Source organism: Magnetospirillum gryphiswaldense MSR-1 v2 (assembly GCF_000513295.1).
Classification (GTDB): domain Bacteria; phylum Pseudomonadota; class Alphaproteobacteria; order Rhodospirillales; family Magnetospirillaceae; genus Magnetospirillum; species Magnetospirillum gryphiswaldense.
The window spans coordinates 2,431,861-2,540,863 of the sequence record NC_023065.1 but is presented as its reverse complement, the minus strand read 5'-3'; the positions used below and the strand labels follow the sequence as shown (position 1 = coordinate 2,540,863).

The window sequence follows — 109,003 nt, the reverse complement described above, 5'->3', positions numbered from 1 at the left end:
GCGAAGCGCCCGACGTCACGGATATAGTTGCGCTGCGTCTCGCGTGAAAACCGGCGCAAGGTCATGTCCTCGATCAACCGCTGACGCAATGGGCTGATCGGGGCGCAGGGAATGGGCGTGGTCATGGGACGGCTCCTCAAATCCAATGAAGGAGCCAAAATGCTCGGACTATGCCGGGCCGCACTCAACCATGGCGCAACTATCCGGGACCGACAGGCGCATCAACATAGAACATCCATCCCGCGCAGCGGGTTCGTTCTCCGGCCCCATTTGGCCATTTGCCCCGCCTCACGCCTTAGCCACCGGCAGGTCCATCCAGTCGCTGGTATAGCTCGGAGAGCGGTTGCCGCACCGCATTTGCCATGGCGCCCCCTTGGCAACCAAACCATAGCCGACGGCGCCCTTGCCCATCCGGTTGTTGAGACCATCAACCGCATTCATCAACGCTTGGGCTCGGGCGCCTGTATCTGGCGGCGGTGAGAACAGGTCGCGGGCAATGTTGGCCGGATCGACCAGATCGATCAGGATCACCCCTGCCTTCTTATAGGCATAGCCGTCGCGCCACGCCGAGTGCAGCCCAGAGATAGCCGCCGCGATCAGACGCGGCGTCGAATCTGTCGCGGGCGACAGCCGCACCATTGCGTTCAACGTGAACTGGGGCTGATCGCGGCGGAAGCGGTCGGTCTGGGCAAACACCTGGAGAGCCCCGGCGACCAGACCATCAGCCCGGATTTTTTCGGCGGCACGGCTGGCGAAGGTCAGCACAGCGTCATGCACATGGTCGTAAAGCGTGACCGCTTCGGCGAACGAACGCGAGCAGCAGGTTGTCTGTTTGTCCGCCGGTTCGGTGTCGAGGGTGTGGACCGCCACCCCGCGCAACTCCATCACTGTTCGCAGGCCGACCGCCCCCATCGTCTTTCTGATCCAACCGTCCTCTGCCTGGGTCAGGTCATGGGCGCTAAGGATACCGTGAACCCCACAATGACCGGCATATTGCCGTCCGATGCCCCAAACCTCACCGACCGGGGTGCGCTTCAGCGCCACCTCGACCCAAGCGGGATGGCTGACCAGGTCAAGCACCCCGTTGGCCTTGGGCGACTTCTTCGCCAGCCGGTTGGCGAGCTTGGCCAGCGTCTTGGTGCCGCCGATCCCCACCGACACGGGGATGCCGGTCCAGCGTTTGACCGTCGCCCGAACATGCTGGCACCATTGGGTAAGGTCGGGCACCGATAACCCGTCGAGATCAAGGAAGCACTCGTCGATGGAATAGACTTCGGCGCCGGGGGCGAAGGTGGCCAGCACGGACATCACCCGCTCGGACATGTCGCCGTACAAGGCATAATTGGATGATTGCATGATCAGGCCGTGCCGCTCGACCAGATGCCGAAGCTTGAACGCCGGCTCACCCATTGGGACACCAATGGCCTTGGCTTCGGCGGAACGCGCCACCGCACAGCCATCGTTGTTGGATAGAACGACGACGGGCTTGCCCTCAAGGGCCGGATTGAACACCCGCTCGCAGGATACATAGAAATTGTTGCAATCGACCAAGGCGAAGATGGCCATGGCGGGTCAGCGTCGGGCTATGGTCGAAACGGCGAAGGTGACGACGCCCCAAATCTGAACCCCGTCCTCCTGGTTGAGGGGGAAGCTGGGATAATCCGGATTGGCGGGGGCGAGCTCCCATCCCTCGGTGGTCTTGCGCAGGGTCTTGACCGTCAGGCCGCCGTCCAGCGTGGCGACGACGATGTCGCCGTCCTGCGGTTGGACCGAGCGATCAACCACCAGCAGATCGCCGCTGTGAATTCCCGCCCCGGTCATTGAGTCGCCATCGGCTCGGCAGAAGAAGGTTGCGGCGGGGCGCTTCACCATCAGCTCATGCAGGTCGAGCTTGCCTTCCAAATGATCGTCCGCCGGAGAGGGGAACCCCGCCGGGACCAAAGCCGAATAGATGGGTGCCGCGCCATCAGCAGGAACGAAGGCGCGGGAGGATGCCAGACGAGTGCCGGGCGGTAACGGGGCGTTGTCGCGTCGTGAGAACATAGAGGGAACAATAGCCCCAATCGCCAAGCTTCGGCAACAGGGCATGCATGAGACCGACGGGAAGGGCGGAAGGTCGTGGACTGTTTTTATCCGTTTCGGATTTTCCACGTTGAGCACCCGCAGGGTGCGAATAAGCCTTGCCGCCCCACAGGGCGGTGCGCGGTGATATCACCGCGCCTATCCTGCCACAACACGACAGGTGAAAAACCGACAAAGATCGACAGACTTTGACAAACATCGACAAACTTCGACAAAGGTGCACAGACGCACGGCCTAGTTGCCTGAGGGGCCTTCAGCAGTCATAAGGGCGGGCCATGACCATGATCCGCCCCCTTCGCATTGCCATTTACGCCCGCTATTCCAGCGATTTGCAGAACCCATCCTCAATCGAGGATCAGGTGGCGCTTTGCCGACAGCTTGTCGATGATCAATTTCATGGACGGGCTGATCCAAGGGCAGTGTTGGTTTTTTCCGACTCCGCCATTTCCGGTTCCACGCTTCAGCGTCCAGGTCTGATTCGGTTGATGAATGCAATCAAGGCCGGGCGTGTCGATGTGGTTGTGGCTGAAGGTCTGGATCGGTTGTCCCGTAATCTGAAAGACATTGCTGGAATTTACGAAACGCTGGACTATCACCACGTGATGATCTGGACGGCTCATGAGGGCCGGATCAGCGAACTGCATATTGGATTGAAAGGAACAATGAACGCTTTGGTGCTGCGCGACCTAAAAGCCAGGATCAAGCGGGGGCATCGCTCTCGAATCGCAGCAGGCTATGCAGCGTCTTCCTGCGCCTATGGCTATCGGGTGGTCCGTGGCGTGGTCGATGAGAAAGGCGCGAACATCAACGGCCTGCGCGAAATCGACGAAGCTGCCGCCCCGGTGATCAGCCGCATCTATGACGAATATATCGCGGGCCGGAAAATCCCTGAAATTATCGCAGGGCTGAACAAGGACGGCATTCCTGCTCCCAACGGCGGGCTATGGAAACGCAACGCCATCATGGGCGGAGCGAAAAAGCAGGAGGGCATCCTGCGCAATGAAATTTACACCGGCAAATTGATCTTCAATCGTAGCCACGTTGTCCGTGACCCGGTCAGCAATAAGAAGAAGTTCATCCATAACCCGGAATCGGACTGGACCAAGGTGGATGTACCGCACCTGCGAATTATCAGTGATGCGCAATGGGCGGCGGTGCGGGTGATTGATCAGCCAAAGCCACAGCAGCCGCGCCAGCGCAAAACGCCGGTTGGTCTGACCGTCTATAACCAGCACGCCTTGACCGGCTGGGTCAAATGCGGTTGGTGCGGCGGGTCCAAGTCTCTGGCCAATGAGACGCGCTATTTGTGCTCGACCCATCGCTATGCGAAGTCCTGTGCCAACTCGCGGGGCACGAAGGAACCGGTGCTGATGGCGCGGACCTTCGGCACCCTCTATCACCGGATTGAAACTGGACCAGATTTCACTCCGGGGCTGACGGAGTTTTTTGCCCATCAATCGAGGCGGCGGACGGAACTGGAAAATCAGGAACAGGATATCCAGGCCAGAATAGTTCGCCTGCTGGACGCGGTTGAACACGGCGTTGATCACGAAAATGCCAGAGACCGTATTCTGCGCCTTCAGGATGAGCTGGGGCAAATCCGGGCAGAATTAACGCACGATCTGCCGGCGCCGTTGCCGGTGGAGGCGGCGATCCGGGCGCGGTTGATGAATGCGGTCCAGTCGGTGGAACTGAGCAATGATGTGCCGACGCAACGGCTGATGTTTCAATGCCTGCTGTCGGAGATCGTGTTGACGCCGATCCCGGACAAGCATCAGGGCGAAACCGTCGTGATCAAGCTGCGGGAAGAGGGATGGGCGGAGTTCTGGAGCAGCATATCCAGCGAATGAAATATTTACACAAGGCACCATCATTGGTAGCAGTTCCCCCGGATGATGATAGTCGGAGGAAAGTGCAATGCGGTTTTTAGTCTTGGCGGTTGGAGCCCTGTTTTTGGTTGGCTGTGCTCAGGTGGTTTCCGTCTGGGCAAAGCCTGGGGCTACCGAGGAAGAAGAGCGTGCCATCGGGAAAAAATGTGAATACGAGGCGGAAGCGGCCTCTCAGGAAGGCCTGACGACGGAATATGCTCGCCGCGAGCGGGTCCGTAAGTTGCGGGATATGTGTTTTGAAGCCAATGGGATGGTTCTTATTTCGCGGGAAGTGGTTTCCCGGTGAAATAACAGGCCGAAGGCCTTGGACGGGCAGGGTTGGGGGCTGAGGAACGATGCCCCCAACCCTGGGCGTCACCTAACGGATGGCGCCTGTTCCGCTCCACCAGTCAGGCGCGTTTCTCTTCCGGCGCGATCTCCTGCAAGCGGCTGGGGTCCTTGTCCAGAAGACGCAGCAAGTTGGACATGGCCAGCGACGGCTTGCCGTCCTTGCGCTCATATTTACCGAATGCCGAAGCGCCACCGCCGAGAACCACACCGGCCTGTTTCTGCTGCAAGCCCAGGCGCTTACGAATGCGCCGAACCTCTGCGGGAGGCAAGATGCCATCCACCTGATCGCGGAAAGCAACATACTCCGCCTGGGTGACGGCACTGTCCTCGGGGGTCAGAACGCCCTCACCACAAGCGCAATACCACCCCGGCTGCTGAACGGTCAGAGTGTGGCCCTTATAGGTGAACTCCATGGGCCGGATGTCGCGAACCATTTCCGCGCCGCATTCATGACACGTCGCCATGGTCATTTCTCCTTGAAAGACAGCAGACGAAATTCGGTGACCACATCGGCCACGAATTTCACATAGAGAACCAACCCGCCATAGGGAACGTGATAAACGTCCTGCCATTCCCGGTTATTGTTATAGCTGGTCATCGACTTGTAGAAGTGCCCGACCTCCATGTTCTTGATCACGGCGCTGATGCCGTCTCGATCAAAGCCCATCGCACCCGCATCTTTGGTGGCGGAAACGGTCACACTCAAGGTCTTGGCGGCGGCCTTGAAGGTGTCGAGGGCGTATGTGGGGCGCTTCTTTTCCATAGAAAGAATAATAGCACCTTAAAGGTTCCACGCCAAGAAAAAAGGAACCTTAGGGGTTCCTTTTTAAGGTGGCGGTTGTAGCGTACAGCTTCAGGAAGCCGTTAAGTCGGGGCTGGTAATCCCCTTTAGGCGGCGATGTCCACAGCGGTAGGCGTCGAACGCCTCTTTTCCAACCAGCCGTTCGGCAAAGGCATCGGCCTCGCGTTCGCGCGGGTCGTTCGTCCAATTCTCGCGGTAGGTTTCACGCTGCATCGACTGGCGGAAATATCGTGCCACCATGGCGATGCCAAAAAAGGCGGCGCCGGTCCGGAGGTCCCACATCATCCACCCGACAATGCCGGCGATGCCGGCACCGATGGCATACAGGAAGCTCCAGGCTATCGCGCCCTTTCCGTGACGGTGCCAAAGGTGACCAAGCTCGTGCGCGAGAACACACCGCACCGTTGCGATGTCCTCCTGAGCAAGCTCCGGGGAAACACGAACCACATTGAGGTCCGCATTTGCCGCCGCTGTGGTGCCCGACCATCTGGCGCTGATTGGGTCAATGACCAGATGAGGCCGTTCAACAAAGCCGGCGGCGTCGGCCAGTTCATCCAGCACGGCTTGAAGGCGGTTCTTGTCGTCGGCCTGCTTGGTCACGGTCACTACCCCTAAATCTTCAGGAACGGCGCATCAGCGCGGTGGCCACGGCGAGGCATCCGCGAGCCATCGAAAGGCAAGACGCGGCCTCGGCGCGGTTCCCATGTTCTCGCCAGTAGCGGGCCTCCGCGAGATAGTGGCGAGCCCACAATTTTTCGTTTTCGGGTGTCGGTCCCAACGGCATTGTCTCCTTCAGCTTTCCACATTATGCGTATTTTGGGCGGCAACCGGATAGATACCGGCATCAGCTAAGGCACTCAGATATTCTCTCAAGTAAATGACAGCCGTTCCCTCTTTTGACGCGAAATTCACCCGTTCATTCAGATAGGCAATATCTATTCGCGGTGCATTAAGAAGTTCTCGCTCTCTCCAGAACTCCTGCGCAACGATCTCCGTGATGTATTCCGGTATTTCAAAATCGCTTGGTCCATCAGCTTCTACAAGCATGATCCCTTGGCTGATAAGCATGCGTTCGATAGTCTGAAGCTGCATTTTAAACCAACGCTTATTCACCGTGTGATGCACAGATGCCGCGATGCTGTTGGTGATAACGCTCATAATCACTTCCTCCTCGTCGTAGAACTTTTAGCCTTGTCCTGCTTGTCCTGCTTGTCCTGCTTGTCCTGCTTGTCCTGAAGTTCCTCTCTGGCAGCGGAAAACTCCCGGCACACCTTGGTCAAGCCTCCGGGTTCCTTGCCGACGCGCCAGGCGTGTAGGGCCTTGGCCAGCGCCGGCCCCTTGCCCTTCCAGAAGTTGTTGAAAGCCTGCTGGTGTTCCGGGCAGCAAAATTCCTGCGCCTTGCGCACCTGGTCGAAGTCGCCACCGCACCACAGGCATTTGCACTTCGGTTTTTCAGCCGCATTCTGTCGAGACTGCTGGCGCTTTTGCCGTTCATAGGCTTCCCGACATACGGCACTGCAACATTTCTGATTACGACGCGGATTGAGCATCACCGCGCCGCACCAGCGGCAGCACTTGGGCGCTGTTTCCTCCTTCCGGGTGCCCTGGGTCACCGGGGGCGCCTCAGATGCCTCAGGCGGGCTTGATTTGGGAACCGTGTACATGGATGGCGAAACAGGCTTCGCGACCGGCCCAGGGGCGTCGTCGATCATGCCTTCCTCCTGTCGTTCTCGATCTCGGCGGCCATGCCGGCGGCGATGGCAGCGGAATTGCGGTGCTGATAGCCCTGCTGCAACAGCACCTGTACATTTTTCCAGGCGGCATCGGCCCAGGCTTCGGCCACTTCAGCGGCTTCGCCGTCGCCTCGGGCCAGGGCGGTTTGCAGCTGCCGCATGGCCCGGGTGTAGGTGTCGAGAGCCTGTACGGCCTGCCGATGGGCGGAATCGGCTTCCTGGTTGTGATAGGTGATGGCCTGGGCGGCGCCGGGGGTCATCGTGTCGATCTGGCTCATGCTCATGGCCGGCCCTCCTGCCCCTGGAGGGTGGCAAACACACGGTCGGTCAGGACGATTTCCACATGAACGGGGCGGGAAGAGGTGATGGGGCTGGTCATGGTCTCAACCCTCCCCATTCGGCATCAAGGCGATATTGTCCGGGAAATCGGAAAGGCGCGCCTTGGCGGCCAGAATGCATCGCGCATGGCGGCGGCGGTCATCGGCTTTGGCCCTGAGGCATTCCAATTGTTCGACCTCAGCCAGAACCTTGCGGGCAATACCGGCCCAAGTGGTTCGCTCCCGAAGGCCGACGCAGGCGCAATAATCGACGGTGATCAGGTGGAAAAGGTGGTCGATGGCTTCACGGTATTGCCCAACACGAATATTCATAGCTACCTCCATCTGGATCAGGGCGGCATCGAGGGTCGAGCGGCGCACCTTTTCCTCGTCGTAGAATCAGGGGGGCAGAGGCATGGATCGGGGGCCGGGCGGGGTAGCTCCCAAAACCCGCAGGGCGCGCAGCGATCCGCTTGCGGATTTTCGGGGCATCCCGGCCCCCGACGACGGGCGCAGCCCGGCGCTTGTCCATTGCCGGCGCGGGGCGGAACGCCCCTTTCTTGATCGTCATGGCGCCCCAAAAGGGGCGCACCACCCCTGCTTTCGCCCGCCCTCATAGGGCCAGTCCGGCGCCGATCAGCTGGGCAGCAATGTTGGTGCCGTCCGGCAAGGTGACGGTGGCCAACAGGCGCCCATAGCGATCCCGGCCCAAGTCGGACAATGCCACTGCTGCCCCACGGGGCAGAAGACGACGGGCAAAAGTGCTGGCTTGCTGCGCCTTTTCCCGTTCGGCCCGACACTGCGCCCGGTCGCCCTTTTCCGGGGTGTCGAAATGCCGTGCCCGCACCGGCTCGCCGTCGGGGGCGCCGGCATGGCTGATCTGGTAGGTATCGCCATCGATCACGAACAAAACTTTTCCATCAGTCACAGGCGACGAAGCCATTGAAAAACATGGAGAAGAGATGGCAACAACAAAAGCAATGCGGAAAAATATAGTGATTGAGATCATATTTTTCATGACCTTGCCCCCCGCCCGGACCGGCCCAGGGCCAGCCCCGGCGCCCGCCGGGACGCCCGCATGGCCTGCAAGGTCGCCTCGGGTGCGGGCGCTTGGCGGCGGTTCCGCCCCAGGATGCCCGACAGGTATTGCGCCCCGCTGGTCTCGATCTGGCCGCCCCGACGCATCAATCCGGTTTCCAGCACCGCCAGCGCGGCGGTGAGCCCCCAGCGCTTCCGCCACGCCCGCCAGACATGCGGCCACAGCGTCGGGGCATAGGTCCGCTGAAGCCGGTCGGCCAGGGCCAAGGCATCGTCCACGTTATCGGGCGGTGCCTCTGCCGGGGCCACCTCGGGCAGGAATGAACGGATCAGGTCCAGCGCCACGGTTTCAGCGACACCATCGCCAGCCGCGTTTGCCGCTGCCGGCTTCGCCTGCTCGTTCCTGCCGAGCAACTTACATACCTCCCCTGATTGGGGGGAGGTCGGCACACCCGTGGCGATGTGGTCGAAGCGTTCAGCCCTGGCCTTGGGTTCGGGGGTGACGGGAGGGCGCCGTCCAGGCGTCCGCTTTAGCAACGTCGGCAGCGCCAATGTAGGAGATGTATGGGGTTGTAGATTCTCTACACCCCCGAAGGGTGCGCAAAGTTTTGTACCCTCCCCCCTTCGCACCCACAAGATACGGGCGGCTTCTTTCAAGACCCCTTTGAGCTGGTAGCTGTTGGCATCGTTGCGGTCGTACTCGCGCCGGTTCTCGACGACTTCCAGCATGCCAAGATCACGCAACTTGGCCTCTGCCGCCCGCTGGGTGGATGGACGGACACCGGCCCGGTTCTCAAGCTCGGACCGGTACACGTCGAATTCACCGCTGGCGCCGCCCAGGAACAACAGCACGTCGATCAGACAAACCTCGGCATCGGTCCATGGCCATTGGGTTTGAAGTTTCCACGGCCACCGTGCCCGCGCATGCGCGGCACGGCGCTGCTGGACCATGCGGCGCGATGGCCCACGCTGGCGCCTGGTGCAAACGACCGCGACCGGCCTGTCCTCCTGCTGGGAAGGCCGGTAGCGCTCCAGGCTGGCGCCGATCAGAGCCGGCGCATGCTTCTTGCGCGCCTCGACAATGGCCGCTTCCAGCGTCCGGCTCTGCGAGCCCAACGCATGGGATGCGTGAAAGCTGGCCTCATACAGAGACCGCATGTACTCGGATTTATGCATCGCCCCTCCAAGGAGGAACGTGGATCAACATCACGACGGTAGAAAAAGGGACGAGTTAACCCGTTCGGAAACCTCACGGTTTTCCGTTGACAGTGCGGCCTGCCTGGGCTAAGAAAGTTGTCGCCAAACAAATTCTCTTAGCCGGTGACGGCAGGTCGCTAATCCTCTGGGTTAGCGGCCTTTTTGCTTTATGTCATTGGAAGTCCACGCCTCTCCATCGCAAGCGCATCCTTGCGGGACACCACGCGGTTGTGTTATCACAACCACGGATTCGGCGAGTGAAGAAGGTGGTGTCCCGGAAGGGATTCGAACCCCTGACCTACGGGTTAGGAATTGCAAAGTATTCATTGTAGCTGAGTATAGTATTGATGTAGTAGTGCTGGTCGCATTGCGGCCAAACTGGCATAATAACCCTGTAAGTTTGTAGGGCTGGTGTGGCATGTTGTAGCCACCAACCCTGCTATGCCACTACTTTGCAGGGGTTGCGCCATGCCAGTTATCAGGATCACTAAATCCACTGTGGATGCTATTGATTTCCCGCCTTCCGGTCAAGTCATCTACAAGGACAGCCAGCTCAAAGGATTTGGCGTCAAGGTCGGCACCGGCACCAAGACCTACATCGCCGAGGGCACCCCGAACGGCCGCACCCGGCTGGTGACCATCGGCCGCCACGGCGTCATCACCACCGAGCAGGCCCGCAAGAAGGCCCAGGCCATCCTCCAGGACATGCGCGAGGGCGTGGACCCCAACAAGGTCAAGAAACAGGCGCGCGCCAAACAACTGACCCTGCGTGAGGCCGCCGACCTCTACATCAACGGTACGAAAGTCCGTGCGGCCCGCACCACGCAGACCTACCGCTACGCCCTGGACTATTACCTGTCCGACTGGCTCGACCGTCCGCTGGCCGAGATTACCCGCAAGGACTGCTACGACCGTCACCAGCGCATCGGCCGCGACCATGGGCACTACGTCGCCAACAACGCGATGGCCGTCCTGCGCGGTATCTACAACCGCGCCCTCAAGCAGTTCGAAGACCTGCCGCCGGTGAACCCGACCATCGCCGTGGACCGCTTCCCCCAGGAAAAGCGCGACTGCGCCATTCCCGCCGAGAAGCTGGCCGAGTGGTACCGGGGCATCCGCAAGCTGCCCAGCCCGATCCGCCAGGACTTCTACCTGTTCCTGCTGTACTCGGGGATGCGTCGCCAAGCCGCCCTGACCATGCGCTGGGAAGACGTGGACCTGGAGGGCGCGACCCTGTTTGTCCCGCTGCCCAAGGGTGGCAAGAAGCGCGCGTTCAGCCTGCCACTGTCCTCGTCCATGGTGGAGATTCTCAAGCGCCGCAAAGAACAAAACATGATATTTTATGGTGCCGACAACCCGTGGGCCTGGCCGGCGCAGTCGGGCGCCGGTCACATTACCGAACCAAAGCTGGCGCCGCTGGACATCAAGAAGATGGGCATGTCGTTCATCATGCACGCCCTCCGCCACACCTTCGCGACCTGCGCCAACGCAGCCGGGATCGGCGTCTACGACCTCAAGCTGCTGATGAACCATGCGCTCAGCGGCGACGTGACGACGGTGTACGTCGGCTCGGGCGAGCACCTGCGGCGGGCGCAGCAGAAGGTGACGGACTACATCAATGGGTGGATGTTGCCGAAGGGGAGTGAGGACATGGAAGGCGCTGTCTTTGAAACTGACTGTGGCGACGCCGGTTGGACTCCGGCGGACATCTGGGCAAATCAAGCTTGATTGGCGCACAATGTGCGCGCACATTGTGCGTGGTGAAATGAATGAGGTGCCCGATGGCCTGGAAATATGATCGTTTTGCGCACACCGCGTCCAATGACGACCTGTCGGCCACATTTAAGGTGCGCGGATCGTGCCCCGACGATGTCGAGATTGATCCCGTTCGGTTGCCGGAGGGAGGGTTGTCCGACGAGCAATTATTGGCGATTAAGGAAGAAATCCGAGGCGCGGTGCGGGACGAACTCGTGCGCTGGGAGATGGATGGCATTTTGCGCACCTACTTCCCTAGCGACTACGCCACAGCGGCGAGCGTGCTCACGCGCGCAACTGGCAAGAATGTATCAGTGCGGTCGCTTCAGGCTTGGCTAATTGACCCTGGGAAGCCGAGCAGCCGAAGGTGTCCAGAGTGGGCGCTTAAAGTGCTGAAACAGCATGTCGCGGAAAATGCATTGGAGCGCGCGCAGCCGAAGCTGACGCGCTTGTGGTCCGGTGAGGTTCGCGACTCAAAGGTGGTTGAGTTCGCCACGGACAGAATTCTGCGGGAGGAAGCGCGACGCGAGAAGTGGCGCAAGACGGGATTGGATGCTCTGCCAGATAAGCTGTTTGAGCTTGAGCTTAGGGTGGACGAGTATCTCGCACACTTGAGCAACGGCTTGACCGCCCTAAAGACGGCGGTCCGTGGAGCAGAAGATTTCGAGGCGATGAAATCGGCCTTCCTCGCGGCTATGGACGAGGCTGGCACCGTTGATTTTCTCGTGCGGCAAACGCGCGCCGATATTGAGCAGCGCAAAGGGGAGTTCGGTTCCGATGACGGTGTTGAGGGATAATCTGGCCCCGCTGACTGGAAAACAGCGGGGCCAGATTTCACTATTGGAAGCGCGGCGGTCCAATAACTACTCGGACATCGCCAAGACCTTCCCTCTTTCCACTTAGGTCTCTTTCAACCTGAACTGGATTCTCTAACTTCATATCCGGGTCGTAAATAAAAACAAAAAGCCTATCAACCTTATCGTTATTTCCGTAATCGAGAATATCTACCGCTATTTCATCTTTTATGCGTTTTTGGCATGACGGCTTTCGAACATATTTTATTTCGACAAGCGTCTTCTCGTCCTTAAGGAAGAATTCGCACTTGGACGATGACCCGGCCGTCGAAGGATTCCATTCTTCAATGCGAATGTCATCGAATGAAGTAACCAATAGAGCGCGAAAAAGGTACTGGGCATCCCATTCATCGTTTATTGCAAGTATCGTTCCGCCGTGAGGGTGTTTCTTAAGCGATAGGACTGACTCGTGGAGCCGACGCGCAATACGCGAGAGTGTAAACCAGCAGGTCGATGGTGTTATTGCCACCCGCTTCGAAAGAACAAAATCAATCGCTGTTTTCATGGACTCAACCAAGGAAAGCACGACGTACAGTGGGTGTGGTATGTCTGCGTCAGAATCCTTCACTTCTTCGGCAGTGCGATTCAGCGCCCTAAGCCATCCCTCAAGCGTGCTTTTATATGATATAACTTCCCTCTCAAACTCCGCAGGGGATCCAAATTTTTGTCCTGGAATAGTTGAGTCAGAAAATATCTCCATCGAATCGTGATAGAACATCGATATTATAGACTTTGGAACGTCGTGCCCTTTGAATGGTGCATAACCTGATTTCGCTTTGTTATCTTCCATCGCATAATTAAATTCTTCGTGCTTAGCGGTCCTGAAATCGTAAATGTATTTCGCCCCCCAACGCGCCCACTCTAGATCGTCCATTTTCCCCTCGCGAGAGTATGTGTCCTAATGGATAATCCACTTTAGCGCGCGCACATCAACTGAAAAGTCCATTAGCGCACGACATCCGCTGTCCCCTCGCGGGTCATCCTCGGGAGCGTTGTTACCGAAGATGTTGAATCACAAAATGACCTCAGGGGGAATCCTCTACCGATTCCGCTCGGCGTGAAACCGCTCTAGCTAAGCGATAGGACCTGTCCGGTCAATTAGGGGGCTGAAACATTGATAAAATCCGCATCTTGCTGACTGGTGACAATTCCTCGGCTAGCGAGCCCACATCAGTCGTCGGCGACCACTTATCCGCCCGAATTCGGCGGTTGACCGTTTTGGCCCAACAGGTGTTCGGCGATGAGGCCAGGGCCCAGGTTTGGCTGACCGAGCCGCAGCCGCATTTTCGAGGCAAGTCTATTCTGCAGCTTGCCTCTCGCGGGGACGTCGCCCGCCAGATCGAGGAGGCGCTACGCCGAATCGATGAGGAGCGGATTTTCCGCGACCCCCGAGGCTTGCAGCCATAGGGGGTGAAGTTTTGCAGTCTCTCCATTATAGTCCGTACCACTCCGATTTCATCCGAGAATCGGGGGCGGTTCACCTGTTTGGAAAGCGGCCATGCTAACTGCGATCATTGCCGGAATCTTGCTGTTTCTGTTCGGGGTTCTCATCAAGGGCGTGTTCGCGCACGCCATGGTCATTCTCGTCGCTTGGCTGGCCAAGAACGGCCTGCTGCTGGCATTCCTGAGAACCCGCTTCGGTCAGCGGGTGGTTCGAAACGTGCGCTTCAAGACCTATAGCCAAGTCGGTCAGGGAAGCGGGCGGCGGCGCGCCTATCATGTCTTCAAGCGCATGGCGGGGGCCGAGCGCGGAATCGTCCGAATTCTGATCCGGGTGAAGGATGGGATCGCCTTGATTCTTTGGGGGCCGAAAGCAGTGAGAAAACCGTCCTCTGCTCCGCGTTCCGGCACCACGCCCCGTATCGCCGCCTCTCCGACGGCTTCGCCGATTCGGAAGCAATCGCCTGGACTCTGAGGGAGTGGGGACTGCGAAGTATGCTTATATCATCTTTTTGACATCAATCTCCAGGGCGTCGGCGTCGTCAGGGTTTCAATGCTGACTCCCGCTTTTGGGGCCAGGGCCTCGTGGGTCATGCCACGATATTCCCGATAGATCTGAACCGGGCTTTGTCCCGCGATCAAGCGATCAACCACCACATGGAGAAAGAGCTCCTGCGCACCCTAGGTCGCGTTGACATTCATTTAGTCCAGATGAATGCGCTGACGAGGCAGAGGATGGACAAGAACGCCCTGGGGGTCTGGTCGTAGCGGGTTGCGATCCGGCGGAAATGTTTGATCTTCTGGAGAAAACGCTCGATGAGGTTGCGCTCGCAATAGAGGGCGTAATCGCAAGGAACCTGCGGCGACGTTTTCCGGGGAGGAATAACCGGGACGGCATCCTGAGCGTGGATTGCGTCTCGGAACGCGCCGGAATCGTAGCCTTTGTCGGCAAGAACGTGTTCTGCCGGAATATCGGCGATCAATGCCTCGGCCTCTGTATAGTCACTCGCTTGGCCTGGCGTCAGGATGAAGCGGAGCGGATTGCCCAAGGCATCGACGATGGCGTGGATTTTGGTGGTCAGCCCGCCGCGCGAACGACCGATCGCACGAGCTTCAGGCCCCCCTTTTTACCCGCCGCATGTTGGTGCGCCCGGACGATGGTCGAGTCGATCATGACGTATTCGAAGTCGGGGTCGTTGGCCATCATGGCAAACAGCCGATCCCACACCCCGTCCTTGGACCAGCGGGAAAAGCGGACAAACGCGCTGTTCCAATTACCGAAAAAGGCCGGCAGATCGCGCCACGGCGAACCCGTTCGCGCCAGCCACAGCACCGCTTCCGGGAAAAGGCGGTTATCGGCACCTGTCCGGCCGGGATCGCTGCGCTTGCCAGGCAAGTGCGGTTCCATCCGCTCCCACTGGTGATCCTTCAAGATCAAACGGACACCGCTCATTCAAGCCTCCTTCCCGAAAAGGAGTTTGAATCAGATTTCCAAGGCCGGGGGAATCCTAAATGTCAACGCCACTTAGTTCTACTGTGTCACAAACAAACGATATTCAATAATTGGCCTTTGGCAACAAGGACATCTTGGTAATCGTCGGGCGAGTGCCCGTGTCAATCGAATCCGTATGGTGGTGATCGACGTCATCACGTGGCGCTCAGGCCGGACGGGCGGATCCTCGGGGTCGGTAACCGTCGGGTAAGGCAGGCGCTTGGCGGATCGGGGCGGAGCAAAGTCCTGAGGGGGGAATCAGACTCCTCTCGGTGATGAGGAATCCGTAGGCGGCGATGCACAGCGCTGCGTGGTGGTGGAATCCGCGCCACCCTCGACCTTCGTAGTGGCCGAGGCCGAGTTCCTGCTTGAGGTTCTGGAAATCGCGCTCGATACGCCAGCGCAACTTGGTGATTTCGACGAGGTCGGCCAGCTTCATGTCATCGGGCAAGGTGGAGAACCAGTATTTGGTCGGTTCGGCTTCATCCTCGGGCCACTCGACCAAGAACCATTCTTCCGGTCTGGGTTCGGAGTGCAAGGTGTCGCGGTGGGCGGGACGCACCCGGATGGCGGCGAAGCGCGAACTCAGCACGATGTTGGTGCCCTCGCGCCAAGTCACCGTCTGCCACGCCGCGGGCGGCAACGAGGTCGCCATTTCCTTGGCCGAAACCGGTTTGTGCTCGGGGTCGTGGCGGACCAGCGACGGCGGTCGGCCTCGACCGCTCCATGGCTTGGGCGGCAATGGCGCCTCGCCCGGCCTCCACAGGCTGGCGGTGGACTGAATGCCGACGGCGTAAGTCAGACCGAGCCGGGACAGGCCGGTGCGAAAGGCGGTATCAACGCCGTATCCGGCATCGGCCAACACCACTCCCGGCGCCACGCCCTCGGCCAGGGCGGCGCGGACCTGCTCCAGGGCGAGCTGCGGCTTGGTGCGGAATGTGACGTCGTCGGGCACGCCCGCCCTGTGGCGCCGCGCCGGGTCCGATGCCCAGCCCTCGGGCAGATAGAGGCGGTAGGCGATGGGCAGGCTGGCATGGTCATTGGCTACCGACAGCGTCACGGCCACCTGGCAATTGTCCTGCTTGCCAAGTTGGCCGCAATACTGCCGGGCCACGCCCACCGAGTGGACGCCCTTCTTGGGAAGGCCGGTGTCGTCGATGATCCAGGTGCGCAATTTGACGTGCCGCTCGATGGCCGGAAGCACCGTCGCCCGCACCGCCGCCAGCATCGCCTCGTCCGACCAGTCGGCCTTGGCGACGAAGTGATGCATCGACTGGTGCGCCGCCTGCACGCGCCCCGGCTCCACCCGCGCCGCCATCGGCTCGACGCTCTTGCGGTCGCCCGGCAGCATCAGACCCAGGCAATACGCCCGCAATGGCGCCGCCCGGTCGGCATGGCGAACTGCGCGGCAAAGGTCCTCGACATACGACTCAAATCGCGATTCACTGTCGCCAGACATTCCATGGAGACCCATGCTCACCCCCTATCGAGCAGACCGAATCTCCATTCTTACCATAACTTGATTTATGACGCAGTGGAATTAGGATTGGAGGATGACGGGCGGGTTTTTCCCCTCGGCTTTTTTTGGGGGGGGCGAGTCAAAAATGTCGGTTCCGGCATCTTGGCGTCCCGTGCGCTTTCCGCTTCAGGCGAGGGCACCTCTTTCTCCGGCCCCATTTTTGTCTCCTGTCGTTGCCGACGCAGGGACCGGCGAGGCGTGCGGCAACCGGGTGAGCGCAATCGGATGCCGATGTCATTGGTGGGGGCGGACGAATCACTCCTGTAGGAGTTTTGCCACCCCTATGGGTCTAGGAGGCCGCAATATCCGCCTGATTCACAAGGGGTTTGAAAGAGGGGCATAATCATGCTTCAATACACGGAGTTCAAGGGGGGGGCGTTTTCCGCATTTATTAACAGTTTCTCTGGGATATGGGCAGCGAAAAGCACTTTTGGCCAGGGGGGGGGGGAATGTCTTTGAATACTCCCTTCTTGGGCAAGGCCTGCCTTGTCGTTGCGAAGGACGATTTTCTCAGTGGATTGATCGTGACGTCCTTGCATCAGATCGGGTTTGCCGATGTGCAGACGGCGGGGGACGTCGCCGATGCCGTTCAATTGGTATCATCGACCGCTTATGATGTCATAGTTTGCGCAGGCAAAACAACGGACGAACCCCTCCATATGGTTCGGTGCATCCGCATGGAAACGCCCGAGGGGGCTGCGGTTGGAGCGATAATTGGCATCACAGGTCATATGGATGTCAGCGATTTGGCGGCGATGCGAAATTCTGGCGCGAATTGCATCGTAACCCTGCCTATCAATACCCGCAGCATGCTAAAAAACGTCAATCGGGCGCTGGGCGACCATCGGGAGATGATCTCGAATGCGACCTATCGGGGGCCTTGTCGGCGGAACTCCGTGCCCCATACTTACAATGGGGCGCTCCGTCGTGTCACCGACCAGGCTCTGCCGGCCCCGTCTCTATCGGCCTCCTCCCCTTCCGCTGGGACTGTGGACTTGCCCGGAAAGAGTGGAGAGCGTTTCTCCGTTTATGCGGCTTCAGCCTCGAAGCGGCATGGGCTTTTGCACCCCAAGGCGGTGCTCGAGAATGACGAGTCGCTTGATTCCCAAACATCTATCATCTTCATCGGCGTGAATGAAATTGCGGCCAGAATTGAGCATTTGAAGCGAGCCTTGCATGCGGCCGACGACGAGCAGACGAGAGGAGAAGTGCGCTCTGAGATCATGGAGGCGGCTGAACGGCTTGTTAATCTCATAAAACTGGTGGATCTCGACGAGAACTCTGGTCGGCCTCAAGTTGAGGCTGTGCGGCAGAATATCAAGAAGTTGACGACTCTCTTCACCGATATATTGCGGCAGATGTCTAATTCCAGGCTGGATGCCATCGTTACCGATATGGAGAGGTTTCTGTACGGCGGGGAGATTGTGTTGGGTGGCAGCGACCAGCTGCGGGAGCGATTGGCGTCGGTGGAGGAAATCGAAGTGATTCTGGGGGGGCGCAAAACCAACGAGAGCATGAAGCGGAAGCTGGATTTCGCATGGGAAGGAATCGGAAAGCTTCAGCAAATGGAGGCTGATCAGTTTAGCTTGGTCGACCTTGAACGAAATAAGCGGCAGCGGCGGGGTGTGCGCCCTGTCGAGGACGGAGGCGCAGCCAGTCAGAACGCAGTCGCGGACCTCCTGCGGTCTCGTGTCAACGGTGGCGGGACTACTTGATCTGAAGTTTCTGTCGTTCGGGGGGGCGTGCGGCGGCTACGGGCTTCGGCACCGGGGACGGTTTTGGCGGAGCCGCCGGATACGATGGCAGAGCCAATCTGGCAGCGACCACATCGGCCTCGACCTGTTTTAATCCGCGGCGGAGAGCGTCATTCTCGGATTTGAGGCGTCTGGCCTGCAGCCAGTGCTGTTCACTCTGCTGAAGACACATTTGCAAGATGACCTCCTGGCGCCTGGTCTTCGTATCCGGGGAGCCGAGATTGTCCGGAGATGTTTCCGCCGTTTGGACAATGCCGCCGCCCTGAATGACGGCTTCGGTCATCTGCGCCAATTGAGCGACGGCGGCAATCACTGCCTGATCGGAAGGCGTCCCCGGCGCGTCTGGAAGCTTGCCGCAGACGTCCAGAACTTTTAGCAGGAATTCACGGGATTTCTGCAGGTTCGCCAGAGCGACAGACTGTATAGAAGGGGGAGCCATCTCTTACACACCAGAGGTACCGCAGATAATCGTATTCTTTCTGAATACACGGAAATCAGCAATCATGTCGTGGCGGATGGCAAGAACCGAACCACGGGCGCGGCAAAGAAGAATCGTCTCGCGCTGTTCTGAAGATCTCGACCGGTTCGGGCTATGGAGCAAACACTGGATCCAGGCCTGCTGCCAGATAGACCAAGGCGCGGTTATCCACATTCTCGTTGGTTAGAAGTCCTTTATATTGTAAATCTACGCCCTGAATGTGTTGAGTAAGCCAGTCAGCGACCAATCGCGCCAGAGCGAGGATGGTCGTAAGATCGTGGTTCGTCCGGTATTCCTTGATGAGAAGGGTGACGCGATCGTCAAAGGCGTCGTGGGCGCTGATATGTTCGGCCAATTGAGGGTAGTCGATTTTGGCCATGGCGAGTTGCTCTCGTAGGAAATGGCCCTCGATATATTCCTCAAGGATGTTGATGGCCGTTTCGATCAGATAGGTTTGTTCATTGCTCGGACTGGATACCACATCTTGCATCAGCGCCGCCAGGCGAAAGAACGCCTGATGGTCTTCATCGATGACATCAACGTTTACCGAGAACTTATCGTTCCATTCAGGAAGTGTATTGTTCTGTTCCATGAACGACCTCACTGCTACATAGCCAACTCGTATCGTTAAGGGATGTTTTGAAAATAGATGATTTGTGCGCTGCGGATTTTTGGTGTCTCGCCAAAGACCGGACGCCCCAGGGCGAGGCGAGGTTCGAAGAGTATCATGTGATTGGCTATTCCAGGTGATAAATATACTCGCAATTCAGGGGGGGCGCCCAATCTGGATATCAATAATCGCTTGACTGGCGCAGGTTCCTTGGCGATGAATCGACCCGTCCGCGCTGCTTTGGCCGGAACTCATACTGTGAAGGCATCAAAAGTGGAGCCAGATCATCCTTTCCGATTCAACATGCGTCTCAAGGCGATGAGCTCTGGCAGCTGGATACGGACACTCGTCGTCGCGGCACTGGGCCTGACAGTAGCGGTTTTGTTTGTGCAGCTTTTTGTCGCGGTTGCCGTGGGAACGGTCATCGTGTTCCTCGTCCGTTCGGCGGCTCAGCGCGCGTTGGGGCCTGGATCCCGGATACAGTTGAGAATTCCGTCGAAACTCTCGGCGCGATTCAAGGCCTGGATGTGGCGGCGGTAAGGTAACCGTCGCCTTGATGGAGCAAGGTTAGGGGCGGGGAGGCTGATTGCTGCGAACGCTGTAGCAGATAACGTCAATACCCTCGCTCTGGGTGTCGTTGGTGGCTTTCCACTTCCGGGCGACGCGCTCGAAGGTGAAGAGGTCCCGCTGTGTCTGGGGATTGGAGTATAACTCCTCCAGTACAAGAACCTCACCGACAACTCCCACCGGCGTCAGACGCGCCGACGGGGAAATGGAATTGGCGATGAGTTCGTCGCTCTCGGTCCCTTCGGGGTCGATGCGGACCGTCGCCATGCTCCAGTTGACCGCCACATATGAGTCCACATGCATATCGCGCAGCATGCTGATATACAGCCCGCCACAGCGCAGCGCATTGGTCGGGTCGCCGAATCCGACAAGAATGGCGTTCCCGCTGGTTGTCATCGGGACGCTGACGTCCTGACCCAGGAAATTACGGTTATATTGGACCAGCAAGTTAAGAAGCATGGCCTTTTCAGCCTTGGTCTTCCGTCTTAGCTGATCCGAATACAAGGCGAGAATCGCTAGGTCCCGGGTCTCATAAGTGTAGAACGGGCTGTCTGCCTCATCATCGAGGATCTCATTGCCCTGGAACAGGGGGGGGGTGGGGGGGCTTCCAGATCGGTGGTGGACAGAAGGTCGGAAATCTCCGACTCGGCCAGTCGAGGCGGAACGGGCTTGGCGACGGGGGCGAAATCTGTCAGTTCGGCCATGCCTCCCGCCATATCCTCGTCAGACAGGCTCATCGGCGGCTCAGGCTGTTCCAATTCAATCCCGGACTCGACCTCTGCTTCGATCGCGGGTGATGTTTCCTGCTCATCGGGGATTTTGTCGTCCCACGCTTCCTCGGCATCAAGCCCAACATCCAAGTCGTTTGGCGGAAGCTCGATCGGCTCCGGAGGGGGGGTACGATCGGTGGAGGCTGGGGCTTTGTCAGGAAGGACCGGTAGGGGCTCCGCCTCAGCCTCATCATAGGATTGCGGGGCCTCCGGTTCCGGAACGGCGTCGGGGGCCTGGGTGCGCGAGGAGGATCGACGAATGACTGCGCCGGACATGTTGGCGCCATCCAGCAGAGTGCCTGCGGTTACAGCATCGGTCAGGTCAGCGCCGGAGAAATTGGCGTTGCGGGCGTCGGCGCCAGCAAGATTGGCTCCGGTCAGCGTTGCGCCGGAGAAATTGGCGCCCATCAGCTTGGCCCCGGCAAGATTGGCCCCGGTCAAGTCAACTCCGGACAGATCCATCCTTCCGGCCAAGTTGGCGCCGGCCAGATTGGCCATGCGCATATTGGCGCCGGAGAAGTTAGCGCGCAGCAAAGTTGCGCCGGCAAGGTTGGCGCCCTGCAGCTTCGCGCCGGAGAGGTCGGCGTCTTCAAGGCTGGCCCGAGGAAGGTTGCTGTCCCTGAGATTCGCCCCCGACAGAACTGCCTTGCGCAGATTGGCAAGGGACAGCAGCGAGCCGCTGAGATCCATCCCGGCAAGGTTGGCTCCTCGCAGATTGGCGCTGGTCAGATCCGGTCGCACATCAGGCTCCTGCTGGCGCCAAGCGTTCCAGTCGCCAGCCCCTTGGCCAAGATGTTGTAGGTGGTGTACGTTTCCCATCACATGCAATCGATCTATCTATTCGAACATTCAGATCATACACCGGGCCGTGATATTTTGGAAAACTTATCGTAAAGGTTTTGTGGAGACGGAAGGAGTAGGGCGTGTCGTCAGCTAGGGGATTGAACGAAACCGCTGGCGCGGTAATGGAGCCTGAGGGGACAGCAAAGGCCTCGCCATGTCGTCCAACTGCCGCAGACTGGGCTTGCGCCGTTTCCAGGCATAGAAGCCGCTGGCGCTGACGCCAAACAGAGCGCATATCCGAGCGAGAGACAATTCCTTGGCCTTCTTCTCGCCGATGATTCGAAACATCATCGACTTGTCTCCTTCGCGAAGAAGGCCGCTGTTTTTTTTAACAGGCCACGCTCGGCACGAAGAATTTCGTTTTATCGCCGAAGCCGTGCCAACTCTTTTTGCACATCGTCATGTGGGCCTGACAGCAACTCGGTCTCGCGGTGCCGAGCCAGCCACTTGCCAAGCATCGACTTCCCAATCCCAAGATTATCCGCTACCTCGCCGATGGTGCGGTCGCTGGTTTGAACCAGACGGATCGCTTCTCGCCGGAATTCCTCCGTGAACGCCTTCATCCTTGAACCAGACATAACAGTATCCCTCGTGCAGTTTTATCACAGCACGCTCTCCACTCTTTCCGGGCAAGTCCACCTTAACGTTGTTTAGTTAACAAACAACGCGATGCCCTCATGTACTGCGGAACAGTCGCGGCGTCTCCATGCTCGACGCAGTTGTGGCGGGTGGCAGCAACGCCTCCTCGGCCTTAACCGACCGCGTCCACTCAATGGTGGCGACACCAGCGCAGGACGGGCAACAAGCCGCCCACGCCTCCACCACGCGAGCACAAGCACCACAGACCCAAGCAGGAGAGAGCGAAGCCTCATGCTCCCGCCGCCGCCAGATCTCAGCCGACCGCGCCGACCCTCCAGGCTCCCTTTCCTCGATTTCGGCCATCAGCCGACATCCCAGCGCATCGGGAGCGATCTTCAATGCCGCCATGATGTGGCGGCGTGCCACCCCCCATTTCTGAACGGCAAAGGCAGCCTCTCCGGCGGCCAAGTGCCCATCGGGATGATGGGGGGCGATTGCCGCCAGGGCCTCCAGCCTCTTCAGGCAAGCATCCTGATCCTCGTCGCGCCACAATGGTGCACAAGCATCAAGCAGCACTCGAGCAGGAACATGCGGCCAAACGGACGCCAGCAGGGTCTCGGCCTCTGCCTTGCGTCCCTCGGAAACCTCGGCCCGGATCACGTGCAACGCAGGAGGCAGAAAAGTCTGGTCCGCCGCCATAGCCTCGCGCGCCAGACGCAAGGGACGAGCGGGATCACCGGGGGATGCCTCCAAAGCTTGTCCCTCAAGCGCCACCGATCGCCACCGCGCAGCCACCAAGGGCGTCAGCCGACCAGCCAGAACCGCCTCACCAATCCAGGCCTGGGCTGCCCCCCATTCCCCAGCCCGGATCTTGGCGGAAAAGGCCTCTAAATCCTCTCGGCTCGGCCCGGCGGGAGCGGCGGCGAGTTTTTCAACGACGACAGGCTGTATCTTATCCACCACCGGAGTCGGCGGTGGTGGCGGGCCCGGCTTTCGCGCGAACAGACGCCCCTTCGCGGCCTCCAACCGGGTCGGCGCCACCGGCTGTGCGGGCGGGCGCGGCAAAAGCCGGTCCAGGCGGGCGGCAAGTCCGGGATTGTTCAGCAGCCGCGCAGCCTCGGCCGCGAAGCGGCGGCCTTCGCCGACATCCCCACTCTCTGCCGCATCCAGGGCCGCCAGCAAGGCACTCATGCCTTTTTCCAGCCCCCGTGCCTGCCGGGATTTCCCCAGTTTGGAGGGTAGGTCGGCCACCAATGCCGAAAGACGCGACAGGGCGGAAAAAATCAGAAACACCACCAGGATCACGGCCAGAAGAACCGGCATATTGCTGTCCACGTGCCAGCCAAGCCATTCCACCTGCACCGATCCGACATTGTCTGAGAACCACAGGGTGGCAAACACAACCGGCGACATGAAAATCAACAGGACGATCAGGCGTAATAGCATGGATCACTCGTCTCGAGACGAGGCGACGGTCATGGCCATCGCCGACAATTCAGACAATGCAGCATCCGCGGACAGACGCAATTCCGCCGCCTCCAGCCAGGGTTGGATGGCCGCAAGGGACGGCCCTTCCGCGCGACGGAGCAAGGCGGCAGCCCCGGCTAAATCGCCCCCGGCCAGCAACCGGGAAGTGCTGTTCAGGATACCATCCAGCCCCTCTTCGCCCCCCTCGGTGCGTCTGATCAATACCGCACCTCCCAGCCACCGCCGGATATTTGGTGGCACCCAACCGGAATCCGCGGGGACATCAAGCTTACGTGCCGCGGCGGCCGTCACCCGAAAACTTTCGGCCAAACCCACACGGGTGACGATTCCCGTCGCCGAGCCCATCACCAGCGGCGCCAGCTTATCGGCGGTGCCTTTCTCGGCCAGTATCATGGCCGCTTTCATCTGTGCAGGGTAAGGACTGCCCCGGTCAACCGCTTCCCGCAATTGTCCGAGTGCGGCCAGGAACAAGGGCGCGCGATCCCGCCGCTCGGCGATACGTCGGAAAGCCGCCTCCGCCTTCTCCACCGCACCGGAGAGCTTGGTTGCGCCCCCTTCATCCGCCGCCAACTTGCGAACAATCTCCAAGTCCCCTTTAAGCGTTGCGATCTCCGCCGCCATCCAAGACATCTGCTCCGGATCGGCGGAAACACCAGCCGCCTCTTTACGAGGGTCTTCCCCCGCCGTGCGGGGATTAGCCTCTAGCATGGCTAGGCGCCGGTCGGCCTCCGCGATCCGCATAGCCAGGGGAGCCAGGGCGGCTTCCACCATATCCATCCGTTCATCCAGGGTCGCGGGACGCGGAGCGCCAACAGATCCGCCGTCACCTATCCAGGACAGCAATGAGCCAGGAAAACTCCCAAGGCGAGGTGCCAACCAAGGCCATGCCAGCACGGCTACGACCACGGCGATGGCCAGATACAGAACCAGGACCTGTCCACCACCATCCCGGCGTCGAGCCGGACGGCGACCACTCGGTCCCGGTGCCTTTTCGTTGATGTCCATTGGCTCCGCTTCCGCTAGCTGCGCGGCCTGCAACCGGGCCCAACCGCCCCGCAACGGCGATTTTCACGATCACCGATCCCTTTGGCAAGACATTAATATTATAGATGAAACGGTCCTGAAACAGCTGATGCCCTGCACAGCCGGGCATCAGACGTAAATCACCCGAGGCCGAACCTCAGATCCGGTCGGCCACCCAGCTGACCACGGGCAGTTTCCATGCCCGCTGGAACACCACGGAGACCAAGCCCAGAAGGGAGAATACCAGGACCCCCATGGATGAAAACCCGAAAATCCACTTCCCCAGAACGGGAACATGCAGCGCGAACAGCGCCAGCACGCCCCACATCCAGATCACCAGACCCTGCTTGGCGTGGAAGTAGACAAACTCGTCGTCCCGATCCACCAGCAGCGGAACGAAGCACAGGACGCTGAGATAAGACAGCGCCGCCATGACGGTCGTGCGCGCGCCAAGAGTGCTCCGAAGGATTGCTTCAACCATGTCCCCCCCCCCCGTTCAGGACAGCGCGTCGCGCAGTTCGACTTCTTCATCGCTCTGTGCCGCTTCGATATCACGGCTCTTCATATAGGCGTAGACTGCCCCGGCCCCGACGACACCGAGGATGAGCGGCCCCCAAGCCCCAAGGCCCATACCGAGCCCCAGGGCAAGCCCCTTACCGGACCAGATGGTGCCGCCGACAGCCTTGGCGCCGGCGCCGACCTTCCCAACGCCAACCGCAGCGGCCTTGGCCCCAGCGCCCTGCGCCGCGACAACCTTGGTTCCAGCCCCCTGCGCCGCGACAACCTTGGTTCCAGCCCCCTGCGCCGCGGCGGGCGCGGCTCCGGCCTTGGCAGCGCCAACCTTGCCCGCGCCAACCTTGCCCGCGCCAACCTTGGCAGTCGCGCCTTCGCGTTCCATTTCACCCAGGGCGGCGGCCTTGGTTCCGACCGGAACCCCAGGGGGGCAAACCATTCCGTTGGCGATCTGAGCAGGCACCAGAGTTCTCCTTAGCAATCAAGTAGTGCGGGACTGAAAAACATCAGCCTCACCAGACATACAATTCAATACCATGAGGTTGCCGAATAGGACAACCTGTATGGGGCTAAAAAACACTATTACATGGAAGTTACGAGCGATTATTATCTGCACCGCCCCCGCTAGCTGCGGGTTATTCGCATTTGCCTCTGCGCGGGTTTTGACAGCAGCCCCTGTTGCACCCGGCCCCGCTGTCGCGGTTCTTGTGGACACAGCGAAGCACCGCAGCTCCCGCCAAAACCACAAGCCCAATAATTGTCGACAAATCCCAAAGAGTAAGCACGGGACGATCCCTTAACGCCAATGACCACCACCACCTTAAACCTCCCCACAGAAATCTGCCACCGTGAGCAAAGCACCCTGTTTGGCAGGCATGGCGCGCAGCGATGACCAGGGAAGGAATTGACAGGTGGAGTCCAGTCAGCCCTACCTAAGCGCCCACGACAGCATAAGGAATAACTCTATTTTTGCACACCCCGTCGCCTGAAGCCACCTTGACAGAAATTGATATCTATTCTCAACTTTTTCGCTTTACTAGCTCTTAGTTCTCCAATAAATTCCCTGCGTCGATTTTAAGGGGCAGAGAGGGAATCGTGCATACACTTGCCGGAGATCAGATGATCAAGGGCATCGCGGGAGTTGGCGGAACCGCCCTTGGCGTCGGTGGCGGAGTGCCGCCCCTCCGGTCTCTGCCGCTGCTGTCGGCAGCACCTTGCTGGCCGGCAAGGGGGTGTGCCTGGGGCTGGGGCTTGGCCTCGGTGCTTGGGGTCCCGTTCTTCTCGGCGTTGCCGGATTGGCTTGCGCCGCCTCCCTATGTGATTATCTGAAGAATCGCAAAGCGCAGGCTGAGGCCTCCGCCGAGCCTGCTTAAGCGAGGGCAAAGCAATGGCCGAGACTATTTTGATCGAAACTAAAACCGCTGGCGGCAACTGCCGTTCATATCTGATGGCGGGCGCTAGCTATCTGGGCATCCTCTGCTTCGTCCCGCTGCTTATGAGCCGCGATGACGAATATGTGTACTTCCATGCCAAGCAGGGGCTGGTGCTGTGGATGTGGAGCATCCTGGCCATGTTCGCGCTGCATCTGCCGGGCATCGGCAAGTGGCTCTTCGGCTTCTCGTCCATGGGCGTCCTGATGCTGTCCGTGGTCGGCTTGGTCTCGGTGGCGCTGCGCCGCACCTGGCGTCTGCCCCTGATCAGCCATGTAGTCGCCCTGATCTGACGGCGAGCGATCTAACGGACCCGGACAGCAGCGCAAGCACGCGACCGGAGTCCTTTGCTTTGGAGTCCCAAGCGGCTTCTGCCATGTAGGCGCAGTTTCGTCTCAGGAAAGGCCAATACCATGCAGGACCTTTTTCTCGCCAAGGTCGAAAGCGCCATGCAGGCGTCCCAGGTCGGGGCACTTGCCGGTCAGACGGCGACGGTCTCGTCAGTCTCGGCCACGACCAATCTGGCCACCATAACCCCAACCACCGCCGGGCAGGCCCCTATCATCGTCAAACTGGACGCGGCACGGCAGGTGACGGAGTTGCAGGCCCTGATGGGAAAGACCGTGCTGGTCGGAAAGACCCCGACCACCATCGGCGGCATCGGAAACTGGATTGCCTTGACCCCGGCGGCGGGAGCCAAGACCGGCGCTGCCGTGGCCGGAACCGGTCAGCTGGTCATGATGAAGGTCGAGGGCACCGGCGCGGCCATCAAGCTTCCCGCCCTGGCGGGTAAGAGCTTCATCGTCGCCCAGCCCCCCGTAGCCGCCGGAACCAAAGCGGCGGGCATGCTCTATCTGAATCCGGTTGGCGGTGGTGATATGGTGGCCATCAACATTCAGAACGCCATGACCCAGACCGGCGGCTTGGTCGGCAAGACCTTCACCGTCGCCCCCAGCCCCGTCATTGGCGGCACCACCGGTAAATTCCTGGTCCTGAAGCCCATGGCGACCGGGGTCGGCAAGGCGGTGGGCAGCGGCGCCGTCGTCGCCAAGTTCGTACCCGCCGCCGTCACCGGCACGGGCGGAGCGGCGGCTATCGGGGCCGGATCCGCCACCACCCTGATGGCCACGGGCGCCAGTACGATCACCCCCGTCACTGCCGCCGCCGCTGGCAGCGCCATGCTGACAGCCAAAGGTGTTGGCCTCGGGCTTGGCCTGGGCCTCGGCGCCTGGGGGCCGTTCGCCCTAGGGGCTATCGGCCTAGCGGGTGTTGTCGCGCTTTATACCTGGGCGCGCCGCCGCCATGGCGCTCCCGATGTTTCCGATGACGCTCTTCTGGCGGCTGTCGGCGAGGAATAAGCCTGACCCTTGAATTAAGGACAACAGCGATGAGCTTTCAACTTGCGCCGTACTTGGCGAAATCCGTCCCTGGAATCGGCATTCTCGGCGGCATTGTCGGTGGCGCCGCCGCCCTTGCCAAGAATGCCCGCCTTTTGAAGGACAAGCAGATAACCGGCACAGAAGCGGCCATCGACACCGGCAAGGAAGCCGCCGGCGCCGGGCTTGCCACCGCTTTCTCCGCCGTCGCCGCCACCGCCGTCGGCGGTGGGTTGGTGGTCTCGTTGGGAGCCGCCCTAATCGCCGGCGTCGCCGCCAAATACGCCTGGGACCTGGGTGTCGATTTCATCGAGAAGGAATTGCGTCACGGCAAGTCCGCCGAGGCGACAGCGTCCGACGAAGACATTCTGAGGGAAGAATTGGCCTGAAATATTGGGCTGGTTCACGGCATTCAGACACCGGCGGAGGCCAGGGCGTTGGTTGTTATCTAAACAACGCCCTGGCAGAACCGAACAAGAACACTGTCGTCATTCACCCCGATGTGCTCTCTCTGCCCCACTCTCTGCCTCTGACCGCTGTGCCCCCGACAGCGGCCATCCGGCGGGAACGTCCGCTGAGGCCCTTGTGTGCCAAGAACGGGCATTCATGATGGCGCCGCGCCGGCGTGGGGCGCTCCGATGCCCCTTAGGTTCAATCCGGGGCGCGCACAATTTCGTTGGAAGATTACCCCCAGCCAACCCGATCAAAGATACGAATAGATTGGACGTTGTTCTCTCCCAACATGGCGACGTTGATCGTCTCCTCCTTGAAATCTCCCCAGGACGATACGAGCTGCGAGCGCTTGGCCCCAGGAAGAACGGGGAACTCGTTGTTGGCCTCGGCGTAAAACTGCTGCGCTTCGGCCCCTGAGAGGAACTCCACCAGCTTGATCGCCTCTGCCTTGTTCTTGGCGGACTTGGTGACACCCGCTCCCGAGATATTCATATGCGTGCCACGCCCCTGCTGCCCTGGCCAGAACAGCGCGACCTTGTTCGCTGCGTCGCGCTCCTCGGCCTTGTCGGATGTCAGCATTCCCGCAAAGTAATAGGTATTGGCAATGGCGATGTCGCATTGTCCCGATGCGACGGCGGCAATCTGATCGCGGTCGCCGCCTTGCGGCTTCCTGGCCATGTTATCGACTACACCCTTGGCCCACTTTTCTGAAACTTCCGCCCCATCAACGGCAATCATTCCCGCCAGCAGCGATTGGTTATAGGCAGAAGCCGAACTGCACACGCAAACGCGCCCCTTCCATTTCGGGGAGGCCAAGTCATCGAAGGTGGAAAGATCGGAGGGCTTGACGCGGTCCTTACTGAAAAAGATCACTCGCGCACGAGCCGACTGGCCGAACCAATAGCCCTGGGGGTCTCGGTACTTTGTGGGGACGCTATTGTCAAGAACCGGCGACGATATTGGCAGCAGCAGCCCCTCGACCCGTGCACGGTTGAGACGAGCCACGTCGGTAGTCTGGAAGATATCGGCGGAGCTATTGTTGCCCTCGCTTTTCAGTTTTTCGATCAACTGGCCCTCACCCGCTGATAGCAGATTAGAGCGGTTTCACGCCGAGCGGAATCGGTAGAGGATTCCCCCTGAGGTCATTTTGTGATTCAACATCTTCGGTAACAACGCTCCCGAGGATGATGCGATGACGTGGCGCTCAGGGCAGTCCTATTCTCAGGACTTGCGCGATAGAGTTTTGGCGGCTGTGGACAGCGGCATGAGCGCCTACGAGGTGGCGCCGCTGTTCCGGGTGAGCGTTTCGTACATCTACAAGGCCCAAGGCCGCCGCCGGGCCACCGGCGAGACGACGGTGAAGCCACGGCCTGGGCGGCCAGGACAGAAGCTGGCGGCTCACCTTGAGGCGTTGCAGGCGCAGATCAAGGTCGAGCCCGATGCCACGCTGGCTGAGTTGCGCGCCTGGGTTCTGGCCGAATTGGGCGTGTCGATCAGCGTCGGCGGCCTGTGGAACACGCTTGAGCGGCTCGACCTCAGTCTGAAAAAAAGAGTGCGCATGCTGCCGAGCAGGAACGTCCCGACGTAGCCGAAGGACGCATCGCCTGGCGAGCCGAGCAGCCGGCGCTGGACCCAACCCGCTTGGTCTTCCTTGATGAAACCGGGGCATCGACCAACATGACCCGGCGCTACGGACGGGCGCCGCGCGGTCAGCGGCTGCTGGCTGCGGTGCCGCACGGTCATTGGAAAATGACCACCTTCGTCGGGGCGCTCCGGCATGACGGAATCTCCGCCCCCTTCGTCATCGACAAGGCGATGAATGGCGCGATCTTCCTGGCCTATGTCGAGCAGGTCCTGGCTCCGACCTTGCGGCCCGGCGACATCGTCGTAATGGACAATCTGCCCGCCCACAAGGTGGCAGGGGTCAAGCAACTCATCGAAGCCCGAGGGGCCACCCTGCGGTATCTGCCGCCCTACTCCCCAGACCTCAATCCCATCGAGCTCGCCTTCGCCAAGCTCAAGAGCCTGCTGCGAAAGGCGCAAGCCCGCACCATCAACACCTTATGGGACGTGATCGGAAAACTCATCGACCTGTTTCCGCCCGAGGAATGCGCCAATTTCTTCGCCCACGACGGATATGGACGCTCGATGTGAAAATGCTCTAGCTGCGGCGATGGCGGGCGGCGGCAGAGCCAAAAATTAAGCCCGCCATCAAGCCGACAGCCACGGCGGCACCCAGCGGACCGCCAGCCAAAGCGCCAACCCCGACGCCAGCCATCTTGCCCATGGTCAGGAAACCCGCAGCCTTGGCGGTTCCCGCCGCGACAGCGCTACCAGCTCCGGCGACGGTGGAGCGAACGATAGTACGAGAACCCGCAGAGGAGGTGAACGCGGTGGGTTGACGGCTCATGGGACACCTATCGGCTGTTTTTGAGAATAACTCACGAACGCAGATATACCGCAATTGCAAATCATTGTCAATTAAGTTTTTCTCGGCCGACGGCTTTTAGGGATTTCCGTCAGGAGTCATGCGGCGCAGCGATTGATCCAATGATCTGGCATTCAGCGACGACCTCGCCGCAGCAATTGGTCATCTTACGTAATTCCTGTCGAAGCAGGACGAGATCGGCGATTTTCCGTTCCACCTCGCCGAGTTGGCGGGCAACCATCTGGTCTGCATCGGCACAAGGCAAATCTGGTCGCGCCGCCAATGCGAGCAGGGTGCGGAGCCGAGGGGCTGTCCGCCCTGGTCCGCGAGGCCATGGGCGCCGATCCATTCTCGGGCGCGATTTATGTGTTCCTGGCGAAACGGGCGGATCGGGTGAAACTGATCTTCTGGGATGGCTCGGGCATGGTGCTGGTCGCCAGGCGGCTGGAAGATGGCGAATTCCGTTGGCCCAAGGCACAGGACGGGGCCACAGCCGCTCACCTATGGTCTGGTGGTGGCCCCGCAGCACATCACCATGGCGCTCCAGACTGCGAGCCAGCAACATGGCATTGAGCGCGTCGAAATCAGCGGCCACCGGCTTGGGCACCATCCAGTTGCGCCGGGCGTAGCCGACCAACCCCTCGACCTTGCCCTTGTCATTGCCCTTGCCGGGGCGCCCGAAGCGATCCGTGAACAGGTAGTGGGACTGCAACTCGGTGAAGGCCCTCGTCCGCTTCCGCTTGCCGTCGCCGAGAATCTTGGCCACCGCCAGCGTCGTGTTGTTGTAGAGGATCGACACCGGCAGGCCGCCGAAACGGTCGAACGCGGCGACGTGACCATCCAGAAACGCCTCGGTGGTCTCCGCCGGATACGCCTTTACGAAGGTCGCATCGGAGTGCGGCAGGTCCATGCAGAAGAAGTGGATCTTGCACTCCACCCCGCCGATGACGGACAGCGCCTCGCCGAAATCCACCTGCGCATGGCCGGGTGGATGGTACAGCGGCACGAACATCTCCTTCGATCGAAACCGCCGCTCGGCAACATATTCTTTGATGATGGTGTAGCCGCCGGTGAACCCGTGCTCGGCCTTGAGACGCTCGAAGATCCGCTTCGCCGTGTGTCGCTGCTTCACCGGCATCTTGGGATCATTGGCCAGAATTTGGTCGATGATCCCGGTGAACCTGTCCAGCTTCGGCCGTGCGGCTGGCTCCTTCCGCCGATACCCCGGCGGCACCGAGAAAGCGCACATCTTGTCCACCGTCTTGCGCGCAACGCCGAATAATCGCGCAGTCTCTCGCCGGGACCGGCCTTCAACGAAGACCGACTGCCGCACCAACAGATAAAGATCCACGGGCTTCATGCTCCCGCCCTTCGTCATCATCAGAAACGAAGGGCATATCACTGGCCGACTTTTACGCAGCCCTCAGCACCACAACGGCGCCGATCCATGGCCTACTTTCTCTCCGGCGCGCACACTCGCCACCGCCGCCAGTTCGGTCGCGCTGTCGATGATCCCTTGGATCATGGCGAGTGCGGCAATCTTGTTGTCGTCTTTTGCCATGGGTCAATCGCGCCCCGTCTGGTCGTAGCAGTTTGCTGTTGCCAATAGATGGATTTCTGTAAGTCCCGCCGACATCTTGGATTCCAGCGCGTGAACGGCATCTGCGATGTCCATGGCCTCCGTTACGGCGGCTTTCGCCGCCAAACTCATGGCGTCGTGGCCGCCGATGACATGGATCAGGAGTTGCACCCGTTCCTTCATTCTGGACAGGACGGCTCCGACGCCGAGCGGAACGCCATGGGATCCGGACATGATGCGCTTGCCATAGCGGATCAGGCTACGGGCGGCGTCTTGGGCCATGCAGTCGGCGTTGAAATTGACGGCGGCTCGGATGTCGCCGAGGCGACGTATGTGAAAGGTACTGCACCCAGACATCTCGATGCGATCGCAGGCCAACCCCATCAGATTAATCAGACGCTCGGTCTCTTCGGCGATCCGCCGGCACAAGGCCACCTTTCGGGGGCCATCGTCCATTCCGGACAATTTCACGGTCAGCTTTTGGATATCGCGGACGATCATGAGGGCGTCGTCGATGACGATGGTCGTCTGCTTCTCATTGGGGTCAATCCCCGAGGAACCCTGTTCGCCGTTCAATTGGGCGATCATGATTCGATCGACGCAGGTGATGTGCGACATCAGCCAATTGTAGACGATGCCAAGCAGTTTGCGACGGACGTCAGGCGAAGTGAGGCTGCCCGCCTTTAGGGTCTCAATTTTCGCTACAAACGCCGAGTGAAGCTTCTTGTGCCGCTTGCGGTCGTCATAATCAAAGCTATCCATCAACTGTTCTTCGTGGGAAAAATGTATCTTAACGTAGTCCTTTAGTGCGATAAGAGCCCTTTCAACCTTGGTGCCGTCCCCATCCTCGGTGTCGGGGACCTCGTTTAGATCGTTCATGATGTCGATGATGCCGCGATGCTGGCTGTCGATGTCGTTTCTTCCCGTCTCGATCGCTTTCGACCAGCCGAAATCCGGTTTGACAGGAACGCTCAATTCTTCATCGTAAGCGGAGATTTCTTGTGGCTCAGTTGGCCCAACATTCCCCTGGCCAACTTGTGATCCGTGGGCTTTGGCGCGGTTGGCATCGGTCGCCCTGCGGAACGGTCCCTTATAGCCCTTGATACGGCTATGCCGGCGATCGATGCCACGGAATGTGGGGGTGTCTACGAACTCACGCCGCTCAGCAATCGCAGTTTCAACCGCCACCTTCAGCGTGTGCTTCGTGAGCGGCAAGGCTAAGGTCGCCGTCGCCCCGGCGTCACGATTGGCAAGCAGTTCGTCACCGGTCCATTCCTCACCGACGCAGATAACTGGGATCGACGGAGCAAGACCGTGCCGGCCCCAGCGTACCAATTTCAAGAGGTCGAGGTGGCCCGCACCGCCCAGTCTGTCGCAGAGAATCAGATTGAAGGTTATGCTGGCATGACGGAGTTTCAGGGTGGCGAAATCGACCGAATCAACGACCGTCACTTCATTGATGCCCATCTCGCGAATTAGGCCGACGAGAAGTCTGCATACCGCCGGCATCGCTACCGCTACCAGAACATCAATTGGGCCGCGTAACGGCGGGCGCGCCATCATCAGTAAACCCCCAGTTCATCTGATATGGGACGCGGCGAGACAACCGTGTTATCGGTGCGCAAGCTCCGCTTCCATGGTAAGATAGACCAGCGGTCGGGAATCGACGGATGAGTGGGTGATCCAAGTCTTGTATTGGAGATCGTCATTCGTGATGTGGCTTCGGAGCCATTGCACGACGAGTGTCGAAAGGTTGTCGGCAACCGACATGGTGCCTTCCCGATAGGCTTCGACAATTGCCCTGACGCGTCCACGGAAGACCCGATGGCGATGACGATGTCCGGCGAGCCGTGGGTATCCCACAGCCTTCATCGCCTTCTCTTCGCGATAGAAGTGCCCTTCAACATACTCATCCAGCATGAGGAGGGCGCTCAGGATGATCAAATCGTGTTTACCTCCATGCACAGATTCATGGATGAGCCGCGCCACCTCGAAGAATGCGCGGTGATCCGCATCGATAGCCTCGTTCCCGACCGACAAATCATCGGTGAAGTCAAACATGGGCCAGCTCCGGAACGGCGATAATTAACTTTCATATGCTGGCAGATTTTGTCGGCAACTTCCAGCTGCTCGTGAATTTGCACCACAATTTGCCGATTGTATTGGGCCGATCAGTGTTCAAGTCGCCGCCAAAAAGCTCAGTCTCATCCTGATGATTATCGTGTAAGAGGCTTTCACGCACGACGCTTGTCAGCGACGACCATGAAGTACCCAGTATTCGCCATGCTCCAGCCTATGGCTAAATGCATACCGCCTCCATATGGGGCAGGTAAAGGAGAAAATGTATGCAAGCTAGAGGGCGTTGACATTCAGGATTCCCGCGGACCCCAAAATCTGATTCAAACTCCTTATCGAGAAGGAGGCTTGAATGAGCGGGGTCCGTTTGATCTTAAAGGATCATCAGTGGGATCGGATGGCGCCACATTTGCCGGGCAAGCGCAGCGATCCCGGCAGGACTAGTGCGGATAACGCTCACACCAAGCTGGGCGCACCCCTGTATTGGGGACGGTCGACATGTGTGCATGCCCCAACGCCGACGGGGCAGGGGGGCAGGCTCACTGGCCGCAGGCAGGATGGCTGGATTTGGCACAAGGGGGCTACAGCGGACGTTCCCGACAAATGGCGGCTTCCGGGGGGATAGCGGTCGGAGGTGGAGCGCATGTCGGGCAGCATGAAGGCCATGTTCCCGAACAGTTCTGCCTTCGCGTTGTTTAGACCCGTCCGGAAGGTTCTTGAGTTCAATGAATCGGTTGTGATTCTATGGCTCTCCAGACGAATTCGGGGGGCAGCATGTGGACGAAAGAGAGCCGTCGGATTTATGAGCGGCATGGGCTGCGCTATCCCAGCGACCTGACGGATGAAGAATGGGCAGTGGTGGAGCCGCTGATTCCTCCGGCGAAACGGGGCGGTCGCCAGCGGACGGTGAACGTCCGCGAGGTGCTGAACGGGGTGTTTTATGTGCTGATGACCGGTTGCCAGTGGCGGGCACTTCCCAAGGACCTGCCGCCCCGGAGCACCGTGCATGAGTATCTCGGGCTGTGGGAAATGGGATGGCACCCTGGCCCGCATCCACCATGCGCTTTTCGTTGAGGTGCGGGAGATGGCCGGAAAAGAGGCCAGCCCGACAGCGGCGATCATCGACAGCCAGAGCGTCAAAAGCGCAGAAAAAGGGGGGCGTGGATCGATCCGTCGGGTTACGACGCGGGCAAGAAGGTCAAAGGCAAGAAGCGCCACATCGTCGTCGACACGCTCGGCATGATCCTGGCGGCCCACATCCAGCCCGCCGATGTCCAGGACCGCGACGGCGCATTGCCGGTACTGAAGGAGGTCCGCCGCCTGTTTCCGTTCATCGAGCGCGTCTTCGCAGATGGCGGCTACCAGGGCGCGGCCACGGCGGCGGCGGTGCGCGAACTGGGGGCTTGGCACCTGGAAATCGTCAAGCGCTCAGACACCGCCAAGGGATTTGAGGTGCTGCCCAAACGGTGGATCGTCGAACGCACCTTCGGTTGGCTCGGGCGCTGTCGATGTCTCGCCAAGGACTTCGAGAATCTGTCCAGGATGGCCCTGGCATTCCTACGCTTGGCACTGATCCGCGTCATGCTGCGCAGGATCGCAAGGAACCGAAAGTCATAGAAAACTTTGCGGACGGGCTCTTAGCTAACAAACAACGCGCTGCCCTCCACATTCCTAATGCCGGACCAGGCTCGTAACCGCGTAAATGACCAGTCCGACCAGGCCACCGACCACCGTGCCATTGATGCGGATATATTGCAGGTCCTTGCCCACGTGGTTTTCCAGCTTTTCGATCAGCACGGCGGTTCGCCAGCGCATGACCAGATCGGTGATCAACGAGCCGATCAGTTCCCGCCGGGGGACCAGCAGCGCCTCGGCGGCATCACGCAGCCAGCGATTCAAGCTCGCCCGCATGGCGGGGTCGTGCTCCAGCCTCCGACTGATTTCGCGCAGCGCGCCTTCAATTACGGTTTCCACGGTCTCGGCTCCGCCCATCAGGTGGGCATAGGCACTGGCTCCGATCTGTTGGAGGTAGTCATCCACGGCGGGGTCGCCGAGAACCTGCCGTTTCACGTCCTCGATCCGTTGGGCGAAAAAAGGGGCATGGGCCATGCCGTCAATGGTTTCGTGAAGGAACATCTCGAATTTTCGCCGCCAGGGATGATCGTGGGAGGTTAATTCGGCCAGCGATCCGTCAATGCCATGGGATACCCCCTGCGCGATCTGGGTCTCGACCCATAGGGGGAGCCATTCCGGGCATTCTTTTGCGACTTTCTTGTGAATGAACGGGCGATTCTGGGCCACGAAAGACCGGGCCTCGGTTACCAGATAATCCATGATGGCGTGATGATAGCCCCGACCGACTATATAGGAGAGGATGTGGGCCATGCGCGGTCCGGTAATGGCGGTATCCACCACCTTGCGCAGCCCGCCGCCGATGGCGTCACGCCACCGCTCTTCCCCAATCGTATATACGATGGGGGGGAGCGACCCGGCGATGCGTGCCGCGATCATCGGCCTCGTGTCGGGCTGGCCGAGCCAGCGTCCCAGGCGGCCGGCGGTGTCTAATTCCTCCAGACATTGGGCTAGAGCCTGTGACGCCAGAAGGTTGTCAGCGACGAACCGCCCGATGGCGGCGGCAATTCGGCCATGATTTCGGGGAATGACAGCGGTATGGGGGATGGGAAGTCCAAATGGACGGCGAAACAGGGCGGTTACCGCGAACCAGTCGGCAACGCCGCCAACCAGCGCGGCTTCGGCGAAGGCCTTGACCGGCGCTAGCCATGGCCATGTTTCCAAGCCCCAAACTGCAAATGCAAAGATTGCAGTGACGAAGGCAAGCAAAGTCGTTGCATAAGTCCGCATCCGCGTGAGGCCGGCTTGTTGCGTTCGATTATCCTTATCTTCCAAGAAAGAGAGCATGGCATCCTGATCGGTAGGCGATGGCGCAAAGATGTGACGTCTTGTTTCGAGCAGATGCGCGAAATGTGCTAGCCGCTAAGTGCGCCACATTGCGAGGTTCCTTCGTATGAACCCAGTTTTTATGGCTTGTCAACCGACCTCGATTCGTTGCTATAGTCCGTGCGAATTGGAGGTGAATTGTGACGGGAATGGAACCTGGCAGATCAGAAGTTGAGGGGCACCAGCGCAACGCCCTTTATTTATTGTCGGCGTTGTGCATGGTTTTCATGACTCTCGTCGTTGCTATTCAGCCGCTTTTTTTGCGAAACGTTCTTAATATCCCCTTCGAGACTGCCGGGGCAGTCAATGCCAATGTGCAGGTGGTGACCGAGGTCCTTGATCTTTTCATCTTTGCCTATCTTGGTTACCTGTCAGATCGCATTGGCCGGGTCCGGATCATCGTGGCGGGCTTTCTCGTCGCTGCGGTCGGCGCTGTGATCGCGCCGCTAAGTCCCTGGGTTGGCGGAGCCTCCATTGGGGCGCTGGTGGTCTACTACGTTTCGCGGGTCATCATGTCTGCGGGCAGCGGTGCTGTGTGGCCGCAATTGTCGGCCCTGGCCGGTGATTTCAGTGACGACAGCAACCGGGCTCGGCTGCTGTCCAATACCGCCTTTATGATGGCGTTCGGCGTGACGCTGGTCTATGCGGTCCTGATGCAGATCCCTGGCCATGCGGGTATTACGGTGACCATGTTGCTGACTGCGGCCATTTCCGTGGCCGGTGCTTGGCTGGCGCGCAAATTTCTCGTGGATGTGGCTCCGCGCACCGTCGAGACCTCTGTCCCCTGGCGGGCCGTTTGGGATCTGGTGAAGGCGGAGCCGCGCCTGCGGCTGGCCTTTGCAAGTTCATTGTTCGCTCGAAGCGATATGGTGTTTGTCGGACTGTTCCTCATGCTGTGGTTCATCTACTTCGCCGACCTCGTAAAGGTCGGGCAGGCGGAGGCGGCTGCAAGGGCGGGCATGTTGATCGGATTGATGGGGGCGGTGGTCATGCTCTCGATTCCGGTCTGGCGCTCGTTTATCGAGCGTTTCGGGCGCATTCAGGCCGTTTTATTGGGGATGATGCTATCCGCCCTTGGATTTATAATGCTCGGATTTGTGGTCAATCCATTTGACGGATTTATTGTGTTTCCTATTCTGTTGGTTTCGGCCGGGCAAGCTGGTTGCTTTGTTGCTCCGCAAATACTAACCGTTGATCATGCACCAAAAGACTTGCTCGGTTCTGTTCTCGGCGCATTTAATGTTATTGGGTGCCTGGGAATTATTTTTTTTGTTCAGATTGGTGGGTTTTTATTTGATTACATTGGCCCTCCTGCGCCTTTTATCTTTACGGGCGTTGGAAATTTGATTATATCAGCATATGCGTTGCGTCTTGTGAAAAGTGAGGCGCGTGGGGTTGGCGGGGGTAACACCCCAGGGGATGACGAAGTGGCCTAGCGCCGCTTGTGTTCTGTATCAAGACTGGAGAACGTTTATGCCAAGCGTGATTTTCGGGCTGCTGGCGCTTGCCATTGGATTGCTGGGGCTGACGGCGTGGTGGTGGTCGGTGACCGAGTTTCTGCGTGGTGCGGTGCCGGTGGCTCTGATCATCTTCGGCTTGGTTGCGCTGGCCGCAGGGGTCCAGTCGGTGCGAGTGCCTCCTGCCGGTAAGAGGGCGAACTCAGACCCTAACATCGATGGTTGATGACCATGTTCAATGGTGATGTGGAAGACGGTGGCCGTTCCAATGTCTCTTGCGGCAAAGACCTGAAGCGCTACCTGATGCTCATGGGCGTTGTCGCCCTGGTCGTCCTGTTCGGCGCGTTCATCTATCGGCAGTCCTCGGGCGGTCTTCGCCTGGGCGCCATGATGGAGCAGATGACAGGCGCACGCGGCGCAGTGAACGTTCCTGCGCAGCATGGCGCGCCGTCGGCGGTGGTCGATCCGGCGATGTCGGTTCCGGCTAGGGCGCGCGTGGCGCCGCCCTCGGCTGCCGGTGCTATCGCGACCTTCCCTCCGGTGGTGGATTTTGGACCGGCCCCGGTGGTGAGCGGTGGCCCGTTCACCGGCGTCGTAACCCTTCTGCGCAATAGCGTGGTTAGCGTGACCGCCTCCTCATCCGGCGGCCAAGTCATGCCCGATCCCTTGGGGTTGGTCAATCCCGACGGTCTTCCCCGTTTCGCCAATCCCACCACTCGGTCGGTGGAGAATATCGGCACCGGCGTTATCGTCCGCAATGACGGCTTCATCGTCACCAATTACCATGTGGTGCGCGGGGCCAATTCGGTGTACGTCACCGTAAAGGACGATGTGGGTTCGATCCGCTATTCCGGCGAGATCGTCAAGATGGATGAGGCGCTGGATCTCGCTTTGCTCAAGATCACCCCCAAGGTCCAGCTTACCGCTGCGGTTCTGGGCGACAGCGATGCGGTGAACGTCGCTGACGAGGTGATCGCCATCGGGACTCCCTTCGGCCTGGATATGACCGTCAGCCGCGGCATCATTTCCGCCAAGCGCAAAACCATGGTCATCGAAGGGATGACGCACTCCAACCTGCTGCAGACCGACGCGGCGATCAATCAGGGTAATTCCGGCGGTCCACTGGTGGCGGCCAACGGCACGGTCGTCGGCATCAATACGGCAATCTATACCCCCAATGGTGCGTTTGCTGGGATCGGCTTTGCCGTGCCCAGCAATCAGGCCCGCCTTTTCGCACTGGATGAAGTGGGCTGGTTGCCGACATCCACCGCCGAGGGGCCGGCCATGGGACTGGTGGCCATGCAGCGGCCCATGGGTGTCGGTGTCGGTGCGGCAGGTCCGGTGATTGCTGCGGGTACTCCGTCGCCGCATGTGGATGGCCGCCAGAACATGGATTGCAGCAATTGTCACGATATTATTCCCGCCGGTAATGGTTTCCAGGCGCCGATGATGCCCGTGGCTGCTCCCGTGCCGCCACCGCCGATTCCCGCGAATGCCGTATCACCTCACACCGATGGTCGGCAAAACATGACCTGCAACACATGCCACCAGTTCGTCGGTGGTGCGGCAGCCGGTCCGATCGCCTTTGGCCAACCGATGATGCCCATTGCCGCACCGCAGCAACCCGCACCGGCGATTCGGGCCAATGCCGCCAACCCTCACACGGACGGTCGGCAGAACATGAACTGCGCCAGCTGCCATCAGATCATCGGCTCCGTCGGCGCGGCTCCCATCGCCGCGCCGGGAGCTGGGGGCGCCTATCGCTTTTCCCAGCCGCCAGGGAGCCTGGCCATCAATATCCAGGGGCCGCGCGGTGGGCAGGGGGCTGTTGCCGGAAGTGGTGGTAGCCGGGCCTCGCTCCTGGGGGCGGCTTTGACCCCCTTGACCCAGCGTCTGGGGCTGCAGGCTAACCTGCCTGCTGGTCGCGGGGTGTTCGTGAACGGCGTTACTCCCAATACCCCTGCCGCATCTGCGGGGCTGCGTCCTGGCGACGTTATCCTCAAAGTCGATGGCCGTCCCGTGCATCAACCCGAGGAAGTGGCAGCCATCATGGCCGAGATGCCCAACGGTCGTTCGGTGCGAATCGGAGTCCTGCGTGCCGGCGATGTGAGCAACATGTCTCTTGTCACCGGCCCATCGGGTCTGGCGGCTGCCGTGGTTCAGGCACCTACGGCTCCGGTCGTGATGGCGGGGGGCGCTCCCACGGTTCCTGGCGTTCAGCCTGTTATTCCGAAGGTGCCGACCGAGTTCAACTGGCTGGGGATGGAGATCGAGACTTTTATGGCTCCGCAGCCGGTGGTCGGCATGCCGGGCGCTACTCCTGTTGCCGGGGGGGGTAAAGGGGCTCAGGTGGCCGAGGTGTTGGCCGGATCACGCGCCGCAGTGGCGGGGCTTCAGGCCAATGATCTTATCATCGAGGTAAATAATCGGCCGGTGACAAGCCCCGCTCGGCTTGATGCCGCCATTAAGGCGGCGACGGCCGCCGGGCAGCAGATTTTGCTCAAGGTCCATCGCAATGGCCAAGAGTTCTGGATTGTTCTTTGAGGGTGGAGCGGGATAATGGCAAAAAACCGGCGTGATCGCGGCACGGACCTTCCTGGCGATGGCGATCAAAAGATCTCGACGGGGCCGGAGATTGTTTCGGTGACGGTCCATCCCTCGCCGAACCTTGCTGCGGCGGCCAAGCCGGTGCAGGGCGACATTTGGGCTAGCTTGCTTGAAAGTTCGCCGTGGTCAGCTAATCAAGGGGGGCTGGTCGAGACGGCACAACCTCCTTCCGCCCCCATTCGTTCCCAGGACCCTGTGCCGGTTGCCGATCTGGTCAACCGTTGGTCACAGCCGATCTGGCGAACAGCCCCGCTGGCCGGGAATGCAGAATCCTCTGAGGAGGGCGTCGTAGCTCCTTCGCTGACGCAGTCGGATTCTGTGCTTGCCGTGTCTGATCTGGTGATTGATGTCCAGCCGGAAACGGATGCCGAGGTTGAAGTTTCCATCGAGCCGGAACCCGCGCTGGTCGAGCCGGTGATCGAGATCGAAGCCGAAGCCGCCGAAGTCGAGCCGGAACCTGCGCCGGTTGCCGATCTGGTCAACCGTTGGGCACAGCCGATCTGGCGAACAGCCCCGCTGGCCGGGAATGCAGAATCCTCTGAGGAGGGCGTCGTAGCTCCTTCGCTGACGCAGTCGGATTCTGTGCTTGCCGTGTCTGATCTGGTGATTGATGTCCAGCCGGAAGCGAATGCCGAGGTTGAAGTTTCCATCGAGCCGGAACCCGCGCTGGTCGAGCCGGTGATCGAGATCGAAGCCGAAGCCGCCGAAGTCGAGCCGGAACCCGCGCCGGTTGAGCCGGTGATCGAGATCGAAGCCGAAGCCGCCGAAGTCGAGCCGGAACCCGCGCCGGTCGAGCCGGTGATCGAGATCGAAGCCGAAGCCGCCGAAGTCGAGCCGGAACCCGCGCCGGTTGAGCCGGCGATCGAGATCGAAGCCATCAGGGTTGAACTGGAACCTGTCCTTATCGACGAGGTAGTCGAGTTGGTGACCGAGTTCGAGTATTCGCAGGCGGAGAGCGTTGCATCAGCGGATTTGATCGCTAATCCCGCACCTGCTGAAAGCTCCCGTCTTGCCGAGCTTCTGGATGAGGCTGCTGCTATTGCTGCTCCCGCCGTTGCTGTGGCGGTCGAAGCCACCCGCCAGCCTAACAAGATCACCGCGTCAGTTAAGAAGCGCGCCCCGGTTCAGGAAGTTCCCGTGGAAGACCTTCTGGGGGGGATTTTCGGCGTCGCCGGATCGGCGGTGCGGGGTGTGTTCACTATTGGCGGCGGATTCGTCGATGGAGTGGTCAAGGGAGGCCGCCTCGTTGGAAGCAATGTGGTCGCCGGGACGCGCCGGTTGGCGCAAACTATCGAGGTAAGTTGCGGTAGTTGTTCATCGCCGAAATGTGATGCTGAAGATAAGAATAAATAGAGACCTGTGGATTGATCTGTTAGCACGCGAACGGAGTGACAAAATGAGTGAAGGTGAAGGCCAGGCCAAGAACAGGTTGTTCCTTGGCATCGACCTTGGGACTTCCCATACCGCGGTGATGACGAGCCGGGGAAAGAAGTTCCTGCTGAAGTCAGTGGTTGGATACCCGAAGGATGTCATTGGCTTGAAGCTGCTCGGTCGCCCCTATGTGGTTGGCGATGAAGCCTTCGAGATGCGCTCCTATCTGGATCTCCGCTATCCGCTCCAGGACGGTGTGCTCAGCGAGATCAGTGACCGCGACATCGAGGTGGCGCGTCACCTGCTGACCCATGTGGTGAAGTCGGCGGAGCCGGGCGCCAACGACGAGATTTGCGCGGTCATCGGCGTGCCGGCCCGAGCGTCGGGAGCCAACAAGGCGCTGTTGCTTAAGATGGCCCAAGAAGTGGTTCACACCGCGCTGGTGGTATCCGAGCCGTTCATGGTCGGCTATGGCTTGGACAAGCTGAACAATACCATCATTGTCGATATCGGCGCCGGGACCACGGATATCTGCGCCCTAAAGGGCACCGTGCCCGGACCCGAGGATCAGGTGACCCTGACCAAGGCGGGCAATTATCTGGACGAGCGCCTGCAGAACGCCATTTTGGAACGCCATCCCGAATTGCAAATGAATACGAATGTGGCCTGCGCGGTGAAAGAGCAATTTTCATTCGTCGGCGCGCGCGGCGAAGCAGCCACCTTCGAGTTCCGCGCCGCCGGCAAGCCCGTGCGTTGCGATGTGACCGAATCGGTAAAGATCGCCTGCGAAGCGCTGATGCCCGATATCATTGAAAGCATCGAGATTTTGTTGCGGTCCTTCCAGCCGGAATATCAGGCCACCGTGCTGCAAAATATCGTATTTGCCGGCGGCGGCTCGCGGATTCGCGGTTTGGCAGCCTATGTGAAAGATAAACTGCGCCCGTTCGGCAATGCGGACGTGACTTGCGTCAAGGACCCGACTTTTGATGGTTGCCGGGGCGCTCTGCGGCTGGCAGAAGAACTTCCGCCCCAGTATTGGTGTCAGCTTGGTGACGTTTCCGGTCAGTGATGGGGGATGTCATTTTGGTTGGCGAAGATGCGTGGCTGTCCAGGACATTGGTATGGTAAGAGTGATCGGATCGTTGGTGTTCGGCGGCTTGATCCTGCTGCTGGCATCGTCCAACGCCCATATGGTGGAAACCCGATTTGGGCCACTGATAATGCTTGCGCCACATTTCGTGGTTCTTGGCATTACGTTTTTTCTTGGTTTCGCCATTGGGATTGTGTTGGTGTTTGCGAATGTTATGAAACGGCGCAAGCATAAACTGCCTGGGAAAAACATCGTCATTAAGCGCTGACATTCCATGCTCCGTCGGAGCTGGGCCGGGGCTTTGGAGTAGGTAAGGATGAGGAAGAGCGGTTGCGCGGTCTGCAGCAGGAGCATCGGCTGGGTTGGCCTGGCGGTGAGTACCGTGCTCATGGTGATGAAGGCATTCGTCGGCCTGATCGGTGGATCGCAGGCTATGCTCGCCGATGCCATGTATTCGCTGAAGGACATGCTGAACGCCCTGATGGTGATTATTGGGACCACCATTTCCAGCAAGCCGCTGGATGCCGAGCATCCCTACGGCCATGGCAAGGTCGAATTCATCCTGTCCATGGTGGTCAGCGTGGTCTTCATCGTGCTGACCGGCTACCTGCTGGTCCATGCCGTCCAGATCCTGTTGGACGAGAGCCTGCACCGGACGCCACACCTGATCGTGCTGTGGGCGGCCCTGGTTTCCATCGGCGTCAATGTGGGCATGTATTTCTATTCCCGCTGTGTCGCCATTGAGACTAACAGCCCCCTCATCAAGACCATGGCCAAGCATCACCATGGCGACGCCACCGCCTCGGGCGCGGTCGCGCTGGGTATCATCGGCGCCCATTATCTCAATATGCCCTGGATTGATCCCGCGGTCGCTCTGTGGGAGACCATCGACCTGCTTCTGCTGGGTAAGGTCGTCTTCATGGATGCCTATCGTGGGCTGATGGATCACACCGCGGGTGAGGCGGTGCAGAACCGGATTGTTGAGGCGGCGGAGCGCGTTCCTGGGGTCAGGGGCGTCATCCATCTGCGGGCTCGCTATGTGGGCCAAGACATCTGGGCCGACATGATTATTGGCGTCGATCCCGAGAACACCGTGGAACAGGCGCATGAAATTTGCGAGGCGGTGCAGGCCGCTGTCTGCGGAAAGATACGCCGCATCGAATCCCTGCATGTCAGCGCAGAAGCGCGCGAAATCGGCGATACGACCAAGCCGAGTTTCTCCGATCAGCCGCTGAGTTTCGACGAGGTCATGCTGTCCAAGGTGGATAACTAGGTGGTTGGATTTATCACCCTCGCTGTGTTCATCGCGACGTTCGCCGTAATCTATCGGTGGGCGGAGGGCAGCCATCTGGCCGTTTTGGCCGGAGCAGCGGTGTTGGTGGTGATTGGAACCATCAGCGGCACCTACACCCCGCGTATGGCCGTGCAGTCGATTTATTTCGAGACCCTTGCGTTGATCTTCGGCATGGCTGCCATCTCCGCTCTTTTGGCCCGATCCGGCGTCTATGCCTATTTGGCGGCCGGGACGGCGGAATTGTCGCAGGGCCAAGGGCGCTGGATTCTGGTGATGATGGCTTTGGTGACCTACGGGATTTCTTTGGCCAGTAACAGTCTTATCACAGTGGCCGTAGTCGTTCCGGTTACGCTGACCGTATGTTTCCGCACTGGAATTGATCCGGTACCCGTGATCATTGCTGAGATTATCGCCGCCAATCTGGGCGGTTCCTCGACCATGATCGGCGATTTTCCCAATATGATCCTGGCCTCGGCAGGCAAGCTTCATTTCAATGATTTCATCGGTGGAATGATGCCGGCCTGTCTGATCTTGCTGGCGGTGACTTTCTTGTTTTTCGAGTACCGCCAGGGCGACTGGAAGAAGGCGGAAATTCCCGTGGATTTAGCTTGGGTTAGAGGCGAGCAGCTACGGTACAGCGATATCGACCATCGGCTCCTGCGCTATGGGCTGATCATTTTTTTCATTACCGTCATTGGGTTGGTTCTGGCGGGACCGCTGAAGGTTCGGCCGGGCTGGATCGCCTTTGTCGCCGGTCTCACTGCGCTGGCGCTGGGGCGCTTCAAGGACGAGGAATTCTTTTCCGCCTGCGGCGGCAGCGATATCTTATTCTTTGGCGGATTGTTCGTGATGGTGGGAGCGTTGACCTCGGTTGGGATTCTCGATTGGGCCGTGGCTTGGCTTGAAGGAGTTACCGCCGGGCATGACCGCGTAAGAGCCATTCTGCTGATGTGGATGGCGGCGGGCGTAACCATTTTCGTCGGCGGCGGCACTTCGGCTGCGGTTTTCGCCCCGGTGGCGGCGACGCTTCGCCTGGACGGCGATGGACAGGCGGCTTGGTGGGCGCTGGCCCTTGGCATCATGGCCGGCTCGTGTGCCGCGCTATCGGGCGCCACCGCCGGTGCGTTGGCCATGAACCAATATTCCGGCTTCGTGAAGCGGCACCCGGAATTGGCTTCGGCTGCCGCCGCGGGATTGCAATTCACCCATCGGGAATATGTCCGTTGGGGATTGCCGCTGATGGGGATTTTTTTGGTGTTGTCGACCGTGTACATCGCCGTTCTCGCAGGATGACCGATGACGACAGGAACTCGAATGAACGTGGAAAGCGGCCATGATTGAAATTGGCGAGACCATGGGTGATCAGCCCACCAACAAAATCGTCTTTTGCGAGCGGTCGTGGAAAGCGCCTGTCTCCATCCTGGCGTTCCTGATCCTAGTGACTTTCGCCTGGGGGGCCTATCTCCTCGACAACTACGACGAGGACGACTACTTCCGTGGTAGCGACGATATGTCGGTCGGCCAATTCCTGGTCCGCAACGTCGCCATGCCTGATGTGCAGCGGCTGTACTATACAGTACCACCGGCGGTGGTCGGTGTGGGGGGCGGCGGCGTCAATGCCGGTCCCGTCGCTTCGGGTGCCATCGTTGGCGCCAATGGCTATGTCATTACGACCCTGCATTCCGTCGCCAATGTGCCGGACATCACGGTCCAGGTTGCCACCTCTGCTGGAATCCGTCGGTTTCCCGCCCAGGTGGTCAAGACCATTCCGGGCCATAATCTCGCGCTGCTGAAGTTGCAGACGACCGAGAAGTTCTTGCATTTCCGCATGGCAAACATTCAAACCGTGGTCCCCGGCCAGCAGGTTTTCGCCTTCGGTCGGAACATGGCCGGTGCGCCTCTGGTACGGCAGGGCATGGTGCAATCCTCCGATGCTCCGCTGGCGGTGGGGACCACTCAGATCACCCATCTGCTGCGTTCCGACGCGGTCTATAGCTGGGAGCAGACCGGCGGGCCTCTGGTCAATGCTCAGGGTGATCTGGTCGGTATCAACATTGCCGCAACCGGTCCCACCGGCAAGGTCGAAGGCTTTACCGTTCCTGCTCAGGTGATCGTCTCCCATCTTCAGGACGTCGTGCGATTCAAGACCGGTGGCGCCGCGGGAGTTGCTCCTCCCGCGGCCCAAACTGTGGCCATGGGATCCTCTAGCTGGTGGTCTAAGGCCAAAGCGGTGGTCGGAGGGCCGACCGCCGTACCGGGAATGGGCATGAATGTGGTGCAAGGGACGGTGACGACCGGGATTCCCTCGGGCATGCCGTTTGTCGATACCGACCATGTGGGAGGGGCCAAGATCGGCGGATATTCCATCGCCGATATTCTCGGCCTAGGCATGCTTGCCCTGGCGGCCGGTGTCACGGGTGGCATGATGACCATGGGCGGCGGAGTGCTTCAGGTCGCTGGCATGATGGTCTTCTTCGGCTATGGCATGTATCTGATCCGGCCGGTGGTCTTCCTGACCAATGTCGTGGTCTATGGCGCAGCGGCGCTTCGCAATGATAAGGCCCAACTGGTTCAGTGGGACAAGGTGAAACCGCTGATCCCTTGGGGCGTCGCTGGCGTGGTCATCGGTTATTTCATCGGTAACGCCATCGGAGATTCCGTGGTGGGCGTGCTGCTTGGTCTCTTCGCCCTGATCATGGCAGGCAAGGCGGTGTTGGAAATTCTGCAACCCAATGCGGGGGAGGATACGGCTGAAGCCATTGCTGCCGCCGAGGCTGGCGATGAGATGGACGAACTGATGGCTCTGGCGGAAGGAACAACCAGGCCCAAGACCAGCGGCATTGCTTTGCCAGAGGGGCCGACCCGTTCAGCGGTGCTGGGGCTGCCCATGGGCCTGTTCAGCGGCATTCTCGGGATCAGCGGCGGCGTCATCGAGGTTCCGTTGCAGCGTTATATTGGGCGGATCAGTCTGCAGAACGCCATTGCCAACAGTTCGGTCCTGGTGTTCTGGGCCTCGGTCGCCGGTTCAGTGGTAGCCTTTATTCATGGCGGCAGCACCGGTCTTATTCATTGGGAGGCTCCGGTAACATTGGCGCTGGTGATGATCCCAGGTGCTTATGTTGGCGGCATTCTCGGCGCTCGGTTGATGCGGGTGTTGCCTGTCCGGGTGCTTAAGGGTATCTATGCGGCAACCATGGCCGCTATCGCCATCAAGATGCTGACAACGGTGTGATGGATATGGTTTTGGGATTAGCCGGGAATGAATAGCAAACTCGTCCTGCTGGTGGTGGGTGTCGTTTTTGCACTGGTGCTTGTCATTGGGCGGCAGGGGGGCGTCGTTGCTCCTCAGTCGATCAGCGTTTCGCCTCAGATGTCGACTGCGGCTCCGGTCGCTGCCCCGATTGCTTTTCCGCAGGCGACCAATGTGGCCATGGCGGTGGAGCCCATGGCCGCGGCGGGTGGTACCGTGGCTGCAATGGAGTCGCCCTTGCCCAATTTCGTTCCGCGCAATCTCAAGGTCTTTGAAGGCCATTGGCAGGGCATGGACGGACGTCTGATGACCGAGGAACTGGCCCGAAAGTTGAACTATCCTCGTGGAGTGCAGGGCGTTCTGTTGGGCGAGGTTACTTTGAACGCGGCGTTCAGCGGTCTGTTGGGGGGGGATGTCGTCGTTCGGATTGATGACACTCCAGTCACCAATATGGAAAATTTCCAGGCAGCTACCCGCAATGTGGCGAACCGGTCCGAGGCGCGGATCAGCGTGATCCGTAAGGACAACCGTCCCGGCACCCCGGTCTTGCGCAAACTGACCGTGGTTTTGCGCGCGGCCGAAGGCGGTTTGGGCTTTGCCCAGTTGGAAGGCGCCCCCATGATCCTTCCGGGCGATCCTCGGCCCCATGGATATCGCGGCGCCTGCACCGATTGCCATCCGGTAGGCCAGGGATTCGAATTGTCGCCCGATCCTGATCTCATCAGCCTGCCGCCTTCGGCCATAACGCGTGATGCGGTTACCCGGGGCGTCAGTCCCCACGAAGTTCGTGGCCCGTGCGAAGCTTGCCACGTGATAAATTAGCCAGAGCCACCGGATTGGGATTTTGGAGAACAGTATGTCTAGCAAGCCGTCGAATATGCTTGATGAAGTTACCCTGTATACTCACTACGGCCTATCCGTGGCGAAGAAGCTCGGTGCGAATATGGTCGATGCTTTCCGGTCGGCCTTTTCGGTCAATGATGACATTCGTCAGGTGTATTACCGCGACAAGGGCATCTCTCACGCCAAAGCCGGTCGTTATTCCGAGGCAGTGGTGATGCTCGAGCAGGTTTACGATGCCGATGCCTTCGACGTGGAAGTGGCGCTGCATTTGGGAATCGCCTACGTTAAGACCGGGGCCGTTGATCGCGGCACCGAGTTGCTTGAGCGCTCCATCGCCGATGCGCCTGACAACATCAAGGTCGCGACCGTCCTTGGCCTGACCTATGTGCAGGTGCAAAAATATGATTTGGCCGTGCCTCTACTGGTCAAGGTGGCGGAAGCCAATCCGGTGAATTTCAATGTCCGCTTCCGTCTCGGGGTGGCGCTGGATAATCTGGGCCGCTTTGACGAAGCCATCGACAGTTTCAAGATCGCTTTGGGGCTGCGTCCCAATGAAGGCAAGGTGCATCGCGCAATCGCGTACAGCTACGAGCAGATGGGCTCGCACGAAGAGGCTTTGCCGCATTTTAAGAAGGCCAATGAACTCGATGAACGTTCGGCCGTCTAAGCAGTCGATGTAGAAGGTCTCATTGAGATGACGATAGCAACGAGGCGGATATGGCAGTAAGCGATGCGGACGCCAGTTCGGTCGATAAGGTCGAATCCATTACCCTACAACGGGTCAAGCAGTCGGAGGAACTGCTGGCCCAATTGTATGTGGTTGAGGAATCGCCCCGGCGCATGGGACGGGGGCCGGTGCAACTCATGCTGGCCATCTCGGTGCTGTCGCTGGTTGCCTTCATCACCACCTTGCTGATGCGCTATAACGCCTTTGTCACCATGTACGAGGATGCCCAGGCCAAGCGCTCCAATTTCGAGGTCATGATTCAACGCCGCGACAATCTGTTTGGCAATTTGGTCAAGTTGACGCTGAATCATGCCGCTTTGGAACACTCCATCTTCTCTCACACTTCCGACAAGCGTAAGGAGTCCGTGGAAGCCGGCAAGGGCGGCCCGATCGGTTCGGCCATCGAGCAATTGATGAAGCAGGGCGGAATCGGAAAATTGCTGGGCGATGGCGGGGCCGGCAAGGCCCTGTTGGGGGCCGATGGTGGTTTCGGCAACGCGCTGGGGCGGCTGATGGCCATTGTCGAGCAGTATCCCACCGTTCAGTCGGCGGATACCTACAAGCATATGATGACCTCGCTGGTGGATATGGAAGACCGGATCGCCAGCAAGAGGGAGGAATTTAACGCATCTGCCGCGACCTATAATGTGGCAATCACCAAGTGGCCGTGGGATTATCTGGCAATGATCACCGGGTTCAAGCGCGTGGAGTATTTCCACGAAAAGCCTGCAGGCGACACGCCGATCATTACGCCACAGATTTTCCAGGAACTACTGCCTCTCACCCATTCGCAGGAATCCAAGAATTGATTTGGACAGCAGTGATCAAGGGAAGTGCCTTGATGACCTTTGTTCAGGGCGCCATGGCTCTGGTGGACAAGGTATTTGGCGAGGAAATTCTGCCGCACCGCATCTATAGCAGCGGTGAAGCGGCGCAGTTGCTGGGAATGGAACGGCTGCAGGTGCTTGAGATGGTCCGGGCGGGGACGATCAAGGCGAAGAAGGTTGGCGATAATTATCGAATCCTGGGCTCCAATCTTGTGGAATACATGAACCGATGAAGTTCGAAAATTGCAGAGACTGCCGGGAAGAGGTCGTGTGGTGGGCATTCACCGCCGATATCTGCATGACCCTTTTCAAAGGCATCTTGGGGCTGATGAGCGGCAGCGTCGCTCTGGTGGCCGATTCGCTGCATTCGGGTGCCGATGTGGTTGCCAGCGGCGTGACCCAGCTGAGTCTTAAGATCTCGAATAAGCCTGCGGATGAGCGCTACCCGTTCGGATACGGAAATATCCAATACATCTCGTCGGCCATCGTGGGGTCGCTGCTGCTGATAGGCGCCAGCTTCCTGATGTATGGGTCGGTGGTGAAGCTGATTTCGGGCACATACGAGGCGCCCAGCATTTTCGCCGCCTTGGGCGCGTCGGTGACGGTGATCGTCAACGAGCTGATGTATCGCTACCAGATCTGTGTTGGCAACGAAAATAACAGCCCGGCCATCATCGCCAATGCCTGGGACAACCGTTCGGACGCCATTTCCTCGGCGGCGGTGATGGTTGGAGTGATCGCCTCGGTGATCGGTTTTCCCATCGCCGACACCATCGCCGCCATCGGCGTGTCGGCCCTGGTCGGTCACATCGGTCTGGAATTGATCGGAAAGGCGGTTCACGGCCTGATGGACAGCTCCGTGGATACCGAACTGTTGCAGACGGCTTGGCAGATCGCCACGGATACGCCGCTGGTCCACAGCATCTATTTTCTGCGTGGACGCCATGTGGGCGAGGACGTGCAGTTCGATATCCGTCTGCGCGTCGATCCCAATTTGCGGATCAAGGACAGCTCGATGGTGGCCGAGGCGGTACGCCAGCGCATCCAGGATGAAATCCCACACGCCCGAGATATCCGCCTGTTCGTCAGCCCGGCTCCCGCCGCAGTGACGGTCCGGGTCTGATCAGGAGAGGGGAATCATGGACTTTCGGCCTGATCAAGTGGTAGCCCGCATCCGGGGCGCGGTGGAAGGCGCTTTGACCGCTCAATCCGTGCTTGGAATCGGGGGCGCTCTAGTCTTGATTCTGGTTGTTATAGCCCTGCTTCCCGATCGCTTTACCCGTGGGGAAGGCAAGACCGCCACCGCCGTGTCCTCTGGCGCCGCGCAGGCCCTTCCCGCCGCCTTGCCTGGGTTATCCCCCTTCACGCCAGCCAAGCCCCTGCAGTTCAGCGGGCGCGTCACCCAGGTTGCCAGCATCGGCAATGATGTGGGCTGGGGGCAGGTCCATGTCTGGATCGACAACGGTACAGGGGCCTTGCAGGAAATTTCGGTGGCGCCGCAATCCTATCTCAACCAGATTGGCTGCCCGTCCTTTGACGGGGCGCGGATCAGCGGCATTGGTTTCTTGTTCGATGCGGGACGTCCCAATGCCGAGCTTTACGCCAAGTCCGTTCTGGTGGGGGGGCGGACATGCAAGTTGCGCGATGACGAGGGTTTGGCGCTGTGGATGACCGTGCAGTGAGCCATATGGGACAGAGAGGGTGAACATGGGTACGCCAGGGGGCGGCCGTCGCTGGATGACCTTGATCTCGATCACCTTGCTGATGGTGGTCGGACTGGGACTCTATTGGGATGAGCTGTCCCTCTCCGCCGGCATCTCCCCCGCCACATCGCCCCGTCGGGCGGAGGGGCTTTTGTTGGGGCGGCTGCCCTTGCCCATGGAGCCTTCGATTCTGTCGCCGCTGGAGCATCTCATTGAGCCGCCGCTTCAGTACAAGCTGATGACCATTCGTCATATCCCGCCGGTAATGCCGGGGACAGGCATGCCCCATCCCTATGTGGGGGATTGCATCCAATGCCATCTGATGGTCGGTGGCCCCGCTGCCGGATCACAGTTCAAGACGCCCTATGGCGCCGTACTGGAAAACCTGTCGCGGGTCCGCAAACTGGGGCCTCCCATTCTTCCCACGACGCGCCAGCCGCATCCGCCTGCCGGGCGCTGCATTAAGTGCCATGACATTGTGGTCAAGGTGCCTGTGGAAAAGAAGTCCGGCATTAAATGGCTGTTGTAAGCGCCGGTGTCGTCCTTCGCTGAACAGGGGCTGTGTGGAAGATGCGGATCGCCGCAATCATCAATGCGCGGGCCGGAACCGTGCTTCGGATGTCGCCCTCCGCCGTGACGGAGCGACTATCGGTCGTTTGGGGCTCGCTTGGGCATGATGCCGCGATCATTCTTGCCGAAGGTAAGGACATGGGGCGGATGGTCCGGAAGGCTTGCCGCGATCCCGACATACGGGCGATCATCATCGGCGGCGGTGACGGATCTCTGTCACGGGCTCTCGAACATGTGCTCGCAAGCGGCAAATCGCTGGGTGTCCTGCCCCTGGGCACCATGAACTACATGGCGCGTCAGATCGGAATGCCGTTGGATCTGGCCCAGGCGGCGGTGGCCTTGGCGGGAGCCGTCCAGACTCCCATGGATGTGGGACGGGTCAATGATCGTTATTTCCTTATCCGAGCCTGTTTCGGCGCCTTTCCCGAATTCATTCAGTCGCGCGACCGGGTCCGGCGCAAGGGGGGAAGCTTTCTTGAAGGCGCCCTGGCCGGATTGAGCGGAGTGGCGCGGCGCTATCGGATTGTGGAGGCGGAATTGTCCAGCCCAGGGGGGCGCGCCCGGATCGCCACAAGCTTCCTGATGATTTCCAACAATCTGTGCCGGGACTCCGACCCGTTCCTGCTGGAGCGTGAACGGATGGATGGCGGATCCCTGGGGGTTTATGTGGGGCGCAGCGCCGGACCGGTCGGGCTCATGGAATTGGGACTTCAGGCCGCTATGGGGCGGTGGGCCAGCAACGAAGCCTTGTTCCAGGGTGAGATGCACTGGCTGGAGGTTCAAACCGAACAGCGCAAGCCGCTGATTTCCATTGATGGCGAGGTGGAGAAAATGGAAGGTCCCTTCCGCTTCGACATTCTGCCCGGAGCGCTTTCCATACTGGTTCCGAAATAACGCCGCCATGGCCATGGTGGTGCAGTTGCCTTCCATACCGCCCTACTGCCATGGAACTGGCGCCCGCTGCCGCGCGTCGCCGACAGTCAGGCAGCCTGATCGGTCAGCAGGGTGGCCCCGGAGCCGACTAGGCCGGCGTGGGTAGGCTTCCTCGAGATCTTATCCCTGCATGGTTATTTCATTCAAAGGGGGGAGTGTCAGATTACAGTGCGTTGACTGATACTTTTGGCGCGACCGAATCTACGCTTGCGCGTTGCGCCGTTTTTAATCCCGTGTTACCAATGAATTGGAAACTTTTGTTCACGTTGCCCCGAAGAGATGGGCTCGGTCATGAAAAATATTGCGGACCCCCTTCCGTTTGACGGTGACGAACCAATGCCCAGGCGCCTTCATATCGTCAGCGGGCAGGTGGAACCGTTGCCGGACGACAACACGGACCAGGCGTTGATAGCCCAACAGCCCGCAGCCATGGAGGAGACGGACATCGTCGCTCTGCTGCAGGAATGTGAGGGCGACGAGGACGGCCTTCCCACCGCGGCCTTCGATACCCCCTTCCCTTCCCTTCCCAAACCCGAACCCGAAGCGCTGGCCGAGAAGGTACGGGCCCCTGTCCCTATGTCAGGCATCGGCGATCACGGGGATGCCATCATGGCCGTGATTCGTGACGCCCTTGAGGCGGAGCGGCACCATGCCGATCAGGACCTTGTGGCGGCTCGCATTCGGACCGAAACGCTGAGCGCCGAGATCGACGACCTGCGCCGCTCGGTCGAGGATGTTCGCCGCTCGGCCTCAGAGCAGGTCGAGGCCACTCGCGCGGTGGCGGCTGAGCAGATCGAGGCCGCCCGGTCGGATGCGGCCGAGGCCATTGGGCAACTGACCCTGACGTTGGATCAAGTTCGGCAGTTGCGGGCTCAGGTAGACTCCCAGAGTAAACATTTATCCGCCCTGATCGGCATTGAGGAAAAAGCCCGTAGCCTCGACGCGCAATTGGTCGAAGAGAGGACCCGCAACGCCGAATTACAGGAGCGCATGCAGGTGGTCGCCGAGGGCCGGACTGCTGCGGAGGAAACGGCCGCGAAGGCGCGGGCGGCGGCCGAGTTGGCCCGACGCGAACTGGCCGCCGGAAGGGCGCTCCATGCCGAACCGAGTGGTGTCGGCGAGATTGTGGCAGAACATCGTGTTCCGGTGGTGTATGGCGGCGCCGTGTCGGGCGCGCTGTTTCCGGTTCAGATTACCGCGGTGGTCGAAACCCAGACCTCGGCCGAAGATCGCACCGGCCTCGGCGCCGTATTCGATATCCGGCTCGCCACCGCCATTCCTTTGGACACCGCCAGTGGGCCGGCATCTCCCCACGAAGTGGTGGACCGGGTGGTCAGCCTCGCCCATTCCATGTATCCGAACGCGGTGCTGACCATCGCTTTCGGCGACGATGGCGACCGCCGGGCCGTACAGGGCCGCTATCAGGATGTCACCTTCACCTCCGCCGATGTCGATGACCGTCGGCGCAAGGCGGCCCAAGTGCTGGCCATCGCCGCAGGCAACTTGTCGCAGTAGCCTGATCCGCTATGGTAAGCGCATCATGTCCGGATCCCATGGCGTTCCGCTCGGCGTCGGAGCCGTCCTGTCCAGAATGAAGGAACGGGTGTGTCTGACGTCAGCACCCGTGGAACAAATCGGGGCATTTGCGTAACGGAGGATTTCTGGCTCATCGTAGTGACCGAAGGGAACGAAGATGAGACAGAAATCCGTGGCGCCGAGCGTAAGCATCCGGTGAGAACCGCAGGTGAGTGCTGCTTTGATCAGGCTGCCTGACTGTCGGCGACGCGCGGCAGCGGACGCCAGTTCCAAGGCAGGAGTTCATCGATCCGGTTGGCGGGATGCGCGGCGATGCGGGCCAGGACGTCGGCCAGCCAGGCTTGCGGATCGATGTCGTTCATCTTGGCGGTGACGATCAGGCTGTAGATGGCGGCGGCACGCTGGCCACCGCGATCCGAACCGGCGAACAACCAGGATTTCCGGCCCAAGGCGAAGCCGCGCAGGGCGCGTTCGGCGGCATTGTTGGGCAGGCAGACGCGACCGTCGTCGAGGAAGCGGGTGAATGCGTGCCAGCGCTTGAGCATGTAGTCCATGGCCTTGGCGAGATCGTTGCCGCGCGAGAGCTTGGCGCGCTGTCCGCGCAGCCAGCCTTCCAGATCTGCAACCAAGGGGGCGCTGAGCTCCTGGCGGACGGCACGGCGCTGCTCGGCGGTCTGGCCGTTGATCGTCCGCTCGATCTCGAACAGCGCGTCGATGCGTTGGACCGCCTCCAGGGCCAACGGTGAAATCGGCGCCGTGGTCTTGCCGCGCGCCTTGCGCCGCGCGTTCTCGGCGAGATCGGCCATGATGAAGAACGGACGCCGCGCATGGACCCAGCAGGCCGCCGCCAGAATCGGGCCCGGCGTGCGGTCTGGCGCATAAACCTTGCCATAGCCGCCATAGGCGTCGGCCTGGAACAGCCCGCTATATGCGGCCAGATGGGCCTGGGGATGCTCGCCGCCTCGGTCGCGCGAGTAGTAGAACATGGCTGCCGGCGGCGAAGGCCGCAGTCATTTGAATCGGGCGCCTGCGCGCCCGGCGGGGCTTGTCCACCGAAGGGGCGGTCGTCGCGCACGTAGACCCAACATCGGCCAGTGTCGGTCTTGCCCTTGGCCAGAACCGGCACGGTGGTGTCGTCGCCGTGCAGCCGTTCGGCGGCGAAGACATGGGCCTCGATGCGGCGGATCAGCCCATCGAGCGCATTGGCAATGGCATAGGCTCGCGCGGCAGCCCGCCCGCTGCCGCAATGCCGTGCCCAACCGCGAAGTTCCGAAGATGTCTTGGCTTCCGATATCTTGAGACGACCGCTCATGGCTCCCCCCAATCTGGTGGAGCCAGTGAATTACACCCCGCGTTTCAGGGGAAGCCCCGATGAGCCACTTCGGACGTCGAGCGGTATCACTGCTGGCGATGATCCTGTTCGAGAAATTCGGTCAGCATCAGCCGCTCAACCGCCAGGCCGAGCGCTATGCCAAGGAGGGCGTGCCGCTCAGCTTGTCCACTTTGGCCGATCAGGTGGGGGCCGGCTGCGCGGCGCTGGAGCCGCTGATCCGACGGATCGAGGCCCATGTCTTCGCCGCCGAGCGCCTGCACGGCGACGACACGACCGTGCCGGTCCTGGCCAAGGGCAAGACCGATACCGGGCGATGTTGGGTCTACGTGCGCGACGACCGCCCCTTCGGCGGGCAAACTCCACCAGCGGCCATGTTCTACTATTCCCGCGACCGGGGTGGTGAGCATCCCCAGGGGCATTTGGCCACCTATGCCGGGTTGTTCCAGGCCGACGCCTATGGCGGCTACAACAAGCTCTGCGCGCCCGACCGCGAGCCGGGTCAGATCCTGGAAGTGGCCTGCTGGGTCCATGCCCGCCGCACATTCTTCGTCATGGCCGATCTCGCCGAGAGCGCCCGCCGCAAGGCGCAGGGCAAGACCACGGCCGTGATCTCGCCGCTGGCGCTGGAGGCGGTCCGGCGCATCGACGCCCTGTTCGAGATCGAGCGGACCATCAGTGGCGAGACGGCCGAACGGCGCCGCGCCGTCCGCAAGGAACTCAGCGCCCCCTTGGTCGCCGATCTGGAAAGCTGGATGCGCGAGCAACGCGCAAAGCTCTCGCGCGGCAATGACCTCGCCAAAGCGATGGACTACGTGCTCAAGCGCTGGCCCGCCTTCACCCGCTTCCTTGATGATGGCCGTGTCTGCCTGTCGAACAATGCGGCTGAACGCGCCCTCCGCGGAATCGCCTTGGGCCGGAAATCGTGGCTGTTCGCCGGCTCCGAGCGTGGCGGGCAGCGAGCGGCGGCCATGTACAGTCTGATCGTCACTGCCAAGATGAACGATATTGATCCGCAAGCCTGGCTGGCCGATGTGCTGGCCCGCATCGCCGCCCACCCCGCCTGAAAGCTACGGCGGGGCCTCCGGCTTTCACCGGATGCTTACGCCAAAGCCCAACCCAAACAAAAATTTGACGTGCTAATCTCGTCCTATGGTATACTGATCAGCATCACAACACGGCTTGGATGTCCCCATGTACCCTCCCTCCATGACCGGAATGAAGCTCGCGGCATCGAAATTGCTCTCGGGAGCGCTTTTGGCCCCCCCCCTGACCATTAGCATTGGACCCGGACTTGTCGCTATCGGCATATTTGGCGCCGCCTGCATCAGCGTATACATGTACACAGTGAACTCGCTGTCCCATGGCAAGTCTAGCCTTTCTGTCGCGACACCGCCGATTTGAAACGCCTCACTTCCACCGGAAGCGGAAAAAGGAAACCGGCAGGCCGCGCGGCTTGACGGTCACTCACGGCAGAGACAATGACATAATGAGCGGTAGTGACAATAAAGAGGCGGCCCTTGCCATCATCAGAGGCATTGTTGGCGCAGCTACGGATATCACAAAATTGGCGAGGGAGATGGAGCAGGACGACAGCGTGATTGTCGCCGCCCTCACGACACCCCTTCCTGCGCCCCCTCCCGTGGAGTCCATCAAGCCCGCCGCAGCCGCGTCGGCACCGACACCGACACTGCCGGCAGCCCCATTGGCCGAAGCCCCCAGGGCAAGCTCTCAGGCCGATGTTATGAGCCAGCTTCTAAAACGCAAACCCAGCAAGACCCACAAGAAGGACGAGGACGACTGAGCTTCGCCTTCTGCGGGCGGACACTGGGCCGGATGGCAAAAGCCTCCGGCCCTTTCTGTATTCCAAACCTAAGACATGTCTTAGGTTTGGAATTCCCCGCGCGACCACATGCTGTTATACCCCACAACGTCATAATACGAAATGGGGGTACAGCAATGCGCAGGCTTGTGATCTCGGGGCCCAAGGGCGGCATCGGCAAAGCCACGCTATCGCGCAACCTCGCCGTCGCCGCGGCTATCGACGGATTGTCGGTGGCGACGTTAGACCTCGATATGCAGCGCAGTCTGACCAAGTGGTATTCCAAGCGCCCTGACGACATGGCGCCCATTCAGCACTACGAATCGACCATGGCTAAGGATGACGTCAAGGACGCCCTGGACGGCATCCAGGTCCACGACCTCCTGATCATCGATACGCCGCCCTCCATCGAGGACCACCCCGAGTCCTTCAGGATGCTGGCAAACGTGGCCACGCTGATGCTGATCCCGACCGGCCAGTCGGACGACGACCTGGATTCCGTCCGCCCCTGGATGCGCTTCGTCCGCAAAAATCAAGTCGAGGCCGCTTTCGTGCTCAACCGCGTCAAGCCGCGCGCGCGTAGTTTTGTCGAAGCCAAGGCTATCCTGGTCAAGGAGGGCAGGGTCTGCCCCATCGAGGTGCCGGATTACGAAGATATCGCGTTCACTTCCTCCCGCGGCATCGGCCTGCTCGAGCTTAAGGGCGGGAGGGGGAGCGAGTATGTCGCTGGTGTGTGGGCGTTCGTACGTGCCGAGATGGGGATTTGACCATGAGCGGGTTCCGTCAAGTCACCAAGGCCCAAGCTCGCGGACATCTATCGCGCGATGAACGCATTGCCCGCCTTGAGGGCACAGTGTTGACGCTTGATCGGCGCGAGGAATTTGTCGAGGAGATCTCGCGCCTGTGGCGTGATGCCCAGGACACCTTCCTGACCATCGGCCGCTATCTCGTCCAGGCAGCCGAACGGCTTGAGCACGGCGAGTATCAGGCCATGGTCGACAACCAACTGCCATTCGGCTACCAGGTGAGTTACCAGCTGCGCAAGGTGGCCGAGGCCATCGATGGCAAGCGCCTGCTGCTCGAGGAGCTGCCGCCGTCCTACGCGACCATTTACCAATTCACGACCCTGACCGACGAGCAATTGACCCTGGCCAGGCAAACCGAGCCGCCGCTGTTGCGGCCGACGGTGAAGCGCGAGGAGATCGTCACATTCAAGCGTGAGATGGCGCGCAAGGTCGCGTCAGAATCGCCCGCCAATCTCCCTGACCCCGCGAAGCGCGTTGCCCAGCTCAAGCGTCGCAAGGAGAACTTGCTCAAGCAGCAGGCGGCAATCCTGGTCGAGCTGGCTAAGATCGAGGAAGAGCTGACGCTGGTCGCTGACTAGCTCTACTGTGTCATAAGCAAACGATATTCAATAATTGGCCGTTGGCAACAAGGACATCTTGGTAATCGTCGGGCGAGTGCCCGTGTCAATCGAATCCGTATGGTGGTGATCGACGTCGTCACGTGGCGCTCAGGCCGGACGGGCGGATCCTCGGGGTCGGTAACCGTCGGGCAAGGCAGGCGCTTGGCGGATCGGGGCGGAGCAAAGTCCTGAGGGGGGAATCAGACTCCTCTCGGTGATGAGGAATCCGTAGGCGGCGATGCAGAAGGCTGCGTGGTGGTGGAATCCGCGCCACCCTCGACCTTCGTAGTGGCCGAGGCCGAGTTCCTGCTTGGATCGTGTCCCTGGGATTGGTGTAACAGCGAGATCGCCGTTTGATCTCCGGCAGGCTTGGCCGGTTTGATCAGGCTGCCGCGACGGGCGGCAGGCTGGTGAGGGGATCATCGCCCATGGTAGCGATGGTTTCCAGGGTCATGTATCGGGATCGCTGGACGGCCCATTCATCGTTCTGCTCCAAGAGGATGGCGCAGATCAGGCGGGTGATGGCGGCCTCGTTGGGGAAGATGCCGACCACTTCGGTGCGGCGCTTGATCTCGCCGTTGAGACGCTCGATAGGGTTGGTCGAGTGCAGTTTGGCGCGAAGGGTCTGCGGGAAGTCCATGTATGCAAGGACGTCCATCTCGGCCTCGTCCATCAGGTCGGCCAGTTTGTACGCCCTGGGGCGGAGTTGGTCGGCGACTTGACGCCATTGGGCATGGGCGGCGGGGGCGTTTTCCTGGGCGAAGGCGGTGCCGATGAAGGCGGAGACGACGCGGCGGCCTTGTTTCCCGGCGTGGGCCAGCACGTTGCGCATGAAGTGGACGCGGCAGCGTTGCCAGGTGGCGTTGAGCACCTTGGCGATGGCGGCCTTCAGGCCCTCATGGGCATCGGATACCACCAGCTTGACGCCGCGCCGTGCCAGCTTGCGTAGGAAGTCGGTCCAGAAGGTCTCGGCCTCGCTGGGACCGATGGCCATGCCCAGCACCTCACGCCGCCCGGCTTTGTTGGCGCCCACCGCGATGGTCACCGCGACGCTGACGATGCGGCCGTCCTGGCGGACCTTGACGTAGGTGGCGTCGAGCCAGACATAGGGCCAGTCGCCCTCGATGTGGCCGTTCCAGGAAGGTGGAGATCTTGCCGTCGATCTCGGCGCACAGGCGCGAGACCTGGCTTTTGGAAATGCCGGTCATGCCCATGGCCTTGACCAGATCGTCCACCGAGCGCGTCGAGATGCCTTGGACATAGGCTTCCTGGATGACGGCGGTCAGCGCCTTTTCCGCCATGCGGCGCGGTTCCAGGAAACATGGCAGATAGCTGCCCTTGCGCAGCCTGGGGATGCGCAGTCCCACCGTGCCCGCTCGGGTCTCCCGGTCGCGATCACGGTATGCGCGTCGATTACGCGCAGACCATCGACCGCCCCCGGCGTGCAAAGCCGGTAGTGGCTCAGGGGTTCACTTCCGTTCGGTGCTGCGGTTCGCCTCGGGCTTCTTCCCCACACGGCCTCGCGGCGCCAGGGTCATGGGCGTCTCACGACGGCGGACCCTGCGTGCAGTTGCCTCCAGCTCGCGGTTGCTACCAACTCGCCCCGCGAAGGACTTTCACCTTCAATCCAGTGCCCATGCCAGGCACACCTTCAGTGGCGTGCGACAAACGCCCTGGCCGGGTCAGCTCGCTCAGCCTAGTGCGCTACCGCTGCAACGACTATGGGGGGATGTTCTGGCGGCTGATGTTGCTGTCGGTTTGATGGTCGGCAAGGAAACGAACGCTTTCCAAAGTGTTGACGATCACATCGCCGATGCTGGTTTCGAAATCATCGAAAGTGCGGATGCGGTATTTGTTCTTCAGCTTTTCTTGCCTGCACGGACTTCGACGCGGCAAACCTCTTGGCTCATATGGGGATCAGCGCCCCAGCATGTCCCCGGCCTGCGCGGGCGTGACGATGGGGACGGGGAATTCCTGTGTCAGGGCCAACAAATCGCGGTCGCCGGTCACCAGCGCGTCGGCACGCCCGGCGATTGCCAATTCCAAAAACGGATGATCGAAGGCATCGCGGCATTGGGGGATGGTCGGCGGCGGATTGGGGATGATGACCGTTTCGCACCAGGGCAGGTAATCGGCCAAGACGGCTTGGCGTTCGTCTTCGCTTAGGCGGAATTTGGGATAGGTCAGCACCCGCAGCAATTCGGCGGCGGTGTCGTGGCTGATTAACGGCGTGAACGCCCCCGATTGCCACGAGCCGCGCAGCCATGCCACGGCCCCGCTTTGGAACAGCAGGGCCGACAGCAAGACGTTTGTATCCAGCACGATGCGCGGGCGGTTCATGCCCCGCGTCGCGCCCAATTCACCGCATCGGCGATGTCGGCATCATCCATGCCCAATTCGGCCAGTTTGGCGCGCACCGCATCGGCTTGGTTGATGCGTACCGGCGTCAACACGATGCGTCCGTTTTCCTCGGTCACGTCGAAATATTCCGCGCCCGGATAATGCGACACCAACGCCTTGGGCAGGGTCAGTTGGTTCTTGGCGGTCAATTTTGCCAGCATGGCGGCCTCTTGGTAAGGAAGTAAGGAAAATCTACCCACGACGCGCAGCCATGGCAAGGAGTTGCGTCGTCGATGAAGCGATAGCGTTGCAGCGCCCGTTTGCGACTTTTCTGGAACTTCTTGGGTTCCCAGCTCATAAAATCATGCACGGTTTCGCCGATCTCGGCACTTAGAGCGGTTTCACGCCGAGCGGAATCGGTAGAGGATTCCCCCTGAGGTCATTTTGTGATTCAACATCTTCGGTAACAACGCTCCCGAGGATGATGCGATGACGTGGCGCTCAGGGCAGTCCTATTCTCAGGACTTGCGCGATAGAGTTTTGGCGGCTGTGGACAGCGGCATGAGCGCCTACGAGGTGGCGCCGCTGTTCCGGGTGAGCGTTTCGTACATCTACAAGGCCCAAGGCCGCCGCCGGGCCACCGGCGAGACGACGGTGAAGCCACGGCCTGGGCGGCCAGGACAGAAGCTGGCGGCTCACCTTGAGGCGTTGCAGGCGCAGATCAAGGTCGAGCCCGATGCCACGCTGGCTGAGTTGCGCGCCTGGGTTCTGGCCGAATTGGGCGTGTCGATCAGCGTCGGCGGCCTGTGGAACACGCTTGAGCGGCTCGACCTCAGTCTGAAAAAAAGAGTGCGCATGCTGCCGAGCAGGAACGTCCCGACGTAGCCGAAGGACGCATCGCCTGGCGAGCCGAGCAGCCGGCGCTGGACCCAACCCGCTTGGTCTTCCTTGATGAAACCGGGGCATCGACCAACATGACCCGGCGCTACGGACGGGCGCCGCGCGGTCAGCGGCTGCTGGCTGCGGTGCCGCACGGTCATTGGAAAATGACCACCTTCGTCGGGGCGCTCCGGCATGACGGAATCTCCGCCCCCTTCGTCATCGACAAGGCGATGAATGGCGCGATCTTCCTGGCCTATGTCGAGCAGGTCCTGGCTCCGACCTTGCGGCCCGGCGACATCGTCGTAATGGACAATCTGCCCGCCCACAAGGTGGCAGGGGTCAAGCAACTCATCGAAGCCCGAGGGGCCACCCTGCGGTATCTGCCGCCCTACTCCCCAGACCTCAATCCCATCGAGCTCGCCTTCGCCAAGCTCAAGAGCCTGCTGCGAAAGGCGCAAGCCCGCACCATCAACACCTTATGGGACGTGATCGGAAAACTCATCGACCTGTTTCCGCCCGAGGAATGCGCCAATTTCTTCGCCCACGACGGATATGGACGCTCGATGTGAAAATGCTCTAAGCAAGCCGCATCAGGTTCCGTACCGCAGGCGACGGAATAGGTTGCTGCAAGACCCTGCATTTGGGCGGTGACCCTGCGTCAGCTGACCGCCATCCAGCAGGAATTGTCGACCGCCGAGATCGAGCTGGCGGCGCTGATCAATCTGCCGCCGGGAACGGTGCTGAAGCTCGACGTGCCCGCCGAGATGAATGTTCCGGCCTGGGAATTGAGCCTGGACCGCATGGAGGAACTGGCCTTCCTCAACAACGCCGATCTGCGGGAACAAGGTTATCAGAGCCGGATCACCGTCAACGACACCAGGAAAGCCATCGCCCGGCTGTTCCCCGGCATCACCTTTTCCACCAGCCGCCAGTACGACCACAACTCGTTCCTGATGGATAATCATTGGTACGAGGCCGGCGCCAAGCTGAGTTGGAACCTGATGAACCTGATCTCGGCCCGGACACTCTGAATTACAACGAAACCGCCGAGGATGTGGCTGCGTCCAAGCGCGCGCGGTCTTCGGATCGAACGATAATACTGACGGTCTGTGCCATGCCCACAGAATCGCATGGATCAGACCCGTTGTGAATCCTCTGATTGGTTTAATGCACTAGGGCATCGCCGGGGCGGTTTGCAGTGCAATGATAGGCGACGCGCCGGCCATTGGCGTCGAACCGCGTTGGCGGCCAGCGACTGCTCCGCCGCCGACACCCAGGGATTGTTGCGGGCGTACCAACCGGCCCGCCGCGCCGCCGTGGTGGCGCCGGCCTGGATCGAAGAGTTGATGCCATCCACCGTGCGGGCGCCGTCCCAACGCCGACCGCCGCCAGCCGCGTCAAACGAGCGGCGGCGGTCGAGGCCAACGGCGCGGAGAAGGGATTTCCACATGCCCCCGATTATCGGAGTCGGCGGATTCCCTGGCTATTCAGACAGTTTTGGAATGTTTGGCAAGAGCGAGGATGAGAGAAGTGGTAGATTGGTATTGTCGCATCAGTGCTGCACCATAAACGGATGAGTCTGGGGGGCACCGGGATTATTAGAGTTCAAAGGATTGCCTCTATGACACATTCCGCTCTAGCACCTGAAGAGGTCGCTCGCCTGAAGAAAGCGGCGACGGCAGCGTCTTTGGCTACCGCCACCGTCATGATTGGCTTGAAGGTCGGGGCATGGGCCATAACCGATTCCATAAGCGTCCTGACCTCGATGATGGATTCCATCCTCGATTTTAGCGTTGGGTTGATGAACTTCGTTGCGGTTCGCAAGGCGTTAAGTCCAGCAAATCGGTTCCATCGCTTCGGGTTTGGAAAGGTCGAACCTCTGGCGGTTCTGGCTGAAGCAGTCTTCCTGTTCGGTGTGGCCATTATGATCATCATCGAGGCCATTGACCGTTTACGCCACCCCCATCCCATCTCTCATGCCGAGTTGGGAGCATGGGCCATGGCGGCGGTCATCGTTCTGACCATCGGGTTACTAATCTATCAGCGCCATGTGATCCGCAAGACCGGCTCCCTGGTCGTTCAGGCCGATGCGATCCACTATGCTGCAGACGTGATGATCCATGTAGGCATCATCTTTTCTCTGCTGCTGTCTGATCTGGCGGGTGTGTTTTGGGTTGATTCGGCCTTCGCATGCGGCGTGGCCTTCTATCTGGTCTGGAATGCGAAGACGATCCTGAGCGAATCCGTAGGGATTCTACTCGATGGCGAATTACCCGACAACGAGCGGCACAAAATCCGGGATCTGGCCTTGTCCCACCCGGAGGTCAAGGGAGTTCACGATCTGCGCACCCGTTCTGCGGGGCCGCAGAAATTTATCCAACTCCATGTCGAAATGAACCCCAACCTGTCACTGCGTGACGCGCATCGCTATACCGAGGAAACCATCGACCTCATCCTTGCTGCCTATCCCGACGCCGAGGTCCAAATTCACGAGGAACCGGTGGGCATGCCCCGCCACCGCTCGTGGTGCGCCGAGGCAGGACCTATTATTCCAGGCCAATACGCTGGACCGAAAGATTAGTCAGTGGATGACACATTGGGTGATGCCAGATAATTGATCAGTGACTGGCCGACGATCAGATAGTTGCCGTTGCCACCCTTGGTGGCTTGGATTGCGCCACTCTTGATGAGCTTGAGCACATCCAGACGAGCCATATCCAAAAATTCAGCAGCGTCGCCGCTGGAATAGATACGCGATGGCTTTATCGTATTGGAGCCGTAGTGTTGGCTAAGTCCGAATAGTCCAAGAACGATACTAACGGCCGAAGCTAAAATTTCCAGAATCTTGTCAATGGAAACAAGTGACCTGGATGACTTGGCCATGGGTTTCTCCTCCTCAGCTGGTCTCATTGAACCCAGTGTAGCGATATTCGAACATAGTCAGCATAAATATGAGGTCTTGGCTATCACGCTTTAGCTCGTCGAGAGCAACCTCTGCCTCCACAAAATTACGCTGCCCAAATAATTTTACAAGAATATCGGCTGTTTCATGAAAATGCCGATGACGTTTCTCCAGAAATGAAATCTCTGGGTATGCACTATATTTTTCAAGTGCCTCTGAATAAATCCATTTTCCGAGTTCGCATGTCCGGCAGGACTCAAGTGCTGGCGCAGATTCGTGCCGGATCTTCTTTTCAAGCTGAAGCAGCCATCGGAGGTGAACCAGCCGCGCTTTCGATATGTCAATCATGCTGCCTCATCGTGAGTTATGGCGTAAAATCAATCAGAAGGGAGACTTGGCGACGCAGAATCTTGTTTTATCGCGTCCGCGAATAAATGATCTGCCCAGTAATCTGGGACATCGTCATTTCGGTTCGTGTCTGGCACCGTTATGATCCACGCATGTTGCACCTCTGGAAAACTATCAAGGATATTCTCCCTAAGGCTGTTGACGATGGCGTTGCTTTCAGCAACCGTCAGCATCTCGTCAATTGAAACATGCATATATATTTCCCAGAACTCGCCCAGGCTGCGGCCGCGGATCAACTTGATTTCTCTAACGCCCTTTGTCGCCCGTGACTTGCGGGCGATTTTATCAAGTTTGTCGCGCGGAACTGTGACGTCCAAAAGACCTTTGATGGCATCCCAAGCGATGATTCTGCCGATATTCATGACGATTAGGGAGACGAGGAGCGCAGCGATGTGATCAGCGGCTGCAATTCCAGCATCGGAAAGAACGATTCCGGCGAATACGACGATGGAGGTGATCGCATCAATGCGATTGTCACGGCTCGCAGAACGGAGCGCGATATTGTCATTTTCCGTGGCGACGCATGAAAGATAGCGCGACATCAATTCGCTAAAAGCAGCGGAGACTATGACGCCGACGATGGCAAACAGAGAGCCCGTTGCCCCCACGGTGTTCGGCTCATTGAAGCTCGTGCTGGCTAGAAAGACGCCGGTCCCGATGAGGGATATTCCGATTATGAGCGAGGTAACGAACAGAATCTTTCCTGCCCCAAACGGAAAAGTCTTGCTCGGAGGAATCTTGGAAATTCGGATGCTGGCGAGGGTCAGGCTCTTGGTGATGGCGTCACCAATGGAATACAGTCCCTGTGCTGCCATGCCCATGCTGCCTGACATCACACCAAGCAGGCTCCGGAATATCGCTTGGGCCAGCGTGCCTCCCAGATCTAACCGCGCAGCTTTTTCGACGCAGCTTATGCAGCCAGAATTTCCCATATGAACGGCCAGTCCTTTGCAGGTTCGGGGCAAAGATAGCCTCCATCCTGAGGCCGAGGAAGCGCTAAATCATATTCTCTTTGCGGGAGCGACCTGCCCAGTGGTCAGGAGCTCTGCCCCCACCTACTTTTTGTGCCCGCCACTGATGGGTGTTTCGCGCTAAGTGCTAAGGCATCTCGACTAAGCGGCCCGTTAGCCGCCGGGCCACCGGCGCCAGGAAATAGATCACCGGGACGCCGACCACATAGGCGATGGCGAATGCCTTCAGCCAGCGCCCCAGGAAATCAGCCCCGAAACCCACATTGACTGCCGTGATGACGAAGGTCATCAGTGAGATCATCATTGCCCCCATTATTAGGGAGAAGACCAAATGGAATCGGGTTTTGGGCAACTTGCTCATGAGGCACTCCTGGCGGCTCGATCAGTGATGGACGGTGTGGGCTCGATCCGCCTTCGTTGGTCTCCGGTCACTAATTCTCACGAAACAAGGGGGTTGTGTTTCGACGCTGGCAGTGGTTCGATCCGACCCTGAACTAACTCATAGGGCTTACACGCTGAATGAAGACACTTTCAGCTTGTCGGGGACTGATTGGAATTGCCGATGACGGTCTGCGGCGGGTGATGCGGGAGCTGCTGCTTGGCGTCAAGATGCACGAGTTCGAATTCCTGGCGGATGTGGGGGGGCTCGCCTATGCCATCCGGGCAAGTCATCAGGCTTTCGACCTGATCATAATCCAAAATGATTTGCCTGGGGGGGGGGCGGCGGCTGTCGCTCGTTGCGTCCGCTGGGATATGCCCGCTCCGCTCAATAATCTACCGATTATCAGCATCGGTAGGGACTGGACCCATGAGATGCTGGCGGAGGTGCGGGATGCGGGGATCTGCGAAATCATCACCATGCCAACCTCTCTCACGACGGTGCAGGCCAAGCTTGTTTGCGCCATGGACGGCAAGCGTCCCTTCCTGTCCACGGACATGTATCGCGGTCGTTGCCGACGGCGGCTGTCCGCGAAGGGCTATCAGGGGCCATTTCGCCGGGCGGAGGACCGAATTGCCGAGCAGCTGAATTCAGCTATCTCGAAATCCGAGCGAAGGGCGGTACGCCAAGAGCAGCAGGGGGGCGCTCTGCCTCTGGCGCCCCCAGCCCCACCTCCATCCTCAGGGGGGGCGCGAGCCTCGGTCAGCCCGGTCGACAATGACGTTGAGGAGGAGGGCGGAGACCGGCAGACCCGTGCGGTAATCGACAAGGCATTCGTAGTCGCGCGCCAGGTCGAGCAGCTTCTGGCGCGGATTGCGACGTCCGGTGGAGGTAAGGAGGTTGCTGCGTTGCATCTGGTGGTGGCCGATGCCGAGGAGCGTTTGATCAACCTCATGGTGCTGGTGCAGATGCGCGTCGAGCAGCATGGATGCTCTCCTTCGGATATCGAACGATTACGCGCCATCCGTAAATTGGTCGATGCAAGTGCTGTGTCACTTTTGCGGAGACAGCTGTCCCGGCTGATTACATCCGGCGAAGCCATCCTGTCGGGTCGGGGCGGATTATCTTTCAATATTAGCGTCGCCATGCAGGCTCAGATGAGCCACGTTCACTTTCTAATCAATGTTGGGGGGGGGCTTGAAAAACTGGATAGCGGCACGATAGAGGAGGTCGCCAAGGCTGATTATATAGTAAGCCAAGTGACGCAGAGGGAGGCCGGGACCATGACGCTGCGCCAGTTCGATGATGCATCCTCGTCTGTACGGCCCCGCGCTTAACCCGACGGAAGTTGCCCAATCGTTTCCGATTATGCTAGCAGCGGTGGATTGGTGGTGCATGGTCACTTGCGGCGACTGCCTCGACTTCAACAGACTCTGGCCCATGATCGGGCCGTCGGCGGGTTGGTCATCTGATTTCGGGATGGTGGTTGAAGGGTTTCCTTCCGGGGAAGGCCGCCTTGGCAAGCAGAGACCGATGCCGGAAAGTTTGACCTTTAGTCGGACTAAAGGTCGGGTTGACGATGAAAGTCGAGGTCCTGTCGGGTGTTGAGCGTCGGCGTCGCTGGCCTTGGGACGCGAAAATCCGTTTGGTAGAGGAGACGCTGGCGCCTGGGATGACGGTGGCTGAGGTGTCACGCCGGCATGGGGTGGCGCAGAGCCTTCTGTTCTACTGGCGGCGCCTGGCACGGGATGTCCAGCTTGGGCCGCATGGGGCGCCGGTGCTGCTCCCGGTGGAGGTCACCCCGTCGGCGGCGGTGGCGCCGGTCACGCCCGAGCCGGCCCCGCGGCGCGGTTTGATCGAGATCGAGCTTGGGGACGGTCGGTTCGTCCGGGTCGATAGCGACGTCGATGCGGGCGCCTTGCGCCGCGTTCTCGATGTGCTGGAGCGGCGATGATCCCGGTTCCGAGCAATGTCCGCGTCTGGCTGGCAGTGGGCCGCACCGACATGCGGCGCGGCATGAACGGCCTGGCGCTGCAGGTGCAGGAGGCGTTGCAGCGCGATCCCCATGCTGGTGATCTTTTCGTCTTCCGGGGGGCGCCGGGGCGACATGATCAAGATCATCTGGCATGACGGGTTGGGCATGTCGCTCTACGCCAAGCGCCTGGAGAAAGGGCGCTTCATCTGGCCGTCTCCGGCCGACGGCGTGGTGGCGATTTCGGCCGCGCAACTCGCCTATATGCTGGACGGGATCGACTGGCGGCACCCGCGCCAAACGTTCCGTCCGCAAAGTGCCGGATAGACCGCCCCGCCATCATTTTTCAGGAGTCAGCGGTAGGATTTTGTGATTCCATCGGGGCATGAAGACCCGCCGTCAAACCCCGTCCGATGATGTCGCCGCGCTGAAGGCCGCGCTGCTTCGGGCCGAGGCGGAACTGGCGGTTGCGAGGGCCAAGGCCGCCGACGATCAGGCGCTGATCGCCCACCAGAAACTGCAGATCGAGAAGCTGAACCGCGCGCTTTATGGTTCCCGCGCCGAACACACGGCGCGGCTGATCGATCAGATGGAATTGCGGTTCGAGGAGCTGGCGGCGTCGGCCACCGAGGACGAGATCGCCGCCGAGCAAGCCGTGGCCAAGACCACCAACGTGGCCGCCTTCGCCCGCCAGCGACCGGCGCGCCAGCCTTTCCCCGAGCACCTGCCGAGGGAGCGCATCGTCGAGCCGGCGCCGGCCACCTGCGCCTGCTGCGCCCGGCTGCGCAAGCTGGGCGAGGATATCACCGAGACGCTGGAGGTAATCCCCCGCCAGTGAAAGGTGATCCAGCGGGTCCGCGAGAAATTCACCTGCCGCGACTGCGAGAAGATCAGCCAAGCGCCGGCGCCGTTCCACGTTACCCCGCGCGGCTGGGTCGGCCCTTCGCTGCTGGCGATGATTCTGTTCGAGAAGTTCGGCCAGCATCAGCCGCTCAACCGTCAGGCCGAGCGCTATGCCAAGGAAGGCGTGCCGCTCAGCCTGTCCACCCTGGCCGATCAGGTCGGTGCCGGCTGTGCCGTGCTGGAGCCGCTGATCCGCCGCATCGAGGCCCATGTCTTCGCCGCCGAACGGCTGCACGGCGACGACACCACCGTGCCGGTTCTGGCCAAGGGCAAGACCGACACTGGCCGATGTTGGGTCTACGTGCGCGACGACCGCCCCTTCGGCGGGCAAACTCCACCAGCGGCCATGTTCTACTATTCCCGCGACCGGGGTGGTGAGCATCCCCAGGGGCATTTGGCCACCTATGCCGGGTTGTTCCAGGCCGACGCCTATGGCGGCTACAACAAGCTCTGCGCGCCCGACCGCGAGCCGGGTCAGATCCTGGAAGTGGCCTGCTGGGTCCATGCCCGCCGCACATTCTTCGTCATGGCCGATCTCGCCGAGAGCGCCCGCCGCAAGGCGCAGGGCAAGACCACGGCCGTGATCTCGCCGCTGGCGCTGGAGGCGGTCCGGCGCATCGACGCCCTGTTCGAGATCGAGCGGACCATCAGTGGCGAGACGGCCGAACGGCGCCGCGCCGTCCGCAAGGAACTCAGCGCCCCCTTGGTCGCCGATCTGGAAAGCTGGATGCGCGAGCAACGCGCAAAGCTCTCGCGCGGCAATGACCTCGCCAAAGCGATGGACTACGTGCTCAAGCGCTGGCCCGCCTTCACCCGCTTCCTTGATGATGGCCGTGTCTGCCTGTCGAACAATGCGGCTGAACGCGCCCTCCGCGGAATCGCCTTGGGCCGGAAATCGTGGCTGTTCGCCGGCTCCGAGCGTGGCGGGCAGCGAGCGGCGGCCATGTACAGTCTGATCGTCACTGCCAAGATGAACGATATTGATCCGCAAGCCTGGCTGGCCGATGTGCTGGCCCGCATCGCCGCCCACCCCGCCTGAAAGCTACGGCGGGGCCTCCGGCTTTCACCGGATGCTTACGCCAAAGCCCAACCCAAACAAAAATTTGACGTGCTAATCTCGTCCTATGGTATACTGATCAGCATCACAACACGGCTTGGATGTCCCCATGTACCCTCCCTCCATGACCGGAATGAAGCTCGCGGCATCGAAATTGCTCTCGGGAGCGCTTTTGGCCCCCCCCCCTGACCATTAGCATTGGACCCGGACTTGTCGCTATCGGCATATTTGGCGCCGCCTGCATCAGCGTATACATGTACACAGTGAACTCGCTGTCCCATGGCAAGTCTAGCCTTTCTGTCGCGACACCGCCGATTTGAAACGCCTCACTTCCACCGGAAGCGGAAAAAGGAAACCGGCAGGCCGCCAGCCTAAGGGCTAGGGCCGTGTGCGTCTTGCCGGTGCCGGAATTGCCCAGCGCGATGACGTTTTCGCGCCGGGTGATGTAGTCGCAACGCGCCAGATCGAGGACCAGCATCTTGTTGAGCGAGGGGATGGCGGTGAAGTCGAAGCTATCGAGCGATTTGACCGCTGGAAAGCGGGAATGGTCGATGCCCTCGGCGGCGCAGAGCTGGGCCTGCTTGTCGTATTCACGCAGAAAGGTCGGCAGCTTGAGGGTTTTCAGGTGATGGGCCAGCAGAACCTGCGGCAGAGCCGTCTCGGCTGATGTCGTCATGTCGCTTCTCCCAGCAAGGCCATGTAATCGGCGGCGGCCGTGGTCTTGACCTCCATGCCGGGCAGGAAGGGATAGGCCGACAGATCCAGTCGCGGCGGACGCCGCTCGATCCGGCATAAGGTCAGGTGCTTGATGGCATCGAAGGCGATGGCACCACGCTCGATGGCATCCTTGATCGCCGCCGTCACCGGCGCCAGCGGGAAGACCTCCAGCAGTCGCAGAACCTGAACGAACTCCCGTCGTCCACGTTTGTCCATGCGGGCTTCCAGCAGGCGGCGCAACTCGGCGAACACATCGGGCAATTGCCATCCTTGGAGTGGAGCGGCTTGGTCCAGTGCGCCGGTCTTCTGCTCCAGCAGGGCGAGATAATGCAGGGGATCGAACACGAAGTCGGCACTGTCGTATGACCGGGGATGACGGGCGATCAGCTCGTTACAGTGGGCAATCACCACCTCATCGACAAACCCCTTCACCAACACCTCGCGGTGACCGAACTGGGTCGGGACCGAATAGTCGTTGCAGCGGTAGCGCACCAGGCTGAGCGAGCTGACCCGGCCAGGGCGTTTGTCGCACGGCTCGAAGGGAGCGGCAGGCAATGGACGGAAGACGGCAAGATCAGCGGCCAGCCGCTCACCTATGGTCTGGTGGTGGCCCCGCAGCACATCACCATGGCGCTCCAGACTGCGAGCCAGCAACATGGCATTGAGCGCGTCGAAATCAGCGGCCACCGGCTTGGGCACCATCCAGTTGCGCCGGGCGTAGCCGACCAACCCCTCGACCTTGCCCTTGTCATTGCCCTTGCCGGGGCGCCCGAAGCGATCCGTGAACAGGTAGTGGGACTGCAACTCGGTGAAGGCCCTCGTCCGCTTCCGCTTGCCGTCGCCGAGAATCTTGGCCACCGCCAGCGTCGTGTTGTCGTAGAGGATCGACACCGGCAGGCCGCCGAAACGGTCGAACGCGGCGACGTGACCATCCAGAAACGCCTCGGTGGTCTCCGCCGGATACGCCTTTACGAAGGTCGCATCGGAGTGCGGCAGGTCCATGCAGAAGAAGTGGATCTTGCACTCCACCCCGCCGATGACGGACAGCGCCTCGCCGAAATCCACCTGCGCATGGCCGGGTGGATGGTACAGCGGCACGAACATCTCCTTCGATCGAAGCCGCCGCTCGGCAACATATTCTTTGATGATGGTGTAGCCGCCGGTGAACCCGTGCTCGGCCTTGAGACGCTCGAAGATCCGCTTCGCCGTGTGTCGCTGCTTCACCGGCATCTTGGGATCATTGGCCAGAATTTGGTCGATGATCCCGGTGAACCTGTCCAGCTTCGGCCGTGCGGCTGGCTCCTTCCGCCGATACCCCGGCGGCACCGAGAAAGCGCACATCTTGTCCACCGTCTTGCGCGCAACGCCGAATAATCGCGCAGTCTCTCGCCGGGACCGGCCTTCAACGAAGACCGACTGTCGGGGATGCGATGCCGATGTTCAATCTGATCATAGCTTTCAACGAAAAGGTGGTGGTCGAGACTTTCCACATGTCCGAATAAAGGACATCTTCCGTGGTTGAATGGCGAAAGATGACAATCGCGCCCCCACCCGGCCAGAACCTTACCCTTCTGGGTGTAGCGTATGGCATTGGCGACCAAGTTTCGCAGAATGGTCGTAAGCGATGTTCTCTGGCCACGGCCTTGAGATCGGCGGGGATCTGGTAAGCCCAGGGCAGAAGCTCGTCGAGGCGGCTCTGTGGATGGCCCGCGACGATACGGCTGATGGCATCGACGAAGTAGGCATGCGGTTCCGCCATTTAATTACTTAATTTCATTGCCGCCCCGCTTACCCCCAGAAATCGAAGAAGGGAATCCACAGCGCGTCCGACAGGGGCGCAATTGGTGGTTCTGGCGCTTTGGTGCGGGCGTCGCCCTCCGCCAACATGGCGGCCTTCCTACGAGCGACCAGTTGCGCGAGGGCGGCCTCCGCAATGTCCCGCGCCTCCGCTTTCGCAAGCTGGACGCCTCCAAAAACCCTGGCGATGAGGGCGGGGCTTTGATTCAATGACGGGATCGTGGCGGTGAGGTTGGGCAATGAAGGCACCGGGTTTTTTCGACGTTGAAGCATGTCTGGCGGGTCTTTCGAAGAAGGGCGACGTGCTGGAGCACTTGAACCGGACGATCGATTTCGCGCGGTTCCGTCCTGACCTGGAGCGTACGGTTCCGCGCTCGAATGGCGCCAAAGGTGGTCGTCCGCCGTTCGATCATGTGCAGATGTTCAAGGTGCTGATCCTGCATGGGCGATGAGGCCACGGAATATTTCATGCGTGACCGCCTGACCTGGAAGTGGTTCCTTGGGCTTGGGCTTGGGATTTCCGATCCGGTTCCCGATGCCAACACGATCTGGACCTTCCGCGAGCACCTGACCAAGGCCAACGCCATCAAGGGTCTGTTCGAGCGCTTCGATGCAGGCTATCTGGCGATGTCGGGCAATTCACCATTGTCGCCGCCCCCAAGCAGCGCAATACCGATGGTGAGAAGGCCGCGATCAAGGCCGGAACCATTCCCGACGCCTGGAAGGACAAGCCAGCGAAATTGCGGCAAAAGGACCGCGATACGCGGTGGACGGTGAAGTATTCCAAGGCCAAGCCCCGTGAGGATGGCCAGCCGCAAGTGGATCTGGCCGTCCCATCCCTCGGCTACAAGAACCACGTTCCGGCGGATCTGGCGCATGGGCTGATCCGCAAATGGCTGGTGACGGATGCGGCAGCCCATGATGGCGCCCGGTTGCCCGATCTACTCGACAAGACCAATACGGCGAGCGGCGTCTGGGCCGACACGGCCTATCGCTCGGAAAAGAACGAGACGTTTATGGCGAAGAACGGCTTCGTCTCGCAGGTCCATCGCAAGAAGCCCAAGGGCAAGCCGATGCCAGACAGAACCCGCAAGGCCAATGCCCTCAAATCCATGGTGCGCTATATCTTCGCTCACCAGAAGGGGCCAATGGCCGCCATCGTCCGCACCATCGGCAAGGCCAGGGCGGAAACCAAGATCGGCATGATCAACCTCGCCTACAACATGCTGCGTCTCATGTGGCTTGAGAGGAAACGTGCGCCCGCTTGAGGGCAAAACCAGGGGAATATTGCCTGAAACCACCAATGTCCTGCGGAAGTCGGCGCCGATAGGGCCTGACTAACGTATCCATCCGGTGAAGGACGCAGGGGGGGGGCGGCGTCAGGCGGCGACGGCGGAGGCCGGGTTGGCGTTCCGCCAGTTCCAGGGCAGGAGTTCGTCGATGCGGCTGGCGGGGTGACCCGCGATCCGTGCAAGGACATCGGCCAGCCAGGCTTGCGGATCGATGTCGTTCATCTTGGCTGTGACGATGAGGCTGTACATGGAGGCGGCACGCTGTCCACCGCGGTCGGACCCGGCGAAGAGCCAGGACTTCCGGCCGAGCGCGATGCCACGAAGGGCGCGTTCGGCGGAATTGTTGGTCATGCAGACGCGGCCGTCGTCGAGGAAGCGGGTGAAGGCGGGCCAGCGTTTCAGCATGTAGTCCATGGCCTTGGCAAGATCGTTGCCTCGCGACAGACCGGCGCGCTTCTCCGTCAGCCATCGTTCCAGGTCGGCGACCAGGGGGGCGCTGAGCTCCTGGCGGATCGCCCGCCGCCGGTCGGCGTCCTGGCCGCTGATGGCGCGCTCGATCTCGAACAGGGCGTCGATGCGCCGGACCGCCTCCAGCGCCAGGGGCGAGATCACCGAGGCAGCCCGGCCCTCGGCCTTGCGGCGGGCATTGGCCGCCAGGTCGGCTAGGGCGAAGAACGGACGCCTCGCATGCGCCCAGCAGGCGGCCTCCAGGATTGGCCCGGGTTTTCGGTCGGGCAGGTAGAGTGCGCCATAGCCCCCATAGGCGTCCGCCTGGAGCAGCCCGGCATACCCAGCGAGATGGGCCTGGGGGTGTTCACCTCTCCGGTCGCGCGAATAGTAGAACATGGCCGCCGGTGGTGCCGGTCCGCCGAAGGGGCGGTCGTCGCGGACATAGACCCAACATCGGCCGGTGTCGGTCTTGCCCTTCGCCAGGACGGGCACCGTGGTGTCGTCGCCATGCAGACGCGCGGCGGCAAACACATGGGCCTCGATGCGCCGGATCAACGGCTCCAGGGCGGCGCAGCCGGCGCCCACCTGGTCGGCCAGCGTGGACAGGCTGAGCGGCACACCCTCCTTGGCATAGCGCTCGGCCTGGCGGTTCAGCGGCTGGTGCTGCCCGAACTTCTCGAACAGGATCATGGCCAGCAGGCTGGGGCCGGCCCAGCCGCGCGGGGTCACATGGAAGGGCGCCGGCGCCTGGCTGATCTTCTCGCAGTCCCGGCAGCTGAACTTCTCGCGGACCCGCTGGATGACCTTCCACTGGCGCGGGATCACCTCCAGGGTCTCGGTGACGTCCTCGCCGATCTTGCGCAGACGGTCACCGCCGCAGCAGGAGCAGGCCGACGGAGCCGGCTCGACCACCCGCTCGCGCGGCAAATGCTCGGGAAACGGCTTGCGGGCAGGCCGGTTGCGGGTGAAGGCCGCCACGTTGGTGGTGCGCGCCGCGGCCTTCTCGGCGGTGATCTCGTCCTCGGTGGCCGCCGCCGCCAGTTCCTCGAACGCCAGCTCCATCTGGTCGATCAGGCGGGCCGAGCGTTCCGCCTGGGGGCCGTAGAGTTCGCGCTTCAGTTTCTCGATCTGCAGCTTCTGGTGCGCGATCAGCGCCTGGTCCTCGGCGGCCCTGGCGCGCGCGACCGCCAGCTCCGCCCTCAGGGCGTCGATGTCGTCTGTCGGGGTCTCGCGGCCGATTTCCATGCCCCAATGGAATCATAAAACCCGGCCGCTGACTCGCTAAAAATGTGGGTTTCCGCCCTATCCGGCACTTCGCGGGCGGAAGGTGTGGCGCGGGTTGCGCCAGTCGATCCCGTCGAGCATGTAGGCCAGTTGGGCCGACGAGATCGCCACCACGCCGTCAGCCGGAGAGGGCCAGATGAACCGCCCCTTCTCCAGGCGCTTGGCGTACAGCGACATGCCCAGGCCGTCGTGCCAAAGGACCTTGATCAGATCCCCCCGAGCACCCCGGAAAACGAACAGGTCACCGGCGTGGGGATCGCGGCCGAGCGCCTCCTGCACCTGCAGCGCCAAGCCGTTCATGCCGCGCCGCATGTCCGTCCGCCCGACCGCCAGCCAGACCCGGACGCCCGTCGGAACCGGGATCATCGCCGCTCCAGCACGTCCAAGACCCGGCACAGCAGCTGGGCACCGACACCATCGCCGACACGGACACGGTAGCCACCAGCCAGATCGATCTCCACCACGCCGGCAGAAGAAGAGGCTTCCTTCCGCCCGGAGGCCGCCATGTCCTCGGCCACCACCACCGGCACCATATGGGCCGGCACCGTCTCGCCCTGTTGTCCCCCGAAACGCTTGCGCCAAGTGAAAACCTGATTGTCGTTGACCCCGTACCGCCGCGCCACCCCGGCCACAGAGGCCCCGGGCTCGTAGGTCGCCGCGACGATCTCCCGCTTCAGATCCTCAGGCCAAGAACGGTTCCGCCGCCGCCCGGTCGAGTTTCTGTCCATAAATGAATCCGTGGACACTTCCGCCAACTTCAACGCCAATCAGGCGATCAGCTTCGCCGAAGCTCACCCGGCCGGGAAGGCGGTCCACGCCGGAGGGATACTGACTAGAGCGGTTTCACGCCGAGCGGAATCGGTAGAGGATTCCCCCTGAGGTCATTTTGTGATTCAACATCTTCGGTAACAACGCTCCCGAGGATGATGCGATGACGTGGCGCTCAGGGCAGTCCTATTCTCAGGACTTGCGCGATAGAGTTTTGGCGGCTGTGGACAGCGGCATGAGCGCCTACGAGGTGGCGCCGCTGTTCCGGGTGAGCGTTTCGTACATCTACAAGGCCCAAGGCCGCCGCCGGGCCACCGGCGAGACGACGGTGAAGCCACGGCCTGGGCGGCCAGGACAGAAGCTGGCGGCTCACCTTGAGGCGTTGCAGGCGCAGATCAAGGTCGAGCCCGATGCCACGCTGGCTGAGTTGCGCGCCTGGGTTCTGGCCGAATTGGGCGTGTCGATCAGCGTCGGCGGCCTGTGGAACACGCTTGAGCGGCTCGACCTCAGTCTGAAAAAAAGAGTGCGCATGCTGCCGAGCAGGAACGTCCCGACGTAGCCGAAGGACGCATCGCCTGGCGAGCCGAGCAGCCGGCGCTGGACCCAACCCGCTTGGTCTTCCTTGATGAAACCGGGGCATCGACCAACATGACCCGGCGCTACGGACGGGCGCCGCGCGGTCAGCGGCTGCTGGCTGCGGTGCCGCACGGTCATTGGAAAATGACCACCTTCGTCGGGGCGCTCCGGCATGACGGAATCTCCGCCCCCTTCGTCATCGACAAGGCGATGAATGGCGCGATCTTCCTGGCCTATGTCGAGCAGGTCCTGGCTCCGACCTTGCGGCCCGGCGACATCGTCGTAATGGACAATCTGCCCGCCCACAAGGTGGCAGGGGTCAAGCAACTCATCGAAGCCCGAGGGGCCACCCTGCGGTATCTGCCGCCCTACTCCCCAGACCTCAATCCCATCGAGCTCGCCTTCGCCAAGCTCAAGAGCCTGCTGCGAAAGGCGCAAGCCCGCACCATCAACACCTTATGGGACGTGATCGGAAAACTCATCGACCTGTTTCCGCCCGAGGAATGCGCCAATTTCTTCGCCCACGACGGATATGGACGCTCGATGTGAAAATGCTCTAACACCACAGCCGATCCGATCAGGCCAAAATCAGGCCAGCGCCGAGGTTTTTGGAGGCGTCCAGCTGGCGCTGATGTCGGACGACCTGACCCGGCGGGCTTGGCTGGTGGGGCATTCCCGCCGGATGATCGCCGTCATCCGCCAGAATATCGGCTTCGCCATCGCGTTGAGGGCCGTCTTCATGGTGTTGGCGGTTTTTGATATCGCCACCTTATGGGGAGCCATTGCGGCGGATATGGGAGCTGCTCTTCTGCTGGCCTTCAATGGATTGCGCCTGCTGAGGGCCGCCGATGCTTGATTCTTCCGGAGCGGCTCAGGCGATACCGGTGGCGACCACCGAGACCCGCATCTTGCCGTCCAGCTTCTCGTCGAAAGTGGATCCGAAGATGATATTGGCGTCGGGCGCCACTTCGGTGCGGATACGGTTGGCGGCCTCGTCCACCTCGAACAGCGTCATGTCCATGCCGCCAGTGATGTTGATCAGCACTCCCTTGGCCCCCGCGATGGAGGTGTCGCCCAAGAGCGGGTTGGAGATGGCTGCCTCGGCGGCCTTGACGGCGCGCGGTTCGCCCTCGGCCTCGCCGGTGCCCATGATGGCCTTGCCCATCTCGCTCATAACTATGCGAATATCGGCGAAATCCAAATTGATGAGCCCGGGCTTCACTACCAGATCGGTGACGCTACGCACGCCGGAATTCAGAACGTTGTCGGCCATCTTGAAGGCATCAATGAAGGTGGTGCGTTCAGAGGCGATGCGAAACAGGTTCTGATTGGGGATGATGATCAGGGTGTCGACGACGTGCTGCAATTCCTCAATGGCGGCTTCGGCCGTGCCCATGCGATGACCACCCTCGAAGTGGAAGGGCTTGGTGACCACGCCGATGGTCAGGATGCCCCGCTCGCGCGCGGCCTGGGCAATGACCGGAGCGGCGCCGGAACCGGTTCCGCCGCCCATGCCGGCGGTAATGAACACCATATTGGCGTCGTCGATAGCGGTCAGGATGTCGTCGATGCTCTCTTGGGCAGCCGAGCGGCCCAGTTCGGGACGTGACCCCGCACCCAGGCCTTTGGTGACATAGCCTCCAAGCGGAATGCGCCGGTCGGCCAAGCTTAACCCCAGGGCTTGGGCGTCCGTATTGGCGGCTATGAATTCCACGCCCTCGATCTTGGACAGAATCATGTTGTTGACGGCATTGCCGCCCGCGCCACCGACGCCGATCACGATGATTCTGGGACGTATCATTGTCATGTCTTCGCAGAAGCTAATGGGTTCAACGCCAAAAATACCATTTAGCCGATTCGCAGGGCGCGCAGCACATTGCCGCCCCGCCACTGGTAGAAACGGTACCACAGAAGAACTATGACGGCCGCCGCATAGACATAGGGTTCGCCATTCTCGTGGTTGGCAGCAAGGATGAAATGCAGCGCCACCAGGGCATTGATGACATAGGTGGCCCTATGCAGCCTTTTCCAGCGTTTGCCGCCGATCTTCTTGATCTGGCTGTTGGTGGAGGTGAAGGCCAGGGGGATCAGCAGGAGGAAGGCCGCCAGGCCGAGCAGAATGAATGGCCGCTTGTAGATGTCGCTCGCCATGTCGCCCAGATTAAGCGCCCATTCCAGGGTGACATAGGCCAGAACGTGCAATACCGCGTAGAAAAAGGCGAACAGGCCGATCATGCGCCGGTACTTGGCCAGGGACTTGATGCCAGTAATCTCCTGCACCGGGCGCATGGACAGCGAGATGATCAAGAAGGTGAAGGCCCAATCGCCCAAATAGCGGTTGACGAAACCGACCGGGGCCTCGCCCAGAGAGCCGTTGGAGAAATATCCTTCGATAACGCTGCGCCCGATCAGCCAGACGAAGGGGAGGGCCGCGGTCAGGAACACCAGCGGCTTCCAATCCACCTTGCGGGTGGATTTAAGGTGGTGATCGCAGGTCTCATCAATGCCGTTGGCCAGCAGCCAGGCGGCGTAGAGGGTCACCAGCATCTTGCCGGTTCCCATCAGGATGAATGGCGCGCGCGGGCCAAGCGCATCGAAATAATAGCCGCCACTTTGCACCAGCATGACGGTGCCAAGGCCGCCCACCAGATAGCCCGCCCCAACCATGGCGCCCAGGATCGGCTTGGGCGAGACGTCCACAGTCAGGACCTGAAGAGTCACGAAACATCCGGCATGGCCGATGCCTACCATCAGCAACGGCAAGGCCACCAGCCAGTTGAAGGGATTGGCGAACATTCCGAGCCAGATATAGCCGACCGCCGCCAGGGAAAGGCTGGCCCCGATGGCGGAAATGCGGCTGTGGCGCTCGATGAAGGATCGCCACAGCGGGATTGCCGCCAGAACCGCCAGCCCCAATAGACCGATCATCACGGCGGCATGGGCGGTGGCGTAGGTGCGGGTCACCCCCACCAGATCCGACACGGAAATGCACCACAGCGAGAAGAAAAGGCTGAGGATGATCACGTCGGCGCGGGTGTAGAAGGCGGCGGCGAAGGCCAATTGCAAGCGCGGGTCGCTGGTGATCACCGACCAGACTTGCCGAAGGGGATGCTCGTCTCCCGTGGGCGCTTGCTGGGGCTGTGCTACATCCCGCAAGGATTCGCGCGTCATCTGGAACCCGGCGATGCCGATCAGCAGCGGCAGGCACATGATGATGAACACACCGCCCTTATAATCGGCCATCTGCATGATGATGGCCGACAGCATGGTGCCGCCGAAGACCATCATGAACACCAAATTTCCCATCAGGCGCGGCCGGTTGGCCCGCGAGGAGACATCGCCCACCAGGGTGGAAAGCTGCAACTGGACGGTATCGGCCCCCACTGTCAGCAGCACCCGGGTCAGATAGAACAGCACCAGCCCGGCGGCACCGAAGGCGAGCCCAATTTGCAGGCTGAGCAGGGACATGGCCGCGCCAGCCACCGCGATCAGGAAGCCCGTGGCGATGATCCGAACCCGGCCAATCCGATCGGATAGCAGGCCGAACCATCCCACGCAGACGATGGAGACGATCTCTGCCACCACCTGAATATCGGCGTTGACCGCGCCCTCTTTTTCGAAGGCAATGCCGAAAATCTTATCCAGCAGCAGGGGCTGGATAGAGATGGACAGCGCGGCCACCAGAGAGCCCACGGTCATCAGCAGATAGATGATATTCCATTGGGTGGGAGCGAAGTCAGCCGGTGTCGTGCCGGTGGAGGGTTTACCGCTCTTCGGCATCCACGCCTCCAACATTAGCCCACAGGCCGTTGAGATGGTCGTCACGCAGGGCACAGACTTCGCCATTGGCCATGACGCTCATGGCGTAATCCAGCCCGGCGCTCGCCTGGGTCGGGTCGCGGAAGGCGGTGCCCTTGACGAACATACCGGGACGGACCAAGCAGCCCTCCGCTTGCAGGAACCAGAGCGGGGCAAGGTCGATCCACATGGGAGGATTGATCCCATCGTTGATCTGAATATAGATATCACCCCAGACCGAGCGGGTGCCAGCGCCCGCCACGCTGACGATCTTGCCTTGATAGCGGAAGGGCACCATCCGCTCATGCGCTTCGTTGCCCAGGGGCGCCGGTGCCGGGGTAACCGCCAGCGCCACGCTCATCGCCTCGGGTAAGGGCATGCCCTGCGAGAATGCCACCGGAGCGGGGCTTGCCTTGCCGCTCTTGGCAACGCTGCCCTTCTTCACGATGGTGTGGCAACTGGCGCAGGCCATCTTCTCGCGTCCATCCACATGCGGCGCCGGGGTTCCCTCAACGATGGGCAGCGTGCCCGCGCCCGGACCGGTAGCGGCGGAAGCGGGGGTGACGATATGGCAGCTGGAGCAGACCATCTTCTCGCGGCCATCGCGATGGGGGGCGGCCATCCCAGCGACAATGGGAGGCGCCAGATCGTAGGTGTGATCTTCCCACGGATTGGCATTGAACAGCGCGGTCAGAACTAGGGCCATGCTGAAGGCAATGCCCAACGCCATGATCCAGACGGCGATGTCGGGATGTGCAACGGCTTTGGTGTTCACGGGAGTTCGACTGTGGTCAAAGTGGAGCTACCGATTCCCGATGCGCTAGCGATGAAAGTGCCGAAGTATCTCATATTCCCATACGCAATGGAATGACCATCGGCCTTCCGTCTGGACCGTAGCTGGAAATGGCGGCCATGCAATTTCGGACGTCGGCTTTCGTCACGCATCGGAGATGGGGGTTCCATCGATGAGGAAGTGCTCGGCCAGGGCCTTTTCCAAGGCCCACAACTCGCCATCCTCGAAGACGATCCGGACCAGATCATTAGGGTCGCAGGCGGACACCAGCGAGCGGATCTCACGGGCCTCGCGCAGGATTTTGGAAATCTGCTGGCGCACATTCTCGGCACCAATCGCGCATTGCTGCAATTGGTCGGAATGGTTGACGACCTCGCTGACCAAGCTGCGGAAAAAGACGTTCTTGTCACCCGCGAAATAGGCGTTAGTCAGGGTCGAAATAAACTTTTGTGTTCCCTCCCTGTCGCCATGGGCCGCGTTCAGGTGCTCGCTCAGGAGCTGGGTTGCGGTCATGCTGAGGTCATTGAGGGCCAGCCCCAGCACCTCCGCCAACGCCCGCATGCGGTCGATCCGCTGCGACGGGTCGAGGCCGGGCTCGGCGACCGGAACCACATTCCGGCTTTGGGCGATATGGGATAGTTCTTGGGTGATTTCCTGGGACAGAACCCGTTGGGAGCGCAGTTCATCGACGATGCCGTCGCGGCTGTCACGGCTTGCCTCCACCAACTGGGTGGTGGCCGAGATTTGCGCTTCCAGCTGCGCCGTCACTGTCTCGCGGTATTCGCGGAACATTTGGGCCAGCAAGGCCAGGGGGTTTTCGTCGCCTGAATCCGGCGAGGGCGCGGCGAGGGCGCGGTTGTCCTGATTGATCTGGACCAACTGGGCGGTGGCCTCGACTTGGGCTGCCACCTGGGCGGCAACGGCATCGCGATGTTCGCGGAACAGATCGGCCAGCATGGTGACCGCCTCTTCGGAAACAGGATCCCGCTGGGACAGGGTGGAAATTTCAGACTTCACGCTCTCGACGGTTCTCACAATCTGCGAGAGCATGAAGATCAAAACAATCAGAGCAATCGGAAGTGAAATGGTTAGAACTAGAATAAAAATCTCGTGGGGGAGCATTGAGAAAATATTATTCCAGCCACTGAAAGCGGTGACAAAAAGAAGTGATAAGACAGCCCAGGAGAACGATCCGACATATACGATGCGGGCTCCTCCGTTAATCGTCTTTGATACATTGTTGACAAAGTTCATCAACATAAGGGCTGCTCCCGTGGTGGCTGTGGTGGTCGCCAAAATGTTCTGGTGTGTATAGGATACTGCCACAGTAACAGCAAGCTGACCGGCAAGGTAGCTTGGACACAAGGGATAGATATGGCTTTGTGGCGAGTCCGTCAATACCGGAAGATGCGCATTAATCGCAACACCGCCTTTTGTTTGTGAGGACCTGCATTGCCTAATATGGCTGTGTACATGCGTGGGGCGATTATGGTAATCGCTAAATATCAACATGTTGTGGGTCGTGCACTTGTCATGGCTGACTGAGCGACCAGGAGGCGAGCATGAGCTATTCCCAGGAAATCAGCAGGGAGTGCAAGGGGGTGTTCCTGTTCTTGGTTGATCAGTCGAGATCCATGAACAAGGAGTTTGGCCCCGATCAGTCTGGACGGATGGTCAGCCGCGCCGTGGTGGTCGCCAATGCCCTGAACGGCACCTTGGAGGAACTGGTCAACCGCTGCATGCGCGACGAAGGCGTGCGCGATTATTTCGACATCGGCATCATCGGTTATGGCCGCACCAACCGCCCGGAGTTCTGCTGGCGGGGTGCCTTGGCTGGTCGTCGGCTGGTTCCCATCTCGGAGGTGGCCGACAACGCGGAGATCGAAGAGGTGGACATCGAAACCGAGGTGCGTGGGCAGGTCCTGATCGAGCGGCTCACCCTTTCGCGTTGGATCGATCCGGTGGGAGTGGACAGCACCCCCATGAATGCCGCCTTCCGTCTCGCCCATTCCACCCTGGACGAGTGGGTTCGACACAATCCGGACTCGTTCCCTCCGGTGGTCATCAATGTCACCGACGGAATGGCCAACGACGTCAATACGGATGCCGAGCTTCTGGCGACATCGCGGAATTTGACCGGTTTGAAGACCTGCGACGGGAATGTGCTGCTGATCAACTGCCACATTGCGGGCGGGACTGATGCGCCGGTGGTGTTTCCCTCATCCGCAGCGGAATTGCCGCGCGATCCCTATGCCAAGCTGCTGTTCGACATGTCGAGCGAATTGTCCAACCGGCATCGCGCCGTTATCTGCGAGGTGTTCGAGCGCGATATGGCAAGTGCGCCGATCATCAAAGGCATGGCATACAATGCCGACGCCACGGCGCTGCTCAAACTGCTGGATATCGGCACCCGTCAGGCCATCGGCGTTTCTACTCCCTTCGAGCCCCATGTGGCGCTGGGGGCGGTTTCCGACCTGGTTGTCGTCGAGTCCTTCGAGATTGAAGAACCCGTGATGCAGGTTGAATTCGGGGATCAAGGTTAGTCAGCCATTGCTTCGGAAATGCCTTCCCATGCTCTCATGGACCGCCCAGGGCCGATCGGTCGTTAAGCCCCGTAATGACAGCTTCGCCAGCGGCGACCAACTGCTGTGGCGGCAGAACGAGGACCGGCTGCGGCTGACGAGGACGCCTGATGGTCTGTTGGCGGCGGTTTCGGATGGGGCTGGCGGCGCGGGGCTGTTCTGCGGTCCTTGGGCAGAGACTCTGGTGACGCGGCTGCCCAAGACTCCCATCACGAGCATGAAGGCGCTGAACCAGTGGATGGATGGATTCTGTCTGAACTTTCGTGCGGATCATGCCGCTCTGTCCAAGGCTACCCCGGCCCGGCACAGTAAATTCATCCGGGAAGGTTCATTCGCAACGCTGGTGGCGGGGTGGTTGGCTTATCGGCGGGGGCGCGCCATGCTGCAATGGCTGGGCTATGGCGACAGCCAGCTTATGGTGTTCGACCGGACGGGGCGGCAGCCGGCTCTGGCCGCTAGCTATCCGGCGACACTTTCGGCGCTGGACCGCGCCCCCTTTTTGCTTAATTGGAAAGACATGCCGCGTGAGGCCAGCCTTCATGGGGGCGAGATGGTGTTGCCGGATCGGGCGACGGTGGTTCTGGCCTCGGACGGAATTGGTCAGTATCTGCTGCTGCGGACCCTGGCCAGTCTTCCAAGGTCCCAGGCTTCTGGCGGAATGTTGAATGAGTTCATGAGGTTAAGCGGTGGCGAGAGCAAGCTTGGGCAGGCCGCCCGTGCCCACCGCGCCACGCCGGGCCCAGGCATATCCGGCGAATTGGCGACGCTGCGCGATTGCCTGAAATCGGATATGTCTTTCGCCGTGCGTATCCGCGCACTCTGCGATAAAGGATTGCTGGCCAATGACGATGCCACACTGATCATGATCGATGTCGATCTTACCCGGAACCGGTGATCCTCAATGCCCCTTCCCCTGATCAACGACTACAAGACGGCCATCGCCAATGCCAAGGGGCGGTTTGCGACTTTGGAATTCGAGCCGCGTCTGGATGCCCGCCGCAGCCCGGTTTTCCTGGCCGGCAATTTTGCCGGTGTGTTCAGGGTCGTGACCAGGGACGGGGAACATCTCGCCATCAAGTGCTTCACCCGTGAAGTGCCCGATCTGCCGCGCCGATATTCCGCTGTCGCAAAATTTTGCCGGTCCGCCCAGTGCCCCTATGTGGTGCCTCTGCAATTTCTGTCGGCCGAGGTGTTTGTCACATCCCGCGTCGCCCCCCATGCTGATTATGCGGTGGTGACCATGCCATGGATCGACGGTCGCAGTATTGGCGCTGTCGCTGAGATCCTGTGCCAAAGGGGTAATGCCGCGGCGCTGGCCGGGTTGACTCGGGCCTGGAGCCGTCTGTGCCTGGATCTGCTACAACGCGGCATCGCCCATGGCGATTTGAAGCATGACAATATCCTGGTCAGCCAGGACGGCCGCCTGAAGCTGATCGACTATGATTCCATGTACCTGCCCGAATTGAAGGGGCTGCCCTCGACCATGTTGGGCGGCATCAATTTCCAGCACCCCAAGCGCGACGTTCGGCATTTCGATGCCGCCATCGATCACTTTTCCATGTTGGTCATTTTGCTGTCATTGCGGGCTTTGACCTTTGGGCCGGAGTTGTTCCGCTGCCACCACAACGGCGAGAACCTGATCCTGACCAAGGATGATTTTACCCGGCCGGAGGGGTCGGATCTGCTGAAGGTATTGGCGGTCAGCCCGGATTTTCATGTTCGCGACTGGACATCGCACCTGATCAAATCGGCCAAGGCTCCTTCCATCGGCATTCCAGGTATGGATGTCATCCTTAAGACGGCGGCCAAAATCGATGCGACTCCGGCTTTGCCGCCAAAGAAGGCGTTGTTTTCGTTCTTTTCCTGAGCCTTGCCCTTTTTCTCGCGGCATTACCGAAGCGGCTACGCCAATCAAAGCGTCAAGATGCGGAGTCGTCCAAAGGCGCCGCCAATTCGTCCTTTGGAGGTGCAGGCTTTCGGTCCCGGTTGGCCCGAGGCTCCAGCTTCAGCTTTTGCTCCAAGCCCTTTCACCGCGCCCGCTTTGCCGTATCCATCCGGTGAAGGACGCAGGGGGGGGGCGGCGTCAGGCGGCGACGGCGGAGGCCGGGTTGGCGTTCCGCCAGTTCCAGGGCAGGAGTTCGTCGATGCGGCTGGCGGGGTGACCCGCGATCCGTGCAAGGACATCGGCCAGCCAGGCTTGCGGATCGATGTCGTTCATCTTGGCTGTGACGATGAGGCTGTACATGGAGGCGGCACGCTGTCCACCGCGGTCGGACCCGGCGAAGAGCCAGGACTTCCGGCCGAGCGCGATGCCACGAAGGGCGCGTTCGGCGGAATTGTTGGTCATGCAGACGCGGCCGTCGTCGAGGAAGCGGGTGAAGGCGGGCCAGCGTTTCAGCATGTAGTCCATGGCCTTGGCAAGATCGTTGCCTCGCGACAGACCGGCGCGCTTCTCCGTCAGCCATCGTTCCAGGTCGGCGACCAGGGGGGCGCTGAGCTCCTGGCGGATCGCCCGCCGCCGGTCGGCGTCCTGGCCGCTGATGGCGCGCTCGATCTCGAACAGGGCGTCGATGCGCCGGACCGCCTCCAGCGCCAGGGGCGAGATCACCGAGGCAGCCCGGCCCTCGGCCTTGCGGCGGGCATTGGCCGCCAGGTCGGCTAGGGCGAAGAACGGACGCCTCGCATGCGCCCAGCAGGCGGCCTCCAGGATTGGCCCGGGTTTTCGGTCGGGCAGGTAGAGTGCGCCATAGCCCCCATAGGCGTCCGCCTGGAGCAGCCCGGCATACCCAGCGAGATGGGCCTGGGGGTGTTCACCTCTCCGGTCGCGCGAATAGTAGAACATGGCCGCCGGTGGTGCCGGTCCGCCGAAGGGGCGGTCGTCGCGGACATAGACCCAACATCGGCCGGTGTCGGTCTTGCCCTTCGCCAGGACGGGCACCGTGGTGTCGTCGCCATGCAGACGCGCGGCGGCAAACACATGGGCCTCGATGCGCCGGATCAACGGCTCCAGGGCGGCGCAGCCGGCGCCCACCTGGTCGGCCAGCGTGGACAGGCTGAGCGGCACACCCTCCTTGGCATAGCGCTCGGCCTGGCGGTTCAGCGGCTGGTGCTGCCCGAACTTCTCGAACAGGATCATGGCCAGCAGGCTGGGGCCGGCCCAGCCGCGCGGGGTCACATGGAAGGGCGCCGGCGCCTGGCTGATCTTCTCGCAGTCCCGGCAGCTGAACTTCTCGCGGACCCGCTGGATGACCTTCCACTGGCGCGGGATCACCTCCAGGGTCTCGGTGACGTCCTCGCCGATCTTGCGCAGACGGTCACCGCCGCAGCAGGAGCAGGCCGACGGAGCCGGCTCGACCACCCGCTCGCGCGGCAAATGCTCGGGAAACGGCTTGCGGGCAGGCCGGTTGCGGGTGAAGGCCGCCACGTTGGTGGTGCGCGCCGCGGCCTTCTCGGCGGTGATCTCGTCCTCGGTGGCCGCCGCCGCCAGTTCCTCGAACGCCAGCTCCATCTGGTCGATCAGGCGGGCCGAGCGTTCCGCCTGGGGGCCGTAGAGTTCGCGCTTCAGTTTCTCGATCTGCAGCTTCTGGTGCGCGATCAGCGCCTGGTCCTCGGCGGCCCTGGCGCGCGCGACCGCCAGCTCCGCCCTCAGGGCGTCGATGTCGTCTGTCGGGGTCTCGCGGCCGATTTCCATGCCCCAATGGAATCATAAAACCCGGCCGCTGACTCGCTAAAAATGTGGGTTTCCGCCCTATCCGGCACTTCGCGGGCGGAAGGTGTGGCGCGGGTTGCGCCAGTCGATCCCGTCGAGCATGTAGGCCAGTTGGGCCGACGAGATCGCCACCACGCCGTCAGCCGGAGAGGGCCAGATGAACCGCCCCTTCTCCAGGCGCTTGGCGTACAGCGACATGCCCAGGCCGTCGTGCCAAAGGACCTTGATCAGATCCCCCCGAGCACCCCGGAAAACGAACAGGTCACCGGCGTGGGGATCGCGGCCGAGCGCCTCCTGCACCTGCAGCGCCAAGCCGTTCATGCCGCGCCGCATGTCCGTCCGCCCGACCGCCAGCCAGACCCGGACGCCCGTCGGAACCGGGATCATCGCCGCTCCAGCACGTCCAAGACCCGGCACAGCAGCTGGGCACCGACACCATCGCCGACACGGACACGGTAGCCACCAGCCAGATCGATCTCCACCACGCCGGCAGAAGAAGAGGCTTCCTTCCGCCCGGAGGCCGCCATGTCCTCGGCCACCACCACCGGCACCATATGGGCCGGCACCGTCTCGCCCTGTTGTCCCCCGAAACGCTTGCGCCAAGTGAAAACCTGATTGTCGTTGACCCCGTACCGCCGCGCCACCCCGGCCACAGAGGCCCCGGGCTCGTAGGTCGCCGCGACGATCTCCCGCTTCAGATCCTCAGGCCAAGAACGGTTCCGCCGCCGCCCGGTCGAGTTTCTGTCCATAAATGAATCCGTGGACACTTCCGCCAACTTCAACGCCAATCAGGCGATCAGCTTCGCCGAAGCTCACCCGGCCGGGAAGGCGGTCCACGCCGGAGGGATACGGTGAACCTCAATACGAAGCGCTAACTAATGACCTGAGACCGGAGCCGGCGCGCTTTCGGTCGGGGGCAAAGCCTCACTTGTTACGCCGTCGGCGAGTTCACCCAGTTCATTACGGCCACAAGAGCCGCTCGCACTTTAGCAGAGGAATTTCCGGATCAGCAGGCTGCGTCGTTTAAGGCTACCGCCAATTCGTCTTTGTTAGGGATGGGCTTTCGGTTCCGGTTGGCATAGAGGTAATAGCCGAGTGCAGCAATGCCAGCCCCCAGTAAAACCGGCCCCCATGCCCCAAGTCCAAGGCCTAGACCCAAACTGATCCCATGACCTGAGGCAGCACCAGCTCCGGTGCTCCACACTATGGGAGTGGCTGACTTGGCTCCCACAACCACCTTGCCGACAGCGGTGCCACATGGCCCAATGCCGCCCAGACCGGTACCTGCTCCGGTTCCTGCCCCTGCGCCTGCCCCCCATCCTATTGGAACGCCTTTGGCGCCCACAGCCATTTTGCCAACAGTCGTGGTACTGCATTGCCCGAGGCCCAGCCCCGCCCCAGACCCGGTCTTTGCACCAAGACCTTTTAAGGCACCCGCCTTGCTCCCTAAAGCGGAGCTTCCGTTCATAGGGCAACCCTGGCCAGCGGGCATAGAATGAAGACGCAAAGGCATGATGAGCTATCCTTCAAGGCAGCTTGTGGTAGGCTTAAAGTTTTGAACTTCCTGCCGACAGGACATGGGAATCGGCCAGCTCAACCTGTAGGCGTGTCAGGAGGGTGATGATCTCGCCACTCAGGACCAGAGCTTCCTCATAAGCCTCGTCGGCAGTGCGAAGCTTTCCGTGATTGAGAGATGAGATGACTATGTCAACCTCCCGATGGAATCGCTTGTGGACGGCATCAAGGTTTTTTAATGCCTCGGTGGCACCCAACTCCCTCATGGCGGTACCATGTATCCAAATTCCGAGGCTGCACTCATCGCTTGGTTGGGCACGCATAGCTTTACCATGGCCGCGGAACGCCGATTGAAGATCGCGGATCCATTTTAGATGGACAAGCCGAGCACCTGTGACGTTCAAAGTATGACGACCACTGCCAGCCCCGCCTAAAGCCTGAATAGAAATGATGTTGAGGGGGAGTGGTTTTGGGAAAAACGCTCTCATCAACCGAGACGGAATGTCATTGGGTTGGGCGCTGCTGATTGCGGCCTCAATGACATCGAGTTCAAGTGAGGTCAGTAAAAACAGTATTTCGCCACTAAGCTTGCGAACGGCTGCCAGCTTTTCCACAGCGCGCTCGGCCTTGCCAGCTGCGCATGCAGACAAAGTTTCTTCGGCAAGATGGTGAAAACGCTTATGAGCAGTTTTCAACTGCCAGACAGCTCCCAATTTTCCATAACGACTGAGGCCAGTACCGTAAATCCAGGCGCCAAGATCGCAATCCTCATGACCCATTAACGGTTCTTGCGTCCCTTCACCGTTCACGGTGGCCTCCAATGCCGCCTCCCAACGAAGATGGGCCAGCCTGGCGGCGTTGACGTCTAGTTCGGTAGCGATCATCGTATTCGGTCCTTGAGTGTCTAGGATGCCTGTCTGGTGTGGAAGCGCCCCCTGTATAAGCAGCAATGGGGGCGGTATCACTGACATTTGTCAGCGATCAGACTGAAGCAGAAAAATTTTGTTCAGATAGGGCGAGAGGATTATGCGAGAGAGCCAAATTCAAGCCGCTTGGCATGGTAATCCCCCCGTTTTTAGCGGGGTCCGAACATAGAATTCATGCTGCCAATTTCAGTTTCTGGGCGGGTGTGATACCGCCGATGCCCATATTGGGGCGGTCATGGTTATAGATCCATAGCCAAGGCCCCAACCGCAGTTCCCGCCCGATCCCCCTGGAACGGATTCTGAGTTATCTCCACGTTCCTCATGCCGATGATCAGGCCGAATTGGTCAAAGAGCACCGGCAAATTGATCGTTTGTTCACTGCCCTGCGGCGGTGATCAGGGGTCTATAAAATCCTCAAAAAGGGAACGCTGCTGATTCCCTCTGGCACCACTTACGATGCCGACAAAAAGCATCTTTTTGTCGTCTGCACCGATGCTTGTGCCGAGGGAAAACATCTGCTTGTTCCCATCGCAAGTTGGCTGAATGACCTTTGTGATGCGACTTGCCGGGTGGCCCAACATTGGATTTTGCGCCTTGACTCGGCAGCAAGATTGAGGGACGATACGCCGAATTAATCGCAACTCATTCGCAATTGCTTTCGATTATTGCGGCATTAACAAATAAGGAGGAGTTCCAGGATGGATCAGCAGGTCAAGATCGACACTCTTACCCTTGCCGACCTTTGTCCCGAGCAGCAGGGTGAGATCGTCAAGATCGAAACCGAGGATGGCGTTTTCAAGCGCCGTATGCAGTCGCTTGGAGTGGTGTCCGGAACTGCTGTAACCCTGGATCGCTCTGCTCCGCTCGGAGATCCCCGCATCTACAGCCTGATGGGCTATAGCCTGGGCCTGCGCAATGCCGAGGCCCGGCAGATCCGCATTCGCTTGAAATAATCACCCCATCCGACATCGCCTCAAGGGTAGCCGTATATGAAATCCCCCGTCACCGTGGCACTGGTGGGTAACCCGAATGCCGGTTCCACCAGCTTGTTCAATGCCCTGACAGGCGCCCAATCCGCCGTCGCCAACTATCAGCGGGTGACGACCTCTTTGAATGTGCGCGAGATCACCCATGGCGGGGTCAGCCTGCGCATCGTCGATGTGCCGGGCATTTTTTCCACCTCGTCGCAATCGCCGGAGGAGAAGGTCGGCTGCGACTATATTCACGGCGAGGAACCCGACATCATCGTCAACGTGCTGGATGCCGGCCATCTGGACCGCAGCCTGTTCCTGACCACCCAGCTGATCGAGACCGGGCTGCCCCGCATCACCGTGCTGAACATGATGGACGAGGTCCGGCGGGCCGGTATTCGCATCGACACCGCCCTATTGGCCTCGGCCCTCGGATCGCCGGTGGTGGAGACCTGCGCCCTGAAGAAGGAGGGCATCGATGCCCTGCTGGACGCGGTGGCGGCCATGGCCTCGGCAACCCCCGCCGCCGCCCCGTTGCGGCTACACTATGACAGCCATCTGGAGGCGGCCATCGAGCGCGTCCAGCAGCATCTGTCCAAGCTGCACCCCCAGGAGCTGAGCCCGGTGCGCTCGCGCTGGCTGGCGATCAAGATGCTGGAAGGCGATGACGAGGTTCTGCGCCACGAAAGCAACCATGTCGAACTGGTCGAGGAGATCAAGGCCGAGCAGACAGCCCTGGTCCACGAGCATGATGAGGACACCGCCGGCCTGCTGGCCTCGGCGAGGTTCGCCTTTGCCAACGGCCTGCTGCGCGAAGCCCGCCAGCAGGAGGGCGACCCCACCGCCGGATTCAAGCTGACCCGCATCCTCGACGATTTCTTCCTGAACCGCACCTTGGGCCTGCCCCTGCTGCTGGGCATTTTGTGGGTGATGTTCGAGACGACTTTCAGCCTGGGTGCCATTCCCACCGACTGGATCAAAGCTTTGGTTCAGATTGCCACCGATCTGGTGGACAAGACCCTGCCCGAGGGCATGTTCCACGATCTCGTGGTCAACGGCGTCATGGCCGGCGTCGGCGGAACCATCGTGTTCCTGCCCAATATCGTCATTCTGTTCTTCTTCATGGCCATCCTCAGCGGCACCGGCTATCTGGCCCGCGCCAGCTTCCTGATGGACCGGGTGATGCATCATTTCGGCCTGCACGGCACTACCCTGATCCCCATGGTGGCCGGCTTCGGCTGCAATGTCCCCGCCGTCATGGCCACCCGCGTCATCACCAATAAGCGGGCGCGTCTGATCGCCATGCTGATCGCGCCGTTCATGAACTGCTCGGCCCGACTGCCGGTCTTCATCCTGTTCGCCGGAGCTTTCTTCGCCGATATGGCCGGCACCGTGGTCTTCGCCATGTATATGCTGTCCCTGGTCGCCGCCATGGTGTCGGCGGTGTTGCTGAACCGCATCATCCCCGGCAGCGGTGGCGACGCCTTCGTGATGGAACTGCCGCCCTATCGCCTGCCGACCCTGCATTCGGTGCTGCACCATATGTGGGACAGCGCCCAGGGCTTTGTCGCCAAGGTAACCGGCGTCATCCTGGTGGGCTCCATCGTGATCTGGTTCCTCCAGGAGTTCCCCCGCGATATCACCTATTCCCAGGATTTCGAGACGGTCATCGCCGAACAGACCACGCTTCCCGACAGCCCGGAAAAGGAAACGGCGCTGAAGACGCTGAAAAGCGCCCAGGCGCAGGAGAAGCTGGAAAAGAGCTATCTGGGGCGTTCGGCCATCGCTGTGGCACCGCTGTTCGAGCCTCTGGGCTTTTCCTGGCGGGATTCGGCGGCCATCATGACCGGCTTCGTCGCCAAGGAAGTGGTGGTGGCGACCTATGCCGTCATCTATGCCCAGGAAAAGGGGTCGGAGGAACTGACCGAGACCTTGAAGAACGCCATGCCGCCCGCCACGGCCATCGCCTTCATGATCTTCACCTTGCTCTACGCGCCTTGCCTGTCGACCATCGCGATCATCGGCAAGGAGGCGCAGAGCTGGCGTTGGGCCGGATTCTCGGTGGTCTATTCCCTGTCCTTCGCTTGGCTGCTGGCCCTGGCCGCCAGCCGAATCGGCGGGACATTCTTGTAGGTCTTGTTCTGGTGGCGGAGCGGCTCTCCGCCACCTTTTGATGAAAGAAGCGTTGCGCCATGGCTTGGGGATCACTCTGGGATATAGGCGCCATTACCGTCGTGGGAGCGGGAGCGGCCTTCGTTGTCATCCGTCATCTGTGGCGGATGTGGCGGCCGTCCGACGGGGCGTCGTGTGGCGGCGGATGCAGTTGCGGCGCCAAGCGAAACGGCGGCCGCACCGATTGTGGCTGACCCCCGCCATGGGGATGCGGCAATGATCTCTCGCGATCAACTGCCTCGGAACGGCAGGCTGAAGATAGGCATTCTGCTGGGGTTGGCTGCCGTGGCCATGGGCATCATCGAAATCGCCGATACCGGCCCCGCCTTGCTGTGCGGCGCCCTCGATTGGTGGCGCCGGATGTGACCAGAAACGCCCTACAATAACGCCAACGCCGAGATGACCCCATGGAGTCATCTCGGCGCGGCGGATCCGTTCAGCAGTCTCAGATGCGGTCGGCGATATATCCGACCAGCGGCAGCTTCCAGGCGCGGCGGAACGCCACCGAGGCCAGCCCGGCCACCGACAGCACGAGAACCAGCATAGACGAGAAGCCGAAGAACCACTTTCCGATGCCGGGAATTTCCAGGACGAACATGGAAAGGACCGCGACCATCCACAGCACCAGCCCTTGCTTGGCATGGAACTGAACGTATTCGTCATCCTTGTTGCGCATCAAAGGCACAAAACAAAGAATGCCGAGATAGCTGAGGGCAGCCATCACCAAAGGCTTGTAGCTCGTACCGGTTTCCTGCGACAGCCCGACAGTCTGTGCGATCATTTCGTCCTCCTTCAGACGGCTTCGGCCGCAGCCGGCTCGGCATTGCGGTTCTTGTAATATCCATAAAGAGCGAGGGCGCCCGCCACTCCGACCACGCCCAGCAGCACCGGCCCCCAGGCACCCAGACCCAGGCCGAGGCCCAAGCTGACGCCCTTGGCGGACAGCATGGCGCTGCTGCTGGTTGCGGCGGCGATGGGGCTGGCAGTGACCGAAGCCCCGGTGGCAGCGCCTGCGGCGGCACCAGCGGCACCAGTTCCACCGGCGGCAACCATGGCCTTGCCCTTGACGCCGGTCGCAGCGACCTTGGTCGCGCCACCGACAGTGCTACCAACCGTGCCGGCTCCCTTAGCTGCCATAGCGGCCTGATTGGCACCACCAGCCGCCGCCTTGGTTCCAGCGGCTTTCATGCCCGCAGCCTTGGCGGTCACCGCCTCGCGCTCAACCTCTGCCGCGGCTGCCTTGGCCGCACCGGTCTTGGCCGCGGCGCCAGCTTTGGCCCCACCGGCCTTCATGCCGGCGGCCTGAGCGGCACCCTCACGTTCGATTTCCGGAGCAGCCGCGGCAGCCATGGCCGCGCCGCCAGCTGCGGGAGCTGCGGCGTTCGCCGCGGTCCCACCAGCCATACCTGTTGCCATCTGTGCCGCCATAACCTAACTCCTCTGGGAAAGAGATAAATACATACATGTCTTGTTGCACAAATTCGCCTGCTCGACAATAGTCTGCAAGCGGATAACAATACACCGGCAGCAGAAGGTGTTAATAATCACTCTCATGTTCGCACTTCAGCAGTCTGCGTTTCCTGCTGTTTTGTCCAAAAATTTGATGGAGCCATAGTCTTTGCTAAAGTGATGGCGCGTGAGATTCAGGGCCTCCGGTTGTTCCATGATCAAGGCTCCGGATATGACCTGATTTCGCCGACAGAGATCCCCTCCAGCGTAAATCCTACCGTTGTTCAACCACAGGAGACGTGATCCGTGGCCTATTCACAGGAAATCAGCCGCGACCAGCGCGGCGCCTTTATCTTTCTGGTGGATCAATCCAAATCCATGAACACCACCTTCGGTGTGGATGATAGCGGACAGACGATCAGCCGGGCCCAGGTGGTGGCGGAGGCGCTCAACCGAACCCTCGACGAGTTGATTAACCGCTGTATGCGTGATGAAGGTGTCCGAGACTATTTCGACATTGGCGTCATCGGCTATGGGCGCACCAACCGTGCCGAGTTCTGCTGGCTGGGAAACCTCGCCGGGCGCACATTGGTGCCGATCTCCGAGGTGGCGGAAAACGCCGAGACCATTGAGGAAGAGACCACCACCATGGTTCGCGGTCAGCCGGTGGTCGAACGGGTCGCCGTTTCGCGTTGGGTGGCGCCGGTGGCTGTGGAAAGCACCCCCATGAACGGGGCTCTGCGCTTGGCGCAGTCGATCCTGGAACCCTGGATATCCGCAAACCCCGGGTCATTCCCCCCGGCCGTCATCAACATTACTGACGGCATGGCCAACGATGTTGACAGCGACGAAGAACTTCTGGCGACCGCCCGGCGGTTGACCGGGCTGAAGACCAATGACGGCCACGTCCTGCTGATGAACTGCCATATTTCCGGTGGCGACGATGCGCCGGTGGTGTTCCCATCCAGCGCAGGCCAACTGCCCGACGACACCTATGCCCGCCTGCTGTTCGAGATGTCGAGCGAATTGTCGGGCCGTCATCGCGCCATCATCTGCGAACTGTTCGAGCGCGACCTGAAAACCACGCCGACCCTGCGCGGCATGGCGTTCAATGCCGATGCCGTCGCGTTGGTCAAACTGCTCGATATCGGTACCCGGCCGGCCATCGTTTTTAACCAAGCAGCTGAGGCTTCGTCACACGCTCGGACCACGGAGTTTGAACAGTGACGTTCCCCGTATTGGCGGACTATAAGGCGGCACTTTCCAACGCCAAAGCCCGGTTCGCCACTCTCCAGGTGACACCGTTCAAGGATTCCCGAGGCCACCCGCAGTTTCTCGCCGGAAATTTCGCCGGGGTATTCCGGGTCACCGATTCCGAGGGATCGCTCTTGGCGATCAAGTGCTTCATCCGTGATCTTCCCGATCTGGAACGCCGCTACCAGGCCGTCGCCGGCTTCGTCGGCGCCAGCGGCTCGCCCTATATGGTTCCGCTCCGGCTTCACCGCGACGAACTCTACGTGACGTCGTCCATCGCCAAACACGGTGAATATCCGGTCATCAGCATGCCTTGGGTCCCTGGCCGCACCATCGGCGCCTTGGTCCAGACCCTGTGTGATAGCGACAAGCGCGGTGGGATCGCTGGCCTGAGCCGGGCCTGGGCGCGGCTATGCCTGGATCTGCTGAACCGTGGCGTGGCCCATGGCGACCTTAAACACGACAACATCCTGATCGGACCTGATGGTCGGCTGAAGCTGATCGATTACGATTCCATGTATCTTCCTGAACTGAGCGGGCTGCCCTGCACCTTGCTCGGAAGCATCAATTTCCAGCACCCCGAACGCAACGAGACGCATTTCGATGCGACGTTGGATCACTTCTCCATGCTGGTGATGCTGCTGTCGCTGCGGGCCTTGGTGTTCGATCCCGGATTGCTCAAGCACTGCCACAGTGGCGAGAACCTCATCTTCACCCGGTCGGATTTCCTCAATCCGCAGGGCTCGGAACTGTTCCAACGGCTATCAGCCTTCGATGACCTCTACGTTCGCGATTGGGCGGCACGGCTTGCGCTGGCCTGTGGATCGAATTCCATCCGCATACCGTCGATCAAGGCGATCCTGTCCGCGGCCGCAGGACTGGACATGAGCCCGGTAACCGGAGGTCTGAGGTGGCTTCTCTATCGGGTGTCCAGTGGAGCGCCAAATATCACTCCCAATGCCCGGCCGAAGCCTGCCGTTCCCATTCCTTCTGATCGCTCCAAGCCGGTGGTTGCCAGCCGAGGCGACGATCCGATCAATCGCCTGAGAAAGCTGAAGGCCGCCCTTGATGAGGGCCTGATCAGCCAGGCCGATTACGACGGGCAGAAGGCCAAGATCATGGAAAATTTCTGAGTGATCCAACTATCCTGCCACTCCGTTCCGTCAGAATGACGGGCGAAGTCTGGTATTATTGTGGCAATGATACCTCCGGCTGAATGCATTTCTCGGGGAGGGCCGTTCCATGGCTCTGTGTCTGGAAGATGGCTTTCTTCACATGCTCGCGAGCGAGATTCGCAACTTCTGCCAATGGATGACCTATGCCGTCTCCGCAGGCACGTCTTGCGCAAACGATAGTCAGTCGGCATCTGCCCCCGGCACCGGGGCGACTTTCCGTATTGGTTCCATCACTAGCCTTCGGGCGGAAAAGCCCATCGATAGGCCCTGTAGAATAGAGAATCGCCGCGCTTAAGTGCGCCTTGGATATGGCGATAGCGTCTCGGAGAAACCCGTATCTTCGAATCATCGAAAGGCCCTATGTCCGGTGCGATGATCCGGATGAATTCGAGAGCGGGTGGGTAGCCGCGCAGAGCAGAAGCAACAGTCATGGCCTTAATGGTTTCTCCCATTTGGCGCCAGCGTTCGACCGATGCTTGCCGTAGATCTTGATCTGAAGTGGGCGTAATGCCGTCGTTGTTCTCGGCAGCCATACTCGTGAGCGGGATCGACCTCGTGATTCCCATGCGGGTCGCTACGGCGCTGAACGTTTCCCCAGCGCCCGTCCGAATGGCACCGCCAATAGCTTTGAAGCGGGGCAGGAGGTGTCTTTTCGAAATCCCGGAAAGGACGCGCAACATGTGATAGATGGCATTTTGTGCGGCTCTAAGTCCTGTTTCCAAGGTCGCCATGACGCCACCGCGCGGACTCTGGTCTTCATGTCCGTATCGAGGCCGCATCTCATTGGTGGGGTGATAGAAAACACCTGTTCGAACATCAGGTGGCGCCCCATCTCTCGCCCGGAACTGCGCCGCAGGCTCCTCTATGGGCATATCCAGACTTCCGTCACGCCGCCCAATGGCTTCCTTCAATGCAGAGCCCAAAGGACGATTGGCCAGGAATGTCAACGCGTTCTGCTCTCGCTGACTGCGCTCCTCAATTGATTTCGGTGGCTGGGCTAGGGGAGACATGGCATTGGCGATGCGAGCAGCCTCTACCCGGTCAAGACCAAGGTTTTCCATGACGGGCTGCCATTCGGACGGGCCGCCGAATGCCGCCAGCAGAAAATAGTCACGCTCGAGTGTGCGGAGATCCTCCCAGCTTCGTCGGCTGTTTGATGGTTTGGCTGGTATGTACTCGGCGCACATGGGGCAATCTCTCCACTGTCTGTCGCGCTCCCCCCGCGTGCTATGGAAAGGTGCGACCTATCGTCAGTCCTGCTGGTCTCGATTCGAGTAACGACGACGACATTAACCGAGCACGACCGCTCCAACATAGTAGGCCACGCCGAGCCCAATGACGAGGATCGCCGTCAGGATCAGCCGCGCCCGGCGGGCGCGACGCTGAAGAACACGGGAGGGACGGGGCCGGAGGTCAGACATGGCCCTCGGCCTCACGAACGAGTGCAGCCAGCAGGCGCTTGGCCACGACGTCAGGAGGTAATTCGCCAACCTCCAGCGCCTTGGAGCCAAACTCGGAGGTAACCACCACCGTCTCCCCTTTCAACTCGCATCTGCCGATATAGGGGATTTCATCGATCTCAACGACAATATCGTGTGGGCCAATCATGGCGGTTGTAGCTCTCGACAATCTCCGAACCCGATCGGCCACCTTTGCGGACAACGCTGAGCCACACTCGTCAAGAGCCGATAACACTGCTTCGGTCAGGTCGGGCCGATCTTGCGCCACCCGACCAAGCAGCACGACGGCATCGTCGTCGGCAATGTCGGCTAAGGCATCGATTACTTCGTGGTTGGGCGCCGATTCTAACGCTTCGCTCAGCGCCTCTAGGGCATCAACCTTCCCAAATCGCCCAAGGGCGCAGGCCGCGGCAATGCGAACGCCGGGGTGAAGATCATCTTGAAGATCCAACAAGATAGCGACAACATCAGGATCCAATCGTGCGCTGCGACAGGCATCGGCACGGATATCGGGTTCGTCATGGCGCAGCAACCGCGTCGTCACGTTGGGAGGCAGGTTAACGCCGGTTCGAGCTGCGGCGGCAACAGCCAGCACCAACCCAGGCCCCTGAACCATATCTCGTGTAATGATCCGCTCCACCGCAGTCGCCGCCTCTGGGCCGCCGATTTCAACCAAGGTTTCGAGTGCCACGGCTTGCTCGCGGATCAAGGTATCGAGGCCAAAGCCGGAGAATCTCTTGCAGATACCCTCAAGGGCTGGCACAGCCGCCGTCAACTTACGCCGCCCACATTCGGTCATCCGGGAGAAGATTTCCGCGATCCCAGCGGTGGCGATTCCTGCCACCAATTCTTGATCCGGTAGCGAGCAGAGATCGGCAGGCGCGCGGCCATCGGCCCGCGATGAAGCCTTTGCCGATGGGGCTCGCTGTTCAAATAGGTGGAGCTGACTTTGCAACATGGCGGTGATGATGCCAATTTTCTGCAAAAGAGAGAAGGCGTGAAGTTCGCCGACCAAAACTGTTGGCAACACCCAAAAGTGGAGCGCCATCTCCTTTCTCGACATCAAGAATGAAGATGGATGCCCAATGGGCGAGAGGCTGGTCATGCTCAATGCCGACTCGGCCTAAAGTGAGGATCAAGGCTTATCTGCCGGAACCATAACCAGCTGTTGCGTGAAGTACGGGCAGTCATTGGACTTCCGAACCTTCCACTTCCCGTTGGCAACGGGACATATGGGCCGCTTGTACATGGCGCACCGCTTCGTTTTCCCACAAGTCCAAGGAAGCGGCCCTTTGACGTAGAATGCCACCGTGACAGCGATAGACGATATGACGAATAAACCCAGGATCATTCACAAGTGGCCCTATTACGGCTTAGGTTCATCGGAATCCTGTTTAGCCGCGTCACGGAACTCCTTCAGGTCATCCGATGATGGCTTTGTCCTACTCACAAGCCCACAAAGGTATTTGGCCAAATCTCTTGGAGTATGAGGTTTGGGAATGACCCCGGTGGCACCAGCTTTTAATGCTCCATCTAAAATTGCTTTTTCGTGAGATCCAGTGAAAACAACCAAGGGGACTTTGGAGAGATGCGTCTTTCCGGTCGCTCTGATTGCCCCAATCACCGCCAAACCGTCAATAGGCTCCATACCCAAGTCACACAAGATTAAATCAGGGGTGAGATCTCCAAAGGCAATTTGCAGCCCCTCAATCCCATCTGCTGCCTCCCAAATTCTTGCCGCCCCCATTGCGGCTAGAAGCTTTTTAAGCAGCGTCCGGGTGGTTACGTCATCATCAATGACTAGTATGCAGACGTTGTTGGAATCGAACTTAGCCAGATTATCCAAAGCTTTCCCCATGAGCCGACCCAAGCCGCTCGACATATATTGTCATAAAAACATTGGTCATCTCAAGGGCATCGAGCTGGATGGGGTATCAGCGGAAGACATCGCAAGGATGGAACGGGAGATGGAGAGGCTGAACCGGGATTACCGGGCGGTTGAAGGGAGCCTGGGCGACACCATGTTGGCTTTGGTGGTGACGAGGGGGTATGTCTCGAAGCTATTTCGCAACGAGGCGATTTCTGATTTCCTGGATCGTCACCCCCCCGAATTGGCCTTCGAGATGCGCAGCATCATCGACGCGGTCGGCGGCGACGCAAGAATGCTGGATCGATAAAGCAAGTTGATCAGGGGACCCGGCCCCTTGAATCGCGGGGACCGATGGAGACGCCGTACGAGGTGCGGATCAAGATCGGCGGTGGGGACGGCAGCGACCCTGACCTGAGCCCACCACTGACCTGCCTTATCGCAGGCCACAAACGCAAAACGCGGCCGACCAGGAAGAGGACTCCCCCGGTCGGCCGCGTCAGTTGGATGGAAGTGTGGGCTACTTGCCGATAGGTGGGGCCTGCGCCAACAAGGTGCGGGTCTGCTCGGAATCCGCCGATCCACCGAATTCGAAATCGAAGGCGGTGGCGAACTTTCCCGCCAGCAAGGTGACGACGGAAATGATGCAGCCACCAACGGCGGTGTTGCCATCGACGTTGCCGAACACCATGAAGCCGATGCCGCCGACGATGCCGAGTCCAGCGGTGACTAGCAGGACATTGGCGCGAGTGTTGCCCCTGCCTGCTTTGATGAACTCGCTGTCCCTGGCACGGGTGTTCTGGCGGTCGACCAGGGTGGCCGTCAGTGTGGTAATGGCCCAGGTCATCTGCTGCATGCGTTCGGCATGGGCGAATCCTTGCGCCTGGGAGCGAAGCTGGAACACCAGATTAGGGTCGGCCAGCGCCTCGCGGGCCTTGTCGGGATCGTCGGTACCGGTGATGGCGCGGACGGTGTCGGCCAGTTTGCCGACCGCCTTCTCGGCATCGTCACCGAACAGGCTGGCGATGTCCGGCACCACATCCAGCGCTACCTTGGCCAGCCCAGCGATGGGATTGGCGGCGATGGCGGCAGCATCGCCGAGGAGATCGAGCAGATTCATGATCAGGCGCTCCCCAGCCCCATGCCAATTCCGGCCAGGATCACCTCTCTGGCGTAGGGCTGCTGGCCGTTTTCATGGCGGATGATGGCTTCGACCAGTCCGGCCATGGTGTCGGCCTTGGTCAGGTCGATGGCCTGATCGGGCGTTACCCCCAGGCGGGAGGCGACATGGGCGATATAGGAGCCGGTGTCGTTCTCGCAGCCCGGTGCCCAGCGATTGATGATGCCGGCGATGGTGTTCAGGCCATAGCGGCGCTGGTAGCCGAGCAGGATGCGGGCCAGCGCCCGGATACCGGCTTCGGGACTGACGAATTCCTCGAACACCGGATCGTCGTCGGTGGCGCACTCGCCCTGCCATTGGGTCTTGTCGCCGGGGGATTCCTTGATGTTGCCAGGATTGTTCAGGCGGATGCCGCGCGGCACGGCGCAGGTCTTGGTCATGGCAATGCTCCAACGAAAAATGCCGCCCGGTGGGGCGGCTGTGTGGGCGGGAAATGAAATCGGCTAATTCACATGCACCCGCGCATCCTCGGCGACGGCGGAGATTTCGACCTGCTCGGCGCGGGGACGGATGGCCAGCACGCGGGCGGATTGCGCCCAGGCTTGGCCGGGACCGAAGCTGAAATACGTCCGCTCCTCGGAGCCGCCGGTATAGGGCGTGACGCTCAGCGGTTCGGCGAGACGCACCATGGTGGGTGCATCGGCCACCGCCTCGACCCGGAACGGCCCGGCCAGCCCACCGTCGCGGCGGCGCAGTGCCAGGTAATGGGTGGCGCCCTCGGTCCATTCCACCGGCTCGGACAAGGCCAGAACGTCGCCCTGGTGGCCGATCACCTCACCGCCCTGGCCCCAGCGGGGCATGTCGTGGGTGATGGCGACCAGATCGCCATAGGTCGGGATCATGCCCTCCAACTCGGTGCGGAAGGTGACCATGCGACGGCGATAGCGGTTGTTGGCGGCGATGTAGAGACCTTCCCGCTGGGCATGGTCCTTGGCGGTGCAGCCGAACAGATTGACCTTGGCGGGATTGTCGCCCTGGCTGTCGGGCAGCTTCGCCGTGGTCTCGTCGGGCTTCCAGGTCCGCGACGAGAAATACTCCACCGTCACGGCGTCGGCGGTGTCGTCGCCGGGCATGACGTATTTGATCTTGAACGAGCCCCTGACGATGTTGCGCGGCCCGAACATCGCCACCGGCATGGTCTGCGGCGCGTCGCGGATGATGCGGACGATACCGCCCTGCTGGATGGGCACGGCCCTGCCGCAGCGAGCGATACGGGTCAGGGCCTCCCACACTGTCATGCTGGTGTCGAACACCGCGTCGAAGGAATCGCCACGGGCAGCCCAAACGGCATCCAGGGTGACCAGCGTCTTGAGGTCGATGCGGCTGTCGGCCAGCTTGGCGCCATACTCCGCCTTGCAGGCATCGGCGAAGGCCCAGGCGATGGAACGGGTCGGCTGCGGCGCCGACCAGCCACCGGTCGCCGACCACACAGGCAGCTTGCGGGTGGCGATGACGTTGATCATGCGGCTGGAGCGCTGGCTCAGATTGTCGGTGGCCCGCATCTTGACCGCCAGCAAGGTGACGGCGCCGAAATCGGGCTGGCCGGTCAAATAGGCGCGCAGAGCGCCCCAGCGGATTTCATGACCGGTACGTTCGGCGGTGTCCTTGGTGTCGAGACGCTTGAGGCGGACCTCGTAACGGCCCGGACTGACCGAATAGCGGAAGGACAGACGGATGGTGCTGTTGGTGGCGGCGGTATGCGACGGCTGCGCCAGAACCGCCCAGCCGCCGATGGCTCCGCCCTCGGCATCGATGGCCCGTGCTTCGACCTGCCACTGGACGGTACGGCTATCGAGACTGCCGCCGTCATTGGCGTAATAGAGGCCACGCGGCATCACCACGTCGATGCCCAGCGCCCCCGCCGTGGTATCGACCGGGTTGGCGGTAAACGGGCCGATATATCCGTCGTCGCCCGATTGCACCAGATTGGGCGCCACCAGTTCCTGGCCCGCCACCTCGGCGGCGGTGACCACATCCGGCTCGAACAGGGTGACCCGGCTGCCGGGAGGAACGGTTTCGGTCTGGACCTCCTCGAAGGAGGAAATCGGGGTGTCCTCAATACGGATCTGCTCGACCGCATACTCGCCCTGGCCGATGACGTGAAGCTGGTAGAGGTACTGCTCGCCGCCGACGTAATCCTGGTAAGGCTCCGAGGCCAGATCGGGATAGATCAGATGGCGGCCATAGATCACCGGGATCGGCTGGCCCAAGCGCCCCTGATTGCCCTGAGCCTGGATCGAATAGGTCGGGCTGGGGGCCGGGGCGCTGCCGCTGCCGCCCCAGTTGAGCGACGGCATGGACGGCTTGGGGGCCGGGATCACCGTATTGATCAGCATCGAACCGGCCAGGGCGATTCCGGCGGTGGCCATGGCGGCGGCGCTGCCGGCGGCGGTGTAGCCCATGGCCACCGCCGCCATGGGGCCCAGATAGATGGCGGCCACCATCACCGCGATGGTGAGTACGATCCGCATGGGGTTCTTGCCGCCCCCGCCACCACCCCCGCCGCCCTGGGGCCAGCGAATGACGGTGACGACCTCGCCGTCCACGATGGCCCGGACGGCATAAATGCCGACCGGCACCGTCATGCCGCCGATCAGGATTTCCGGCCCGTCGGACCAGCAATCCTCGGCGATGCCGCAAGCCTGCAACAGGCCGCCCAGCGTGATCCCGGATTCCACCGCATGAACCGAGCGGCTGGCCACCGGCTCGAACGGATTGGTGACGATGACGATGGAGGCGGTCATCACTGGCCGCCAATGAACCGGTAGAATCCTTCGATGGCCCAGCCGTTGAGCTTGAGCGCGTCCGAACGCTGGAACACCACCCCGGCGCCCTCGGCGCAATGCAGGACGCCGCCGCCATCCGCGTCGAGCCAGATTCCCACATGGATGGGATGGCGGGACCGGCGCAACAGCACGCAATCGCCTTCCACAGGCGGATCAACCTTGGCCCAGCGTTGCCGCTCGGGGTGGTCGCGGAAGGTCCGGCCCATGACCAGCATGTCTTCGGGATTGCCGATCTCGGGTAGCAGGCGGCCGAAATGCTCGGCTTGGACCATGCGGACGAATTCCCAGCAATTGAACAGGTCCGGCCCGCTGCCGTGGACGGACCACGGCAGGCCGATCAAGGCGATGGCCCAATGGGGGCCACCAACCGGCGACTGGCATTCGCGGGTCATTGTTGCTATCCTCATCTGGTCAGAATGGTCAGGAGACGCCCATGCACGCGTGGCAGGTTCAGGACGCCAAGGCCCGGTTCAGCGAGCTGCTGCGCAGCGCCGCAGCCGAAGGCCCGCAGGCGATCACCGTTCGCGGCCGCACCACGGCGGTGGTGATGTCCCAGGACGAGTACGAACGGCTGAAGGGGCGCAAGCCGTCGCTGGTGGAATTCCTGCGGTCGTCGCCGCTGTCCGGCGTGGACCTCGATATCGAGCGCGACCGCTCGCCGTCGCGGAACATCGAGTTGTGAGCTATCTGGTCGATACCTGCGCCCTGTCGGAGCTGATCCGGCCCGTCCCGGCGCCACAGGTGGCGGAGTGGTTCGAGACGGTGCCGCAGGAGGCACTATTCATCAGCGCCCTGACCCTGGGTGAAATCCGCCGGGGTGCCGAGAAACTGGCGGATGGGCGGCGGCGCGGCCGGATCATCGCCTGGCTGGAGATCGAGTTACCCGACTGGTTCGAGAGCCGCGTGCTGCCGGTCGATGCCGCTGTCGCCGACGAATGGGGCCGCCTGACCGCACGGATCAAACAACCGCTGCCAGCCATCGACAGCCTGATCGCCGCCACCGCCCTGAAGCACCGGCTCACCGTGGTAACCCGCAACGTCGCCGACTTCGCGGCGGCCGGCGTCGATATCCTCAATCCCTGGGAGGCATAGCCGTCATCACCGCGCCAGACCGGGAAAGCGCCGGGCGGTGTAGGTGATGGATGGGAAGGACTTGTTGCCCGCGTCCAGCATGCGGGCACGCCCCGTTACCCTCATGGTGTCGGCCTCGACATCGGTCAGGGTCATGGTGATGGGCGGGTCCATATGGGGGCCGTTGAGGTCGGTGGAGAGATAGGGCCGCCAGGTGATCTCAATCACCTGCTGGCTGACGGCGGCCCCTTCCAGGGCGTCGGTGATGTCGCTGCCGACATTGTCGAGGGTGACGGTGATTTCCGGGACTGGAGCGGTATCCACCGGCGGTGGCGAGAACTCAAAAGCCAGCGCGGCGAAGGTCACCCGCTTACCGCCATCGCGGGGCGCACCGGCCTCCAGCCGGGCGGTGAGATCGGCATGGTCACGGACCACCCGGATCGGCTCGTCAAAGGTTGGATGCCAGATCTCCAACGTATCGAGAATCACCGTTCCGGCCGGGGCCGATGCAAACGCCTCCTTCAGCGCCTGCGACAACGCCGGATCAGGCATGGTTGTCCTTGCCGGGCACGCACATGGGTGACGGGAACGGGCAGCCACAGCGTGTTGACGTGATCCTTCGGGGCCTGGGCGATGGCATTGAGCCGGGCCGGGATTTCGCGGGCCTTGGAATTGCTGAAGATGCCGACATTGTCGGAGAACGCCACGAAGGGAGCAGCGTTGGGGATCGGGGGGATGGTCAGGGGCATGGGATCAGGTCTCCGCGTAGAAGGTTTCGAGGCCGCAATCGCCGAAGGATTCCAGGCTGCGCTCGCCGACCATCACGGCCCCGGTGACATCCATGTTCCGTTCGTCGCGATTGAGCAGCATCCACCGCTCTTCCCCGCCATGAGGGATGTCGCCCAGCCTGGAAGCCCGGGTGAGCATGAGGATGTCCTCGCCGCTTAAGTCCGGGGCGTAGAGCCCGGCGGCCTTGGTCGCCACCTTGCGCAGCAGGGCGTCGTAGGAATCGGTGTCCTGGACGGTCTCGATCAGCTCGATGGCCTTCACCATCAGGGCGAAATCGTCCATCCGCAGATTGGGATCGTCGAGCTTGGCCGAGATGGTGGCGAAGGCGTTGTCCTGGGCGGATTTGAGCGTCAGGTAATGGGCAAGGGTGGTCATGGGCCTTCCCTTCAGAACAACTCGATGCCGAGCGTCCGGTAGTCCGAGCCCCTGCGGGCGGAGACGATCAAGGTTTGCAGATCGAGCCCGGTGGCATCGGCAACGATGGTGGCCGCCGCTTCCGCCGCCGCGGCGAAGCTCTCGGCCTGTCCGGCCCAGAAGGCGCCATCGTTTTCGGCCTGAGCCGCAACAATTGCCGACGCGGTGGCACTGGCCTCGGCGGCCACGGCCAAAGCCGAGGCTGCCGCCGCCCGTTGCTCGGACAAATTCGCCGCTTCCGCACTCGAGCGGGAGG

At 60.8% G+C, this 109,003-nt stretch carries 120 protein-coding genes and 9 pseudogenes (2 of these 129 running past the window's edge); 59 read left to right on the top strand and 70 right to left on the bottom strand.

Annotated features, from left to right (window positions below; all coding sequences use genetic code 11):
• From MGMSRV2_RS11990 to MGMSRV2_RS11980, 3 genes are all read right to left on the bottom strand, one after another.
• Positions 1 to 125, bottom strand: partial view of a tyrosine-type recombinase/integrase gene (locus MGMSRV2_RS11990; RefSeq protein WP_011899501.1) — the start only. Its footprint begins 784 nt before the window's first position; 125 of the gene's 909 nt are visible here — the first part of the coding sequence; its start codon is at positions 123 to 125; its stop codon lies off the left edge, out of view.
• Between the two features lie 163 nt (positions 126 to 288).
• On the bottom strand, positions 289 to 1,566 hold the full coding sequence (locus tag MGMSRV2_RS11985; protein WP_011899500.1) for a Y-family DNA polymerase: 1,278 nt from the start codon (positions 1,564 to 1,566) through the stop codon (positions 289 to 291).
• 6 nt (positions 1,567 to 1,572) lie between these two features.
• On the bottom strand, positions 1,573 to 2,043 hold the full coding sequence (locus MGMSRV2_RS11980; RefSeq protein WP_024080155.1) for a LexA family protein: 471 nt from the start codon (positions 2,041 to 2,043) through the stop codon (positions 1,573 to 1,575).
• Between the two features lie 314 nt (positions 2,044 to 2,357).
• On the opposite strand from MGMSRV2_RS11980, the gene MGMSRV2_RS11975 reads away from it, so the two are divergent.
• The gene (locus tag MGMSRV2_RS11975) at positions 2,358 to 3,932 is read left to right on the top strand and encodes a recombinase family protein (RefSeq protein WP_011899498.1); all 1,575 of its coding nucleotides are present in this window, start codon (positions 2,358 to 2,360) and stop codon (positions 3,930 to 3,932) included.
• A gap of 67 nt (positions 3,933 to 3,999) precedes the next feature.
• Entirely contained in the window at positions 4,000 to 4,257 is a 258-nt protein-coding gene (locus tag MGMSRV2_RS11970; RefSeq protein WP_024080630.1) for a hypothetical protein, read from the top strand.
• A gap of 103 nt (positions 4,258 to 4,360) precedes the next feature.
• On the opposite strand, the gene MGMSRV2_RS11965 is transcribed toward MGMSRV2_RS11970, so the two are convergent.
• The 9 genes from MGMSRV2_RS11965 to MGMSRV2_RS11925 form a co-directional block, all read right to left on the bottom strand.
• The gene (locus tag MGMSRV2_RS11965) at positions 4,361 to 4,771 is read right to left on the bottom strand and encodes a type II toxin-antitoxin system MqsA family antitoxin (protein ID WP_011899496.1); all 411 of its coding nucleotides are present in this window, start codon (positions 4,769 to 4,771) and stop codon (positions 4,361 to 4,363) included.
• Positions 4,768 to 5,064 (bottom strand): type II toxin-antitoxin system MqsR family toxin, encoded by a 297-nt coding sequence (locus MGMSRV2_RS11960; protein WP_011899495.1) that lies wholly within the window; start codon positions 5,062 to 5,064, stop codon positions 4,768 to 4,770. The genes MGMSRV2_RS11965 and MGMSRV2_RS11960 overlap by 4 nt, the downstream gene beginning before the upstream one ends.
• Before the next feature lie 90 nt (positions 5,065 to 5,154).
• Entirely contained in the window at positions 5,155 to 5,703 is a 549-nt protein-coding gene (locus MGMSRV2_RS11955; protein ID WP_024080629.1) for a M48 family metalloprotease, read from the bottom strand.
• Between the two features lie 192 nt (positions 5,704 to 5,895).
• Complete coding sequence (locus MGMSRV2_RS11950; RefSeq protein WP_024080628.1) at positions 5,896 to 6,261, bottom strand: hypothetical protein; 366 nt, start codon at positions 6,259 to 6,261, stop codon at positions 5,896 to 5,898.
• Positions 6,262 to 6,263: 2 nt separating this feature from the next.
• Positions 6,264 to 6,815, bottom strand: a complete 552-nt coding sequence (locus MGMSRV2_RS11945) for a hypothetical protein (RefSeq protein WP_011899492.1) — start codon at positions 6,813 to 6,815, stop codon at positions 6,264 to 6,266.
• Entirely contained in the window at positions 6,812 to 7,120 is a 309-nt protein-coding gene (locus tag MGMSRV2_RS11940; protein ID WP_024080627.1) for a hypothetical protein, read from the bottom strand. The genes MGMSRV2_RS11945 and MGMSRV2_RS11940 overlap by 4 nt, the downstream gene beginning before the upstream one ends.
• Positions 7,121 to 7,219: 99 nt before the next feature.
• Positions 7,220 to 7,534: a hypothetical protein gene (locus MGMSRV2_RS11935; protein WP_011899490.1), complete on the bottom strand. Its 315-nt coding sequence runs from the start codon at positions 7,532 to 7,534 to the stop codon at positions 7,220 to 7,222.
• Between the two features lie 232 nt (positions 7,535 to 7,766).
• Positions 7,767 to 8,057, bottom strand: coding sequence for a thermonuclease family protein (locus MGMSRV2_RS11930; protein ID WP_011899489.1), 291 nt, complete (start codon positions 8,055 to 8,057; stop codon positions 7,767 to 7,769).
• Between the two features lie 110 nt (positions 8,058 to 8,167).
• Positions 8,168 to 9,367: a hypothetical protein gene (locus MGMSRV2_RS11925; protein ID WP_011899488.1), complete on the bottom strand. Its 1,200-nt coding sequence runs from the start codon at positions 9,365 to 9,367 to the stop codon at positions 8,168 to 8,170.
• Positions 9,368 to 9,856: 489 nt separating this feature from the next.
• Here MGMSRV2_RS11925 and MGMSRV2_RS11920 point away from each other — a divergent pair, with 489 nt between their 5' ends.
• Together MGMSRV2_RS11920 and MGMSRV2_RS11915 are read left to right on the top strand one after the other, a co-directional pair.
• Entirely contained in the window at positions 9,857 to 11,116 is a 1,260-nt protein-coding gene (locus MGMSRV2_RS11920; RefSeq protein ID WP_024080625.1) for a tyrosine-type recombinase/integrase, read from the top strand.
• Between the two features lie 53 nt (positions 11,117 to 11,169).
• Positions 11,170 to 11,940, top strand: coding sequence for a hypothetical protein (locus tag MGMSRV2_RS11915; protein ID WP_024080624.1), 771 nt, complete (start codon positions 11,170 to 11,172; stop codon positions 11,938 to 11,940).
• 40 nt (positions 11,941 to 11,980) lie between these two features.
• Here MGMSRV2_RS11915 and MGMSRV2_RS11910 read toward each other — a convergent pair whose 3' ends face one another.
• A complete protein-coding gene (locus MGMSRV2_RS11910) occupies positions 11,981 to 12,871 on the bottom strand; it encodes a PD-(D/E)XK nuclease domain-containing protein (protein ID WP_024080622.1) in 891 nt (296 codons plus the stop codon).
• A gap of 356 nt (positions 12,872 to 13,227) precedes the next feature.
• On the opposite strand from MGMSRV2_RS11910, the gene MGMSRV2_RS21945 reads away from it, so the two are divergent.
• Together MGMSRV2_RS21945 and mamW are read left to right on the top strand one after the other, a co-directional pair.
• Positions 13,228 to 13,404, top strand: coding sequence for an MbcA/ParS/Xre antitoxin family protein (locus tag MGMSRV2_RS21945; protein ID WP_242410763.1), 177 nt, complete (start codon positions 13,228 to 13,230; stop codon positions 13,402 to 13,404).
• 91 nt (positions 13,405 to 13,495) lie between these two features.
• Positions 13,496 to 13,912 (top strand): magnetosome protein MamW, encoded by a 417-nt coding sequence (gene mamW / locus MGMSRV2_RS11900; RefSeq protein WP_024080620.1) that lies wholly within the window; start codon positions 13,496 to 13,498, stop codon positions 13,910 to 13,912.
• Between the two features lie 223 nt (positions 13,913 to 14,135).
• Here mamW and MGMSRV2_RS11895 read toward each other — a convergent pair.
• A protein-coding gene (locus MGMSRV2_RS11895) for an IS5 family transposase (protein WP_106001317.1) occupies positions 14,136 to 14,890 on the bottom strand; the annotation gives its coding sequence in 2 pieces (ribosomal slippage) (positions 14,136 to 14,566 and positions 14,566 to 14,890; 756 coding nt in all).
• A gap of 205 nt (positions 14,891 to 15,095) precedes the next feature.
• The gene (locus MGMSRV2_RS11890; RefSeq protein ID WP_024080617.1) at positions 15,096 to 16,403 is read right to left on the bottom strand and encodes an IS701 family transposase; all 1,308 of its coding nucleotides are present in this window, start codon (positions 16,401 to 16,403) and stop codon (positions 15,096 to 15,098) included.
• Positions 16,404 to 16,897: 494 nt separating this feature from the next.
• On the opposite strand from MGMSRV2_RS11890, the gene MGMSRV2_RS11885 reads away from it, so the two are divergent.
• The gene (locus tag MGMSRV2_RS11885; RefSeq protein ID WP_024080615.1) at positions 16,898 to 18,163 is read left to right on the top strand and encodes a response regulator; all 1,266 of its coding nucleotides are present in this window, start codon (positions 16,898 to 16,900) and stop codon (positions 18,161 to 18,163) included.
• Here the strand turns inward: MGMSRV2_RS11885 and MGMSRV2_RS11880 are convergent.
• From MGMSRV2_RS11880 to mms6, 10 genes are all read right to left on the bottom strand, one after another.
• Positions 18,156 to 18,641: a hypothetical protein gene (locus MGMSRV2_RS11880; protein WP_024080614.1), complete on the bottom strand. Its 486-nt coding sequence runs from the start codon at positions 18,639 to 18,641 to the stop codon at positions 18,156 to 18,158. The genes MGMSRV2_RS11885 and MGMSRV2_RS11880 overlap by 8 nt on opposite strands.
• Before the next feature lie 151 nt (positions 18,642 to 18,792).
• Positions 18,793 to 19,272 (bottom strand): bacteriohemerythrin, encoded by a 480-nt coding sequence (locus MGMSRV2_RS11875; protein ID WP_024080613.1) that lies wholly within the window; start codon positions 19,270 to 19,272, stop codon positions 18,793 to 18,795.
• Between the two features lie 585 nt (positions 19,273 to 19,857).
• Complete coding sequence (locus MGMSRV2_RS21940; protein ID WP_242410675.1) at positions 19,858 to 20,316, bottom strand: hypothetical protein; 459 nt, start codon at positions 20,314 to 20,316, stop codon at positions 19,858 to 19,860.
• Positions 20,317 to 20,372: 56 nt separating this feature from the next.
• Positions 20,373 to 21,368: a pentapeptide repeat-containing protein gene (locus MGMSRV2_RS21935; protein WP_024080610.1), complete on the bottom strand. Its 996-nt coding sequence runs from the start codon at positions 21,366 to 21,368 to the stop codon at positions 20,373 to 20,375.
• Positions 21,369 to 21,560: 192 nt separating this feature from the next.
• The gene (locus MGMSRV2_RS11860) at positions 21,561 to 21,761 is read right to left on the bottom strand and encodes a hypothetical protein (protein WP_024080609.1); all 201 of its coding nucleotides are present in this window, start codon (positions 21,759 to 21,761) and stop codon (positions 21,561 to 21,563) included.
• A 71-nt stretch (positions 21,762 to 21,832) separates the two neighbouring features.
• The gene (locus tag MGMSRV2_RS22425; RefSeq protein ID WP_158497758.1) at positions 21,833 to 22,033 is read right to left on the bottom strand and encodes a transposase; all 201 of its coding nucleotides are present in this window, start codon (positions 22,031 to 22,033) and stop codon (positions 21,833 to 21,835) included.
• A gap of 112 nt (positions 22,034 to 22,145) precedes the next feature.
• A complete protein-coding gene (locus MGMSRV2_RS11850; protein WP_024080608.1) occupies positions 22,146 to 23,495 on the bottom strand; it encodes a heme biosynthesis HemY N-terminal domain-containing protein in 1,350 nt (449 codons plus the stop codon).
• A 3-nt stretch (positions 23,496 to 23,498) separates the two neighbouring features.
• The gene (locus MGMSRV2_RS11845) at positions 23,499 to 24,314 is read right to left on the bottom strand and encodes a hypothetical protein (protein WP_234016306.1); all 816 of its coding nucleotides are present in this window, start codon (positions 24,312 to 24,314) and stop codon (positions 23,499 to 23,501) included.
• Between the two features lie 403 nt (positions 24,315 to 24,717).
• Positions 24,718 to 25,041 (bottom strand): magnetosome protein MmsF, encoded by a 324-nt coding sequence (gene mmsF, locus MGMSRV2_RS11840; protein ID WP_024080606.1) that lies wholly within the window; start codon positions 25,039 to 25,041, stop codon positions 24,718 to 24,720.
• A gap of 15 nt (positions 25,042 to 25,056) precedes the next feature.
• A complete protein-coding gene (mms6, locus tag MGMSRV2_RS11835; protein ID WP_024080605.1) occupies positions 25,057 to 25,536 on the bottom strand; it encodes a magnetic particle specific iron-binding protein Mms6 in 480 nt (159 codons plus the stop codon).
• A 769-nt stretch (positions 25,537 to 26,305) separates the two neighbouring features.
• On the opposite strand from mms6, the gene MGMSRV2_RS22195 reads away from it, so the two are divergent.
• From MGMSRV2_RS22195 to mamC, 4 genes are all read left to right on the top strand, one after another.
• Positions 26,306 to 26,446, top strand: a complete 141-nt coding sequence (locus MGMSRV2_RS22195; protein ID WP_277911708.1) for a hypothetical protein — start codon at positions 26,306 to 26,308, stop codon at positions 26,444 to 26,446.
• 14 nt (positions 26,447 to 26,460) lie between these two features.
• Positions 26,461 to 26,796, top strand: coding sequence for a magnetosome protein MamF (gene mamF / locus MGMSRV2_RS11830; protein WP_024080604.1), 336 nt, complete (start codon positions 26,461 to 26,463; stop codon positions 26,794 to 26,796).
• 120 nt (positions 26,797 to 26,916) lie between these two features.
• The gene (gene mamD, locus MGMSRV2_RS21710; RefSeq protein WP_024080603.1) at positions 26,917 to 27,861 is read left to right on the top strand and encodes a magnetosome protein MamD; all 945 of its coding nucleotides are present in this window, start codon (positions 26,917 to 26,919) and stop codon (positions 27,859 to 27,861) included.
• Positions 27,862 to 27,890: 29 nt separating this feature from the next.
• Positions 27,891 to 28,268, top strand: a complete 378-nt coding sequence (gene mamC, locus MGMSRV2_RS11820; RefSeq protein ID WP_024080602.1) for a magnetosome protein MamC — start codon at positions 27,891 to 27,893, stop codon at positions 28,266 to 28,268.
• 295 nt (positions 28,269 to 28,563) lie between these two features.
• On the opposite strand, the gene MGMSRV2_RS11815 is transcribed toward mamC, so the two are convergent.
• Positions 28,564 to 29,424 carry an extracellular solute-binding protein gene (locus MGMSRV2_RS11815; protein ID WP_084028071.1) on the bottom strand — a complete coding sequence of 287 codons (861 nt, stop codon included), beginning with the start codon at positions 29,422 to 29,424 and terminating at the stop codon, positions 28,564 to 28,566.
• A 100-nt stretch (positions 29,425 to 29,524) separates the two neighbouring features.
• Here MGMSRV2_RS11815 and MGMSRV2_RS11810 point away from each other — a divergent pair.
• Positions 29,525 to 30,486 (top strand): IS630 family transposase gene (locus tag MGMSRV2_RS11810; RefSeq protein ID WP_144084247.1). Its coding sequence is split into 2 segments (ribosomal slippage): positions 29,525 to 29,873 and positions 29,873 to 30,486, totalling 963 coding nucleotides; the frame shifts between segments, so codons are not numbered across the junction.
• Positions 30,487 to 30,851: 365 nt separating this feature from the next.
• Here MGMSRV2_RS11810 and MGMSRV2_RS22190 read toward each other — a convergent pair.
• From MGMSRV2_RS22190 to MGMSRV2_RS11790, 5 genes and pseudogenes are all read right to left on the bottom strand, one after another.
• Positions 30,852 to 31,109: a MerR family DNA-binding protein gene (locus MGMSRV2_RS22190; RefSeq protein ID WP_169733388.1), complete on the bottom strand. Its 258-nt coding sequence runs from the start codon at positions 31,107 to 31,109 to the stop codon at positions 30,852 to 30,854.
• Positions 31,110 to 31,250: 141 nt separating this feature from the next.
• Positions 31,251 to 32,120: pseudogene (gene istA / locus MGMSRV2_RS11800) on the bottom strand (IS21 family transposase); the annotation flags it as partial.
• Positions 32,121 to 32,183: 63 nt separating this feature from the next.
• Positions 32,184 to 32,321 carry a hypothetical protein gene (locus tag MGMSRV2_RS21450; protein WP_158497757.1) on the bottom strand — a complete coding sequence of 46 codons (138 nt, stop codon included), beginning with the start codon at positions 32,319 to 32,321 and terminating at the stop codon, positions 32,184 to 32,186.
• A gap of 3 nt (positions 32,322 to 32,324) precedes the next feature.
• A complete protein-coding gene (locus tag MGMSRV2_RS11795) occupies positions 32,325 to 33,902 on the bottom strand; it encodes a bacteriohemerythrin (RefSeq protein ID WP_024080599.1) in 1,578 nt (525 codons plus the stop codon).
• Between the two features lie 48 nt (positions 33,903 to 33,950).
• Positions 33,951 to 34,400 carry a bacteriohemerythrin gene (locus MGMSRV2_RS11790; protein ID WP_024080598.1) on the bottom strand — a complete coding sequence of 150 codons (450 nt, stop codon included), beginning with the start codon at positions 34,398 to 34,400 and terminating at the stop codon, positions 33,951 to 33,953.
• Between the two features lie 789 nt (positions 34,401 to 35,189).
• Between MGMSRV2_RS11790 and MGMSRV2_RS22325 the strand changes: the two genes are divergently transcribed.
• Both MGMSRV2_RS22325 and MGMSRV2_RS22320 read left to right on the top strand, forming a co-directional pair.
• The gene (locus MGMSRV2_RS22325; protein WP_024080596.1) at positions 35,190 to 35,489 is read left to right on the top strand and encodes an IS5 family transposase; all 300 of its coding nucleotides are present in this window, start codon (positions 35,190 to 35,192) and stop codon (positions 35,487 to 35,489) included.
• A gap of 66 nt (positions 35,490 to 35,555) precedes the next feature.
• Positions 35,556 to 36,032 (top strand): annotated as a pseudogene (locus MGMSRV2_RS22320) (IS5 family transposase); the annotation flags it as partial.
• 54 nt (positions 36,033 to 36,086) lie between these two features.
• Here the strand turns inward: MGMSRV2_RS22320 and MGMSRV2_RS11780 are convergent.
• Positions 36,087 to 37,334: a DUF445 domain-containing protein gene (locus tag MGMSRV2_RS11780; protein WP_024080593.1), complete on the bottom strand. Its 1,248-nt coding sequence runs from the start codon at positions 37,332 to 37,334 to the stop codon at positions 36,087 to 36,089.
• A 188-nt stretch (positions 37,335 to 37,522) separates the two neighbouring features.
• Here MGMSRV2_RS11780 and mamH point away from each other — a divergent pair, with 188 nt between their 5' ends.
• From mamH to MGMSRV2_RS11690, 18 genes are all read left to right on the top strand, one after another.
• Entirely contained in the window at positions 37,523 to 38,809 is a 1,287-nt protein-coding gene (gene mamH, locus MGMSRV2_RS11775; RefSeq protein ID WP_041633592.1) for a magnetosome biogenesis transporter MamH, read from the top strand.
• Positions 38,810 to 38,846: 37 nt separating this feature from the next.
• On the top strand, positions 38,847 to 39,056 hold the full coding sequence (gene mamI / locus MGMSRV2_RS11770) for a magnetosome protein MamI (protein WP_024080591.1): 210 nt from the start codon (positions 38,847 to 38,849) through the stop codon (positions 39,054 to 39,056).
• Positions 39,056 to 41,374 carry a magnetosome formation protease MamE gene (mamE, locus tag MGMSRV2_RS11765; RefSeq protein WP_024080590.1) on the top strand — a complete coding sequence of 773 codons (2,319 nt, stop codon included), beginning with the start codon at positions 39,056 to 39,058 and terminating at the stop codon, positions 41,372 to 41,374. The genes mamI and mamE overlap by 1 nt, the downstream gene beginning before the upstream one ends.
• A 15-nt stretch (positions 41,375 to 41,389) precedes the next feature.
• Positions 41,390 to 42,790: a magnetosome protein MamJ gene (gene mamJ, locus MGMSRV2_RS11760; protein ID WP_024080589.1), complete on the top strand. Its 1,401-nt coding sequence runs from the start codon at positions 41,390 to 41,392 to the stop codon at positions 42,788 to 42,790.
• 43 nt (positions 42,791 to 42,833) lie between these two features.
• On the top strand, positions 42,834 to 43,877 hold the full coding sequence (gene mamK, locus MGMSRV2_RS11755) for a MamK family actin-like protein (RefSeq protein ID WP_024080588.1): 1,044 nt from the start codon (positions 42,834 to 42,836) through the stop codon (positions 43,875 to 43,877).
• A gap of 31 nt (positions 43,878 to 43,908) precedes the next feature.
• The gene (mamL, locus tag MGMSRV2_RS11750; RefSeq protein ID WP_234016309.1) at positions 43,909 to 44,166 is read left to right on the top strand and encodes a magnetosome protein MamL; all 258 of its coding nucleotides are present in this window, start codon (positions 43,909 to 43,911) and stop codon (positions 44,164 to 44,166) included.
• A 48-nt stretch (positions 44,167 to 44,214) separates the two neighbouring features.
• Positions 44,215 to 45,171, top strand: a complete 957-nt coding sequence (gene mamM / locus MGMSRV2_RS11745; RefSeq protein WP_024080586.1) for a magnetosome biogenesis CDF transporter MamM — start codon at positions 44,215 to 44,217, stop codon at positions 45,169 to 45,171.
• Complete coding sequence (mamN, locus tag MGMSRV2_RS11740) at positions 45,172 to 46,485, top strand: magnetosome biogenesis transporter MamN (RefSeq protein WP_024080585.1); 1,314 nt, start codon at positions 45,172 to 45,174, stop codon at positions 46,483 to 46,485.
• Positions 46,486 to 46,525: 40 nt separating this feature from the next.
• On the top strand, positions 46,526 to 48,424 hold the full coding sequence (mamO, locus tag MGMSRV2_RS11735; protein WP_024080584.1) for a magnetosome protein MamO: 1,899 nt from the start codon (positions 46,526 to 46,528) through the stop codon (positions 48,422 to 48,424).
• Positions 48,425 to 48,451: 27 nt separating this feature from the next.
• Positions 48,452 to 49,264 (top strand): magnetosome magnetite formation protein MamP, encoded by an 813-nt coding sequence (gene mamP, locus MGMSRV2_RS11730; protein ID WP_024080583.1) that lies wholly within the window; start codon positions 48,452 to 48,454, stop codon positions 49,262 to 49,264.
• A gap of 34 nt (positions 49,265 to 49,298) precedes the next feature.
• Positions 49,299 to 49,952, top strand: coding sequence for a magnetosome protein MamA (gene mamA / locus MGMSRV2_RS11725; protein ID WP_024080582.1), 654 nt, complete (start codon positions 49,299 to 49,301; stop codon positions 49,950 to 49,952).
• 50 nt (positions 49,953 to 50,002) lie between these two features.
• Entirely contained in the window at positions 50,003 to 50,821 is an 819-nt protein-coding gene (mamQ, locus tag MGMSRV2_RS11720; RefSeq protein WP_024080581.1) for a magnetosome protein MamQ, read from the top strand.
• A 32-nt stretch (positions 50,822 to 50,853) separates the two neighbouring features.
• A complete protein-coding gene (mamR, locus tag MGMSRV2_RS11715; protein WP_234016311.1) occupies positions 50,854 to 51,072 on the top strand; it encodes a magnetosome protein MamR in 219 nt (72 codons plus the stop codon).
• A complete protein-coding gene (gene mamB / locus MGMSRV2_RS11710) occupies positions 51,069 to 51,962 on the top strand; it encodes a magnetosome biogenesis CDF transporter MamB (RefSeq protein ID WP_024080579.1) in 894 nt (297 codons plus the stop codon). Before mamR (MGMSRV2_RS11715) ends, mamB begins: the two co-directional genes overlap by 4 nt.
• Positions 51,963 to 52,077: 115 nt before the next feature.
• Positions 52,078 to 52,521 carry a magnetosome protein MamS gene (gene mamS, locus MGMSRV2_RS11705; protein ID WP_234016312.1) on the top strand — a complete coding sequence of 148 codons (444 nt, stop codon included), beginning with the start codon at positions 52,078 to 52,080 and terminating at the stop codon, positions 52,519 to 52,521.
• A gap of 55 nt (positions 52,522 to 52,576) precedes the next feature.
• Complete coding sequence (gene mamT / locus MGMSRV2_RS11700) at positions 52,577 to 53,071, top strand: magnetosome protein MamT (RefSeq protein ID WP_084028067.1); 495 nt, start codon at positions 52,577 to 52,579, stop codon at positions 53,069 to 53,071.
• A 41-nt stretch (positions 53,072 to 53,112) separates the two neighbouring features.
• Entirely contained in the window at positions 53,113 to 54,006 is an 894-nt protein-coding gene (mamU, locus tag MGMSRV2_RS11695; protein WP_041633589.1) for a lipid kinase MamU, read from the top strand.
• 330 nt (positions 54,007 to 54,336) lie between these two features.
• Positions 54,337 to 55,560 (top strand): coiled-coil domain-containing protein, encoded by a 1,224-nt coding sequence (locus tag MGMSRV2_RS11690; RefSeq protein ID WP_024080575.1) that lies wholly within the window; start codon positions 54,337 to 54,339, stop codon positions 55,558 to 55,560.
• A gap of 245 nt (positions 55,561 to 55,805) precedes the next feature.
• Here MGMSRV2_RS11690 and tnpC (MGMSRV2_RS11685) read toward each other — a convergent pair.
• Positions 55,806 to 56,794: pseudogene (tnpC, locus tag MGMSRV2_RS11685) on the bottom strand (IS66 family transposase); the annotation flags it as partial.
• 185 nt (positions 56,795 to 56,979) lie between these two features.
• Between tnpC (MGMSRV2_RS11685) and tnpC (MGMSRV2_RS11680) the strand changes: the two are divergent.
• From tnpC (MGMSRV2_RS11680) to MGMSRV2_RS11665, 4 genes and pseudogenes are all read left to right on the top strand, one after another.
• A pseudogene (tnpC, locus tag MGMSRV2_RS11680) lies at positions 56,980 to 57,972 on the top strand (IS66 family transposase); the annotation flags it as partial.
• 428 nt (positions 57,973 to 58,400) lie between these two features.
• Positions 58,401 to 58,715: a hypothetical protein gene (locus tag MGMSRV2_RS11675; RefSeq protein WP_052588956.1), complete on the top strand. Its 315-nt coding sequence runs from the start codon at positions 58,401 to 58,403 to the stop codon at positions 58,713 to 58,715.
• A 155-nt stretch (positions 58,716 to 58,870) separates the two neighbouring features.
• Complete coding sequence (locus tag MGMSRV2_RS11670; protein WP_024080570.1) at positions 58,871 to 59,500, top strand: ParA family protein; 630 nt, start codon at positions 58,871 to 58,873, stop codon at positions 59,498 to 59,500.
• Between the two features lie 2 nt (positions 59,501 to 59,502).
• Positions 59,503 to 60,117: a hypothetical protein gene (locus MGMSRV2_RS11665; protein WP_024080569.1), complete on the top strand. Its 615-nt coding sequence runs from the start codon at positions 59,503 to 59,505 to the stop codon at positions 60,115 to 60,117.
• A 129-nt stretch (positions 60,118 to 60,246) separates the two neighbouring features.
• Here the strand turns inward: MGMSRV2_RS11665 and MGMSRV2_RS21570 are convergent.
• The 5 genes and pseudogenes from MGMSRV2_RS21570 to MGMSRV2_RS11645 form a co-directional block, all read right to left on the bottom strand.
• A pseudogene (locus tag MGMSRV2_RS21570) lies at positions 60,247 to 60,450 on the bottom strand (IS701 family transposase); the annotation flags it as partial.
• Positions 60,451 to 60,520: 70 nt separating this feature from the next.
• Positions 60,521 to 61,550, bottom strand: a pseudogene (locus MGMSRV2_RS11655) (IS256 family transposase); the annotation flags it as partial.
• Between the two features lie 307 nt (positions 61,551 to 61,857).
• Complete coding sequence (locus MGMSRV2_RS21445; RefSeq protein WP_024080566.1) at positions 61,858 to 62,034, bottom strand: hypothetical protein; 177 nt, start codon at positions 62,032 to 62,034, stop codon at positions 61,858 to 61,860.
• 21 nt (positions 62,035 to 62,055) lie between these two features.
• Positions 62,056 to 62,478: a putative toxin-antitoxin system toxin component, PIN family gene (locus MGMSRV2_RS11650; RefSeq protein ID WP_041633587.1), complete on the bottom strand. Its 423-nt coding sequence runs from the start codon at positions 62,476 to 62,478 to the stop codon at positions 62,056 to 62,058.
• The gene (locus MGMSRV2_RS11645) at positions 62,475 to 62,699 is read right to left on the bottom strand and encodes an AbrB/MazE/SpoVT family DNA-binding domain-containing protein (RefSeq protein WP_024080564.1); all 225 of its coding nucleotides are present in this window, start codon (positions 62,697 to 62,699) and stop codon (positions 62,475 to 62,477) included. The genes MGMSRV2_RS11650 and MGMSRV2_RS11645 overlap by 4 nt, the downstream gene beginning before the upstream one ends.
• Before the next feature lie 268 nt (positions 62,700 to 62,967).
• On the opposite strand from MGMSRV2_RS11645, the gene MGMSRV2_RS11640 reads away from it, so the two are divergent.
• The 3 genes from MGMSRV2_RS11640 (at position 62,968) to MGMSRV2_RS11630 (ending at position 65,941) form a co-directional block, all read left to right on the top strand.
• Positions 62,968 to 63,929, top strand: a protein-coding gene (locus tag MGMSRV2_RS11640; protein ID WP_144084247.1) for an IS630 family transposase whose coding sequence is annotated in 2 segments (ribosomal slippage) — positions 62,968 to 63,316 and positions 63,316 to 63,929 — 963 coding nt in all. Because the reading frame shifts where the segments join, the coding sequence is not laid out codon by codon here.
• A gap of 78 nt (positions 63,930 to 64,007) precedes the next feature.
• Positions 64,008 to 64,391 carry a TolC family protein gene (locus tag MGMSRV2_RS11635; protein ID WP_024080563.1) on the top strand — a complete coding sequence of 128 codons (384 nt, stop codon included), beginning with the start codon at positions 64,008 to 64,010 and terminating at the stop codon, positions 64,389 to 64,391.
• A 590-nt stretch (positions 64,392 to 64,981) separates the two neighbouring features.
• Positions 64,982 to 65,941, top strand: coding sequence for a cation diffusion facilitator family transporter (locus tag MGMSRV2_RS11630; protein ID WP_024080560.1), 960 nt, complete (start codon positions 64,982 to 64,984; stop codon positions 65,939 to 65,941).
• Here MGMSRV2_RS11630 and mamR (MGMSRV2_RS21090) read toward each other — a convergent pair.
• The 4 genes from mamR (MGMSRV2_RS21090) to MGMSRV2_RS11615 form a co-directional block, all read right to left on the bottom strand.
• Positions 65,938 to 66,243, bottom strand: coding sequence for a magnetosome protein MamR (mamR, locus tag MGMSRV2_RS21090; protein WP_024080559.1), 306 nt, complete (start codon positions 66,241 to 66,243; stop codon positions 65,938 to 65,940). The two genes, MGMSRV2_RS11630 and mamR (MGMSRV2_RS21090), sit on opposite strands and share 4 nt — an antisense overlap.
• A 13-nt stretch (positions 66,244 to 66,256) precedes the next feature.
• Positions 66,257 to 66,610 carry a CZB domain-containing protein gene (locus MGMSRV2_RS11625; RefSeq protein ID WP_024080558.1) on the bottom strand — a complete coding sequence of 118 codons (354 nt, stop codon included), beginning with the start codon at positions 66,608 to 66,610 and terminating at the stop codon, positions 66,257 to 66,259.
• A 29-nt stretch (positions 66,611 to 66,639) separates the two neighbouring features.
• Entirely contained in the window at positions 66,640 to 67,602 is a 963-nt protein-coding gene (gene mamV, locus MGMSRV2_RS11620; RefSeq protein WP_052588954.1) for a CDF transporter MamV, read from the bottom strand.
• Between the two features lie 166 nt (positions 67,603 to 67,768).
• Positions 67,769 to 68,002, bottom strand: a complete 234-nt coding sequence (locus MGMSRV2_RS11615; protein ID WP_024080556.1) for a DUF2798 domain-containing protein — start codon at positions 68,000 to 68,002, stop codon at positions 67,769 to 67,771.
• Between the two features lie 158 nt (positions 68,003 to 68,160).
• Between MGMSRV2_RS11615 and MGMSRV2_RS11610 the strand changes: the two genes are divergently transcribed.
• From MGMSRV2_RS11610 to tnpC (MGMSRV2_RS11595), 5 genes and pseudogenes are all read left to right on the top strand, one after another.
• A complete protein-coding gene (locus tag MGMSRV2_RS11610; RefSeq protein ID WP_024080555.1) occupies positions 68,161 to 69,357 on the top strand; it encodes a hypothetical protein in 1,197 nt (398 codons plus the stop codon).
• A gap of 242 nt (positions 69,358 to 69,599) precedes the next feature.
• Entirely contained in the window at positions 69,600 to 69,974 is a 375-nt protein-coding gene (gene tnpA / locus MGMSRV2_RS11605) for an IS66-like element accessory protein TnpA (protein ID WP_024080554.1), read from the top strand.
• A complete protein-coding gene (gene tnpB, locus MGMSRV2_RS22420) occupies positions 69,971 to 70,150 on the top strand; it encodes an IS66 family insertion sequence element accessory protein TnpB (RefSeq protein WP_024080553.1) in 180 nt (59 codons plus the stop codon). The genes tnpA (MGMSRV2_RS11605) and tnpB (MGMSRV2_RS22420) overlap by 4 nt, the downstream gene beginning before the upstream one ends.
• Complete coding sequence (tnpB, locus tag MGMSRV2_RS22415; protein ID WP_024080552.1) at positions 70,128 to 70,319, top strand: IS66 family insertion sequence element accessory protein TnpB; 192 nt, start codon at positions 70,128 to 70,130, stop codon at positions 70,317 to 70,319. The genes tnpB (MGMSRV2_RS22420) and tnpB (MGMSRV2_RS22415) overlap by 23 nt, the downstream gene beginning before the upstream one ends.
• Positions 70,320 to 70,377: 58 nt before the next feature.
• Positions 70,378 to 71,928 (top strand): annotated as a pseudogene (tnpC, locus tag MGMSRV2_RS11595) (IS66 family transposase); the annotation flags it as partial.
• A 109-nt stretch (positions 71,929 to 72,037) separates the two neighbouring features.
• Here tnpC (MGMSRV2_RS11595) and MGMSRV2_RS22185 read toward each other — a convergent pair.
• The 4 genes and pseudogenes from MGMSRV2_RS22185 to MGMSRV2_RS11575 form a co-directional block, all read right to left on the bottom strand.
• On the bottom strand, positions 72,038 to 72,628 hold the full coding sequence (locus tag MGMSRV2_RS22185; RefSeq protein WP_024080549.1) for an ATP-binding protein: 591 nt from the start codon (positions 72,626 to 72,628) through the stop codon (positions 72,038 to 72,040).
• Positions 72,625 to 74,091: pseudogene (istA, locus tag MGMSRV2_RS11585) on the bottom strand (IS21 family transposase); the annotation flags it as partial. The gene MGMSRV2_RS22185 and the pseudogene istA (MGMSRV2_RS11585), both read right to left, overlap by 4 nt.
• On the bottom strand, positions 74,072 to 74,428 hold the full coding sequence (locus tag MGMSRV2_RS21700) for a transposase domain-containing protein (RefSeq protein WP_084028065.1): 357 nt from the start codon (positions 74,426 to 74,428) through the stop codon (positions 74,072 to 74,074). The pseudogene istA (MGMSRV2_RS11585) and the gene MGMSRV2_RS21700, both read right to left, overlap by 20 nt.
• A gap of 29 nt (positions 74,429 to 74,457) precedes the next feature.
• Positions 74,458 to 74,706: a hypothetical protein gene (locus tag MGMSRV2_RS11575; RefSeq protein ID WP_041633586.1), complete on the bottom strand. Its 249-nt coding sequence runs from the start codon at positions 74,704 to 74,706 to the stop codon at positions 74,458 to 74,460.
• Between MGMSRV2_RS11575 and MGMSRV2_RS11570 the strand changes: the two are divergent.
• A pseudogene (locus tag MGMSRV2_RS11570) lies at positions 74,706 to 75,734 on the top strand (transposase). The gene MGMSRV2_RS11575 and the pseudogene MGMSRV2_RS11570 overlap by 1 nt on opposite strands.
• 111 nt (positions 75,735 to 75,845) lie before the next feature.
• Here the strand turns inward: MGMSRV2_RS11570 and tnpC (MGMSRV2_RS11565) are convergent.
• Genes tnpC (MGMSRV2_RS11565) through tnpA (MGMSRV2_RS22410) form a run of 3 tightly spaced genes read right to left on the bottom strand, consistent with a single transcriptional unit; the run spans position 75,846 to position 78,220 of the window.
• Positions 75,846 to 77,453 (bottom strand): IS66 family transposase, encoded by a 1,608-nt coding sequence (tnpC, locus tag MGMSRV2_RS11565; protein ID WP_024079059.1) that lies wholly within the window; start codon positions 77,451 to 77,453, stop codon positions 75,846 to 75,848.
• Positions 77,454 to 77,510: 57 nt separating this feature from the next.
• Entirely contained in the window at positions 77,511 to 77,858 is a 348-nt protein-coding gene (tnpB, locus tag MGMSRV2_RS11560; RefSeq protein ID WP_024078582.1) for an IS66 family insertion sequence element accessory protein TnpB, read from the bottom strand.
• The gene (tnpA, locus tag MGMSRV2_RS22410; protein WP_024079338.1) at positions 77,855 to 78,220 is read right to left on the bottom strand and encodes an IS66-like element accessory protein TnpA; all 366 of its coding nucleotides are present in this window, start codon (positions 78,218 to 78,220) and stop codon (positions 77,855 to 77,857) included. The genes tnpB (MGMSRV2_RS11560) and tnpA (MGMSRV2_RS22410) overlap by 4 nt, the downstream gene beginning before the upstream one ends.
• 203 nt (positions 78,221 to 78,423) lie before the next feature.
• On the opposite strand from tnpA (MGMSRV2_RS22410), the gene MGMSRV2_RS11550 reads away from it, so the two are divergent.
• Positions 78,424 to 79,385, top strand: a protein-coding gene (locus tag MGMSRV2_RS11550) for an IS630 family transposase (protein ID WP_144084247.1) whose coding sequence is annotated in 2 segments (ribosomal slippage) — positions 78,424 to 78,772 and positions 78,772 to 79,385 — 963 coding nt in all. Because the reading frame shifts where the segments join, the coding sequence is not laid out codon by codon here.
• An 82-nt stretch (positions 79,386 to 79,467) separates the two neighbouring features.
• Positions 79,468 to 79,692, top strand: coding sequence for a hypothetical protein (locus MGMSRV2_RS11545; RefSeq protein WP_024080543.1), 225 nt, complete (start codon positions 79,468 to 79,470; stop codon positions 79,690 to 79,692).
• Between the two features lie 15 nt (positions 79,693 to 79,707).
• Here the strand turns inward: MGMSRV2_RS11545 and ftsZ are convergent, their stop codons facing one another.
• The 4 genes from ftsZ to mamY form a co-directional block, all read right to left on the bottom strand.
• Entirely contained in the window at positions 79,708 to 80,637 is a 930-nt protein-coding gene (gene ftsZ / locus MGMSRV2_RS11540; protein WP_234016313.1) for a cell division protein FtsZ, read from the bottom strand.
• Positions 80,638 to 80,684: 47 nt separating this feature from the next.
• Entirely contained in the window at positions 80,685 to 82,616 is a 1,932-nt protein-coding gene (gene mamZ, locus MGMSRV2_RS11535; RefSeq protein ID WP_041633585.1) for a magnetosome biogenesis transporter MamZ, read from the bottom strand.
• A complete protein-coding gene (gene mamX, locus MGMSRV2_RS11530; RefSeq protein WP_024080540.1) occupies positions 82,600 to 83,409 on the bottom strand; it encodes a magnetosome protein MamX in 810 nt (269 codons plus the stop codon). Before mamX ends, mamZ begins: the two co-directional genes overlap by 17 nt.
• Positions 83,410 to 83,571: 162 nt before the next feature.
• The gene (gene mamY, locus MGMSRV2_RS11525; protein ID WP_024080539.1) at positions 83,572 to 84,687 is read right to left on the bottom strand and encodes a liposome tubulation protein MamY; all 1,116 of its coding nucleotides are present in this window, start codon (positions 84,685 to 84,687) and stop codon (positions 83,572 to 83,574) included.
• Positions 84,688 to 84,989: 302 nt separating this feature from the next.
• On the opposite strand from mamY, the gene MGMSRV2_RS11520 reads away from it, so the two are divergent.
• The 3 genes from MGMSRV2_RS11520 to MGMSRV2_RS11510 are packed head-to-tail and all read left to right on the top strand — an operon-like array spanning position 84,990 to position 87,876.
• Positions 84,990 to 85,970: a hypothetical protein gene (locus MGMSRV2_RS11520; RefSeq protein ID WP_024080538.1), complete on the top strand. Its 981-nt coding sequence runs from the start codon at positions 84,990 to 84,992 to the stop codon at positions 85,968 to 85,970.
• A gap of 28 nt (positions 85,971 to 85,998) precedes the next feature.
• Positions 85,999 to 86,904 (top strand): hypothetical protein, encoded by a 906-nt coding sequence (locus MGMSRV2_RS11515; RefSeq protein ID WP_024080537.1) that lies wholly within the window; start codon positions 85,999 to 86,001, stop codon positions 86,902 to 86,904.
• Between the two features lie 6 nt (positions 86,905 to 86,910).
• The gene (locus tag MGMSRV2_RS11510; protein WP_024080536.1) at positions 86,911 to 87,876 is read left to right on the top strand and encodes a protein kinase domain-containing protein; all 966 of its coding nucleotides are present in this window, start codon (positions 86,911 to 86,913) and stop codon (positions 87,874 to 87,876) included.
• A 216-nt stretch (positions 87,877 to 88,092) separates the two neighbouring features.
• On the opposite strand, the gene tnpC (MGMSRV2_RS11505) is transcribed toward MGMSRV2_RS11510, so the two are convergent.
• The 4 genes from tnpC (MGMSRV2_RS11505) to MGMSRV2_RS11490 form a co-directional block, all read right to left on the bottom strand.
• Positions 88,093 to 89,700: an IS66 family transposase gene (gene tnpC / locus MGMSRV2_RS11505; RefSeq protein ID WP_024079059.1), complete on the bottom strand. Its 1,608-nt coding sequence runs from the start codon at positions 89,698 to 89,700 to the stop codon at positions 88,093 to 88,095.
• Between the two features lie 57 nt (positions 89,701 to 89,757).
• The gene (gene tnpB, locus MGMSRV2_RS11500) at positions 89,758 to 90,105 is read right to left on the bottom strand and encodes an IS66 family insertion sequence element accessory protein TnpB (RefSeq protein WP_024078582.1); all 348 of its coding nucleotides are present in this window, start codon (positions 90,103 to 90,105) and stop codon (positions 89,758 to 89,760) included.
• Positions 90,102 to 90,467 (bottom strand): IS66-like element accessory protein TnpA, encoded by a 366-nt coding sequence (gene tnpA / locus MGMSRV2_RS22405; protein WP_024079338.1) that lies wholly within the window; start codon positions 90,465 to 90,467, stop codon positions 90,102 to 90,104. The genes tnpB (MGMSRV2_RS11500) and tnpA (MGMSRV2_RS22405) overlap by 4 nt, the downstream gene beginning before the upstream one ends.
• A 798-nt stretch (positions 90,468 to 91,265) precedes the next feature.
• The gene (locus tag MGMSRV2_RS11490; protein WP_024080535.1) at positions 91,266 to 92,117 is read right to left on the bottom strand and encodes a CZB domain-containing protein; all 852 of its coding nucleotides are present in this window, start codon (positions 92,115 to 92,117) and stop codon (positions 91,266 to 91,268) included.
• A gap of 740 nt (positions 92,118 to 92,857) precedes the next feature.
• Here MGMSRV2_RS11490 and MGMSRV2_RS11480 point away from each other — a divergent pair.
• The 3 genes from MGMSRV2_RS11480 to MGMSRV2_RS21440 all read left to right on the top strand — a co-directional run bounded on the left by MGMSRV2_RS11480 (position 92,858) and on the right by MGMSRV2_RS21440 (position 95,668).
• Positions 92,858 to 93,112, top strand: coding sequence for a FeoA family protein (locus MGMSRV2_RS11480; RefSeq protein WP_024080534.1), 255 nt, complete (start codon positions 92,858 to 92,860; stop codon positions 93,110 to 93,112).
• 36 nt (positions 93,113 to 93,148) lie between these two features.
• Complete coding sequence (gene feoB / locus MGMSRV2_RS11475) at positions 93,149 to 95,263, top strand: ferrous iron transport protein B (RefSeq protein WP_024080533.1); 2,115 nt, start codon at positions 93,149 to 93,151, stop codon at positions 95,261 to 95,263.
• Positions 95,264 to 95,518: 255 nt separating this feature from the next.
• Positions 95,519 to 95,668 carry a hypothetical protein gene (locus MGMSRV2_RS21440; protein ID WP_024080532.1) on the top strand — a complete coding sequence of 50 codons (150 nt, stop codon included), beginning with the start codon at positions 95,519 to 95,521 and terminating at the stop codon, positions 95,666 to 95,668.
• A gap of 79 nt (positions 95,669 to 95,747) precedes the next feature.
• Here MGMSRV2_RS21440 and MGMSRV2_RS11470 read toward each other — a convergent pair whose 3' ends face one another.
• Together MGMSRV2_RS11470 and mamG are read right to left on the bottom strand one after the other, a co-directional pair.
• Positions 95,748 to 96,083, bottom strand: a complete 336-nt coding sequence (locus tag MGMSRV2_RS11470) for a magnetosome magnetite crystal formation protein family (protein ID WP_024080531.1) — start codon at positions 96,081 to 96,083, stop codon at positions 95,748 to 95,750.
• Between the two features lie 11 nt (positions 96,084 to 96,094).
• Complete coding sequence (mamG, locus tag MGMSRV2_RS21695; protein WP_242410671.1) at positions 96,095 to 96,652, bottom strand: magnetosome protein MamG; 558 nt, start codon at positions 96,650 to 96,652, stop codon at positions 96,095 to 96,097.
• Between the two features lie 405 nt (positions 96,653 to 97,057).
• On the opposite strand from mamG, the gene MGMSRV2_RS11460 reads away from it, so the two are divergent.
• Entirely contained in the window at positions 97,058 to 97,978 is a 921-nt protein-coding gene (locus MGMSRV2_RS11460; RefSeq protein ID WP_024080529.1) for a hypothetical protein, read from the top strand.
• 68 nt (positions 97,979 to 98,046) lie between these two features.
• Positions 98,047 to 99,138, top strand: a complete 1,092-nt coding sequence (locus MGMSRV2_RS11455; protein ID WP_242410670.1) for a protein kinase family protein — start codon at positions 98,047 to 98,049, stop codon at positions 99,136 to 99,138.
• A gap of 275 nt (positions 99,139 to 99,413) precedes the next feature.
• Here the strand turns inward: MGMSRV2_RS11455 and MGMSRV2_RS11450 are convergent, their stop codons facing one another.
• From MGMSRV2_RS11450 to MGMSRV2_RS11440, 3 genes are all read right to left on the bottom strand, one after another.
• Positions 99,414 to 100,367, bottom strand: coding sequence for a hypothetical protein (locus MGMSRV2_RS11450; protein ID WP_024080527.1), 954 nt, complete (start codon positions 100,365 to 100,367; stop codon positions 99,414 to 99,416).
• A 226-nt stretch (positions 100,368 to 100,593) separates the two neighbouring features.
• Entirely contained in the window at positions 100,594 to 101,745 is a 1,152-nt protein-coding gene (locus MGMSRV2_RS11445) for a HEAT repeat domain-containing protein (RefSeq protein ID WP_084028062.1), read from the bottom strand.
• 261 nt (positions 101,746 to 102,006) lie between these two features.
• The gene (locus tag MGMSRV2_RS11440; protein ID WP_052588953.1) at positions 102,007 to 102,498 is read right to left on the bottom strand and encodes a response regulator; all 492 of its coding nucleotides are present in this window, start codon (positions 102,496 to 102,498) and stop codon (positions 102,007 to 102,009) included.
• Between MGMSRV2_RS11440 and MGMSRV2_RS11435 the strand changes: the two genes are divergently transcribed.
• Complete coding sequence (locus MGMSRV2_RS11435; RefSeq protein ID WP_041633580.1) at positions 102,497 to 102,817, top strand: plasmid partitioning protein RepB C-terminal domain-containing protein; 321 nt, start codon at positions 102,497 to 102,499, stop codon at positions 102,815 to 102,817. The two genes, MGMSRV2_RS11440 and MGMSRV2_RS11435, sit on opposite strands and share 2 nt — an antisense overlap.
• 210 nt (positions 102,818 to 103,027) lie before the next feature.
• Here MGMSRV2_RS11435 and MGMSRV2_RS11430 read toward each other — a convergent pair whose 3' ends face one another.
• From MGMSRV2_RS11430 to MGMSRV2_RS11415, 4 genes are all read right to left on the bottom strand, one after another.
• Positions 103,028 to 103,627, bottom strand: a complete 600-nt coding sequence (locus MGMSRV2_RS11430) for a hypothetical protein (protein WP_024080523.1) — start codon at positions 103,625 to 103,627, stop codon at positions 103,028 to 103,030.
• Positions 103,628 to 103,629: 2 nt separating this feature from the next.
• Complete coding sequence (locus MGMSRV2_RS11425; protein WP_024080522.1) at positions 103,630 to 104,067, bottom strand: protein P5; 438 nt, start codon at positions 104,065 to 104,067, stop codon at positions 103,630 to 103,632.
• A gap of 63 nt (positions 104,068 to 104,130) precedes the next feature.
• The gene (locus tag MGMSRV2_RS11420) at positions 104,131 to 106,431 is read right to left on the bottom strand and encodes a host specificity factor TipJ family phage tail protein (protein WP_024080521.1); all 2,301 of its coding nucleotides are present in this window, start codon (positions 106,429 to 106,431) and stop codon (positions 104,131 to 104,133) included.
• Positions 106,431 to 106,865 carry an NlpC/P60 family protein gene (locus tag MGMSRV2_RS11415; protein ID WP_024080520.1) on the bottom strand — a complete coding sequence of 145 codons (435 nt, stop codon included), beginning with the start codon at positions 106,863 to 106,865 and terminating at the stop codon, positions 106,431 to 106,433. The genes MGMSRV2_RS11420 and MGMSRV2_RS11415 overlap by 1 nt, the downstream gene beginning before the upstream one ends.
• Positions 106,866 to 106,906: 41 nt before the next feature.
• Between MGMSRV2_RS11415 and MGMSRV2_RS11410 the strand changes: the two genes are divergently transcribed.
• Together MGMSRV2_RS11410 and MGMSRV2_RS11405 are read left to right on the top strand one after the other, a co-directional pair.
• Complete coding sequence (locus tag MGMSRV2_RS11410; protein ID WP_024080519.1) at positions 106,907 to 107,155, top strand: type II toxin-antitoxin system Phd/YefM family antitoxin; 249 nt, start codon at positions 106,907 to 106,909, stop codon at positions 107,153 to 107,155.
• Complete coding sequence (locus MGMSRV2_RS11405; protein ID WP_024080518.1) at positions 107,152 to 107,565, top strand: type II toxin-antitoxin system VapC family toxin; 414 nt, start codon at positions 107,152 to 107,154, stop codon at positions 107,563 to 107,565. The genes MGMSRV2_RS11410 and MGMSRV2_RS11405 overlap by 4 nt, the downstream gene beginning before the upstream one ends.
• Before the next feature lie 6 nt (positions 107,566 to 107,571).
• On the opposite strand, the gene MGMSRV2_RS11400 is transcribed toward MGMSRV2_RS11405, so the two are convergent.
• Genes MGMSRV2_RS11400 through MGMSRV2_RS21910 form a run of 4 tightly spaced genes read right to left on the bottom strand, consistent with a single transcriptional unit; the run spans position 107,572 to position 108,974 of the window.
• The gene (locus tag MGMSRV2_RS11400) at positions 107,572 to 108,096 is read right to left on the bottom strand and encodes a DUF1833 domain-containing protein (RefSeq protein ID WP_024080517.1); all 525 of its coding nucleotides are present in this window, start codon (positions 108,094 to 108,096) and stop codon (positions 107,572 to 107,574) included.
• Complete coding sequence (locus tag MGMSRV2_RS21075; protein ID WP_024080516.1) at positions 108,066 to 108,293, bottom strand: hypothetical protein; 228 nt, start codon at positions 108,291 to 108,293, stop codon at positions 108,066 to 108,068. The genes MGMSRV2_RS11400 and MGMSRV2_RS21075 overlap by 31 nt, the downstream gene beginning before the upstream one ends.
• Before the next feature lie 4 nt (positions 108,294 to 108,297).
• Positions 108,298 to 108,708 carry a hypothetical protein gene (locus MGMSRV2_RS11395; protein ID WP_024080515.1) on the bottom strand — a complete coding sequence of 137 codons (411 nt, stop codon included), beginning with the start codon at positions 108,706 to 108,708 and terminating at the stop codon, positions 108,298 to 108,300.
• Between the two features lie 11 nt (positions 108,709 to 108,719).
• Complete coding sequence (locus tag MGMSRV2_RS21910; RefSeq protein WP_024080514.1) at positions 108,720 to 108,974, bottom strand: hypothetical protein; 255 nt, start codon at positions 108,972 to 108,974, stop codon at positions 108,720 to 108,722.
• Here MGMSRV2_RS21910 and MGMSRV2_RS21905 point away from each other — a divergent pair.
• Positions 108,963 to 109,003 carry the beginning of a hypothetical protein gene (locus tag MGMSRV2_RS21905; RefSeq protein ID WP_162472132.1) on the top strand. Its footprint extends 301 nt past the window's final position, so 41 of the gene's 342 nt are visible here — the first part of the coding sequence; the start codon lies at positions 108,963 to 108,965; its stop codon lies beyond the right edge, outside the window. The genes MGMSRV2_RS21910 and MGMSRV2_RS21905 overlap by 12 nt on opposite strands.

Bases quoted from the DNA above. Each gene is read 5' to 3' on its own strand.
- MGMSRV2_RS11985 (WP_011899500.1), bottom strand. From the start codon at position 1,566: ATGGCCATCTTCGCCTTGGTCGATTGCAACAATTTCTATGTATCCTGC.
- MGMSRV2_RS11980 (WP_024080155.1), bottom strand. From the start codon at position 2,043: ATGTTCTCACGACGCGACAACGCCCCGTTACCGCCCGGCACTCGTCTG.
- MGMSRV2_RS11975 (WP_011899498.1), top strand. From the start codon at position 2,358: ATGACCATGATCCGCCCCCTTCGCATTGCCATTTACGCCCGCTATTCC.
- MGMSRV2_RS11970 (WP_024080630.1), top strand. From the start codon at position 4,000: ATGCGGTTTTTAGTCTTGGCGGTTGGAGCCCTGTTTTTGGTTGGCTGT.
- MGMSRV2_RS11965 (WP_011899496.1), bottom strand. From the start codon at position 4,771: ATGACCATGGCGACGTGTCATGAATGCGGCGCGGAAATGGTTCGCGAC.
- MGMSRV2_RS11960 (WP_011899495.1), bottom strand. From the start codon at position 5,064: ATGGAAAAGAAGCGCCCCACATACGCCCTCGACACCTTCAAGGCCGCC.
- MGMSRV2_RS11950 (WP_024080628.1), bottom strand. From the start codon at position 6,261: ATGAGCGTTATCACCAACAGCATCGCGGCATCTGTGCATCACACGGTG.
- MGMSRV2_RS11945 (WP_011899492.1), bottom strand. From the start codon at position 6,815: ATGATCGACGACGCCCCTGGGCCGGTCGCGAAGCCTGTTTCGCCATCC.
- MGMSRV2_RS11940 (WP_024080627.1), bottom strand. From the start codon at position 7,120: ATGAGCATGAGCCAGATCGACACGATGACCCCCGGCGCCGCCCAGGCC.
- MGMSRV2_RS11925 (WP_011899488.1), bottom strand. From the start codon at position 9,367: ATGCATAAATCCGAGTACATGCGGTCTCTGTATGAGGCCAGCTTTCAC.
- MGMSRV2_RS11920 (WP_024080625.1), top strand. From the start codon at position 9,857: ATGCCAGTTATCAGGATCACTAAATCCACTGTGGATGCTATTGATTTC.
- MGMSRV2_RS11915 (WP_024080624.1), top strand. From the start codon at position 11,170: ATGGCCTGGAAATATGATCGTTTTGCGCACACCGCGTCCAATGACGAC.
- MGMSRV2_RS11910 (WP_024080622.1), bottom strand. From the start codon at position 12,871: ATGGACGATCTAGAGTGGGCGCGTTGGGGGGCGAAATACATTTACGAT.
- mamW (WP_024080620.1), top strand. From the start codon at position 13,496: ATGCTAACTGCGATCATTGCCGGAATCTTGCTGTTTCTGTTCGGGGTT.
- MGMSRV2_RS11890 (WP_024080617.1), bottom strand. From the start codon at position 16,403: ATGGGTCTCCATGGAATGTCTGGCGACAGTGAATCGCGATTTGAGTCG.
- MGMSRV2_RS11885 (WP_024080615.1), top strand. From the start codon at position 16,898: ATGTCTTTGAATACTCCCTTCTTGGGCAAGGCCTGCCTTGTCGTTGCG.
- MGMSRV2_RS11880 (WP_024080614.1), bottom strand. From the start codon at position 18,641: ATGGCTCCCCCTTCTATACAGTCTGTCGCTCTGGCGAACCTGCAGAAA.
- MGMSRV2_RS11875 (WP_024080613.1), bottom strand. From the start codon at position 19,272: ATGGAACAGAACAATACACTTCCTGAATGGAACGATAAGTTCTCGGTA.
- MGMSRV2_RS21940 (WP_242410675.1), bottom strand. From the start codon at position 20,316: ATGCTTCTTAACTTGCTGGTCCAATATAACCGTAATTTCCTGGGTCAG.
- MGMSRV2_RS11860 (WP_024080609.1), bottom strand. From the start codon at position 21,761: ATGATGTTTCGAATCATCGGCGAGAAGAAGGCCAAGGAATTGTCTCTC.
- MGMSRV2_RS22425 (WP_158497758.1), bottom strand. From the start codon at position 22,033: ATGAAGGCGTTCACGGAGGAATTCCGGCGAGAAGCGATCCGTCTGGTT.
- MGMSRV2_RS11850 (WP_024080608.1), bottom strand. From the start codon at position 23,495: ATGCTATTACGCCTGATCGTCCTGTTGATTTTCATGTCGCCGGTTGTG.
- MGMSRV2_RS11845 (WP_234016306.1), bottom strand. From the start codon at position 24,314: ATGGATATGGTGGAAGCCGCCCTGGCTCCCCTGGCTATGCGGATCGCG.
- mmsF (WP_024080606.1), bottom strand. From the start codon at position 25,041: ATGGTTGAAGCAATCCTTCGGAGCACTCTTGGCGCGCGCACGACCGTC.
- mamF (WP_024080604.1), top strand. From the start codon at position 26,461: ATGGCCGAGACTATTTTGATCGAAACTAAAACCGCTGGCGGCAACTGC.
- mamD (WP_024080603.1), top strand. From the start codon at position 26,917: ATGCAGGACCTTTTTCTCGCCAAGGTCGAAAGCGCCATGCAGGCGTCC.
- mamC (WP_024080602.1), top strand. From the start codon at position 27,891: ATGAGCTTTCAACTTGCGCCGTACTTGGCGAAATCCGTCCCTGGAATC.
- MGMSRV2_RS22190 (WP_169733388.1), bottom strand. From the start codon at position 31,109: ATGGATCGGCGCCCATGGCCTCGCGGACCAGGGCGGACAGCCCCTCGG.
- MGMSRV2_RS21450 (WP_158497757.1), bottom strand. From the start codon at position 32,321: ATGGCAAAAGACGACAACAAGATTGCCGCACTCGCCATGATCCAAGGG.
- MGMSRV2_RS11795 (WP_024080599.1), bottom strand. From the start codon at position 33,902: ATGATGGCGCGCCCGCCGTTACGCGGCCCAATTGATGTTCTGGTAGCG.
- MGMSRV2_RS11790 (WP_024080598.1), bottom strand. From the start codon at position 34,400: ATGTTTGACTTCACCGATGATTTGTCGGTCGGGAACGAGGCTATCGAT.
- MGMSRV2_RS22325 (WP_024080596.1), top strand. From the start codon at position 35,190: ATGTGGACGAAAGAGAGCCGTCGGATTTATGAGCGGCATGGGCTGCGC.
- MGMSRV2_RS11780 (WP_024080593.1), bottom strand. From the start codon at position 37,334: ATGCTCTCTTTCTTGGAAGATAAGGATAATCGAACGCAACAAGCCGGC.
- mamH (WP_041633592.1), top strand. From the start codon at position 37,523: ATGGAACCTGGCAGATCAGAAGTTGAGGGGCACCAGCGCAACGCCCTT.
- mamI (WP_024080591.1), top strand. From the start codon at position 38,847: ATGCCAAGCGTGATTTTCGGGCTGCTGGCGCTTGCCATTGGATTGCTG.
- mamE (WP_024080590.1), top strand. From the start codon at position 39,056: ATGACCATGTTCAATGGTGATGTGGAAGACGGTGGCCGTTCCAATGTC.
- mamJ (WP_024080589.1), top strand. From the start codon at position 41,390: ATGGCAAAAAACCGGCGTGATCGCGGCACGGACCTTCCTGGCGATGGC.
- mamK (WP_024080588.1), top strand. From the start codon at position 42,834: ATGAGTGAAGGTGAAGGCCAGGCCAAGAACAGGTTGTTCCTTGGCATC.
- mamM (WP_024080586.1), top strand. From the start codon at position 44,215: ATGAGGAAGAGCGGTTGCGCGGTCTGCAGCAGGAGCATCGGCTGGGTT.
- mamO (WP_024080584.1), top strand. From the start codon at position 46,526: ATGATTGAAATTGGCGAGACCATGGGTGATCAGCCCACCAACAAAATC.
- mamP (WP_024080583.1), top strand. From the start codon at position 48,452: ATGAATAGCAAACTCGTCCTGCTGGTGGTGGGTGTCGTTTTTGCACTG.
- mamA (WP_024080582.1), top strand. From the start codon at position 49,299: ATGTCTAGCAAGCCGTCGAATATGCTTGATGAAGTTACCCTGTATACT.
- mamQ (WP_024080581.1), top strand. From the start codon at position 50,003: ATGGCAGTAAGCGATGCGGACGCCAGTTCGGTCGATAAGGTCGAATCC.
- mamR (WP_234016311.1), top strand. From the start codon at position 50,854: ATGACCTTTGTTCAGGGCGCCATGGCTCTGGTGGACAAGGTATTTGGC.
- mamB (WP_024080579.1), top strand. From the start codon at position 51,069: ATGAAGTTCGAAAATTGCAGAGACTGCCGGGAAGAGGTCGTGTGGTGG.
- mamT (WP_084028067.1), top strand. From the start codon at position 52,577: ATGACCTTGATCTCGATCACCTTGCTGATGGTGGTCGGACTGGGACTC.
- mamU (WP_041633589.1), top strand. From the start codon at position 53,113: ATGCGGATCGCCGCAATCATCAATGCGCGGGCCGGAACCGTGCTTCGG.
- MGMSRV2_RS11690 (WP_024080575.1), top strand. From the start codon at position 54,337: ATGAAAAATATTGCGGACCCCCTTCCGTTTGACGGTGACGAACCAATG.
- MGMSRV2_RS11675 (WP_052588956.1), top strand. From the start codon at position 58,401: ATGAGCGGTAGTGACAATAAAGAGGCGGCCCTTGCCATCATCAGAGGC.
- MGMSRV2_RS11670 (WP_024080570.1), top strand. From the start codon at position 58,871: ATGCGCAGGCTTGTGATCTCGGGGCCCAAGGGCGGCATCGGCAAAGCC.
- MGMSRV2_RS11665 (WP_024080569.1), top strand. From the start codon at position 59,503: ATGAGCGGGTTCCGTCAAGTCACCAAGGCCCAAGCTCGCGGACATCTA.
- MGMSRV2_RS11650 (WP_041633587.1), bottom strand. From the start codon at position 62,478: ATGAACCGCCCGCGCATCGTGCTGGATACAAACGTCTTGCTGTCGGCC.
- MGMSRV2_RS11645 (WP_024080564.1), bottom strand. From the start codon at position 62,699: ATGCTGGCAAAATTGACCGCCAAGAACCAACTGACCCTGCCCAAGGCG.
- MGMSRV2_RS11630 (WP_024080560.1), top strand. From the start codon at position 64,982: ATGACACATTCCGCTCTAGCACCTGAAGAGGTCGCTCGCCTGAAGAAA.
- mamR (WP_024080559.1), bottom strand. From the start codon at position 66,243: ATGGCCAAGTCATCCAGGTCACTTGTTTCCATTGACAAGATTCTGGAA.
- MGMSRV2_RS11625 (WP_024080558.1), bottom strand. From the start codon at position 66,610: ATGATTGACATATCGAAAGCGCGGCTGGTTCACCTCCGATGGCTGCTT.
- mamV (WP_052588954.1), bottom strand. From the start codon at position 67,602: ATGGGAAATTCTGGCTGCATAAGCTGCGTCGAAAAAGCTGCGCGGTTA.
- MGMSRV2_RS11615 (WP_024080556.1), bottom strand. From the start codon at position 68,002: ATGAGCAAGTTGCCCAAAACCCGATTCCATTTGGTCTTCTCCCTAATA.
- MGMSRV2_RS11610 (WP_024080555.1), top strand. From the start codon at position 68,161: ATGAAGACACTTTCAGCTTGTCGGGGACTGATTGGAATTGCCGATGAC.
- tnpA (WP_024080554.1), top strand. From the start codon at position 69,600: ATGAAAGTCGAGGTCCTGTCGGGTGTTGAGCGTCGGCGTCGCTGGCCT.
- tnpB (WP_024080553.1), top strand. From the start codon at position 69,971: ATGATCCCGGTTCCGAGCAATGTCCGCGTCTGGCTGGCAGTGGGCCGC.
- tnpB (WP_024080552.1), top strand. From the start codon at position 70,128: ATGATCAAGATCATCTGGCATGACGGGTTGGGCATGTCGCTCTACGCC.
- MGMSRV2_RS22185 (WP_024080549.1), bottom strand. From the start codon at position 72,628: ATGACGACATCAGCCGAGACGGCTCTGCCGCAGGTTCTGCTGGCCCAT.
- MGMSRV2_RS21700 (WP_084028065.1), bottom strand. From the start codon at position 74,428: ATGGCGGAACCGCATGCCTACTTCGTCGATGCCATCAGCCGTATCGTC.
- tnpC (WP_024079059.1), bottom strand. From the start codon at position 77,453: ATGGAAATCGGCCGCGAGACCCCGACAGACGACATCGACGCCCTGAGG.
- tnpB (WP_024078582.1), bottom strand. From the start codon at position 77,858: ATGATCCCGGTTCCGACGGGCGTCCGGGTCTGGCTGGCGGTCGGGCGG.
- tnpA (WP_024079338.1), bottom strand. From the start codon at position 78,220: ATGGACAGAAACTCGACCGGGCGGCGGCGGAACCGTTCTTGGCCTGAG.
- MGMSRV2_RS11545 (WP_024080543.1), top strand. From the start codon at position 79,468: ATGTCGGACGACCTGACCCGGCGGGCTTGGCTGGTGGGGCATTCCCGC.
- ftsZ (WP_234016313.1), bottom strand. From the start codon at position 80,637: ATGATACGTCCCAGAATCATCGTGATCGGCGTCGGTGGCGCGGGCGGC.
- mamZ (WP_041633585.1), bottom strand. From the start codon at position 82,616: ATGCCGAAGAGCGGTAAACCCTCCACCGGCACGACACCGGCTGACTTC.
- mamY (WP_024080539.1), bottom strand. From the start codon at position 84,687: ATGTTGATGAACTTTGTCAACAATGTATCAAAGACGATTAACGGAGGA.
- MGMSRV2_RS11520 (WP_024080538.1), top strand. From the start codon at position 84,990: ATGAGCTATTCCCAGGAAATCAGCAGGGAGTGCAAGGGGGTGTTCCTG.
- MGMSRV2_RS11515 (WP_024080537.1), top strand. From the start codon at position 85,999: ATGCTCTCATGGACCGCCCAGGGCCGATCGGTCGTTAAGCCCCGTAAT.
- MGMSRV2_RS11510 (WP_024080536.1), top strand. From the start codon at position 86,911: ATGCCCCTTCCCCTGATCAACGACTACAAGACGGCCATCGCCAATGCC.
- tnpC (WP_024079059.1), bottom strand. From the start codon at position 89,700: ATGGAAATCGGCCGCGAGACCCCGACAGACGACATCGACGCCCTGAGG.
- tnpB (WP_024078582.1), bottom strand. From the start codon at position 90,105: ATGATCCCGGTTCCGACGGGCGTCCGGGTCTGGCTGGCGGTCGGGCGG.
- tnpA (WP_024079338.1), bottom strand. From the start codon at position 90,467: ATGGACAGAAACTCGACCGGGCGGCGGCGGAACCGTTCTTGGCCTGAG.
- MGMSRV2_RS11490 (WP_024080535.1), bottom strand. From the start codon at position 92,117: ATGATCGCTACCGAACTAGACGTCAACGCCGCCAGGCTGGCCCATCTT.
- MGMSRV2_RS11480 (WP_024080534.1), top strand. From the start codon at position 92,858: ATGGATCAGCAGGTCAAGATCGACACTCTTACCCTTGCCGACCTTTGT.
- feoB (WP_024080533.1), top strand. From the start codon at position 93,149: ATGAAATCCCCCGTCACCGTGGCACTGGTGGGTAACCCGAATGCCGGT.
- MGMSRV2_RS21440 (WP_024080532.1), top strand. From the start codon at position 95,519: ATGATCTCTCGCGATCAACTGCCTCGGAACGGCAGGCTGAAGATAGGC.
- MGMSRV2_RS11470 (WP_024080531.1), bottom strand. From the start codon at position 96,083: ATGATCGCACAGACTGTCGGGCTGTCGCAGGAAACCGGTACGAGCTAC.
- mamG (WP_242410671.1), bottom strand. From the start codon at position 96,652: ATGGCTGCCGCGGCTGCTCCGGAAATCGAACGTGAGGGTGCCGCTCAG.
- MGMSRV2_RS11450 (WP_024080527.1), bottom strand. From the start codon at position 100,367: ATGTGCGCCGAGTACATACCAGCCAAACCATCAAACAGCCGACGAAGC.
- MGMSRV2_RS11445 (WP_084028062.1), bottom strand. From the start codon at position 101,745: ATGACCAGCCTCTCGCCCATTGGGCATCCATCTTCATTCTTGATGTCG.
- MGMSRV2_RS11435 (WP_041633580.1), top strand. From the start codon at position 102,497: ATGAGCCGACCCAAGCCGCTCGACATATATTGTCATAAAAACATTGGT.
- MGMSRV2_RS11440 (WP_052588953.1), bottom strand. From the start codon at position 102,498: ATGGGGAAAGCTTTGGATAATCTGGCTAAGTTCGATTCCAACAACGTC.
- MGMSRV2_RS11430 (WP_024080523.1), bottom strand. From the start codon at position 103,627: ATGAATCTGCTCGATCTCCTCGGCGATGCTGCCGCCATCGCCGCCAAT.
- MGMSRV2_RS11425 (WP_024080522.1), bottom strand. From the start codon at position 104,067: ATGACCAAGACCTGCGCCGTGCCGCGCGGCATCCGCCTGAACAATCCT.
- MGMSRV2_RS11420 (WP_024080521.1), bottom strand. From the start codon at position 106,431: ATGACCGCCTCCATCGTCATCGTCACCAATCCGTTCGAGCCGGTGGCC.
- MGMSRV2_RS11415 (WP_024080520.1), bottom strand. From the start codon at position 106,865: ATGACCCGCGAATGCCAGTCGCCGGTTGGTGGCCCCCATTGGGCCATC.
- MGMSRV2_RS11410 (WP_024080519.1), top strand. From the start codon at position 106,907: ATGCACGCGTGGCAGGTTCAGGACGCCAAGGCCCGGTTCAGCGAGCTG.
- MGMSRV2_RS11400 (WP_024080517.1), bottom strand. From the start codon at position 108,096: ATGCCTGATCCGGCGTTGTCGCAGGCGCTGAAGGAGGCGTTTGCATCG.
- MGMSRV2_RS21075 (WP_024080516.1), bottom strand. From the start codon at position 108,293: ATGCCCCTGACCATCCCCCCGATCCCCAACGCTGCTCCCTTCGTGGCG.
- MGMSRV2_RS11395 (WP_024080515.1), bottom strand. From the start codon at position 108,708: ATGACCACCCTTGCCCATTACCTGACGCTCAAATCCGCCCAGGACAAC.